The sequence below is a fragment of the Streptomyces sp. NPDC017202 genome, assembly GCF_044331705.1.
Taxonomy (GTDB): domain Bacteria; phylum Actinomycetota; class Actinomycetes; order Streptomycetales; family Streptomycetaceae; genus Streptomyces.
Window position 1 is genome coordinate 31,079 of the sequence record NZ_JBIRNP010000009.1, and the last position, 113,464, is coordinate 144,542.

At 72.7% G+C, this 113,464-nt stretch carries 106 protein-coding genes, 7 pseudogenes and 1 riboswitch (1 of these 114 only partly in view); of the genes and pseudogenes, 71 read left to right on the plus strand and 42 right to left on the minus strand.

All coding sequences use genetic code 11. The features are described from left to right. The coding region (locus ACH4N1_RS18920; protein ID WP_398098428.1) for a copper-translocating P-type ATPase at positions 1-2,240 on the plus strand (2,240 nt) is incomplete at its 5' end. A 96-nt stretch (positions 2,241-2,336) separates the two neighbouring features. Here the strand turns inward: ACH4N1_RS18920 and ACH4N1_RS18925 are convergent. After that, complete coding sequence (locus ACH4N1_RS18925; RefSeq protein ID WP_398098430.1) at positions 2,337-2,606, minus strand: hypothetical protein; 270 nt, start codon at positions 2,604-2,606, stop codon at positions 2,337-2,339. A 176-nt stretch (positions 2,607-2,782) separates the two neighbouring features. Then, the gene (locus ACH4N1_RS18930) at positions 2,783-6,217 is read right to left on the minus strand and encodes a phosphocholine-specific phospholipase C (protein ID WP_398098432.1); all 3,435 of its coding nucleotides are present in this window, start codon (positions 6,215-6,217) and stop codon (positions 2,783-2,785) included. A 487-nt stretch (positions 6,218-6,704) separates the two neighbouring features. Between ACH4N1_RS18930 and ACH4N1_RS18935 the strand changes: the two are divergent. The 15 genes and pseudogenes from ACH4N1_RS18935 to ACH4N1_RS19005 form a co-directional block, all read left to right on the plus strand. Further along, a pseudogene (locus tag ACH4N1_RS18935) lies at positions 6,705-7,232 on the plus strand (ABC transporter ATP-binding protein); the annotation flags it as partial. A gap of 42 nt (positions 7,233-7,274) precedes the next feature. Continuing rightward, on the plus strand, positions 7,275-8,333 hold the full coding sequence (locus ACH4N1_RS18940; RefSeq protein WP_398098433.1) for an aliphatic sulfonate ABC transporter substrate-binding protein: 1,059 nt from the start codon (positions 7,275-7,277) through the stop codon (positions 8,331-8,333). Then, positions 8,330-9,659: pseudogene (locus tag ACH4N1_RS18945) on the plus strand (LLM class flavin-dependent oxidoreductase). The gene ACH4N1_RS18940 and the pseudogene ACH4N1_RS18945 overlap by 4 nt, the downstream one beginning before the upstream one ends. Before the next feature lie 150 nt (positions 9,660-9,809). Beyond that, positions 9,810-9,920 carry a putative leader peptide gene (locus ACH4N1_RS18950; protein ID WP_398098435.1) on the plus strand — a complete coding sequence of 37 codons (111 nt, stop codon included), beginning with the start codon at positions 9,810-9,812 and terminating at the stop codon, positions 9,918-9,920. 224 nt (positions 9,921-10,144) lie between these two features. Then, on the plus strand, positions 10,145-11,035 hold the full coding sequence (locus ACH4N1_RS18955; RefSeq protein WP_398098437.1) for a glutathione S-transferase C-terminal domain-containing protein: 891 nt from the start codon (positions 10,145-10,147) through the stop codon (positions 11,033-11,035). Positions 11,036-11,073: 38 nt separating this feature from the next. Then, positions 11,074-11,182, plus strand: a riboswitch (SAM riboswitch). Positions 11,183-11,506: 324 nt separating this feature from the next. Continuing rightward, entirely contained in the window at positions 11,507-12,487 is a 981-nt protein-coding gene (locus ACH4N1_RS18960) for an amino acid ABC transporter permease (RefSeq protein ID WP_398098439.1), read from the plus strand. Beyond that, positions 12,484-13,281 (plus strand): amino acid ABC transporter ATP-binding protein, encoded by a 798-nt coding sequence (locus tag ACH4N1_RS18965; protein WP_398098441.1) that lies wholly within the window; start codon positions 12,484-12,486, stop codon positions 13,279-13,281. The genes ACH4N1_RS18960 and ACH4N1_RS18965 overlap by 4 nt, the downstream gene beginning before the upstream one ends. A 70-nt stretch (positions 13,282-13,351) precedes the next feature. Continuing rightward, positions 13,352-14,380 carry an ABC transporter substrate-binding protein gene (locus ACH4N1_RS18970; RefSeq protein ID WP_398098442.1) on the plus strand — a complete coding sequence of 343 codons (1,029 nt, stop codon included), beginning with the start codon at positions 13,352-13,354 and terminating at the stop codon, positions 14,378-14,380. Between the two features lie 90 nt (positions 14,381-14,470). Continuing rightward, positions 14,471-15,196: a GNAT family N-acetyltransferase gene (locus tag ACH4N1_RS18975; protein WP_398098444.1), complete on the plus strand. Its 726-nt coding sequence runs from the start codon at positions 14,471-14,473 to the stop codon at positions 15,194-15,196. A gap of 44 nt (positions 15,197-15,240) precedes the next feature. Further along, positions 15,241-16,485 carry an LLM class flavin-dependent oxidoreductase gene (locus ACH4N1_RS18980; protein WP_398098446.1) on the plus strand — a complete coding sequence of 415 codons (1,245 nt, stop codon included), beginning with the start codon at positions 15,241-15,243 and terminating at the stop codon, positions 16,483-16,485. Between the two features lie 21 nt (positions 16,486-16,506). After that, the gene (locus ACH4N1_RS18985; protein ID WP_398098448.1) at positions 16,507-17,880 is read left to right on the plus strand and encodes an NtaA/DmoA family FMN-dependent monooxygenase; all 1,374 of its coding nucleotides are present in this window, start codon (positions 16,507-16,509) and stop codon (positions 17,878-17,880) included. Further along, positions 17,877-18,968: an LLM class flavin-dependent oxidoreductase gene (locus tag ACH4N1_RS18990; protein WP_398098449.1), complete on the plus strand. Its 1,092-nt coding sequence runs from the start codon at positions 17,877-17,879 to the stop codon at positions 18,966-18,968. Before ACH4N1_RS18985 ends, ACH4N1_RS18990 begins: the two co-directional genes overlap by 4 nt. Next, on the plus strand, positions 18,961-20,112 hold the full coding sequence (locus tag ACH4N1_RS18995) for an LLM class flavin-dependent oxidoreductase (protein ID WP_398098451.1): 1,152 nt from the start codon (positions 18,961-18,963) through the stop codon (positions 20,110-20,112). Before ACH4N1_RS18990 ends, ACH4N1_RS18995 begins: the two co-directional genes overlap by 8 nt. A 53-nt stretch (positions 20,113-20,165) precedes the next feature. Then, positions 20,166-20,723, plus strand: coding sequence for an NADPH-dependent FMN reductase (gene ssuE, locus ACH4N1_RS19000; protein WP_398098453.1), 558 nt, complete (start codon positions 20,166-20,168; stop codon positions 20,721-20,723). 93 nt (positions 20,724-20,816) lie between these two features. Then, positions 20,817-21,779 (plus strand): annotated as a pseudogene (locus tag ACH4N1_RS19005) (LLM class flavin-dependent oxidoreductase). 107 nt (positions 21,780-21,886) lie between these two features. On the opposite strand, the gene ACH4N1_RS19010 reads toward ACH4N1_RS19005, so the two are convergent. Further along, positions 21,887-23,617: an endo-1,4-beta-xylanase gene (locus ACH4N1_RS19010; protein ID WP_398098455.1), complete on the minus strand. Its 1,731-nt coding sequence runs from the start codon at positions 23,615-23,617 to the stop codon at positions 21,887-21,889. A 175-nt stretch (positions 23,618-23,792) separates the two neighbouring features. Between ACH4N1_RS19010 and ACH4N1_RS19015 the strand changes: the two are divergent. Continuing rightward, positions 23,793-24,370, plus strand: a pseudogene (locus tag ACH4N1_RS19015) (nucleotidyl transferase AbiEii/AbiGii toxin family protein); the annotation flags it as partial. 39 nt (positions 24,371-24,409) lie between these two features. Here the strand turns inward: ACH4N1_RS19015 and ACH4N1_RS19020 are convergent. Next, a complete protein-coding gene (locus tag ACH4N1_RS19020) occupies positions 24,410-24,820 on the minus strand; it encodes an FKBP-type peptidyl-prolyl cis-trans isomerase (RefSeq protein WP_398098457.1) in 411 nt (136 codons plus the stop codon). A gap of 1,692 nt (positions 24,821-26,512) precedes the next feature. On the opposite strand from ACH4N1_RS19020, the gene ACH4N1_RS19025 reads away from it, so the two are divergent. The 4 genes from ACH4N1_RS19025 (at position 26,513) to ACH4N1_RS19040 (ending at position 29,365) form a co-directional block, all read left to right on the plus strand. Continuing rightward, positions 26,513-26,716, plus strand: coding sequence for a cold-shock protein (locus ACH4N1_RS19025; protein ID WP_030664939.1), 204 nt, complete (start codon positions 26,513-26,515; stop codon positions 26,714-26,716). A 345-nt stretch (positions 26,717-27,061) separates the two neighbouring features. After that, entirely contained in the window at positions 27,062-28,555 is a 1,494-nt protein-coding gene (locus tag ACH4N1_RS19030; protein WP_398098459.1) for a DEAD/DEAH box helicase, read from the plus strand. Between the two features lie 46 nt (positions 28,556-28,601). Beyond that, a complete protein-coding gene (locus ACH4N1_RS19035) occupies positions 28,602-29,006 on the plus strand; it encodes a CBS domain-containing protein (RefSeq protein ID WP_398098461.1) in 405 nt (134 codons plus the stop codon). 50 nt (positions 29,007-29,056) lie between these two features. Continuing rightward, a complete protein-coding gene (locus ACH4N1_RS19040) occupies positions 29,057-29,365 on the plus strand; it encodes an SCO5918 family protein (protein ID WP_398098463.1) in 309 nt (102 codons plus the stop codon). Between the two features lie 101 nt (positions 29,366-29,466). Here ACH4N1_RS19040 and ACH4N1_RS19045 read toward each other — a convergent pair. Continuing rightward, positions 29,467-29,824, minus strand: a pseudogene (locus ACH4N1_RS19045) (hypothetical protein). A gap of 1,070 nt (positions 29,825-30,894) precedes the next feature. Between ACH4N1_RS19045 and ACH4N1_RS19050 the strand changes: the two are divergent. After that, entirely contained in the window at positions 30,895-31,233 is a 339-nt protein-coding gene (locus ACH4N1_RS19050) for a MerR family transcriptional regulator (RefSeq protein ID WP_398098464.1), read from the plus strand. Between the two features lie 243 nt (positions 31,234-31,476). Next, positions 31,477-31,680, plus strand: a complete 204-nt coding sequence (locus ACH4N1_RS19055) for a cold-shock protein (RefSeq protein WP_030052720.1) — start codon at positions 31,477-31,479, stop codon at positions 31,678-31,680. Between the two features lie 383 nt (positions 31,681-32,063). On the opposite strand, the gene ACH4N1_RS19060 is transcribed toward ACH4N1_RS19055, so the two are convergent. Then, entirely contained in the window at positions 32,064-32,396 is a 333-nt protein-coding gene (locus tag ACH4N1_RS19060) for a hypothetical protein (RefSeq protein WP_398098465.1), read from the minus strand. 343 nt (positions 32,397-32,739) lie between these two features. Between ACH4N1_RS19060 and ACH4N1_RS19065 the strand changes: the two genes are divergently transcribed. The 6 genes from ACH4N1_RS19065 (at position 32,740) to ACH4N1_RS19090 (ending at position 37,837) form a co-directional block, all read left to right on the plus strand. Next, positions 32,740-33,912, plus strand: a complete 1,173-nt coding sequence (locus ACH4N1_RS19065) for an RHS repeat-associated core domain-containing protein (RefSeq protein WP_398098466.1) — start codon at positions 32,740-32,742, stop codon at positions 33,910-33,912. Next, positions 33,909-34,325: a hypothetical protein gene (locus ACH4N1_RS19070; protein ID WP_398098467.1), complete on the plus strand. Its 417-nt coding sequence runs from the start codon at positions 33,909-33,911 to the stop codon at positions 34,323-34,325. Before ACH4N1_RS19065 ends, ACH4N1_RS19070 begins: the two co-directional genes overlap by 4 nt. A gap of 883 nt (positions 34,326-35,208) precedes the next feature. Further along, positions 35,209-35,604, plus strand: coding sequence for a hypothetical protein (locus tag ACH4N1_RS19075; RefSeq protein ID WP_398098469.1), 396 nt, complete (start codon positions 35,209-35,211; stop codon positions 35,602-35,604). Between the two features lie 787 nt (positions 35,605-36,391). Beyond that, positions 36,392-36,811 carry an aspartate 1-decarboxylase gene (gene panD / locus ACH4N1_RS19080; RefSeq protein ID WP_398098470.1) on the plus strand — a complete coding sequence of 140 codons (420 nt, stop codon included), beginning with the start codon at positions 36,392-36,394 and terminating at the stop codon, positions 36,809-36,811. A gap of 30 nt (positions 36,812-36,841) precedes the next feature. Further along, positions 36,842-37,189, plus strand: a complete 348-nt coding sequence (locus ACH4N1_RS19085; RefSeq protein WP_398098471.1) for a GNAT family N-acetyltransferase — start codon at positions 36,842-36,844, stop codon at positions 37,187-37,189. 9 nt (positions 37,190-37,198) lie between these two features. Continuing rightward, positions 37,199-37,837 carry an aspartate/glutamate racemase family protein gene (locus ACH4N1_RS19090; RefSeq protein ID WP_398098472.1) on the plus strand — a complete coding sequence of 213 codons (639 nt, stop codon included), beginning with the start codon at positions 37,199-37,201 and terminating at the stop codon, positions 37,835-37,837. A 461-nt stretch (positions 37,838-38,298) separates the two neighbouring features. On the opposite strand, the gene gndA is transcribed toward ACH4N1_RS19090, so the two are convergent. Further along, positions 38,299-39,738 carry an NADP-dependent phosphogluconate dehydrogenase gene (gndA, locus tag ACH4N1_RS19095; RefSeq protein WP_382790621.1) on the minus strand — a complete coding sequence of 480 codons (1,440 nt, stop codon included), beginning with the start codon at positions 39,736-39,738 and terminating at the stop codon, positions 38,299-38,301. Positions 39,739-40,059: 321 nt separating this feature from the next. On the opposite strand from gndA, the gene ACH4N1_RS19100 reads away from it, so the two are divergent. Then, positions 40,060-41,250 carry a transglycosylase family protein gene (locus ACH4N1_RS19100; RefSeq protein ID WP_398098473.1) on the plus strand — a complete coding sequence of 397 codons (1,191 nt, stop codon included), beginning with the start codon at positions 40,060-40,062 and terminating at the stop codon, positions 41,248-41,250. Here ACH4N1_RS19100 and ACH4N1_RS19105 read toward each other — a convergent pair. After that, on the minus strand, positions 41,240-42,511 hold the full coding sequence (locus ACH4N1_RS19105) for a DMT family transporter (protein WP_398098474.1): 1,272 nt from the start codon (positions 42,509-42,511) through the stop codon (positions 41,240-41,242). The two genes, ACH4N1_RS19100 and ACH4N1_RS19105, sit on opposite strands and share 11 nt — an antisense overlap. A gap of 303 nt (positions 42,512-42,814) precedes the next feature. Here ACH4N1_RS19105 and ACH4N1_RS19110 point away from each other — a divergent pair, with 303 nt between their 5' ends. The 7 genes from ACH4N1_RS19110 to ACH4N1_RS19140 all read left to right on the plus strand — a co-directional run bounded on the left by ACH4N1_RS19110 (position 42,815) and on the right by ACH4N1_RS19140 (position 50,247). After that, the gene (locus ACH4N1_RS19110; protein ID WP_398098475.1) at positions 42,815-43,582 is read left to right on the plus strand and encodes a (2Fe-2S)-binding protein; all 768 of its coding nucleotides are present in this window, start codon (positions 42,815-42,817) and stop codon (positions 43,580-43,582) included. A gap of 46 nt (positions 43,583-43,628) precedes the next feature. Continuing rightward, the gene (gene glgA / locus ACH4N1_RS19115) at positions 43,629-44,798 is read left to right on the plus strand and encodes a glycogen synthase (protein WP_398098477.1); all 1,170 of its coding nucleotides are present in this window, start codon (positions 43,629-43,631) and stop codon (positions 44,796-44,798) included. Positions 44,799-44,848: 50 nt separating this feature from the next. Then, positions 44,849-46,069 carry a glucose-1-phosphate adenylyltransferase gene (glgC, locus tag ACH4N1_RS19120; RefSeq protein WP_398098479.1) on the plus strand — a complete coding sequence of 407 codons (1,221 nt, stop codon included), beginning with the start codon at positions 44,849-44,851 and terminating at the stop codon, positions 46,067-46,069. Positions 46,070-46,295: 226 nt separating this feature from the next. Beyond that, a complete protein-coding gene (locus tag ACH4N1_RS19125) occupies positions 46,296-47,624 on the plus strand; it encodes a wax ester/triacylglycerol synthase family O-acyltransferase (RefSeq protein WP_398098480.1) in 1,329 nt (442 codons plus the stop codon). Between the two features lie 103 nt (positions 47,625-47,727). After that, complete coding sequence (locus tag ACH4N1_RS19130) at positions 47,728-49,269, plus strand: SDR family NAD(P)-dependent oxidoreductase (protein ID WP_398098481.1); 1,542 nt, start codon at positions 47,728-47,730, stop codon at positions 49,267-49,269. A 150-nt stretch (positions 49,270-49,419) separates the two neighbouring features. Further along, entirely contained in the window at positions 49,420-49,692 is a 273-nt protein-coding gene (locus tag ACH4N1_RS19135; RefSeq protein ID WP_398098483.1) for a hypothetical protein, read from the plus strand. A gap of 381 nt (positions 49,693-50,073) precedes the next feature. Further along, complete coding sequence (locus tag ACH4N1_RS19140; RefSeq protein ID WP_382786034.1) at positions 50,074-50,247, plus strand: hypothetical protein; 174 nt, start codon at positions 50,074-50,076, stop codon at positions 50,245-50,247. Positions 50,248-50,346: 99 nt separating this feature from the next. On the opposite strand, the gene ACH4N1_RS19145 is transcribed toward ACH4N1_RS19140, so the two are convergent. Together ACH4N1_RS19145 and ACH4N1_RS19150 are read right to left on the minus strand one after the other, a co-directional pair. Further along, positions 50,347-51,696, minus strand: a complete 1,350-nt coding sequence (locus ACH4N1_RS19145; RefSeq protein WP_398098485.1) for an amidase — start codon at positions 51,694-51,696, stop codon at positions 50,347-50,349. A gap of 72 nt (positions 51,697-51,768) precedes the next feature. Beyond that, positions 51,769-52,503: a FadR/GntR family transcriptional regulator gene (locus ACH4N1_RS19150; RefSeq protein ID WP_398098486.1), complete on the minus strand. Its 735-nt coding sequence runs from the start codon at positions 52,501-52,503 to the stop codon at positions 51,769-51,771. A gap of 145 nt (positions 52,504-52,648) precedes the next feature. On the opposite strand from ACH4N1_RS19150, the gene ACH4N1_RS19155 reads away from it, so the two are divergent. From ACH4N1_RS19155 to ACH4N1_RS19175, 5 genes are read left to right on the plus strand one after another with little or no spacing between them, the layout of a single operon-like run. Beyond that, positions 52,649-54,010: an enolase C-terminal domain-like protein gene (locus ACH4N1_RS19155; protein WP_398098488.1), complete on the plus strand. Its 1,362-nt coding sequence runs from the start codon at positions 52,649-52,651 to the stop codon at positions 54,008-54,010. Further along, entirely contained in the window at positions 53,989-54,744 is a 756-nt protein-coding gene (locus tag ACH4N1_RS19160) for an SDR family NAD(P)-dependent oxidoreductase (RefSeq protein ID WP_398098490.1), read from the plus strand. Before ACH4N1_RS19155 ends, ACH4N1_RS19160 begins: the two co-directional genes overlap by 22 nt. Next, positions 54,741-55,751 (plus strand): aldo/keto reductase, encoded by a 1,011-nt coding sequence (locus ACH4N1_RS19165; RefSeq protein ID WP_398098491.1) that lies wholly within the window; start codon positions 54,741-54,743, stop codon positions 55,749-55,751. Before ACH4N1_RS19160 ends, ACH4N1_RS19165 begins: the two co-directional genes overlap by 4 nt. Next, positions 55,748-55,906, plus strand: coding sequence for a hypothetical protein (locus tag ACH4N1_RS19170; protein ID WP_398098492.1), 159 nt, complete (start codon positions 55,748-55,750; stop codon positions 55,904-55,906). The genes ACH4N1_RS19165 and ACH4N1_RS19170 overlap by 4 nt, the downstream gene beginning before the upstream one ends. Continuing rightward, complete coding sequence (locus tag ACH4N1_RS19175) at positions 55,903-56,742, plus strand: amidohydrolase family protein (protein ID WP_398098494.1); 840 nt, start codon at positions 55,903-55,905, stop codon at positions 56,740-56,742. The genes ACH4N1_RS19170 and ACH4N1_RS19175 overlap by 4 nt, the downstream gene beginning before the upstream one ends. 119 nt (positions 56,743-56,861) lie before the next feature. Here the strand turns inward: ACH4N1_RS19175 and ACH4N1_RS19180 are convergent, their stop codons facing one another. Beyond that, positions 56,862-58,283: a lipase maturation factor family protein gene (locus ACH4N1_RS19180; RefSeq protein WP_398098496.1), complete on the minus strand. Its 1,422-nt coding sequence runs from the start codon at positions 58,281-58,283 to the stop codon at positions 56,862-56,864. Between the two features lie 128 nt (positions 58,284-58,411). On the opposite strand from ACH4N1_RS19180, the gene ACH4N1_RS19185 reads away from it, so the two are divergent. After that, positions 58,412-60,517: a SpoIIE family protein phosphatase gene (locus ACH4N1_RS19185; RefSeq protein ID WP_398098497.1), complete on the plus strand. Its 2,106-nt coding sequence runs from the start codon at positions 58,412-58,414 to the stop codon at positions 60,515-60,517. 82 nt (positions 60,518-60,599) lie between these two features. On the opposite strand, the gene ACH4N1_RS19190 is transcribed toward ACH4N1_RS19185, so the two are convergent. The 4 genes from ACH4N1_RS19190 to ACH4N1_RS19205 form a co-directional block, all read right to left on the minus strand. After that, complete coding sequence (locus ACH4N1_RS19190; RefSeq protein ID WP_398098499.1) at positions 60,600-60,887, minus strand: hypothetical protein; 288 nt, start codon at positions 60,885-60,887, stop codon at positions 60,600-60,602. A 96-nt stretch (positions 60,888-60,983) separates the two neighbouring features. Next, the gene (locus ACH4N1_RS19195; protein ID WP_398098500.1) at positions 60,984-61,637 is read right to left on the minus strand and encodes a zf-HC2 domain-containing protein; all 654 of its coding nucleotides are present in this window, start codon (positions 61,635-61,637) and stop codon (positions 60,984-60,986) included. Positions 61,638-61,787: 150 nt separating this feature from the next. Continuing rightward, positions 61,788-62,300 carry a hypothetical protein gene (locus ACH4N1_RS19200; protein ID WP_398098501.1) on the minus strand — a complete coding sequence of 171 codons (513 nt, stop codon included), beginning with the start codon at positions 62,298-62,300 and terminating at the stop codon, positions 61,788-61,790. A gap of 149 nt (positions 62,301-62,449) precedes the next feature. Continuing rightward, positions 62,450-62,998 carry a sigma-70 family RNA polymerase sigma factor gene (locus tag ACH4N1_RS19205; protein WP_366060976.1) on the minus strand — a complete coding sequence of 183 codons (549 nt, stop codon included), beginning with the start codon at positions 62,996-62,998 and terminating at the stop codon, positions 62,450-62,452. A gap of 221 nt (positions 62,999-63,219) precedes the next feature. Here ACH4N1_RS19205 and ACH4N1_RS19210 point away from each other — a divergent pair, with 221 nt between their 5' ends. Then, the gene (locus ACH4N1_RS19210) at positions 63,220-64,350 is read left to right on the plus strand and encodes a CapA family protein (RefSeq protein ID WP_398098502.1); all 1,131 of its coding nucleotides are present in this window, start codon (positions 63,220-63,222) and stop codon (positions 64,348-64,350) included. A gap of 12 nt (positions 64,351-64,362) precedes the next feature. Here the strand turns inward: ACH4N1_RS19210 and ACH4N1_RS19215 are convergent, their stop codons facing one another. Further along, positions 64,363-64,824 (minus strand): universal stress protein, encoded by a 462-nt coding sequence (locus ACH4N1_RS19215; protein ID WP_398098504.1) that lies wholly within the window; start codon positions 64,822-64,824, stop codon positions 64,363-64,365. Between the two features lie 80 nt (positions 64,825-64,904). On the opposite strand from ACH4N1_RS19215, the gene ACH4N1_RS19220 reads away from it, so the two are divergent. Both ACH4N1_RS19220 and ACH4N1_RS19225 read left to right on the plus strand, forming a co-directional pair. After that, the gene (locus tag ACH4N1_RS19220; protein ID WP_398098505.1) at positions 64,905-65,147 is read left to right on the plus strand and encodes a hypothetical protein; all 243 of its coding nucleotides are present in this window, start codon (positions 64,905-64,907) and stop codon (positions 65,145-65,147) included. Positions 65,148-65,258: 111 nt separating this feature from the next. After that, a complete protein-coding gene (locus ACH4N1_RS19225) occupies positions 65,259-66,098 on the plus strand; it encodes a polysaccharide deacetylase family protein (protein WP_398098506.1) in 840 nt (279 codons plus the stop codon). Positions 66,099-66,317: 219 nt separating this feature from the next. Here ACH4N1_RS19225 and ACH4N1_RS19230 read toward each other — a convergent pair whose 3' ends face one another. Then, entirely contained in the window at positions 66,318-66,989 is a 672-nt protein-coding gene (locus ACH4N1_RS19230) for a class F sortase (RefSeq protein WP_398098507.1), read from the minus strand. A 342-nt stretch (positions 66,990-67,331) separates the two neighbouring features. Continuing rightward, positions 67,332-67,754 (minus strand): hypothetical protein, encoded by a 423-nt coding sequence (locus tag ACH4N1_RS19235; RefSeq protein ID WP_398098508.1) that lies wholly within the window; start codon positions 67,752-67,754, stop codon positions 67,332-67,334. Positions 67,755-67,782: 28 nt separating this feature from the next. Between ACH4N1_RS19235 and ACH4N1_RS19240 the strand changes: the two are divergent. Next, positions 67,783-68,231 (plus strand): annotated as a pseudogene (locus tag ACH4N1_RS19240) (hypothetical protein). 97 nt (positions 68,232-68,328) lie between these two features. On the opposite strand, the gene ACH4N1_RS19245 reads toward ACH4N1_RS19240, so the two are convergent. From ACH4N1_RS19245 to ACH4N1_RS19255, 3 genes are all read right to left on the minus strand, one after another. Further along, positions 68,329-68,868: a hypothetical protein gene (locus tag ACH4N1_RS19245; protein ID WP_398098509.1), complete on the minus strand. Its 540-nt coding sequence runs from the start codon at positions 68,866-68,868 to the stop codon at positions 68,329-68,331. Positions 68,869-69,163: 295 nt separating this feature from the next. Continuing rightward, the gene (locus ACH4N1_RS19250; protein ID WP_398098511.1) at positions 69,164-69,928 is read right to left on the minus strand and encodes a hypothetical protein; all 765 of its coding nucleotides are present in this window, start codon (positions 69,926-69,928) and stop codon (positions 69,164-69,166) included. Positions 69,929-69,949: 21 nt separating this feature from the next. Next, the gene (locus ACH4N1_RS19255) at positions 69,950-70,078 is read right to left on the minus strand and encodes a hypothetical protein (protein ID WP_382795735.1); all 129 of its coding nucleotides are present in this window, start codon (positions 70,076-70,078) and stop codon (positions 69,950-69,952) included. Between the two features lie 1,010 nt (positions 70,079-71,088). Here ACH4N1_RS19255 and ACH4N1_RS19260 point away from each other — a divergent pair. The 4 genes from ACH4N1_RS19260 (at position 71,089) to ACH4N1_RS19275 (ending at position 75,805) form a co-directional block, all read left to right on the plus strand. Beyond that, a complete protein-coding gene (locus ACH4N1_RS19260; RefSeq protein ID WP_398098776.1) occupies positions 71,089-72,066 on the plus strand; it encodes an SCO0930 family lipoprotein in 978 nt (325 codons plus the stop codon). Positions 72,067-72,423: 357 nt separating this feature from the next. Beyond that, positions 72,424-73,236: an SAM-dependent methyltransferase gene (locus ACH4N1_RS19265; protein ID WP_398098513.1), complete on the plus strand. Its 813-nt coding sequence runs from the start codon at positions 72,424-72,426 to the stop codon at positions 73,234-73,236. After that, entirely contained in the window at positions 73,233-75,368 is a 2,136-nt protein-coding gene (locus tag ACH4N1_RS19270; RefSeq protein ID WP_398098514.1) for a putative bifunctional diguanylate cyclase/phosphodiesterase, read from the plus strand. The genes ACH4N1_RS19265 and ACH4N1_RS19270 overlap by 4 nt, the downstream gene beginning before the upstream one ends. Before the next feature lie 50 nt (positions 75,369-75,418). After that, positions 75,419-75,805, plus strand: coding sequence for a DUF4440 domain-containing protein (locus tag ACH4N1_RS19275; protein WP_398098515.1), 387 nt, complete (start codon positions 75,419-75,421; stop codon positions 75,803-75,805). A 251-nt stretch (positions 75,806-76,056) separates the two neighbouring features. On the opposite strand, the gene ACH4N1_RS19280 is transcribed toward ACH4N1_RS19275, so the two are convergent. Then, positions 76,057-76,941, minus strand: coding sequence for a LysR family transcriptional regulator (locus ACH4N1_RS19280; protein WP_398098517.1), 885 nt, complete (start codon positions 76,939-76,941; stop codon positions 76,057-76,059). A gap of 120 nt (positions 76,942-77,061) precedes the next feature. Between ACH4N1_RS19280 and ACH4N1_RS19285 the strand changes: the two genes are divergently transcribed. The 3 genes from ACH4N1_RS19285 to ACH4N1_RS19295 are packed head-to-tail and all read left to right on the plus strand — an operon-like array spanning position 77,062 to position 80,430. Beyond that, positions 77,062-77,733 (plus strand): succinate dehydrogenase, encoded by a 672-nt coding sequence (locus tag ACH4N1_RS19285; protein ID WP_398098777.1) that lies wholly within the window; start codon positions 77,062-77,064, stop codon positions 77,731-77,733. A gap of 1 nt (position 77,734) precedes the next feature. Continuing rightward, a complete protein-coding gene (locus ACH4N1_RS19290; RefSeq protein WP_398098518.1) occupies positions 77,735-79,684 on the plus strand; it encodes a fumarate reductase/succinate dehydrogenase flavoprotein subunit in 1,950 nt (649 codons plus the stop codon). After that, entirely contained in the window at positions 79,681-80,430 is a 750-nt protein-coding gene (locus tag ACH4N1_RS19295) for a succinate dehydrogenase/fumarate reductase iron-sulfur subunit (RefSeq protein ID WP_398098519.1), read from the plus strand. The genes ACH4N1_RS19290 and ACH4N1_RS19295 overlap by 4 nt, the downstream gene beginning before the upstream one ends. A 137-nt stretch (positions 80,431-80,567) precedes the next feature. Here the strand turns inward: ACH4N1_RS19295 and ACH4N1_RS19300 are convergent, their stop codons facing one another. The 4 genes and pseudogenes from ACH4N1_RS19300 to ACH4N1_RS19315 all read right to left on the minus strand — a co-directional run. Further along, on the minus strand, positions 80,568-80,861 hold the full coding sequence (locus tag ACH4N1_RS19300; protein WP_398098520.1) for a gas vesicle protein K: 294 nt from the start codon (positions 80,859-80,861) through the stop codon (positions 80,568-80,570). Then, positions 80,858-81,106, minus strand: a complete 249-nt coding sequence (locus ACH4N1_RS19305; protein WP_398098521.1) for a gas vesicle protein — start codon at positions 81,104-81,106, stop codon at positions 80,858-80,860. The genes ACH4N1_RS19300 and ACH4N1_RS19305 overlap by 4 nt, the downstream gene beginning before the upstream one ends. After that, positions 81,103-82,029 (minus strand): GvpL/GvpF family gas vesicle protein, encoded by a 927-nt coding sequence (locus ACH4N1_RS19310; RefSeq protein WP_398098522.1) that lies wholly within the window; start codon positions 82,027-82,029, stop codon positions 81,103-81,105. Before ACH4N1_RS19310 ends, ACH4N1_RS19305 begins: the two co-directional genes overlap by 4 nt. Beyond that, a pseudogene (locus tag ACH4N1_RS19315) lies at positions 82,026-82,190 on the minus strand (gas vesicle protein); the annotation flags it as partial. The pseudogene ACH4N1_RS19315 and the gene ACH4N1_RS19310, both read right to left, overlap by 4 nt. Positions 82,191-82,403: 213 nt before the next feature. Here ACH4N1_RS19315 and ACH4N1_RS19320 point away from each other — a divergent pair. From ACH4N1_RS19320 to ACH4N1_RS19330, 3 genes are all read left to right on the plus strand, one after another. Then, entirely contained in the window at positions 82,404-83,177 is a 774-nt protein-coding gene (locus ACH4N1_RS19320; RefSeq protein ID WP_398098524.1) for a GNAT family N-acetyltransferase, read from the plus strand. After that, on the plus strand, positions 83,177-84,034 hold the full coding sequence (locus tag ACH4N1_RS19325) for a lysophospholipid acyltransferase family protein (RefSeq protein ID WP_398098525.1): 858 nt from the start codon (positions 83,177-83,179) through the stop codon (positions 84,032-84,034). Before ACH4N1_RS19320 ends, ACH4N1_RS19325 begins: the two co-directional genes overlap by 1 nt. Positions 84,035-84,108: 74 nt before the next feature. Continuing rightward, entirely contained in the window at positions 84,109-85,050 is a 942-nt protein-coding gene (locus tag ACH4N1_RS19330; protein ID WP_398098527.1) for a DUF2382 domain-containing protein, read from the plus strand. Positions 85,051-85,186: 136 nt separating this feature from the next. On the opposite strand, the gene ACH4N1_RS19335 is transcribed toward ACH4N1_RS19330, so the two are convergent. Further along, complete coding sequence (locus ACH4N1_RS19335) at positions 85,187-86,203, minus strand: LLM class flavin-dependent oxidoreductase (RefSeq protein WP_398098529.1); 1,017 nt, start codon at positions 86,201-86,203, stop codon at positions 85,187-85,189. Positions 86,204-86,312: 109 nt separating this feature from the next. After that, complete coding sequence (gene rpmF, locus ACH4N1_RS19340; RefSeq protein ID WP_398098531.1) at positions 86,313-86,483, minus strand: 50S ribosomal protein L32; 171 nt, start codon at positions 86,481-86,483, stop codon at positions 86,313-86,315. A gap of 127 nt (positions 86,484-86,610) precedes the next feature. Here rpmF and ACH4N1_RS19345 point away from each other — a divergent pair, with 127 nt between their 5' ends. Further along, positions 86,611-87,102 (plus strand): hypothetical protein, encoded by a 492-nt coding sequence (locus ACH4N1_RS19345; RefSeq protein ID WP_398098532.1) that lies wholly within the window; start codon positions 86,611-86,613, stop codon positions 87,100-87,102. Positions 87,103-87,152: 50 nt separating this feature from the next. On the opposite strand, the gene ACH4N1_RS19350 is transcribed toward ACH4N1_RS19345, so the two are convergent. Further along, the gene (locus ACH4N1_RS19350; protein WP_363087942.1) at positions 87,153-87,368 is read right to left on the minus strand and encodes a dodecin; all 216 of its coding nucleotides are present in this window, start codon (positions 87,366-87,368) and stop codon (positions 87,153-87,155) included. 222 nt (positions 87,369-87,590) lie between these two features. On the opposite strand from ACH4N1_RS19350, the gene ACH4N1_RS19355 reads away from it, so the two are divergent. After that, the gene (locus ACH4N1_RS19355) at positions 87,591-88,853 is read left to right on the plus strand and encodes an extracellular solute-binding protein (RefSeq protein WP_398098534.1); all 1,263 of its coding nucleotides are present in this window, start codon (positions 87,591-87,593) and stop codon (positions 88,851-88,853) included. A 7-nt stretch (positions 88,854-88,860) separates the two neighbouring features. Here ACH4N1_RS19355 and egtD read toward each other — a convergent pair whose 3' ends face one another. Genes egtD through egtA form a run of 4 tightly spaced genes read right to left on the minus strand, consistent with a single transcriptional unit; the run spans position 88,861 to position 93,270 of the window. Further along, entirely contained in the window at positions 88,861-89,823 is a 963-nt protein-coding gene (gene egtD / locus ACH4N1_RS19360; protein WP_398098536.1) for an L-histidine N(alpha)-methyltransferase, read from the minus strand. After that, a complete protein-coding gene (gene egtC / locus ACH4N1_RS19365) occupies positions 89,820-90,641 on the minus strand; it encodes an ergothioneine biosynthesis protein EgtC (protein ID WP_398098538.1) in 822 nt (273 codons plus the stop codon). Before egtC ends, egtD begins: the two co-directional genes overlap by 4 nt. Continuing rightward, positions 90,641-91,966, minus strand: a complete 1,326-nt coding sequence (gene egtB / locus ACH4N1_RS19370; protein ID WP_398098539.1) for an ergothioneine biosynthesis protein EgtB — start codon at positions 91,964-91,966, stop codon at positions 90,641-90,643. The genes egtC and egtB overlap by 1 nt, the downstream gene beginning before the upstream one ends. After that, complete coding sequence (egtA, locus tag ACH4N1_RS19375; protein ID WP_398098541.1) at positions 91,963-93,270, minus strand: ergothioneine biosynthesis glutamate--cysteine ligase EgtA; 1,308 nt, start codon at positions 93,268-93,270, stop codon at positions 91,963-91,965. Before egtA ends, egtB begins: the two co-directional genes overlap by 4 nt. Positions 93,271-93,587: 317 nt before the next feature. On the opposite strand from egtA, the gene ACH4N1_RS19380 reads away from it, so the two are divergent. Beyond that, on the plus strand, positions 93,588-94,439 hold the full coding sequence (locus tag ACH4N1_RS19380) for a TIGR02452 family protein (protein WP_398098542.1): 852 nt from the start codon (positions 93,588-93,590) through the stop codon (positions 94,437-94,439). A gap of 127 nt (positions 94,440-94,566) precedes the next feature. Here ACH4N1_RS19380 and ACH4N1_RS19385 read toward each other — a convergent pair whose 3' ends face one another. Both ACH4N1_RS19385 and ACH4N1_RS19390 read right to left on the minus strand, forming a co-directional pair. Beyond that, entirely contained in the window at positions 94,567-95,013 is a 447-nt protein-coding gene (locus ACH4N1_RS19385) for a type II toxin-antitoxin system PemK/MazF family toxin (RefSeq protein WP_398098544.1), read from the minus strand. A 126-nt stretch (positions 95,014-95,139) separates the two neighbouring features. Further along, on the minus strand, positions 95,140-96,561 hold the full coding sequence (locus tag ACH4N1_RS19390; RefSeq protein ID WP_398098545.1) for an amidase: 1,422 nt from the start codon (positions 96,559-96,561) through the stop codon (positions 95,140-95,142). 229 nt (positions 96,562-96,790) lie between these two features. On the opposite strand from ACH4N1_RS19390, the gene ACH4N1_RS19395 reads away from it, so the two are divergent. Then, the gene (locus tag ACH4N1_RS19395) at positions 96,791-98,182 is read left to right on the plus strand and encodes a glycoside hydrolase family 43 protein (protein ID WP_398098546.1); all 1,392 of its coding nucleotides are present in this window, start codon (positions 96,791-96,793) and stop codon (positions 98,180-98,182) included. A 146-nt stretch (positions 98,183-98,328) separates the two neighbouring features. Then, on the plus strand, positions 98,329-98,712 hold the full coding sequence (locus tag ACH4N1_RS19400) for a nuclear transport factor 2 family protein (protein ID WP_398098547.1): 384 nt from the start codon (positions 98,329-98,331) through the stop codon (positions 98,710-98,712). Between the two features lie 195 nt (positions 98,713-98,907). Here the strand turns inward: ACH4N1_RS19400 and ACH4N1_RS19405 are convergent, their stop codons facing one another. Continuing rightward, a complete protein-coding gene (locus ACH4N1_RS19405; RefSeq protein WP_382788544.1) occupies positions 98,908-99,390 on the minus strand; it encodes a MarR family winged helix-turn-helix transcriptional regulator in 483 nt (160 codons plus the stop codon). Between the two features lie 185 nt (positions 99,391-99,575). Here ACH4N1_RS19405 and ACH4N1_RS19410 point away from each other — a divergent pair, with 185 nt between their 5' ends. Continuing rightward, positions 99,576-101,027: an MFS transporter gene (locus ACH4N1_RS19410; RefSeq protein WP_398098548.1), complete on the plus strand. Its 1,452-nt coding sequence runs from the start codon at positions 99,576-99,578 to the stop codon at positions 101,025-101,027. A gap of 351 nt (positions 101,028-101,378) precedes the next feature. Here the strand turns inward: ACH4N1_RS19410 and ACH4N1_RS19415 are convergent, their stop codons facing one another. Both ACH4N1_RS19415 and ACH4N1_RS19420 read right to left on the minus strand, forming a co-directional pair. After that, positions 101,379-102,323 carry an FkbM family methyltransferase gene (locus ACH4N1_RS19415; protein WP_398098550.1) on the minus strand — a complete coding sequence of 315 codons (945 nt, stop codon included), beginning with the start codon at positions 102,321-102,323 and terminating at the stop codon, positions 101,379-101,381. Between the two features lie 465 nt (positions 102,324-102,788). Next, entirely contained in the window at positions 102,789-103,352 is a 564-nt protein-coding gene (locus ACH4N1_RS19420) for an NAD(P)H-dependent oxidoreductase (RefSeq protein WP_398098551.1), read from the minus strand. Between the two features lie 119 nt (positions 103,353-103,471). Between ACH4N1_RS19420 and ACH4N1_RS19425 the strand changes: the two genes are divergently transcribed. After that, complete coding sequence (locus ACH4N1_RS19425; protein WP_398098553.1) at positions 103,472-104,146, plus strand: TetR/AcrR family transcriptional regulator; 675 nt, start codon at positions 103,472-103,474, stop codon at positions 104,144-104,146. Between the two features lie 327 nt (positions 104,147-104,473). Then, on the plus strand, positions 104,474-105,910 hold the full coding sequence (locus ACH4N1_RS19430) for an aldehyde dehydrogenase family protein (RefSeq protein ID WP_398098554.1): 1,437 nt from the start codon (positions 104,474-104,476) through the stop codon (positions 105,908-105,910). A 171-nt stretch (positions 105,911-106,081) separates the two neighbouring features. Here the strand turns inward: ACH4N1_RS19430 and trxA are convergent, their stop codons facing one another. Then, entirely contained in the window at positions 106,082-106,459 is a 378-nt protein-coding gene (gene trxA / locus ACH4N1_RS19435; RefSeq protein ID WP_366060930.1) for a thioredoxin, read from the minus strand. A gap of 141 nt (positions 106,460-106,600) precedes the next feature. Between trxA and ACH4N1_RS19440 the strand changes: the two genes are divergently transcribed. After that, positions 106,601-108,019 (plus strand): dihydrolipoyl dehydrogenase family protein, encoded by a 1,419-nt coding sequence (locus ACH4N1_RS19440; protein ID WP_398098556.1) that lies wholly within the window; start codon positions 106,601-106,603, stop codon positions 108,017-108,019. A gap of 85 nt (positions 108,020-108,104) precedes the next feature. Here ACH4N1_RS19440 and ACH4N1_RS19445 read toward each other — a convergent pair whose 3' ends face one another. The 3 genes from ACH4N1_RS19445 to ACH4N1_RS19455 all read right to left on the minus strand — a co-directional run bounded on the left by ACH4N1_RS19445 (position 108,105) and on the right by ACH4N1_RS19455 (position 109,668). Continuing rightward, complete coding sequence (locus tag ACH4N1_RS19445) at positions 108,105-108,749, minus strand: peptide deformylase (RefSeq protein WP_398098557.1); 645 nt, start codon at positions 108,747-108,749, stop codon at positions 108,105-108,107. A 254-nt stretch (positions 108,750-109,003) separates the two neighbouring features. Next, positions 109,004-109,363, minus strand: coding sequence for a tetratricopeptide repeat protein (locus tag ACH4N1_RS19450; RefSeq protein ID WP_366056587.1), 360 nt, complete (start codon positions 109,361-109,363; stop codon positions 109,004-109,006). A 77-nt stretch (positions 109,364-109,440) separates the two neighbouring features. Further along, on the minus strand, positions 109,441-109,668 hold the full coding sequence (locus tag ACH4N1_RS19455; RefSeq protein WP_398098559.1) for a hypothetical protein: 228 nt from the start codon (positions 109,666-109,668) through the stop codon (positions 109,441-109,443). Positions 109,669-109,754: 86 nt separating this feature from the next. Between ACH4N1_RS19455 and ACH4N1_RS19460 the strand changes: the two genes are divergently transcribed. The 5 genes from ACH4N1_RS19460 to ACH4N1_RS19480 form a co-directional block, all read left to right on the plus strand. Continuing rightward, positions 109,755-110,111 (plus strand): zinc ribbon domain-containing protein YjdM, encoded by a 357-nt coding sequence (locus ACH4N1_RS19460; RefSeq protein ID WP_363087965.1) that lies wholly within the window; start codon positions 109,755-109,757, stop codon positions 110,109-110,111. A gap of 155 nt (positions 110,112-110,266) precedes the next feature. Then, on the plus strand, positions 110,267-110,608 hold the full coding sequence (locus tag ACH4N1_RS19465) for an ArsR/SmtB family transcription factor (protein ID WP_382791406.1): 342 nt from the start codon (positions 110,267-110,269) through the stop codon (positions 110,606-110,608). Continuing rightward, complete coding sequence (locus ACH4N1_RS19470; RefSeq protein ID WP_398098561.1) at positions 110,605-112,338, plus strand: SulP family inorganic anion transporter; 1,734 nt, start codon at positions 110,605-110,607, stop codon at positions 112,336-112,338. The genes ACH4N1_RS19465 and ACH4N1_RS19470 overlap by 4 nt, the downstream gene beginning before the upstream one ends. 265 nt (positions 112,339-112,603) lie before the next feature. After that, on the plus strand, positions 112,604-113,029 hold the full coding sequence (locus tag ACH4N1_RS19475) for an ATP-binding protein (protein ID WP_398098563.1): 426 nt from the start codon (positions 112,604-112,606) through the stop codon (positions 113,027-113,029). A 224-nt stretch (positions 113,030-113,253) separates the two neighbouring features. After that, positions 113,254-113,464: the 5' portion of an ArsR/SmtB family transcription factor gene (locus tag ACH4N1_RS19480; RefSeq protein ID WP_398098564.1), read on the plus strand. It continues 140 nt past the right edge of the window; the window shows 211 of its 351 coding nt (coding positions 1-211); it begins with the start codon at positions 113,254-113,256; the stop codon falls past the right edge of the window.

Genomic DNA, 113,464 nt, shown 5'->3' on the forward strand with positions numbered 1-113,464 from the left:
GCCACGTCGACCACGTCGACCACGTCGACCACGTCGACCACGTCGACCACGTCGACCACGTCGACCACGTCGACCACGTCGACCACGTCGACCACGCCGACCATGCGGCGGCCGGGGCTCCCGCCGGGGCCGAGGAGATGCCGACACCGCACGAGCCGATGGGGAACGGCGGCCACGAGGCCATGTCGATGGCGTCGATGGTGGCCGACATGCGCAACCGCTTCCTCGTGGCGCTGCTGTTCTCGATCCCCATCGTCATCTGGTCGCCGATCGGCGAGGACGTCTTCGGTCTGGACGCCCCCGTGCCCTTCGGGCTGCGCCAGGACGTCTGGGCGCTGCTGCTGAGCCTGCCGGTGATCTTCTACTCGTGCTCGATCTTCTTCGTCGGCGCGGTGCGGGCCCTGCGTGCCCGCACCCTGGACATGATGGTGCTGGTCGCGGTCGCCGTCGGCTCCGGCTGGACGTACTCGCTGATCATCACGCTCACCGGGGGCGGCGACGTCTTCTACGAGGCGGCCACCGTGCTGGCCTCGTTCGTGCTGCTCGGCCACTGGTTCGAGATGCGCGCCCGGGGCGGTGCCAACGACGCCATCCGCACCCTGCTCGACCTGGCACCGCCCAAGGCACTCGTCGTGCGGGGCGGTGAGCCGGTGGAGGTGCCCACCGCCGAGGCCGTGGCCGGCGATCTGCTGCTGGTCCGGCCCGGAGCCAAGATCGCCGTCGACGGAACCGTCGAGGAGGGGGAGAGCGAGGTCGACGAGTCGATGGTCACCGGGGAGAGCCTGCCCGTGCACAAAGCCCCCGGCTCGCAGGTCGTCGGTGCGACCATCAACGCCAACGGCACGCTCCGTGTACGCGCCACCAAGGTCGGCTCCGACACCGCTCTGGCACAGATCGTCAAACTCGTCCAGGAAGCGCAGAACTCCAAGGCCCCCGGCCAACGGCTCGCCGACCGGGCCGCGTTCTGGCTGGTCCTCGTCGCCCTGATCGGCGGCGCCGCGACGCTGGCCGTCTGGCTGCTGGCCACCGACCGCTCGCTGGGCGCCGCGATGCTGTTCGCCATCACCGTCGTCGTCATCACCTGCCCGGACGCCCTTGGGCTGGCCACTCCCACGGCCATCATGGTCGGTACGGGACTGGGAGCCCGGCGCGGGGTGCTGTTCAAGAACGCCGTCGCCCTGGAGGCATCGGCCGGGATCCAGACCGTGGTCATGGACAAGACCGGCACCCTGACCAAGGGCGAGCCGGAGGTGACCGACCTGATCACCGTCCCGGGAACGGACGAGGACCAACTGCTGCGGCTGGTCACGGCGGTGGAGCGCGAGTCCGAGCACCCCTTGGCCGAAGCCGTCGTACGGTACGCCGACAGCCGGGCCGTGACGGCAGCGAGCGCGCGGCACTTCGAGAACGTCCCCGGCCACGGTGCGACCGCGGTCGTCGACGGCCACCGGGTCGCGGTCGGCAACCGCGCACTGGCGGTGCGCGAAGGAGTCGACCTCGGCCGACTGGCCGTCCGACGCGAGGCGCTGGCCGCCACCGGCCGTACCGTCGTCATCGCCGCCGTCGACGGACAGGCGGCGGGCCTGATCGGCATCGCCGACGCACCCCGGGAGACCTCCGCGGCCGCCGTGGCCGAACTGCACGCCCTCGATGTCGAAGTGGTCATGCTCACCGGCGACAACCAGGCCACCGCCGAACGGATCGCGGACCGTCTGGGCATCGACACCGTCATCGCCGAGGTCCTGCCCGGGGACAAGGCGGCCGAGGTGGCCGAACTGCAACGCGGCGGCCGCAAGGTCGCCATGGTCGGCGACGGCGTCAACGACGCACCCGCCCTCGCCCAGGCCGACCTCGGCATCGCCATCGGCGCCGGCACCGACGTGGCCATCGAGACCGCGGACCTCGTCCTGATGCGTTCCGACCCCCTCGACGTGCCGACCGCGCTGCGCATCGGCCGCGGCACCCTGCGCAAGATGCGGCAGAACCTCGGCTGGGCCATCGGCTACAACACCGTCGCCCTGCCCGTCGCCGCGGGTGTCTTCGAGCCCGCCCTCGGCCTGGTGCTGCGGCCGGAGATCGCCGCGCTGTCCATGTCCGGGTCCAGCGTCATCGTCGCCGTCAACGCCCTCGTGCTCAAACGCCTGCACCTCCCGGGCGCACCCTCACCCGCCGGCCGACCCCCCAGCGCGGCGGCTGCCCAGAAGGGCCGGCATCAGGCCGGACGGCGTCCGCCCCGCTGACCCGCATCGCGGCAGGGGCTCCTGCGCCGCCCGTCGCCCTGCTCGGAAGGCTTGATGCGGGGCCCGGCGACTCGCCCCGCGAGACGGGGTCCTTCTTCACGGTGCCGGTCGAGGACCTCCGGCCTGCGGGGCCCGCACAGCGGCGAACACGGCGAGCGCCGGCCCGGCCGTGACGGCGACGGCACCGAGCACGTCCACCCGGCCTCGGCGGCCGCCGCCGGCGGGCAGCAGCTTGGTGGCACCGAGCGTGGCGAGACCGAGCGGGACGTGGACGATGAACACCCGAGGCCGGCTCAGCCACTGCGTGAGGACACCGCCGAGGAAGACACCGCCGAGGAAGACGCCGGCGGTAGGCGATGAGGGCACCCCACGTGAAGATGTCTGCTTCTGCGCCCACCTCGCCCGTGCGGTACGGCTCGGAGCTGATCCAGCCCGGGGTGCCGGTCGTCACTCCGGCGCGGGTCGTGGAGGTGCCGACCAGGGCACCCCCGCCCCCGGTGGGCCCGCGCGGGGCCGGCCGGCTCCCCGCGCGGGCGTGTGGCTCACGCGTCGTTGATCGGACCGGTGCCGAGGCGGACGTTGTCGATCGCCCAGAACCAGTTGTTCCCCGCGTTGAACAGCCGGAAGTTCACCCTGACCGACGTCGCTCCGGACGGGACCGCGAAGGAGAGGTCGACCAGCCGGTTCTGCTGGTCCTGGCCGTTGTTGGTGTTGCCCGAGGCCGCGCTGGAGTAGTGCAGCACGCGGGTGGCCTCTCCGGAGTCGAACTCGACCGTGACCTCGGCCTCCTGCGGGCTCTCCTGACGGTAGTGGGAGTCGAAGCCCAGGTGGAGGGTCGAGATGCCCGGCGGAATGGCGACCGAGGGAGTGGTCAGTGTCGAGTCGAACCGGCCGCGGCTCGCCGGGCTGCCGGTGTCGTCCCAGTCGTCTGCGTCGGCGACCGCCACGATCCCCAGGCTCCGGCTGAAGCCCGGCCGGTCCTGCCCCGCCGGGAACCAGAACTGCTTGGAGAGGAAGGTCCAGCCCTGCAGTTCCCTGGTGCCCTGCGGCATCGTCGGCGCGTTGGTGACCGTCCACCCCCCGGGCGTGGTCCGCGTCCAGCCCACCAGGCCGGGACGGCTGAGGTCGACGGCCGAGGCCAGGGACGGGGCGACGGACTCGAAGTCCTCGGCGAGCAGGTGACCGGTCATCACGGGGCCGACCCCGGCGGTCAGCGACGCCGTCTGCTCCCTGGTCCGCCCGCCCAGGCTCGCGGTGACGGTGGCCTTGACCGTGGCGGACGTACGGGCGGCCGACACCGGCGCGACGACGTCCCATGCGAGGGCGACGGAGGAGCGGGCCGGAACCGTGGCCGGCACGGAGGCCGACGGGGTGGCGGTCCAGCCGTCCGGCAGGGTGAGCGTGCCCGCCAGGCCGGTGAGCGGGGCGCTGCCCGCGTTGGTGACGGTCGCGGTCACGGTGCGCGGTTCACCCGGTGAGAGCACCGTGCCGTCGGTCTTCGGCGAGGCCGAAGGACCGGTCAGGGCCACGCTCATCGCGGCGGCGACCTTGGTCCGCACGCGCGCGTCGGCGATCTTCAGCAGACCGTCGCCGTCGGCGTGCGCGGCCACGATCAGACTGCCGACGGTGGCATCGGCGGCCGGTGTGACCGTGAAGCGGACGTCGGCGGATCTCCCGGCGGCCAGTGACCGCGGCGCGGACCCGGACCGCTCGACCCTCCAGCCGGAGGGGGTGAGCAGGGTGGCTGCGAGGCGATCCAGCCGGGCCGCGCCCCGGTTCGTCAGGGTGACGACGACCTCGGCCGGGCTGCCCTGGGCGAGCGGGGTGTCCAGGCCCGGCAGCGGCTCGGGCAGGGTGATCGAAGCGGCCAGCGCCGGGAGCATGCCGGTGGCCGGGTCGGTGACACCCCGCTTGCCGTCGGCCAGGCGGCCGGTCATACGGCGCAGAAAGCCCGGGTCGCGCTGGTCGACCACGACGATGTCGTACCAGCCGTGGCGGGAGAGACGGACCGGCACGATGCGCTTCTGCCCGGGCGCAAGGGTGACGGTCCGTACCCGGTCGTCGGCGTCGCGCGGGTAGACCGACTCGCCGACGAGGAGCGTCCGGGTCGTCGATGAGGGATTGGCGCAGTGGACCATGACCTGGCCCGGTCCGGCCTGCTCGACCAGGTACGCCTCGGCTCCGGCGCCGGCGCCGCGCAGTTCCCACGTCGACCAGCCGGGGCCGCGCACCTGGAGGTCGTAACCGTCGGACCCGTGGGGGACCGTGTCCACGGTGCTTCCGCCCGCGGCGACCGTCCAGGTCCGCGGCTCGCCGCCGTCGCCGGGGTACGCGGTGACCGCGGCGGCCGCGGTGCCGCTGTTGCCGAGCCGCAGCCGGACCCGGCCGTCGGTGACGTCGGCACGCAGCGACAGGCGGTACGGCAGGGGACGGGTGGGGCGGATGCCCGCCTCCTGCTCCGGGAGCGCCTGCCGCTTCGGCGGAACGGGGTTCCACCGGCCGACCGGCGCCGGTACCGGGCCGGGCTGCTCCACGTCGGGCTGCGGGTGGGTGCGGTGGAAGTCGAGGACGGAGGTGAGATCGCCGAAGACACTGCGTCGCCAGGCGCTGATGTTGGGCTCCCTGACTCCGGTCCACTGCTCCATGAAACGGATCACGGAGGTGTGGTCGAACGCCTCGGAGGAGACGAAGCCGCCCACCGTCCACGGCGAGACGACCGTCATCGGCACGCGCGGGCCGGGGCCGACCGGGCGGCCGTTGAACCAGTCGTCGCTGTTGCCGGAGTCGGGCTCGGGCGCGACCGGGGCGGGCACGTGGTCGAAGTAGCCGTCGTTCTCGTCGAAGTTGATGAACAACACCGTCTTCGACCAGGTCTCGGGGTCGCTCGCGAGGGCGTCGAGCAGGTCGTAGACGAGGTTGGCGCTGCCGACCGGGGTGGAGGAGCCGGGGTGCTCGGAGAGCGCCGCCGTGGGTACCACCCAACTCACCTTGGGCAGCGTGCCGTTCTTGATGTCCGCCGTCAGCCGGGGGATCAGGGTGTCCGGCTCGGAGCGGTAGGCGCCGCGCAGGAAGAGCCGGCGCTCGGCCTCGGTCAGGGAGTCCACGCCCTGCTGGAACTGGGCGAGGGCCTCCTGCCGCTGCGCGGAGGACTTGCCCCAGAGGCTGTCGTAGAACTGCTCGGTGGTGGAGTACTGTCCGCTGACCTTGGAAAGGATCTTCCGGCCGATCCGCTTCCACGGCCGGAAGTATTCGACCGCGTTGTCGGTGAAGTTGTCCCACTCCTGGTAGATCTGCCACGAGACCCCGGCCGCCTCCAGGCGCTCGGGGTAGGTGGTCCAGTCGTATCCGGCGTGGGTGTAGGAGTAGGCGGCGTTGGTGACGGCTCTGTTCACGCCGTCCGGCTCGAAGCCCGTGGTGCCGGTCCACAGGTAGTTGCGGTTGGGGTTGGTGGAGCCGTACACGGAGCAGAAGTAGGAGTCGCAGATGGTGAACCGGTCGGCCAGTTCGTACTGCAGGGGGATGTCCCGCCGGTCGTAGAAGGCCATGGTGCTCTGGCCCTTGGCGGCGATCCAGTCGTCCCACCAGCCGTTCGCCCGTGCCTGGACGCCGTCCGGGAAGCCGTGCGGGAGCGAGCCCAGGTACTGGATGTCGCTCTCCGGGCGGCCGGCGTCGACCGCCGCCCGGCGGGCCGAGAAGGGAAGGACGTCGCCGTCGGCCCGCGGTTGCCTGAAGACGTCGGCGCCGCCGGGCAGACGCAGGGGGGTGCGGTCGCCGAAACCGCGCACGCCCTTGAGCGTGCCGAAGTAGTTGTCGAAGGAGCGGTTCTCCTGCATCAGCACGATGACATGCTCGATCGCTTTCATGCCGCCACGCGGCATCGGCGCGGCCATCGCTTTGAGGAGCGAGGGGGGCAGGAGGGACAGCGCGGTGCCACCGGCGAGAGCACCGAGGATCCTGCGGCGGGAGGTGTCGGACATGCTGCGGAGAATAGGGTTCCGACACGGTGGCCAAGAACCCTCCGCGACAGGGCTTCGCCCACTGTTCACGCGGAGGCACCCGGCGTTCGTACTGGTCACACGGTCGGGTTCGGCAGACGGCGAGCAGGACGGCGGTCACGCGGTCGTGGGCGAGCGGCGCCTCGCGGGTACCACGGGTGAAACCTCGGACTCACGTTCCTGATGTTCCGTCAGGTAGGTCGGCATCTGATCGGCACCAGTCCCCGAACAGTCCGAGACGGCTCCCGGACAGGCGCCTGGTCTGCGGCGTCACCACAGCCTGGCCCGCACACAAGCCCAGGCGGGAAGCCTGCTCGGTGCGGTGCACGATGTTCTGCAAGGTCTTCGACCGGAAGGCATGCCCGTGTACGGTGAAGACCGCCCTTGACCTGCACAAAGCAGGCGGGGAGCCGTCCTCCAGGCCGGTTACTCGTGTCACCGGGCACGGGCGCGGGGCATGGCCGTGCGCGGGCGGGTGGAGGTCCCGGCCCGGCGCGCGATCGTCTTCCAGGCCGACCGGCTGCTGCCGTGGCAGCGGGTGCTGCGCAACGTCACGCTCGGCCTGCACGGGCCCGACGCCGAACAGCGGGCCCGCGACGTGCTCGCCGAGGTCGGACTCGCGGGCCGGGAGAAGGCGTGGCCGAAGGAACTCTCCGGCGGAGAGGCCCAACGGGTCTCGCTCGCAAGGGCGTTGGTCTCGGAGCCCGAACTCGTGCTGCTCGACGAGCCGTTCGCGGCGCTCGACGCCATCACGAGGCTGCGCATGCACGACCTCGTACGTGCGCTGCGCACCAGGCACCAGGCCGCCATGCTGCTCGTCACCCACGACGTCGACGAGGCGATCGCCCTGGCGGACCGCATCGTCGTCATGAGCAACGGCCGTATCGGCACCTCGCACGAGGTGGACCTCCCCGCCGCGGACCGCGAAGCGAGCGTCGCCCGCGAGGCACTCCGCGCACGGCTCCTGGCGGACCTCGGCCTCGCCGGCCGCCACTGACCTCCCCGAACACCCTCACCCGGCACAGAAAGCACGACAACCATGCGAAGAAGAACAAGCAGACTCATCGGCACCATCGGCTCGCTCACCCTGGCGGGCACTCTCGTCGCCTGCGGATCGTCGTCGTCGGACACGGCCGCGCCCCTGAGCAACGCAGCCGACGCCGGCGACGTCAAGCACCCCGAGTGGAGCAAGTACACCTTCACCATCGGGGACAACGGCGGTGACGGCAGCCAGGAACTGGCGAAGGTCACCGGCGTGTTCGACAACGCCCCCTACAAGGTGAAGTTCGCCCGTTTCACCTACGGGCCGCCGCTCGTGCAGGCCGCCGCCTCGGGCGACATCGACCTCGGCAGCGTCGGCGACGTACCGCCGATCACCGGTGCCGCGAAGGAGTACGGCTTCAAGATCGTCGCCGTCAACCGCTCGCTCACGCCCGACCAGGCGGTGGAGAACATCATCGTGCCCAAAGGCTCCAAGCTGAGGACGGCCGCGGACCTCAAGGGCAAGAAGATCGCCGTCCCGCAGGGCAGTTCGGCCCACGGTCTGGCCCTCAACGCCCTGAAGAGCGTCGGCCTCACCCCGAAGGACGTGAAACTTGTCTTCCTCGACCCGGCGGCCGGCGCGACCGCGTTCAACACCGGCAAGGTGGACGCCTGGTCGATCTGGAACCCGCAGTCCGCGATCGCGGTCAAGAACGGTGCCCGGATCCTGGTGAAGGGGCTGCCCCCGATCGACCAGACGAGCAGTTACTACGTCGCCGGCGACTCGTCGCTGAAGGACAGGACCAAGCGCGCAGCCCTCACGGACGTCCTGAAGAGGCTTTCGCGGGAGTTCGCCTGGGCCGTCAAGAACCCGGACGAGTACGCGCAGGCGCTGTCGAAGGAGCAGGGCATCCCGCTCGCCGACGCCAAGGCCTCCCTGGCCGCCTACTCGAACCGGGTCACCCCGGTGGAGCGGTCGGACATCGAACTGGAGCAGAACCTCGCCGACGCCTTCCTGGACGCGGGCCAGATCACCAAGAAGGTCGACGTCGAGTCGATCACCGACAACCTCCTCCCCGCCGGTTACGACAGCTCCAAGCTCAAGGTCACCTCATGAGCGCCGGACGGCGGCAGCTGCACCTCAACGCCTTCCTCATGGAAGCGGGCCACCACGAGGCGGCGTGGCGGCTCCCGCACAGCAATCCCCGCGCCGACTTCGACCTGCGGCACTGGATCGAACTGGCGCAGCTCGCCGAGAGCGCCAAGTTCGACTCGCTGTTCCTCGCCGACGGTCCGGCCCTCATCGGCACCGGCGAGTTCCGGCCGCCCGGCCAACTGGAGCCGCTGACGCTGCTGACCGCGCTGTCCCAGGCGACCAGCAGGATCGGCCTCATCGCGACCGTGTCCTCGACCTACAACGAGCCGTACAACCTCGCCCGCCGGCTCGCGTCCGTCGACCACGTCAGCGGCGGCCGCGCCGGCTGGAACATCGTCACCTCGGCGGGTGCCGACGAGGCCGCCAACTTCGGCCTCGACGACCGCCCCGGCCACGCCGAACGCTACGCCCGCGCCGACGAGTTCCTGAAGGTGGCCAAGGCGCTGTGGGACAGCTGGGAGACCGAGGCCGTCGTCGCGGACAAGGCCGCCGGGCGCTACGCCGACGCCGCCCGGCTGCACCGGCTCGGTCATGAGGGCACGTACTTCAAGGTCGCCGGTCCGCTCAACGTCGAACGTCCGCCGCAGGGCTACCCGTTGCTCGTCCAGGCGGGTTCCTCGGAGGACGGCAAGGACCTCGCCGCCCGCCACGCCGAGGCCATCTTCACCGCGCACACCACCTACGAGCCGCGCCGCCGCCTTCCACGCCGACATCAAGGCGCGCACCCGAGCCGCCGGACGCCACCCGGACGGTGTGATCGTCCTGCCGGGCATCGTCCCCTACATCGGATCGACCGAGGAGGAAGCCCGAGCGCTTGCACGGCAGTTCGACGAGCTGCGCATCCCGGAGTACGGGCTGCGCCAGCTGGCCGCGGTGTTCGAGACCGAGCCGTCGGTCTTCGCACTCGACGAGCCGCTGCCGAAGTTCATCCTGGCGAGGCCGAAACTGGAGGGTTCACAGAGCCGCTCCGACCTCATCATCGACCTTGCGGTGCGCGAGCGGCTGACGGTCCGGGAGATCATCTCCCGGCTCGGCGGCGGCCGCGGGCACTTCGAGTTCGTCGGCACGCCCGAGCAGGTCGCGGACACGATCATCGCCTGGTTCGAGGGCGGCGCGGCGGACGGCTTCAACATCATGGCCCCGGCGCTGCCGTCCGGCCTGGCGGCCTTCGTCGAGCACGTGCTGCCGATCCTGCGCGGCAAGGGCCTGTTCCGAGAGGAGTACGAGGGCACGACACTCCGCGAGCACTACGGGCTCCCCGTCCCGGCGAACCAGTTCCATGGCTGACCCCCTCCCGGGGCGACCGGACCCGGCCGGGTGTCCACGGCGAGCGAGCCGCCGTCCATCGGGATGTCCGCGATGCGGGACGAACCTCTTGACGTCCACGGCCGGTGGATCGACACTCGGTAAGGAATCCTAGTGAACAGGTAGGGAAATATGAGGCGCCTTGATCCGGACACCGTCCGAGTGAGCCGTTCGCCTCTGCTGACCTCCCGACGTCACATCGACCTGCTCCGCGTCTGCAGCGCGCTCGGCCCCATGGGCTGACCTGCGCACCTGCCACGCCGACGCCTCCCACGGAATGTCGTGCCGTTCGGCGTGCCCAGGTGAGCCCCGCACCGGGGTTCCGTCGTCGCATCCCCGTAGCCCCGGCGGGCCCGGCACCGAGTGCCGGGCCCGCCCTCCGGGCGGAGGAGGGGGATCCGGCCACGGGGCCCAGCCCGATGCCGCATCCGCCGCGCGTACGTCCGCGCCCGCTTTCGGGGAGAGTCATGACCGTCACCACGCCGGCCGCCCACGTTTCCGTCCGGCACACGCCCGCCTTCCGCGGCCGCATCGGCAGGGACGCGCGCAGCGGCCACTACGCCGTTCCCGGCCGCTACCGGCTCCATCTGTCGACCGCGTGTCCAGACGGCCTGCGCATCGCCGTCACCCACACCCTGCTCGGCCTGGACACGGTCTGCCCGGTGACCTTCCTGCCCGCCGTCCCCGACTGTCCGGAGGGCGGCCACTCTGCCCTGCGCCCGCTGTACGAGGCGAGCGCGCACCGCTACTCCGGTCCGGCCGCGGCGCCGGTGCTCAGTGACGGCTGGTCCGGGCGGATCGTCAGCACCCACGACCGGGACATCATGCGCGACCTCGCCCACCGCTTCGACACCTGCGGCCCCTCGCTCTACCCGTGCGGCGCGGAGTCGGAGATCGAGGCCGTGGAGCGGATGTGCGTGGAGGGCGTCGAGGGGGCGGCGCAGCGGGCCGGGGCCGTGGGAGGGGAAGCGGCGGAGCGTGACATGGCACTGGCCACGCTGCTGGAGACCCTCGGCGCCCTCGACCGCCGGCTCGACGGCCGCACCTACCTGATCCGCGACGAAGTCACCGCCGCCGACGTCGAGTTGTGGGTCGCACTGGTCCGGCTCGACACCGTGCACCGGCACCATCTCGACGCCGCCGCGGTCCAGCGCGTCGCCGGCCACCCGGCGCTGTGGTCCTACGCCCGCCGTCTGACCGCCCACCCGGCCTTCGGTGCCCATCTCGACCTCGACGGCACGGACCGCCGCCACCACGCCCAGTGCCGGGGACCGGAGGCCGCCGGATCGGCCGTCCGGATCCTCGACCGGGCCGCACACTCGGCCCGTCGGCCGTTCCACCTGGTGGACCGGTGTTGACATACGTTCGGGCCATTGTCTTGACTACGGCCCAGAACGGTCATGAGTGTCAGCGACAAGCCCTGGCTTGCTGACCGGCAACCCTCGCACCGCGGTGGGGTGCCCCAGGTGACGACCCGGCCGATGACACGTCGGTAAGCGCGAGGCCCACAGGGCCGGAACAGTGACGGTGACGCCATGTACGCAGCTCCCAGAACGGCCGCACGCCGTTCCCAGGGCTGCGTACGGACGTACGCGAACGTGCTCGTCGCAAACCGCGCCGTCGATCTGCTCCGCGTCAACAGCGCACTGTGTACCGCACCGGGCCGTGCCCGCTGTCGGGGCTGACACCTCCCCGCAGCCCCCGCACTCCCTGACCGACACCGCCCGCGCGGTGTGCCGTCGCCCTCCCCACCCCCGGTCCTGCGCCGCCGTGTGCGTCCCCGCACGCCGCCGCGCCTGCGGGGTGTGCCCACCCAGCCGGAGCCCACCATGAGCGAACCCCCTGGCGCCACCGTCACCCTCCCCGAGGCGCCCACCGCCACCGAACCGCCCAAGGCCCTCACCGCCCAGCGAGTGCTGCCGTTGCGGCGCCCGGGACGTTGGATCGCCACCGCGGCCGTCCTGATCCTGGTCGCCCAGTTCGTCCACGGACTGGTGACCAACCCCTTCTACCAGTGGGACCGCTGGAGCTACTGGTTCCTGCGGCCGACCATCCTCGACGGCCTCCTCATCACCCTCGAAGTCGCCGCCTACAGTGCGGTGTCGGGTCTGATCGGCGGCATCCTGCTCGCCCTGGCCCGGCTGTCGAGGAGCCCGGTCCTGCGCGCGGTCAGCTGGACCTACGTGTGGGCGTTCCGCTCCATCCCGCTCATCGTCGTACTGATCTTCCTCTACAACTTCAGTGCCCTGTACGAGACGTTGAGCGTCGGCATCCCCTTCGGGCCGGCCTTCTTCTCCTTCGACGAGTCGAAACTCGCCACCGACATGGTCGTCGCCGTCGTCGGCCTCAGCCTCAACGAGGCCGCCTACGCGGCCGAGGTGGTGCGCGGCGGCATCCTCTCCGTCGACCAGGGCCAGCACGAGGCGGCCGCGGCGCTCGGCCTGCCGAAGGGCTACCAGTTCCGCAGAATCGTCTTTCCGCAGGCGCTGCGCTCCATCATCCCGAACTACGTCAACCAGCTCATCGGCCTGATCAAGGGCACCTCACTGGTCTTCTACGTCTCCCTGCTCGACCTGTTCGGCTCCGCGCAGACCATGGGCTCCACCTACCCCGGCGACATCGTGCCGCTGCTGCTGGTCGTCACCGTCTGGTACCTGATCCTGACCAGCGTCGTCTCCGTCATCCAGTTCTACGTCGAGCGGTACTACGCCCGCGGCGCCACCCGCAGCCTGCCGCCGACGCCACTGCAGAAGCTCCGCACCGGTCTCACCGATCTGCGGGCCCGCATCCGCCGGGAGGCCGCCGTATGACCGCCAAGACCTCCGACACCCTGACGGACGTCGAGGCCGCCACCGTCGAGGTGCACGACGTGCACAAGTGGTACGGCACCCATCGGGTCCTGGACGGCGTCGACCTGACCGTCCGCCCCGGCGAGGTCACCGTCGTCCTCGGTCCCTCCGGCTCGGGCAAGTCCACCCTGCTGCGGGTCATCAACCACCTGGAGAAGCCCGAGATCGGCTACGTCAGCATCAACGGCGAGCCGATCGGCGTGAAGCGGCAGGGAGACCGGTTGAAGGAGCTGAGCGAGCGGGCCATCCTCGCCCAGCGCGGGCGGATCGGGTTCGTCTTCCAGAACTTCAACCTCTTCCCGCACCTGACGGTCCTGGACAACGTGGCCGCGGCCCCGGTCGCCACCGGCCGGCTCGGCAGGCCCGAAGCGCGGGAACTGGCCCGCGAACTCCTCGGCCGCGTCGGCCTCGCCGACAAGACCGGCGCCTACCCGCGTCAGCTCTCCGGCGGCCAGCAGCAGCGCGTCGCCATCGCCCGCGCCCTGGCCCTGCGCCCCGGCGTCATCCTCTTCGACGAGCCCACCTCCGCCCTGGACCCCGAACTGGTCGGTGAAGTCCTCGCCGTCATCCGGGACTTGGCGTCCAGCGGCACCACTCTCGTCATCGTCACGCACGAGATCGGCTTCGCCCGCGAGATCGCCGACCGGGTCGTCTTCATCGACGGCGGCAAGATCATCGAGCAGGGACCGCCCTCCGAGGTCCTCGACTCACCGCGGCACGAGCGGACCAGGGACTTCCTCAGCAAGGTCCTGTGACCCGCCGCATCCCACGACTTCCCCCCACGCCACCACTCTCATCAGCGCCCTTGAGCGACAAGGAACGGCCATGCGCACCCACTTCACCCGACGCAGCCTGATACGCGGCATCACCGCGGCGACCGCCGTCGCCTCCCTGGCCACCGGGCTCGCCGCCTGCGGTGGCAACAGCGACGCCGCCGCCTCCACCGACACCGCCGCCAAGTCCGGCGAGGTCGTCATCGGCCAGGTCTCCAACGGCGCCGCCGAGCAGACCGCCGTCAAGGTCTCCGAGGTCAAGTCCATCAGCGCCGAACTGCCCGCCGCCCTGAAGAAGAGCGGCAAGCTGGAGATCGGCATCGGCGCCCTGCCGGCCGGCTTCCCGCCGCTGGCCTACGTGGGCAGCGACCAGAAGTCCCTCACCGGCGCGGAGCCCGACTTCGGCCGCCTGGTCGCCGCCGTCCTCGGCCTCGAGCCCGAGGTGAAGAACTCCACGTGGGAGAACCTCTTCGTCGGCATCGACAGCGGCAAGGTCGACGTGGCCTTCTCCAACGTCACCGACACCGAAGAGCGCAAGAAGAAGTACGAGTTCGCCTCCTACCGGCAGGACAACCTGGCCTTCACCGTGCCGAAGAAGAGCACCTGGAACTTCGACGGCGACTACGAGAACCTCGCCGGCAAGACGGTCTCCGTGAGCTCCGGCACCAACCAGGAGAAGATCCTGCTGGAGTGGAAGGCGAAGCTGGCCGAGGAGGGCAAGAAGCTCACCGTCAAGTACTTCCAGGACAGCAACAGCGTCTACCTGGCTCTGTCCAGTGGAAAGATCGACGCGTACTTCGGACCCAACCCCGGCATCGCCTACCACAACCGGCAGACCGCGAACACGCCCAACGCCACCCGCACCGCGGGCACCTACTCGGGCGCCGGTGCGAGCCTGCAGGGCCTGATCGCGGCCACCGCCAAGAAGGACAGCGGCCTGGCCGAGCCGCTCGCCGACGCCATCAACCACCTGATCGAGAACGGTCAGTACGCCGAGTGGCTCAAGGCCTACAACCTCTCCAACGAGGCCGTGGCCAAGTCCGAGGTCAACCCGCCCGGACTCCCGCTCGACAACTCCTGACCACCGCGTGCCGGGGACTCCACCACCCACCTCGCGGTGGAGTCCCCGCACGCCGGACACCCCGAGTCGCACCCCGGAGACCGCCACACCATGTCCGTCACCACCGTCGACGCCACGTCCTCGCACATCCTGGACAACCCCGCCTGGGCAGCCCTCACCGGACCCCACGCCCACTTCGCCGAACGCATCGGCCGCGCCGCCCGCTACCCCCAGGACGTGGCCCCCTTCCACGCCGTCTCCGACGAGGACGACCCGCGCGCCTGGGCCGACCTGGCCAGACTCGTCGGCCCCGGCGGCACCGCCGCGGTGCGCGGGGTCACCGAGGCGCCGTACGGCTGGGAGGTCGTCAGTCTCGGACACGGCGTCCAGCTCGTGGACACCTCCCTGCGCGCCGAGCCCGACCCCGAGGCCGTACGCCTCGGTCCCGAAGACGTGCCCCAGATCCTCGACCTGATCGCCCGCACCGAGCCGGGCCCCTACCGGCGCCGCACCGTCGAAATGGGCACCTACCTCGGCATCCGCCACCGCGGCCGGCTGATCGCCCTGGCCGGTGAGCGGCTGCGCCCGCCCGGCTGGACGGAGATCAGCGCCGTGTGCACCGATCCCGACCACCGAGGCCGGGGGCTGGCCACCCGTCTGGTCCGTGCGGTGGCCGCCGGCATCAAGGAGCGCGGCGAACGCCCCTTCCTGCACGCCGCGGCCGCCAACACCGACGCGATCCGGCTGTACGAGTCCATCGGCTTCACCCTGCGCTGCCGCACGGTCTTCTCGCTCGTCCGGCACACCGGCGCCGCGGCCCTGGAAAGAACGGCATAGCCATGCCGCAGTCCCTCTCACCCGACCTCCAGGAAGGCACCCCCGTGTCCGCAACTCCTGCCACTTCTCTGCATCTGGCCGTCGCCCTCGACGGAACCGGTTGGCACCCCGCCTCCTGGCGCGAGCAAGTCGCCCGCCCCCGCGACCTGTTCACCGCCCGATACTGGGCGGACCTCGTCATCGAGGCCGAGCGCGGACTGCTCGACTTCGTCACCTTCGAGGACGGCCTCGGCCTGCAGTCCTCCCGCCCCCGGTCTCGACCTCGCTCGACCGGGGGGACCCCCGTCGGCGAGCTCGACGGCCGCACCGACCAGGTCCGCGGCCGACTGGACGCCGTACTGACCGCCGCCCGGATCGCACCCCTGACCCGGCACATCGGCCTGGTGCCGACCGTGATCGCCACCCACACCGAGCCGTTCCACATCTCCAAGGCGATCGCCACCCTCGACTACGTCAGCACCGGCCGCGCGGGCCTGCGGGTGCAGATCTCCGCCCGGCCGCACGAGGCCGATCACTTCGGCCGCCGCACCCTCCCGCCGCTGAGCCTGCGGGAACTGCAGACGCCGGCCGGACAGGAGCAGGTGACCGACCTGTTCGACGAGGCCGCCGACTACGTCGAGGTGGTGCGCCGGCTCTGGGACAGCTGGGAGGACGACGCGGAGATCCGGGACGCCGCCACCGGACGCTTCATCGACCGCGACAAACTGCACTACATCGACTTCCAGGGCAAGCACTTCAGCGTCAAGGGGCCCTCCATCACCCCGCGTCCGCCCCAGGGCCAGCCCCCGGTCACCGCACTCGCCCACCAGACCGTTCCGTACCGGCTGGTGGCCCGCCAGGCCGACATCGGCTACGTCACTCCGCGGGACGCCGAGCACGCCCGGGCGATCGTCGCCGAGATCCGAGCCGAGCAGGAGACGGCCGGTCGGGCCGGTGAACCCCTGCACGTCTTCGGTGACCTCGTGGTCTTCCTGGACGACGAGCAGGCCGCCGCGGAGGACCGGCGCGCACGGCTCGACGCCCTCGCCGAGGAGCCGTACACCGGCGACGCCCGGATCTTCGCCGGTACCCCAGCACAACTCGCCGATCTGCTACAGGAGTTGGCGGCGGAAGGGCTCAGCGGCTTCCGGCTGCGGCCCGCCGTCGCCGGACACGACCTGCCGGCCATCACCCGCGGCCTGGTCCCCGAACTCCAGCGCCGGGGGGTCTTCCGCACCGCCTACGAAGCCGACACCCTGCGCGGCCTGCTGGGCCTGTCCCGCCCCGCCAACCGCTATGCCGCCGCCTGAGCCGGAAGGACCCGCACCGACATGACCAGCAAGCCGCTGAAGCAGATCCACCTGGCAGCCCATTTCCCCGGCGTCAACAACACCACGGTGTGGAGCGACCCGAAGGCCGGCAGCCACATCGAGTTCAGCTCCTTCGCCCACTTCGCACGGACCGCCGAACGCGCCAGGTTCGACTTCCTCTTCCTCGCCGAGGGACTGCGACTGCGCGAACAGGGCGGAAAGATCTACGACCTGGACGTCGTCGGCCGTCCCGACACCTTCACCGTCCTCGCCGCGCTCGCCGCCGTCACCGAGCACCTCGGCCTGACCGGCACCATCAACTCCACCTTCAACGAGCCCTACGAGGTGGCCCGCCAGTTCGCCAGCCTCGACCACCTCTCCGGCGGCCGTGCCGCCTGGAACGTCGTCACCTCCTGGGACGCCTTCACCGGCGAGAACTTCCGCCGCGCCGGCTTCCTGCCGCAGGAGGAGCGCTACTCCCGCGCCAAGGAGTTCCTGGCCACCGCCAACGAGCTCTTCGACTCCTGGCACGGCGACGAGATCGCCGCCGACCAGGCGACCGGTGTCTTCCTGCGCGACGCGAAGGCCGGCTCCTTCGTCCACACGGGACAACACTTCGACATCCACGGCCAGTTCAACGTCCCGCGTTCCCCGCAGGGCCGCCCGGTCATCTTCCAGGCCGGCGACTCCGAGGAGGGGCGCGAGTTCGCCGCCTCCAGCGCCGACGCCATCTTCAGCCGGCACGCCACCCTGGAGGCCGGTCGGGCCTTCTACACGGACGTCAAGAACCGCCTCGCCAAGTACGGCCGCCACCCTGACCAGTTGCTGATCCTGCCCGCCGCCTCCTTCGCGCTCGCCGACACCGACGCCGAGGCCGAGGAACTCGCCAGGGAGGTGCGCCGCCAGCAGGTCAGCGGCGCCACCGCGATCAAGCACCTGGAGTTCGTCTGGAACCGGGACCTGTCCTCCTACGACCCGGAAGGCCCGCTGCCCGACATCGACCCGGACGTCGGCGACAACCACATCTCCAAGGGCCGTGCCCAGGTGCGCATGTACCGCGACCCGCTGGCCACCGCCCGCGAGTGGCGCGAGCTGGCCGCCGCCAACAACTGGTCCATCCGCGACCTGGTCATCAACACCGGCAACCGGCAGACCTTCGTCGGCTCCCCGACGACCGTCGCCAGGACCATCAACGACCACGTCCAGGCCGACGCAAGCGACGGCTTCATCCTCGTGCCGCACATCACCCCCACCGGCCTCGACGACTTCGCCGACAAGGTCGTCCCGCTCCTGCAGGAACAGGGCGTCTTCCGCACCGAATACGAGGGCCCCACCCTCCGTCACCACCTGGGGCTCACGCACCCCGACGCGGTCGACGACCGGGCCGCGTCGTGAAGTTCCTCGCCGTCACCCTCATCGCGCACCACCCGGATCCCGTCACCGGCGTGCGGAAGCCGACCCACGACCGCTTCCGCGAGGTGCTCGACAACGCAGTCCTGGCCGAGGAGCTGGGCTTCGACGGCTTCGGCGTGGGGGAGCGGCACGAGCGGCCCTTCATCTCCTCGTCCCCGACCGTCGTACTCAGCCATGTGGCCGCCCTGACCAAGCGCATCCGCCTGTTCACGGCCGTCACGACGCTCAGCCTGCTCGACCCGGTCCGGGCGTACGAGGACTACGCCACCCTCGACCACCTCTCCGACGGACGTCTCGACCTGATCATCGGCAAGGGCAACGGCGCCGCGCAGCGCGAGCTGTTCCAGGTCACGCCCGAGGACCAGTGGGACCGCAACGCCGAGAGCTACGAGGTGTTCCGGCAGATCTGGCGGCAGGACAAGGTCACCGCCGCCACCCGCTTCCGCCCCGCACTGACCGACGCGGAGGTGTGGCCGCGGCCGTACCAGCGGCCGATCCGGGTCTGGCACGGCAGCGCCACCAGCAAGGAGTCGGCCGACCTGGCCGCCCGCCACGGCGACCCGCTGTTCTCGGCGAACGTCACCAACCCCATGGAGCCGTACGCGAAGTTGATCCGCCACTACCGGGAGCGCTGGGAGCACTACGGCCACGATCCGGCGCGGATCGCGGTCGGCGCCGGCACGGCCGGCGTCCACGTGGCCCCGACCTCCCAGCAGGCCCTCGCCGCCTACCGGCCGATCTTCGAGGCCAACCTGGCGCACTTCAGGCAGGCGGGCCTCCCGGTGGTCTTCGAGACCCTGGAGGACTTCGTCGCACGCAGCTCCGCCCTGATCGGCAGCCCGCAGCAGGTCATCGAGAAAGTGCGGCGCTACCACGAGGAGTTCGGGCACACGGTGCTCCATCTCCACGCCGACGCCGGGGGACAGCCCGACGCCGCGCACCGCGCCTCCCTCGAGCTGTTCCAGTCCCACGTCGCCCCCGTGCTGCGCCGCGAGATCCCCGACCCACCGTTCGCGTGGGGCCCCGTGCTGCCGACGCAACCACTCACCCAGGAGTCCGTCCATGTCTGACATCGCCCTCGGCGTCCTCGATCTGGTCCCCATCCCGTCCGGCTCGACGGCGGCCGATGCCCTGCGCAACTCGATCGACCTCGCGCAGCAGGCCGAGCGCCTGGGATACGCCCGCCACTGGTTCGCCGAGCACCACCTCAACCCGGGCGTGGCCGGCACCTCACCCGCCGTCGTCCTGGCCCTCACCGCTTCCGCCACCTCCACCATCCGGCTCGGCTCCGGGGCCGTGCAGCTCGGTCACCGCACCGCGCTGTCCACCGTGGAGGAGTTCGGCCTGCTCGACGCGCTGCACCCGGGCCGCTTCGATCTGGGCCTGGGCCGCTCCGGGGGCCGCCCGCCGGGACAGTCGGACGCACCGCCGCCCACGACGACCCCCGTCGTCGACGGCCGCGCCCCGAACGGCCTGCTGGTCCCTCCCCCCTTCTCCTTCGCGCAGTTGCTCGGCTCCCCCCGGATCGCCCTGCAGCGCAGGCTGCTCCTCCTGCCGGGCGCCGAATCGCAGGACTACACCGAGCAGATCGACGACATCCTCGCCCTGCTCGCCGGCACCTACCGCTCCCCGGAGGGCGTCGAAGCGCACGTCGTGCCCGGAGAGGGCGCCGACGTCGAGGTGTGGATCCTGGGCAGCAGCGGCGGCCAGAGCGCATCCGTCGCGGGCCGCAACGGCCTGCGGTTCGCGGCGAACTACCACGTCAGCCCCGCCACGGTCCTGGAGGCGGTGGAGGGCTACCGGGCCTGCTTCCAGCCCTCCGAGGTCCTCGACAAGCCCTACGTCAGCGTCTCGGCCGACGTCGTCGTGGCCGACGACGACGCCACCGCCCGCGAACTGGCCACCGGCTACGGCCCGTGGGTGCGCAGCATCCGTACCGCCGAGGGCGCCATCGAGTTCCCCACGCCGCAGGAAGCGCGCGCCCGCACCTGGACCGACGAGGACCAGGCCCTCGTCCAGGACCGCCTCGACACCCAGTTCGTCGGCTCGCCGGGCCGGGTTGCCGACCAGCTGGAACAGCTTCAGGAAGCCACGGGCGCGGACGAGTTGCTCATCACGACGATCACCCACGACCACAAGGACCGGGTCCGCTCGTACGAACTGCTCGCGGAGGAATGGCGCCGAAGGGGCCACTCGTCCCAGCCGCCGAGCTGACGCTCACGCGTGTCCCCGAGGAAGTTCACCCCGACCAACCGAAAGGTCCTGTCATGGCCACCATCCTGTCCGTCTCCGGAAGCCCCTCCGCCACCTCCCGCACCGGACGGCTGCTCCGCCACCTCGACCAGCGGCTCACCGCCCAAGGGCACGAGGTGATTCCGCTGGACGTGCGCACGCTCCCGCCGCAGGCCCTGCTGCACGCCGATCTCGGCCATCCCGCGATAGCCCGGGCCGCGGCCCTGTTCGAGCAGGCGGAGGGCGTCGTGATCGGCACCCCCGTCTACAAGGCCGCCTACTCCGGGTTGCTGAAGGCGCTGCTGGACCTGCTGCCGCAGTACGCGCTGGTGGGCAAGACCGTCCTGCCGCTGGCCACCGGCGGCAGCACCGCCCACGTCCTGGCCATCGACTACGCCCTGCGCCCGGTCCTCGCCTCCATGGGCCCCGCCCACATCACCCCCGGCTGGTTCACCCTCGACAAGGACATCACCGTGGGCGACGACGGCACGCTGACCGTCGCGCCGGGCTCGGCCGAGGCGCTGCTCCAGGTCACCGACCAGTTCTCGGCCGCGCTGGGCGGTCGTACGACGCTGCTGGCGGCCACCGGATGACCGGCGCGACGGTCATGGGGGGCGGTGCCGTCGGGCCGCCCCACCACCACCTCCTGTGACGCACACCGACAACCGGCCGATCGGAGTCCCCGCGTGACCCTCACCTTTCACTGGTTCCTGCCCACCGACGGCGACAGCCGCCATGTCGTCGGCGGCGGTCACGGCACCCCCGCCACCGCCTCCGGACAGGACCGGCCGCCGACGGTCGCCCATCTCAGCCGGATCGCCGGCGCCGCCGAGGACCTGGGCTTCGTCGGCGTGCTCACCCCGACCGGCGCCTGATGCGAGGACGCGTGGCCGACCACCGCGATGGTCAGCCGGCACACCGAACGGCTGAAGTTCCTGGTCGCCTTCCGCCCCGGCTTCGTCTCGCCCACGCTGGCCGCCCAGATGGCCTCCACCTTTCAGCGGCAGAGCGGCGGACGGCTGCTGCTGAACGTCGTCACCGGCGGCGAGAGCCACGAGCAGCGGGCCTACGGCGACTTCCTCGACAAGGACGCCCGGTACCGCCGTACCGGCGAATTCCTGCAGATCGTAAGGGAGTTGTGGGAGGGCAAGACCGTCGACCTGCACGGTGAGCATCTCCGGGTCGAGGACGCCAGGCTGGCGCGGGTGCCCGATCCGGTCCCGGAGGTGTACTTCGGCGGGTCCTCGCCCGTTGCCGGGGAGGTCGCCGCGCGGCACGCCGACGTCCACCTCACCTGGGGCGAGCCGCCCGCCCAGGTCGCCGAGAAGATCGCGTGGGTGAGGGGCCTGGCCGACCTCGGCTTCGTCGGCCTGGACGACCAGCCCGACGACGACCCGGTGATCATCACCGGCCGCAAGGCCACCCGGAACCACCGACCCACCGATGCCGAGAAGGAAGCGAACCGGCTGATCAGCCGCGAACGCGCCGCCGTCGAGCACGGGTTCGCCCACCTCAAGTCCTGGCGCATCCCGACCAAGGTCCGCATGAACGCCCGCCACGCGACCACCCTCCTGCGGGCCCTTCTCGTCCTCGCGAACACCGGGTCCAGAGGTGACCGACGATCACCCCCGCAGCGATCACGATGCTGACCGGCAGGAGTCCGTCACTCCCGGACCACACCAACCCCACCCCCGGCCCCGCGAGCTGCGGATCAGGACGAAATGATCCCACTGGTCGTTCGCGGTGTTCGCCGTACCTATCCAGTACCTGAGCGGCGAGCGTCCTCCAGGACGTCACGCAGTGCCCAGTAGGCGGGTTTCACCTCGTACGTCGCGTCCCAGGGAAGAGCGTTTCCCGGACTCGGGGGATAGTGCCGCAGGTCAGCCGTGGAGCCGTACTTGTCGGTGAAACCCCAGGTCGAGAATGAGGTGCAGTTGGGTTCTTCGCCGCAGACTGCGAGTTTCCCCGCCAACTGGCGGGCCTGGATGTCCTCTTCGCCCTCGTCGACGAGGACGTCCGCCTCCGAGACCCGGGCTTTCAGGCCGAGCCCGGCCAAAGCCCGGACCTTGCGTCGGAAGACCTCGGGGTCGGTACGGTCGCCGACGGCGTATTCGTGGTCCTGGAAACCGACGCCATCGATCGGAACGCCCCGCTCCTTCAACCGGATCAGCAGCGCGTAGAGGGCGTCCCAGCGTGGACCGTCCTCCTCCACCCCGTACTCGTTGAGGTACAGCACCGCGTGCGGGTCGGCCTCGCGGGCAGCATGGAAGGCGATGTCGATGTACTGCTCACCCATCGCTTCGAACCACAACTGTGGCCGCACGCCCCGGTTGCCGTTGGAGTAGTCCTCATCCTCGTCGGACATGGGCTCGTTCACCACGTCCCATTCCGCCACCTTCCCCCGGAAGTGGCCCGCTACCGCGCGTATGTGCTCCACCATGACGCGCCTGCGTTGCTCGTGCGTCATCTCGGCACGCATCCATGCGGGCAGGGCTTCGAACCAGACGAGGGTGTGGGCGTGCACCTTCATCCTGTTGGCCTCGGCGAAGTCCACCAAGGTATCGCCCTCCGCGAACGCGAACACGCCGCGTCGAGGCTGGACGAACTGCGGCTTGAAGTCGTTCTCCGGCGTAAGCATGGAGAACTCCTCACCCGCCGTCCGGCGGTAGGCGCTGTCAGTCAGCAAGGGGCCCGCGGCCAGGGCGGTTCCCATACGGATCGGGCGTGGGAGAACCGCCGCCAGATCACGCATCGCATCGCTGGACCGGGGCACTCGCAGGCCAGGCGCGTCCACGACGGACATCCGGCCCCGTCCCAGTGACCGCGCGTGGAGATCGCTGAGGGTCCAGCCCTTCCCGCGGGCTCCCGCATCCGCGCCGAACCAGATGCGGCCACTGCCGAAGACGTCCCGCGCGGGAACGGTTCCCACGACCCTGCCGTCGGCCTCCAGCACAAGCCTGTTTGCGCGGACTTCGACGGCGAGGCGGACTTCGAGCCCCAGGCCGCTCCCGAAGGTCCGGGTCATCGCAGGTCTGTCGGAGTCTCCGTCCCAGCGGTCGATCCGGAGCCTCCCGCCGACCACGCCGATGCGCACGCCGCGCCGTTCGTAGCGCCATTCGTCGTAGATGACCGGCGTCTCACCGTACAGATGCAGGTAGGCATCCGTGTCATCCGTGCGCCGCAGGCCGGCTTCGATCCGGACATCCCCTCGGAACACCATGTGGGGGCCGCGCAGGTTCACCGGTGGGTTCGGCTGTCCGCCGGTACCGTCCTGGCGTGTGATGCGCCGGTCGAGGGGGGTGACCCGTACTCCTGTGTGCGTGGGCTTCCCGCCGGCGAAGTGAGCCCAGTCCCTGCCGTTCAGGAGGTCCTCCACAGGTCCCCCCGCGGGCGCGGAGGTGCCGGCACGGTCCCCCGAGACACCAGCGACCAAGGCACACACCACCGCGATGACAGCGCTCTTTCGAAACCGCATGAACAGCAGCACTCCGTATCCTCAGCCCGTCTTCCGACGGCATCACCGCCCTCAGCCACACCGTCGCCGAGCACCGTCCTCCCCAGCCGCGGCAAGAACGGTGCGCAACCGATCGCGCCGCCCCGCTGTGACTGATCGCCATTGTTTCAGGTGCGAGTGAGGGACCGTCGGCCGAGGACCGTTCGGGCAGGCGCACGGCCTGGTCGAACGCTTCAGCCGTGACCTCGACGTCGCCACCGAGAACCCCGCTCCGATGCAGGAGATCGTCGCCTCACTCACAGCAGGGCTCAGCGCGCGCGGATGGCGGACCACGCACGTCCGGACCGATCCGCTCAGCGGCCGGTTCCTCGTCACCGATCCGGACACCGGCGAGGAGTGCGAGGTCGACGTCCTCGAGGAGGCGTTCTGGGCTCCGCCCGCCCAGACCCCCCAACGGCCCCGTTCTTTCCCTCGACGACGTGATCGGCACCAAGGTCCGTGCCCTCGCCACCCGCGGCACCGTCCGCGACCTCATCGACGTCCAGGCCGCCTCCCGCCTCCCGCCACCGCTCCACCGCCGACCTCGAATCCCTGGGCCGCCGTCGCGCCCACGACGAGTTCAGCCTCGAAGACCTCCGGGGCCGGCTCGTCGGCGCGGAGTGGTACGGGGAGGACTACACCGCGTACGGGACCGCATACAGGCTCACCTCCCGGCAGATCGAAGAACTCAAGGTGTGGGCGCTGGAGTGGGCGGAGGATCCGGGTGCGCGGATCCATGACGAGAACGCCTGGGGCGAGGGCGCGGAAACAGGAGAACGATCTGGGTCAGCGGGCGTTGCTCCAGCCGCCTGTGCCGGCGGAGTACGAGTCGAGCAGGTCCACCACGAAGACCAGGGTCGAGCCCGCCGGGATCAACGGCGAGGGCGACTGGTTGCCGTAGCCGAGACGCGGGGGAACGACGATCTCACGCCGACCGCCGACCTTCATCCCCCTCAACCCCCGGTCCCAGCCCTTGATGACCCTGCCGCTGCCCAGGGCGAACTTGAACGGCTGGTCACGGTCCCAGGAGGAGTCGAACTCTTTCCCGGTCTCGAAGGTCACCCCGACGTAGTGGACCCTGACCACCGTGCCCGGCTTCACCTCGGCCCCGTCCCCGACGACCAGGTCCCGGACGGTCAGTTCGGCAGGCGCAGCACCCTGCGGGACGTCGACCTCGGGCTTCGTCAGTTCACTCATCGCCGTTCCGTCACTCTCCGTCGCAGACCCTCGTGCGGGCCGACCCGGCCCATGGACACTCCATGCGGCAGAGGATCACGCTAACGCGCATGCCGGTTTCCGGAGCGCACCGGATCAGTGGCCGCGCACGGCGGTCCGCCGCACGGCCGGCGCACGAGCCCTCGCACACTCGGGCGGGACGCGGTGGCTCGGGTTGCACGGCAGCCGCCCGGGCGGGAAGCAGCGCAGAGGGTCAGGGCCGACGCGCGCCGTTCAGTCGACTGCGTCGAGCCGCGCTGCCCGCAGGTCCCTGAACGACGAGATGACCTCGGCCAGGCCGTGCCGCAGGGGCATCTCCGGCTGCGGGCCGAGCACCCGGCGGGCGAGGGCGATCTCCGGCCGACGCAGCTGCGGGTCGTCCTCCAGGCCGGGCAGGAAGGTGATCTCGGACGCGGACCCGGTGAGGTCGCGTATCAGTGATGCCTACGTGGGGCAGGGAAGAGGGCAGCGATGAGTGACTTGTGCCATGAGGCCGGCGCTGACGGCCGCGAGCGTGCTGCGCAAGTACGTGGCGGAAGTGGACGATCAGGCGAGGTTCCCGGTGGAGAGCCCCGCTGCGCTCCGCGCGGCGGGGCTGCTGGGGCTCGGGTGCCGACCGGGTACGGAAGGCGCAGGCGCCGGTCTGGAGGTCTACGCCGACGTGGCCCAGGGTAGACGCCGGCCGTGACGCCGACGTGGGCGTGGCCGAGTCACTCGTTCTGCACCTCTCGTATTCCTGATGTTCCGTCAGGTGAGTCGGCATCTGATCGGCATCAGTCCCCGAACAGTCCGGGACTGCTACCCGGACAAGCGCCTGGTCTGCGGCGTCACCACAGTCTGCCTCGCGCGAAAGCCCAGGCGGGAAGCCTGCTCGGTACGGTGCACGATGTTCTGCAAGGTCTTCGATCGGAAGGCGCACCGGTGTACGGTGAAGGCCGCCCTTGACCTGCACAAAGCAGGCAGGGAGCCGTCTTCCAGGAGTGGAAAATGCTGCGCACCATGTTCAATTCCAAGATCTAGCATCTGGGCATTTGTGCAGGTCAGAGGCATGATCAGGCCGCTCAGGTCAGCAAACGGTCAGCATGGGGCGCGGAGGCGCCCTGGCTTGCTGACCTGGTGACCGCCGCGGTGGGGCCTGGGCGCAGGTGCCTGGCTCCCGCCTGGAAGGTGCGTCACGTGGCTCGTCGTGGGGTCGCAAGCACGACTACATCAAGGCCGCTGCGGTGATCACTGGCCCAGCACGTCACCGCCGCCCACCCAGGACGCGCCAGCGCCGAGCCGGTCGCTCGCACTCGGCGGCGCCTCCTCGGTGACCTGCTTCTTGCACGGTCTCGGCGAGCTGGTCCATGGGGGAGCCCGCCCGCTCTTCCCGGAACTGCACGCCGAGTGAATCAATATCTGTTCCCGAGGGATCAGATATTAGGGGGCCGTGCGGCGGGAGTTTTTGCCGCGAAGAGCAGAGCGGAATTATCCAACGCACACGGGCCGCTCCGGCGTGCTACTGTCTATCTCAGTTGCAGTTGTGGTTCCCGAAACTTCAAGTGCCTTCGCCAGGCTTGTGCCGGGCGGGAGCACTTTTGTATTTCCGGTCGTTTTCCGGGCGGGGTGATCATCGCGGCGACACGGCGTCCGCGCAGTGCGGACGCCGATGCACTGCCCCAAAGGAGATATGACATGGCTGCTGGCACCGTGAAGTGGTTCAACGCGGAAAAGGGCTTCGGCTTCATCGAGCAGGACGGTGGCGGCCCCGACGTGTTCGCCCACTACTCGAACATCGCCGCGCAGGGCTTCCGTGAGCTCCTCGAGGGCCAGAAGGTGAACTTCGACATCGCGCAGGGCCAGAAGGGCCCGACGGCCGAGAACATCGTTCCGGCCTGACGCTCACGCGCAATCCGTAGCTGGGGCCCGCATCCCTCGGGGTGCGGGCCCCAGCTGCACGCGTATCCCGCAGGGGCTTTCACCCGCGGGACGCCCCGGAGGAATCCCCAGTACCACCACAAGCGGTTCCTTCCTCAGGACGCAGACGCATCCTGAAGCGCTGCACCGCAGTCGGCGCCCGGATCGCAAGGTCCCCATCGCGTCACCCATTTCAGCACCTGCGCCCCCGGATGTTTCCGCCGGCCAGATCTGCTTTCTTTTGCCACCGGTCCATACTGGTAATTCTCCGTGCCGTTCATCGCAGCGGGAATTCCTTGATATGTGCCACATCGAGGAAGGTTCCGCATGAACCGCACGTACACGAACGACCGCCCCGCCCGCTCCCGTGACGGCCGTGCCGACGCCGGAAGGGGCGGCAGCGGCTACGGCTCGCAGGCACCGCGTCGTACCGGCGCCCCCGTCCGCTCCGGCGGTTACGGCCGTCGGCCCGCCGCCGTGCGGGGTGAGTTCGCGCTGCCCAGGACGATCACCCCCGCACTGCCGGCCGTCGAGGACTTCGCCGATCTCGACATGCCCGAGCAGCTGCTGGCCGAACTCGGCAGGCAGGGTGTGACCGTACCGTTCCCGATCCAGGGGGCGACGCTGCCGAACTCGCTGGCGGGCCGTGACGTGCTGGGCCGCGGCCGCACCGGGTCCGGCAAGACCCTGGCCTTCGGCCTCGCCCTGCTCGCCCGCACCGCCGGACAGCGTGCCGAGCCCCGCCGGCCGCTGGGGCTGATCCTCGTCCCCACGCGTGAGCTGGCCCAGCAGGTGACCGACGCGCTGACTCCGTACGCCCGCTCCGTGCGGCTGCGGCTGGCCACGGTGGTGGGCGGGATGTCGATCGGCAGGCAGGCCGGCGCGCTGCGCGGCGGAGCCGAGGTCGTCGTCGCGACGCCGGGCCGGCTCAAGGACCTCATCGACCGCGGCGACTGCCGGCTGGACCAGGTGGGCATCACCGTGCTGGACGAGGCCGACCAGATGGCCGACATGGGGTTCATGCCGCAGGTCACCGCGCTGCTCGACCAGGTGCGTCCCGACGGGCAGCGGATGCTGTTCTCCGCCACCTTGGACCGTAACGTCGACCTGCTGGTGCGCCGCTACCTGACCGACCCCGTCGTGCATTCCGTCGACCCTTCGGCCGGTGCGGTCACGACGATGGAGCACCACGTCCTGCACGTCCACGGCGCCGACAAGCACGCCGCCACGACCGAGATCGCCGCCCGCGACGGCCGCGTGATCATGTTCCTGGACACCAAGCACGCCGTCGACCGGCTGACCCAGGACCTGCTCGACAGCGGGGTGCGCGCCGCCGCGCTGCACGGCGGCAAGTCGCAGCCGCAACGGACCCGCACGCTGGCGCAGTTCAAGACGGGGCACGTCACCGTGCTGGTGGCGACCAACGTCGCGGCGCGCGGCATCCACGTCGACAACCTCGACCTGGTCGTCAACGTCGATCCGCCGACCGACCACAAGGACTACCTCCACCGCGGCGGCCGTACCGCCCGCGCCGGCGAGTCCGGCAGCGTCGTCACCCTGGTCACACCGAACCAGCGCCGCGGCATGGTCCGCCTCATGGCGGACGCCGGCATCCAGCCGCAGACCACCCAGGTCCGCTCGGGCGACGAGGCCCTGAACCGGATCACCGGCGCCCAGGCCCCGTCCGGCATCCCGGTCGTCATCACCGCACCGGTGACCGACCGCCCCAAGCGCAGCGCCACCTCCCGGGGCCGACGCCGCCCCGCCTCGGCGACCAGGCGCACCCCCGTACGCCAGACCGGCGTCGGCGCGGTGGCCTAGAACTTTCGTGATCAGGAAGCCGGCCCATCTCTGCAGGAGGCACCTTTTGACGCTGGTTCACACGCAGCCCCGCCCGGCGGACGCCGACCCCGCGCACAGGACGGCGGTGGAGGCCATGGACGCGGCCGGACCGCAGGTCTGTGACGACATGAGCGTCGAGGTGGCGCTGGCCGTCATGGCCGCCGCCCGCACAAGCCGGCTGGTCGTCTGCGACCAGGACGGCCAGTGCACCGGCCTGGTCACCCAGACCGAACTCGCCGCCGTCCGTGACAGTTCCGACTACACGGACCGTGTCCGCCTGCGCGACATCCTCGGCGACCACGGTTCGTTCGCCTCACCCGTGACCACGATGGCCGAAGCCGAGCACGCGATGCGCACCCGTCGGCTCGGTGTCCTGCCGGTGGTCGACGAGCAGGGCAGCGCCCTGGGCATCCTCGCCCTCTCCCGCTGAAACACCTCGCCCCCGGTCGGACCGTTCTTTCCTTCTCTCTGTGAGGCCACATGCGCTGCGTCATCGCCCGCTTCCCCTTCGAACTCACCAAGGGCGGTGTGCTGGAATCGATGAAGGGAATCAAGCCCGAACCGGTCACCGGCGAATCGGTGATCATCGGCCGCCGCCACTACCCTCTCAAGCAGGTCGGCCAGGTCATCACGCGCCAGGACCGCCGTGACTTCAGCGCCACCGAAGTCCTGCGGGCCATGGCTCAGCTCGGCTTCACCTGCCGCGCCGTTCCCAAGACAGCGCCCCTGGGCATTCTCAGCCCGATGCAGCACGCCTCCGCGATGCTCGGCACCCCCGTCACGGCCTGACCGGGTAAACAGACACGAGCCGTCGCCTGACCAGCAGTGTGGGCCCGACCGGTACGCCGGTCGGGCCCACACCGCGTGCAGCGGGTTCCCGTCGCCGTCGCTCAGTGGCCGGAACAGCTGAAGTCGGCCACGGTCCAGGCGCTGACGTCCTCGATCGCAGCCCGATACATCCCGCCCGTCTCCGGACCTCCGGGGTGTCCTGCAGAATCCGGGCGACATGGAAGTGCAGACGCGTGGGCGGCCCGTCCTTCTTCGCGGGGGAGTCGAAGACGGCGGCGAACTCGTCCAAGCGGGCGGAATCCGTCAGCACATCCGACACCCTCTGCCTGCACGTGGCTGCGAGAGCCGATCGACCGGTGGTGACAGCGCCACCGGTGACCACGGTCAGGGACTCTGACTGCTCTGGCCGGACTCCACCGGGGCGCCCCCGTCAGCGGGCAACTCGTCAGGCTGCGACATGAGGCGGACCGTATTCGCCGGCCATCCGGCTGCCTGAACGGTGACGTTGCCGGGCAAGGAAGGTGCTCATTCCGGGATCGTCGAGGGCGGCGCAGGGCCTCCTGCCACGCTCGTCAACGGCCGACCCAGGGGCGTCACGGCTGGAAACGTCCGCCCCGGCCGGTCGAGTTCTCCACGAGACGCAGTGTTGGCCGGTGCCCGCCGACGGTGGGCGCGGCGCAGTCGGCGACGCCACGCTCAGCCCGACATGCTGCGCGGCGGGGGATCCCTGCGCTCCGGGCTGAGCCCGAAGCTGCTTGAACCATCCATGGACCGGTCGAGGCAGACTGGCCGAGACGGACTACCTCATCTTCGAGCGCACGGAAATCTATGCCAGCTGAAGTAGACATTCGTCGGTGGTCTGGTTATGGTTTCTCTCGTAGCCGAGATCGAGCAAGGCCCGGCAGAGATGAACTGCCGGGCAGAAGTGCGCAGTTCGCAGGACGGTGCGGTGGTGGAGTTCCGAAGCCAGAGCGGTCGTAGGACGGCGACGGACTGACGACCGGACCGGGTGGCCCGCAGTGATCAGGGGCCGCCATGAGCAGTGCCGCAGTGGCAGTACCAGTAGGTGAAGGTTCGCAGTATCCAGCAGTGAAGTCAGTGAGCAGTACCTCGGTGAAGGCGTCGGCTGCGGGCGCGCGCACCGGGAGGTTCGGCAGTGGGGTTCCAAGCCAGAGCAGACGCAGGACGGGCGACGGGGCTGGCTGCCGAAGAGTGGCGCTGTTCGAGGCCACCAGCATTTCGCAGTTTCCGTTGGTGAGCAGTTGATCAAAAGGGAGGAACGGAGGAGCCGAGCGCCATCAGGATCGCCCGGGCGGAAGTCTTGGCCCCGGGTACCGCAGGACATCGATAGTGAGGTGGTCTCCGGTCAAGCAACCGCGATCCCCGCGTCCCCGACAGCGTCTCGTTCGGGTCTGCGGAAACAGAGGGCCGGTTCGGTTTCAGGGCCGGCAGATGGTGTAGCAGTTCCTCCTGGGCCCTGGCGCCAGTACGGCGCCAGGGCCCCTCCACGCGTTCCGCAGAGAGGTGCGATGACAGCAGACGACACGTTCGGCCGTCTCGATGACGACGACTACCCCGCCTACACCATGGGCCGGGCCGCCGAGATGCTCGGCACCACACAAGGCTTCCTCCGGGCCATCGGCGATGCCCGCCTCATCACCCCGCTGCGATCCGCGGGCGGCCACCGCCGCTACTCCCGCTACCAGCTGCGCATCGCCGCCCGCGCCCGCGAACTCGTCGACCACGGGACCCCCATCGAGGCCGCCTGCCGGATCGTCATCCTCGAAGACCAGCTCGAGGAAGCCCGGCGCCTCAACGCCGAATACCGCCGTGCCGCCGCATCGGCGAACCCAACGGCAGCAGCATGAGATGAGCGTGCCGGCCGGCGTCGACGGGCGCCGCACGCACGACCGGTGTGCGGTGTGGTCATTTCCTGTGGTGACGCGATGTGTGGGCGTGTAGCGTCTGCGTCAGCTGTCGTGGTTCGGAATTCCCTCTTGCCCCGCGCCTTCGGTGTGGGCGTTTTGCTGTGCTGTGCCGCAGGGACCAGGGCGATCACCTCCGTCTGCCACATGGAGTGGGAGGCGTTCATCGACTGGAAGGCATGAGACATGGCAACGGGAACTGTGAAGTGGTTCAACGCGGAGAAGGGCTTCGGCTTCATCGCCCAGGACGGCGGCGGCCCGGACGTCTTCGCGCACTACTCCGCGATCAATTCCACCGGCTTCCGTGAGCTCCAGGAGGGCCAGGCCGTGACGTTCGACGTCACCCAGGGCCAGAAGGGTCCGCAGGCCGAGAACATCAACCTGGCCTGACCTCGCAGACCGGCCCGAGAGATCGGGCACGCCGCGTCCGGGTGGCCGCCGCCTCTGCGTGCCCTGCCGCCCACCCGGACGAAGGCGCCTGCTTCTCGTATTGGGCCGGCAGGATCAGGGGCCGCGCAGCCATGGCTGCGCGGCCCCTGATCTGTAGAGGCCGAGGGCCGGTGTGGCTTCGGCCCGGGACTTCCTGACCTCGGTCACTGCAAGCGTCGTCGGGCACGGGAGCCGCATGTCCTGCGTGGCTGCCGTGCAGCTCCAAGGAACCGACGCTCCGACGCTCGTCCAGGCGTCGAGGACGGCTTCCCGTCCCGCCGGGCCGTCCGATCTGCGGTCTGCGTGTGCAGGACGCGCCAGGCGGTGAGCTCGAGATCTCGGGGCTACGGTCCGCCGTGGGCCTGTGACTTGAGATCGGGTAGTTGGCCGGACTCGACGAGGGCCTGACCGATCACCTTCCCGGCCGCGACGCGCTGGAGTGGGGTCGTCTCATCGACGGCCGAGAGGACCTGCCGGGCCAGGGCAGTTGCCTCTCCTGCCGGTGAACGCAGTACCAGAGCCTCGATGTTGCCGGGCAGCAGGTACGCGGGACCCGACGACCTCCACAGGTCCGACCGGAAGCGTTCCCTTGCCCTGGTGGGGGCAGGCAGCGCGGCCGGCAGCCCCAGGAGATGGCCGGTGGCCGCATAGCCGTCGCAGTGGTCAGCTGCGACCACCGCGATTCCGGCGACACGCTCGACATCGAGCTGGCCGGCCTCAAGATGCCGAGTCAGGCCCAACTGGTGATCCAACTGGTCTATGAGGGCGGTGGATACGCGGGGGCGGACCTCAAGAAGCATCGGCGGCCCCGGCGCCGATGAGCCTCGCATCCGGTGCCGGTTCGGTCGGTACGAAGGGCAGGTCACGCACAAAGTTGAGAACCATGGAGCCTGCCGTCCCTCAACACTTGGGCTCAACCGCTGCTACTCGCACGGGGGCGTCACCGTCGCCCTGCGCGGCAACCGGTCCGGCACGGAGGAGATCACCCACCTCACCGGTGACCAGCACCACACCAACACGGTGGCGATCGAGTCCGACACCCAGACGCTGACGAAGCGGTACCTGACCCCCTTCGGCTCCGAACGGGGCAGCGGCGCCGCCAACTGGCCCGACGACAAGGGATTCCTGGGCAAACCCACCGACAGCGACACCGGCCTCACCCATGTCGGCGCACGTGAATACGATCCCGCCCTCGGCCAGTTCATCAGCGTCGACCCGCTCCTGCAGACCGACCTCCCCCAGACCCTCAACGGCTACAGCTACGCCGCGCGGAACCCCGTCACCCAGGCGGACCCGAGCGGCATGGGTCTCGCCTGCGGCGGCCACGGCGACGACGTCGCCTGCCCGACCCGCCCTGACGGAAGACCGGGGAACGGCCGGCCGGGCGAAGCAGTCAAGCCCGTGTACGCGTGTCCGAGCCTGATCAAGCCGCAGTGCCCGGAGTACACGGGAGGAACCGCGGGTGGCGGTGGTGGCCACAGCGGCGGCGGGACGGCCGGTTCCTCCGGCGGCGGTGGCGGTGACTCCTCGCAGCAGAAGGCCGTCCACGTCGACGACGGCTGCAAGGACTGGGGGTTCCTGTCCAGCGTCTGCCGCGGTGTAGGGGAGGTCTTCTACGGCGCCATCAGCAACGTCCCGCACGCCGTCGAATACGCCGGTTGGATCTGGGACGACGACTGCTGGAACGGCGGCCCCGGAACCGCGGGTTGCGACTACGGAACCCAGTTCGACATCTGGGTGGCCAAGCACGGATACGATGTTTACAGTGACGAATACCAGGTGCCGTCGGCGCTGGCTGCCATATTCGGGCACAACGAACTGCGTAAGGGTATGGGTTCTCCGGCCCGTCGGGCGGATTTCAACTCTGTCCAGTCGGCAAACCGGCACTACTCCAAGCATGTCCTGGGCGTGCAGGCCGGGAACAAAGGGAAACTGAAGGCCGTCCAAGGGGGAGGAAACATGCCAGAGTTCAAGGGCCCCAATGGCCGGACGCGCTACCGTGAAGCTGCTCAGCAGTTCATGTCTGGTGTCGGGCCGGAGGGATCCATCTCCCTGCCGAGTTCAGGCGGCGGAATGTTCCGGGTCGACCCGAAGACCGGGTACTTCGGCTACATGAACTCCTCGGGGACCATCTCCACCTTTTTCAGGCCCAAGGGCGATCCGGTCGAGTACTTCTGGAGTCAGTTCGAATGATGTCCAACGGTCATGACTTCACGGAGCGGTTCGAGCAGATCGCCCGCGCCTCGGGCTGGTCGTCCCCGCCTCGCCCCGCGCAGGCACTTGGAATGTGGGAGGAGTTCGTCGAACAGTGCGAGCACGGCTACGAACTCGACCTCTCCGAGTACTTGAACGATCTCTCCGTCCGGAACCTGCTGCAGAAGGTCCTCGACGACGTCGAGGCGCAACGCGTTGCGGCGTACGGACCTTTCGCCCAGCGGATCCGTCTCATCGACGATCGGTTCCGTGACGTGGTGAGTCAGGGTCCGTTGGTCCGGCAGGGAAGCCGCCACTGGTGGGAGCGGACAATCCCTGCTGATGGGGCCCCGGAATTCGTGGAAGACGTACGCGAACGGTACTCCGTGGAACTGCGGACCGTGGAGAACTGACCGAAGGCCCCGGCGACCTGGCGCCGACGCACGACTTCGGGTGGAAGGGCCGGGCCGGGCGCGTTTCCGCTGAGGCTCACGGCACGAGGGGAGGGGTGACCCCTCGCTCCTCCCCTCGCGCGGGTGCCACGGTTCGTCCAGTCAGGTCCGGGCTGCGGGGACCGGCACCCCCGACAGCGCGCGGTCCTGCGCGGCCGGTGTCTCCGGTTCGATACGCACCCGGTAGTAAGCAGCAAGGTCGAGGTCGACATCTGGTGGGGTGGTTATGCCCACCGGGAGCCTGCGTACCGGGCTCCGCCTCACGAGAACCGGAATGACGTGTCTCATGCCTGAGGGCAGGCGGTGCGAGCCCAGTCGCGCATCGGCCGTTGCCGCGGGGCTGCTGACCCCGGGTCTCGGTCTCGGCGCCTGCTCGCCGGCACCCGAGTCGATCGTCGCGGTCGAGGCAGCCGTGGAAGGAGGGGTACACATACTGACCATGATGTGCGCGGAGTTCTCACCGGACGACTTCGGTTCTATCGAAAGTGCAGCCCCGACGAGTTGCAGACGTGGGCCATCGCCCCACGGAACTGGAACGGCCCTGCTCCGAGCGCAGTGGAGGTGTTGCGGGTGCCGGAGGGATGGAAGACCTACGGCTCGAATATCCGGAGTCTCCTGCCGGACGCGACCTAGGCGGCCCACGTCCACGGTGACGTCTGCCGGCGGGGTATCCCGAGCGAGGTCCGATTCGACCTGAAGTGACTGGCGAAGCCGGGCAAGGGCGAAGTGCTGACGTGGAACGAGGACCACGAAACGGTCACTGCTGCCACCTGCGCCAAAGTCCAGAAATGCCCGGCCGAAGTTCACATCCCATTGAGCGAGTGGCAGAAGTGGAGGGGCTGAAATGGCACCTGATAATACGGAACTGCAAACACCCTGGTTGCGCGACCAATTAATCGAATGGCTCCTGAAGCTAGGAGACAGAAGCTGGTTGCAGGAGAACTGGGCTTCGCCGGGGAGTGTGGATTTGGATCGCATGCTGGACTTCTTTGACGACACCGGAGTGCTGGACGACCCTGTCGGCAGAATTGGGTTCATTCTCCGTGACGAAAGAGAGGCAGAAATCGTGCGAAAAATCGACTCCATCATCGAACAAGCAATCCGAGGCGACTCTGGTGGTGACGTCGAAATGATCTGCTCGAGGCCGTGGGGATCGGTGATGGCTATTGCTCGGGAAGCCCTGAAATTGATGGCGGTGGGCAGTTCGTGCAACGACTCAATGCGGTTCGGCGGCATCTGACGAGTATTCTCGCAAGCTCGGGTTGGACAGCTATTGCGGGCGGAGCAAGGCGAGGGGTGCCCTAAGGGTGACTTGAGCAGGTCTTCCTTGCCGTGCGCGGGATAAGCTTCCGGTTCAGCTCCGAAGCTGTTGCAGAACCTGAACCCTCGACCTCGTCCGTCGAGTTGTGGATCACACCTGAGGTGGGCTTGAAACGGCTTCGGAGCGACTGCTTCGTGTTCTGGCCTATGGGGATCTTGTAAAAATTCCGGGAATCTTGTGGATCTGGGTCTGAACGACGGCTGCCGGTGGCCTGGAATCCTCTCCGGGGCGCCGGTTGTTTGCTCCAACAGATGAGAACGCAGGCTATCGAACTTGAATGATGCCGGACTGGCGAGGTCTGCTGCTGATCCGTCAAGCGAGCAGGGTGCAGTGCGGTGGCAGCGGGTCGGGGACAGTGGAGAGCACAGCCGCCCCCGGAGCAGCCAGCTGTTTGCGCAACGCGGGCACGTCTCAGGTGCTCCCGGGAGACGAGTCGTCCTGCGCCTCTCATTTACTTGACGCATCGTCAGATAAGTCAGCGGCTGGTCAGCATCAGCCCCGCCCATTCCGGCACGGCTGTCCGAACAGACGCCTGGTCCGTGGCGTCATGACGGCCTCGCTCGCGCGGAAGCGCAGACAGGCAACCCTCTCCTCGGAGTGAACCGATGTTCCTCGGAATCTTCGAGTCCGACGAGTGCCGGTGTACAGTGAAGACCGCCCTTGACCTGCACAAAGCAGGCAGGGAGCCGTCCTCCAGGAGTCCAAAGTGCTGCGTACTCTGTTCAAGTCCAAGATCCACCGTGCCACCGTCACCCAGGCCGACCTGCACTACGTGGGATCGGTGACCATCGACGCGGAGCTGCTGGACGCCGCCGATCTGCTGCCGGGTGAGCTGGTGCACATCGTCGACATCACCAACGGCGCGCGGCTGGAGACGTACGTCATCGAGGGGGAGCGCGGCTCGGGGGTCGTCGGGATCAACGGGGCCGCCGCCCATCTCGTGCACCCCGGAGACCTGGTGATCATCATCAGTTACGCTCAGGTCACCGACGCCGAGGCGCGAGACCTGAAGCCCCGCGTCGTGCATGTGGACCGCGACAACCGGATCGTGGCCCTGGGCGCCGACCCGGCGGAACCGGTGCCGGGGTCGGACCAGGAGCGCAGCCCGCAGGCCGTGTCCGCCTGACCATCGCACCCGTAGTCCCCAGGAGCGTCCATGAGTGACATCCGCATCCGCGACGACCGGCCGGCCGGCCGCCTCGAGGCCCTCGGCGAGGGCGGCGAAGTCGTCGGCCGCATCGAGTACTTCGTGCTGGAGTCGCCCGCGCCCGCCCTGGTGCCGGTGCACACGATCGTCGAGCCGGCCCACGAGGGCAAGGGCATCGCCGGCTCCCTGGCCCGCGAGCTGTACGCCGTCTCCGGGCGCGAGGGCGTCCCCGTGGCCCCGCTCTGCCCGTACGTCGTGAAGTGGGCCGCGCGTCACCCCGAGGAGGCCCCGGCGGCCGACCCCGCGCTGCTGAGGGCCGCCAAGGAGTGGCTGCGCGCCCACCCCGGCCGGTTCTGAGCGGCCTGGATGCTCGCCCTCCTGCACACCTCGCCCGTCCACGTGCCCGTGTTCGACGCCCTGCGTGACCGGGCCCACCCCGGCCTGGAACTGCGGCACTTCGTCGACGAGGACCTGCTGGTCCGGGCGCGGGAGCGGGGACCCGACGCGGTCGCCGCCGACGTACGGGCCGTGCTCGCGCGTGCCGTCGCCGACGGGGCGCGGGCGGTGCTGTGCACCTGCTCCACCCTCGGCGCGGTCGCGGAGTCGGCCGCGCCGGGCGTCCCCGTGCTGCGCGTCGACCGGCCGATGGCCGCCGCCGCGGTCGCCGCGGGCCCGCGGGTCGTCGTCCTGGCGGCCCTGGAGAGCACCCTCGGCCCCACCGCGGAGCTCGTGACGGAGGAGGCGGCCCGCGCGGGCCGCCCCGTCGCCGTGCGCACCCTGCTCGTCGACGGCGCCTGGCAGCGCTTCGAGGCCGGCGACACCGAGGGGTACGTCCGCCTCGTCGCCGCCACCGCCGACGCGGTCACCGGCGCCGACGCCGACGCGGTCGTGCTGGCCCAGGCCTCCATGGCCCCCGCCCAGCACCTCACCACCACCCCGGTACCGGTGTTCAGCAGCCCCGGGCCGGGCCTGGCCGCGGGCGCGGAGGCGGCGCGCCGTCGCTGACTCCGCGCGGCGGGGGACCCGGCCGGGCGCACCGCGTGCCACCACCGGGTGACTGCGTGCGCCGCCGTCGGGTAGGCGGGGGAGTAGTCCAGAGCCACGTTCACCCCCGGCCCGGAGGACACGATGACGAACCCGTACCCCGACCCCGTCCAGCCGCCGCCGACGCCGGTTCCCGACCCGTACCCCAGCCCGGTCCCGAACCCCGAACCGCCCCCGGGGCCGGAGCCCGTCCCGCCCGTTCCCGGACCGGATCCGCAGCCGACTCCGCCGCCGGCCCCGCCGCACCCGGGCCCCCCGCCGCCGGACCCGGACCCGTCCCCGATCCCGCCGGGCCCGGAGCCGGTCCCGAACCCGGAGCCGGGCCCCCCGCTCAGCTGACCCGGGGCGCACGGACCGACGAGCGGTGGGCGGCACCCCGAAGGACGCCGCCCACCGCGACAGATCCCCTCAAGGACGGACGGCTACGCCGAAACCTCCGACCGGTCCCCGCCCCACAGCGTGTGGAACGACCCGTCCCGGTCCACCCGCCGGTAGGTGTGGGCCCCGAAGAAGTCCCGCTGTCCCTGCGTCAGGGCGGCGGGCAGCCGTTCGGCGCGCAGGGCGTCGTAGTAGGCGAGCGCCGCCGCGAAGCCCGGCGTCGGCACGCCCTGGAGCGTCGCGGCGACCAGCACCTCGCGCCACGCGTCCTGCGCGGCCCCGATCTCCGAGGCGAAGGTCTCGTCGGACAGCAGGCTCGGCAGGTCCGGCCGGGCGTCGTAGGCGGCGCGGATGCGGTCGAGGAAGGCCGCCCGGATGATGCAGCCGCCCCGCCAGATCGCCGAGACGGCACCGAGGTCGATGTCCCAGCCGTACTCCGCGCCGCCGGCGGCGATCTCGTGGAAGCCCTGCGTGTACGAGACGATCTTGGAGGCGTACAGCGCCTGCTCGACCCGGTCCGCGAAGGCCTGCGCCTCGGCCCGGTCCAGCGGCGCCGCCTTCGGTCCGGACAGGCCGCGCGAGGCCTCCCGCAGCGCCGCGTGGCCCGACAGCGACCTGGCGAAGACGGCCTCCGCGATGCCCGACACCGGCACCCCGAGGTCCAGCGCGATCTGCACGGTCCAGCGGCCGGTGCCCTTCTGCTCGGCCTGGTCCACCACCACGTCCACGAACGGCTCGCCCGTCGCCGCGTCCACGTGCGACAGCACCTCGGCCGTGATCTCGATCAGGTACGAGTCCAGCCGGCCGGTGTTCCAGGTGCGGAAGATGTCCGCGATCTCGGCGGGGGAGTACCCGGCGACGTCCCGCAGCAGTTGGTACGCCTCACCGATCAGCTGCATGTCGGCGTACTCGATGCCGTTGTGGACCATCTTCACGAAGTGCCCGGCACCGTCCGGACCGACGTGCGTCACACAGGGCGCCCCGTCGGCCGCCTTGGCGGAGATCTTCTCCAGCATGGGACCCAGCGACTCGTACGACTCCGGGGAGCCGCCCGGCATGATGCTGGGGCCGTGCAGCGCGCCCTCCTCGCCGCCGGAGATGCCCGTGCCGACGAAGTGGATGCCCTGCTCCCGCAGCTCGCGCTCACGGCGCCGGGTGTCCGCGAAGTGCGCGTTGCCACCGTCGATGATCATGTCGCCGGGCTCCAGCAGCGGCGCGAACTCCTGGATCACCGCGTCGGTCGGCTCCCCGGCCTTCACCATGATCACCAGGCGGCGGGGGCGCTCCAGCGCCGCCACGAACTCCTTGGCGGTCTCGGCCGCGATGAACTCGCCCTCGCCGCCGAACTCCTCCACGAGGGCGTGCGTGCGCGCCGCCGTCCGGTTGTGCAGCGCGACCGTGTAGCCGTTGCGGGCGAAGTTGCGGGCGAGGTTGCGGCCCATGACCGCGAGTCCCGTGACGCCGATCTGGGCTGAGTTGGTCATTGCGGTTGGCTCCTCAATCATCTTTCAAGAATCCTGTCCAAGAATCCGTGGTCGGTCGGCCCGTGGTCCGTGCGCGACCCGTGCTCGTCGACGCCGGTCCCGGCCCGTGCACATCCTGTCGCGTCGGTACGCCCGTCGCACGCGCTGGACACGCGAAGCCGCCCACCCGGATACGGAAACAGGGCCCCACCCGTCTCAGGGGATCACACAACAAGGCGGTGATCCGCCTCAGTTGAGCCAGTGCGGCCGATTGTCGTCTTGTCACGGCCCGTGAGCGGACCGTACTTTTGCCGCTCCTGACGCATGTCGAGGGGGATCTCCATGGCCGCACGCGGCCGGCACCGCCGGTATCAGCCGAACAGGATCAACCGGGCCTCGCTCACCGTCACGGCGGGCGGCGCCGGCATGGCGATCCCGCTCATCGGCGCCGGAGCCGCCCAGGCGGCGGACGTGGACACCTGGGACAAGGTCGCCGCCTGCGAGTCGACCAACGACTGGGACACCAACACGGGCAACGGCTATTACGGCGGCCTGCAGTTCACCCAGTCGACCTGGGAGGCGTACGGCGGCACCCGGTACGCGCCGCGCGCGGATCTGGCCACCAGGGACCAGCAGATCGCCGTGGCGGAGAGGGTGCTGGACGGCCAGGGGCCGGGCGCCTGGCCCGCCTGCTCGGTGCGGGCGGGGCTGACCGCCGGCGGCGACGCCCCCGACATCGAGCCGGCCGGCGCGTCCGCGAGGACCGCCGCCAGGCCGGCGAGCACCCTGAAGGACGTCCAGCCGCAGACCACACCCCAGTCGCGGGCCGGCACCGCCCGGATGTACACGGTCGTGCACGGCGACACCCTCTCGGAGATCGCCGACGCCAAGGACGTCCGGGGCGGCTGGCGGGGGCTGTACGCCGCGAACCGGACGACGATCGGGACGGACCCCGACCTCATCGTGCCCGGCCAGCGGCTGGACCTGCGCGGCCAGGCCGTGGCCACCAGGGCTCCCGCGAAGAAGTCCGCGGGAACGGAAACCGCGGACAAGAAGGCGCCGGGCAAGAAGGCGGCCGACAAGAAGTCCACGGGCAAGAAGTCGGCCACGGAGAAGAAGTCGACCGGCCGCGCCCTCGTCGCCCCTGTCGACGCCGGGCTCGGCACGCCGTACCACGCGACGGGTTCCTCCTGGTCGAAGGGCTACCACACCGGCGTCGACTTCCCCGTGCCCACCGGCACGTCCGTGAAGTCCGTCGCCCCGGGCACGGTGGTCAGCGCGGGCTGGGGCGGTTCCTTCGGCTACCAGGTGGTCGTCCGGCACTCCGACGGCCGCTACTCGCAGTACGCGCACCTGTCCGCGATCTCCGTGCGGGACGGGCAGTCCGTGGGCGCCGGTCAGCGCATCGGCCGTTCCGGTTCCACCGGCAACAGCACGGGCCCGCATCTGCACTTCGAGGTGCGGACAGGACCCGGATTCGGCTCGGACATCGACCCCCTGGCCTATCTGCGGGCCGGCGGCGTCAGGATCTGATGCGCACCCGGTGCCGGTCGAGGACCGGCATCGGGACGTACGGCCCGCCGTAGAACGGCCCGTACAGCGACGACGGTACGGGCGCGGGAGCCGGCACCACCGGTGCCGGCGGTTCCCCGGGGACCACCGGCCCGTCCGCCGCCACCGGCTCCTGCGCCACCACCCGGGCCGGCACGGCGTCGGTCAGCTGCGGGGAGGCCTGCGCGGACGCCGCGACGACGGCCGGTCCGGCGGGCAGTTCCGGGAACGTGAGAGCCGCCCGCTCCGCGGCGCGCGCCGCAGCGGACTCCGCGACCGCCGCGAGGGGCCGCGCCGCGACAGTGCCGTCAGCAGGCTCCGGAAACACGACGAGGAGGTCGGCCACGGGCGCCACGACTCCCGTGGGGACCGCCCGCGTCTCCTCGTGCCGCGGGCCGGTGGTCTCCGGCTGGGTGCTCGTCAGCCGCTCGGTCGTCAGCAGGATCAGGCCACCTGCCGCCACCACACCACAGCTCAGGGCGAGCGCGGTGCCGGTGGTGCCGTAGCGGAAGGTCTCGCCGAACATCGTGATGCCCACGGCCGCCGCCACCACGGGGTTCACCACGGTCAGCGTGGCCAGCGGGGCCGCGAGCCCCGCGCCGCGGTAGGAAGCCTGCGACAGCAGCATGCCGGCCGTGGCCAGGACGCCGATCACGGCCAGGGAGGGCAGGTCGGCCGCCGAGACGCCGTCGGTCCAGTCGACCGCGACGGTCTTGGTGAACACCGACGACATGCCGAACGCTATGCCGGAACCGGTCGCCAGCAGCATGCTGCGCACCGCCGGGTGCCGGTGCGCGGCCCGGCCGGCGATGATCAGCGCCACGACGGCGCCGCCCGTCACGAGCGCCGCGCCCACCCGCTGCGGGGTGCTGAGCGACTGCGCGTCGGCCGCGCCGACCAGGGAGAGCAGCCCGGCCAGACCGACGGTCGCCATGACCGCGCCGCGCCAGGCCGTCGCCCCGGCCCTGCGGCCCACGAACAGCGCGGCCATCGGCAGCGCGAAGACGATGGTGAGCGCGCCCAGCGGCTGGACCAGGCTGAGCGGACCGTACGCGAGCGCCACGACGTGCAGCAGGCCGCCGAGACCGTTCAGCCCGACCGCCGCCCACCAGCCGGGCCGCCGCAGCGGGGCGTACTGCTCGGCGGGGGAGGACACCGCGACCTGCTCCTGCACGATCGCCCCCGCCGCGTACGCCACGGCGGAGACGAGCGACAGGACCACGGACAACGCGAGGGCGCTCATGAGCTGCTCCTCTGCGTGAGGCGGGGGCCCGGGGCCCGGCGCGGTGAACGGTCGGCTCTCATGGCCAACACGATGCCCTGTGGATCTGTTCCCGTCGTCGTCCCTGAGCACTCAATGAGTCCTACTACCGATGGAGTAGGGAACGACCCCACTCCTCCCCAGGGTGGGGGACACCCAGGGGATCTCCCCGACGGGACACCCCGAGGGCCTCCCGCACGGCGGCGGTCCCCGGGGCGGCGGCGCCCCCTGCCCGCGGCGCCCCCCCGACGGCGGCCCCGGCCCTCCTTGGTACTACTGCACGTCGTGGACCTCGACCCCCGACTGACGGCACTGCGCGCCCTGGGCGGCTTCTTCGCCCTGCGCACGACACCGCCCACCGCCCCGGACGGAGAACCGGACCGGCCCCTGCCGACGCTCGCGCAGGCCTACTCCGCCGTGCCCACCGGCGCCCCCGGCGACCCCCTGACCCTCCGCGTCGGCAAGGTGGCCCGCGCCCTGCGCGCGCCCGAGCCGCGCGTCGCCGCCTCCGTGGCCCAGCAGGGCCTCGCGGCCCGGCTCTGGTCGGTCGCGCTCGGCTGCGCCGTCCTCTACGGCGCGCAGCCCGACCTGGCGCCGGGACTGCTGCGCTGGGATCCGGACGGCAGCGCCCCGGACGACCTGTGGCTGACGGAGGTCCGGCCCCGGCCCGGCGACGCGCGGACCCTGGCGGCGACGGTCCTGCACGACCACCTCGAACCGCTGGCGGCGGCCCTGCGCGCCCGCCACCGCGTCGCCCCCGGTCTGCTGCGCGGCAACGCCGCCTCGGCGCTGGCCGGCGCGGCCCGGCAGCTCGACGGCTGGGCGCGGGCGAACGGCCGCCCCGACGCCGCCGCCCGTTCCCGCGCCCTCACCGCCGAACTCCTCGCCCACCCCCTCCTGGCCGGCACCGGAACCTCCACCGCGACCCCCGCCGGCACCGCCTTCCGCCGCCGCAGCTGCTGTCTCTACTACCGGGTGCCCGGCGGCGGGGTCTGCGGCGACTGCTGCTTCCCGCGGCCCCCGCGCCCTTTCCTCCGCGGCCCGTCTGGGTGACCATGAAGGGGACCGGCTTTCACATGCGAATCCAGGGGGTTGCCGGGTGCGAGTGGGACTGCTGACCCGGGAGTACCCCCCGGACGTGTACGGCGGGGCGGGCGTCCATGTCGAGTTCCTCGCCCGGGAGCTGCGCGAACTGGTCGACCTGGAGGTGCACTGCTGGGGCGAGGGCCGTGCCGAGGGCGTCCGGCGCCACCGCTCCTGGCCCGTCCTCGACGGCGCCAACGACGCGCTGCGCACGTTCTCCGTGGACCTCGCCATGGCCGCCGCGCTGGAGGACCGCGAACTGGTCCACTCCCACACCTGGTACGCCAACCTCGCCGGCCATCTCGCCAAGGAGCTGTACGGCGTCCCGCACGTGGTGACCGCGCACTCGCTGGAACCCCTGCGGCCCTGGAAGGCCGAGCAACTGGGCGGCGGGTACCGCCTCTCCGGCTGGGCCGAGCGGACCGCCGTGGAGGCCGCCGACGCGGTGATCGCCGTGTCCGGCGCGATGCGCGAGGACATCCTCGCCTGCTACCCGGCGCTGGACGCGGCACGGGTCCACGTCGTCCACAACGGCATCGACACCGCCCTGTACCGGCCCGACCACCGCACGGACGCCCTCAACCGGATCGGTGTCGACCCGGCCCGCCCGTACGTGCTGTTCGTCGGCCGCATCACCCGCCAGAAGGGCGTCCCGCACCTGCTGCGCGCCGTCCGGGACATCGACCCGGCGGCCCAGGTCGTGCTGTGCGCGGGCGCGCCCGACACCCCCGAGATCGACCGCGAGTTCCGTGAGCTGTTCGCGGAGCTGAGCCGGGCCCGGGACGGCGTGCACTGGATCCCGCGGATGCTGCCGCGTCCGGAGGTCATCCAGCTCCTCACCCACGCGGCCGTCTTCGTCTGCCCCTCGGTGTACGAACCGCTCGGCATCGTCAACCTGGAGGCGATGGCCTGCGGCACGCCCGTCGTGGCCTCCCGGGTCGGCGGCATCCCCGAGGTCGTCGAGGACGGCGCGACCGGACTGCTGGTCCCCGTGGCGGAGGGGGACGAGGGGGCCCGCGCCTTCGAGGCGGGTCTCGCGCGGGCCCTGGACTCCGTGCTGGGCGATCCGGCGACGGCCCGCCGCATGGGCGAGGCCGGGCGGGTGCGCGCGGTGGAGGAGTTCGGCTGGGACGCGGTCGCCCGGCGGACCGTCCGGCTGTACGAGGACACCCTCAAACAGGCGTAGCGCGCCCCGTGCGGGGCAGCAATGGATCAATCAGGGTGAGGGGAGCGGCCATGCGTCGTGGTGGACCTTCGGTCCTCGGAATCGTGCTGGCGGGCGGCGAGGGCAAACGCCTGATGCCTCTCACGGCGGACCGCGCCAAGCCCGCGGTCACCTTCGGCGGGACGTACCGTCTCGTCGACTTCGTGCTGTCCAACCTCGTCAACGCCGACATCCTGCGCATCTGCGTCCTGACCCAGTACAAGTCGCACTCGCTGGACCGGCACATCACCACGACCTGGTGGATGTCGAGCCTGCTCGGCAACTACGTCACCCCGGTCCCGGCCCAGCAGCGCCTCGGCCCGCGCTGGTACCTGGGCAGCGCCGACGCCATCCTCCAGTCGCTGAACCTGATCTACGACGAGCGCCCCGAGTACGTGGCGGTGTTCGGCGCCGACCACGTCTACCGCATGGACCCGCGCCAGATGCTCGCCCAGCACATCGACAGCGGCGCGGGCGTGACGGTGGCCGGCATCCGGGTGCCGCGCGCCGAGTCCGCGTCCTTCGGCGTGATCACGGCGGGCTCGGACGGGCAGACGGTGGAGCGGTTCCTGGAGAAGCCCGCCGACCCGCCGGGCCTCGCGGACGACCCGGAGTGCGTGTTCGCCTCCATGGGCAACTACGTCTTCACCACCAAGGCCCTCATCGAGGCGCTCCAGCGGGACGCCGAGGACGAGCGCTCGGTGCACGACATGGGCGGGTCGATCCTGCCCCAGCTCACCGACCGCGGTGAGGCCCAGCTGTACGACTTCAGCGAGAACCACGTGCCGGGCGAGACCACCCGCGACCAGGGCTACTGGCGGGACGTGGGCACGCTCGACGCCTACTACGACGCCCACATGGACCTGATCGCCGAGCGGCCCGCGTTCAACCTGTACAACCGCAGCTGGCCGATCTACACCCACTCGGGCCAGTTGTCCCCGGCCCGTTTCAACGCCGGCGGCATCGCCAGCGAGTCGATCATCAGTGCGGGCTGCCTCATCCGGGGGCAGGTCTCCCGCTCGGTGCTGTCGCCGGGCGTCCTGGTCGACCCCGGGGCGGTCGTGCAGGGCTCGATCCTCCACGACAACGTCCACATCGGGCGGGGCGCGGTGGTGCGCGGGGCGATCCTGGACAAGAACGTCGAGGTGCCGCCCGGCGCGACCATCGGCGTGAACCCGGAGCGGGACGCGGAGCTGTACTCGGTGTCGAAGGCGGGCGTCATCGCCCTGGGCAAGGGGCAGCGGGTGTCGTGAGCGCGGTACGGAGAAGGCCGTGAGCGCGGTACGGAGAGGACGGAGCAGTGCCGTGCACGGGAGCGCCGCCGGCCGGGCGGCCCCGTCGATCACGCTTTCGAGACCGATGCTCCTTTTGACGCATACGCAACGAGTTCTTAACTGTATGCAGCCGGATCGTGCTTGACCGTGATCGCGCAGGGGCGATTGACTGCTGGCTCACTCTCCGTCGACGCGAGGCAAGCCCGTGACCGCTGATCCACTCGCACCCCTCGACCTGGCGTTCTGGAACATCGAGACTCCCGAGAACCCGATGCACCTCGGCGCGCTGGGCGTCTTCGCCGCACCCTCGGCCACCGCCGCCGCCCACGCCGCCGACCTGCTCGCCGGCCGGGCCGCCGCCGTCCCCGGACTGCGCATGCGGATCCGGGACGTGTGGGGACCGCTCACCGCCCCGCTCTCCCTCGGCGGCGCCGTCCGCGAGCCCGACCCGGAGTTCGACCCGCTGCACCACGTGCGGCTGCACGCGCCCACCGCCGACTTCCAGGCGGCGTCCGGGCGGCTCATGGAGCACCCGCTGGACCGCGGCCGGCCCCCGTGGGAGGCGCACGTCCTGCCGGGCGAGGCGGGCGACGGCTTCGCCGTCCTGTTCAAGTTCCACCACGCCCTCGCCGACGGCCTGCGCGCGCTGACCCTCGCCGCCGCCGTCCTCGACCCCCTGGACCTGCCCGCCCCCCGGCCCCGCCCGGCGGCGCCGCCCCGCGGCCTGCCCGAGGCGCGCGCACTGCCCGGCCTGCTGCGCGGCGCCCTGTCCGACGTGGGCCGCGCCCTCGACATCGGCGCCTCCGTCGCCGTCCACACCCTCGGCGTGCGCTCCACCAGCGCCCTCACCGCCGGGCCCACCGGCACCCGCCGCACCGGCGGCGTGGCCGTCGACCTCGACGACGTGCACCGGGTGCGCAAGGTCGTCGGCGGCACCGTCAACGACGTACTGATCGCGGTCGTCGCCGGGGCGCTGCGCACCTGGCTCGACGAACGCGGCGACGGCAGCGCCGGCGTGACCCCGCGCGCCCTCATCCCCGTCTCCCAGCGCCGTCCGCGCACCGCCCACCCGCAGGGCAACCGGCTCTCCGGGTACCTGATGAGGCTGCCCGTCGACGATCCCGACCCGCTCGGCCGGCTCGGCGCGGTCCGCGCCGCCATGGACCGCAACAAGGACGCCGGACCCGGCCGCGGCGCGGGCGCCGTCGCCCTGCTCGCCGACCACGTCCCCGCCCTCGGTCACCGCCTCGGCGGCCCCCTGGTCAGCCAGGCCGCCCGGCTCTGGTTCGACATCCTCGTCACCAGCGTCCCGCTGCCGGGCATCGGCCTGAGGCTCGCCGGGAACCCGGTGACCGAGATCTACCCCTACGCCCCGCTCGCCCGCGGCCAGTCCCTGGCGGTGGCGATCTCGACGTACCGGGGCCTGGTCCACTTCGGCCTGGTCGCGGACGCCGAGGCGGTCCCCGATCTCGACCGGTTCGCGCGGGCGCTGACCACGGAGGTGGAGACGCTCATCACGGCCTGCGACCCTTGACCCCCGCCGGTTTGGAGGGGCGGCCCGGTGCTCCGTAGAATTCCCCGTTCGAAAGCGGGCGCGGTCGGAGCGCCGCACGGGGCAGCAGGGAAACGGCAGCGCGATGACGGTGACAGAGGACGGCCCGGCGGCCATGGACAAGGCCGTGGACGAGGCCGTCGACGAGGCCATGGACAAGGCCGTCGACGAGGTCGTGTACGGGCCCGGCATCGACCCGGAGCGGCTGGCGGTCTGCCTCGCCGTACTGGAGGAACTCGACCGGCTCGACGTCGACCACCCCGACGCGATCACCGTGCGCCGGGCCACCGCCGGCATCTACCGCTCGGTCAAGCAGCGCCGCCGCCAGGAGCGCCGGGCCGCCAAGACCGCCCACGACCGGGCCGTCACCGAGGCCACCGCGACCGGTTCCGCCCAGCGCATCGACGACGAGACCGAGGGCATCCTGCCCTCCTCCCGCACGGAGGAGGGCACGATCGCGGGGATACTCCAGCGTCCCCGCTCCTGCTACACCTGCAAGGCGCGCTACGTCGAGGTCGACTACTTCTACCACCAGCTCTGCCCGGAGTGCGCCGCCGAGAACCGCGCCCGCCGCGACGCCCGCGCCGACCTCACCGGCAAGCGCGCGCTGCTCACCGGCGGCCGCGCCAAGATCGGCATGTACATCGCGCTCCGGCTGCTGCGCGACGGAGCGCACACCACGATCACGACCCGCTTCCCGAAGGACGCGATCCGCCGCTTCAAGGCGATGGACGACGCGGCGGACTGGATCCACCGCCTGGAGGTCGTCGGCATCGACCTGCGCGACCCGGCACAGGCCGTGGCGCTGGCCGACCAGGTCGCCGAGCAGGGCCCGCTCGACATCCTGATCAACAACGCGACGCAGACCGTACGCCGGCTGCCCTCCGCCTACGCCGCCCTGGTCGACGGCGAGAGCGCCCCGCTGCCCGCCGGTGAGCTGCCCGCCCACCACGTCATCGGCGCCTTCAACTCCGGGGCGGTCGACGGCCTCGCCGCGCTGCCCCTCGGCACCGGCGGCATGGACGCGCAGCAGGTCGCCGACCTCGCCCTGGTCGCCGGCAACGCCAGCGTCGCCCGGCACCTGGACGGCACCGCCATCGACGCGGGCGGTCTGGTCCCCGACGTCGTCGACACCAACACCTGGGTGCAGACCATCGAGCAGATCTCCCCGGTGGAGCTGCTCGAGACCCAGCTGTGCAACTACACGGCGCCCTTCATCCTGATCAGCAAACTCCGCCCGGCCATGGCCGAGGCGGCGCGCCGGGCCTCCGGCAAGCGCGCCTACGTGGTGAACGTCTCGGCGATGGAAGGCGTCTTCGGCCGCGGCTACAAGGGCGCCGGCCACCCGAACACCAACGCCGCCAAGGCCGCGATGAACATGGTCACGCGCACCAGCGCCCAGGAGATGTTCCAGACCGACGGCATCCTGATGACCTCGGTCGACACGGGCTGGATCACCGACGAGCGTCCGCACTACGACAAGCTGCGCCTGGCCGAGGAGGGCTTCCACGCCCCGCTCGACCTGGTCGACGGCGCGGCCCGCGTCTACGACCCCATCGTGCGCGGCGAGTCGGGCGAGGACCTGTACGGCGTCTTCCTCAAGGACTACGCACCCGGCAAGTGGTGACGGCGGCCCTCGGCGGGCGGTGAGTGACGGTCCGTCAACCGGCCGCCCCCGGGCGCGAGTCGGCCGACCGGCCTCAGCCGTGAGACGGCCGGCCGCCCCGGCTGCGAGGCGGCCGACTGCTCGCGGTCCTGCGTCCGCCCTGCGTCGGCCTTGCGTCAGTCGACGGCGCGCGGCTGTGGGGTGCTGGCCGCCACCGGCTCCAGCCCGGTCCGCCGGTCCTCCACCGCCCCCAACAACCCGGCCGTCCTCGTCGGCGCGCCGCAGCACGGCCGGATCGCCGTCGGCGGCGCGCCCGGCGGCCCGCAGCGCGTGGCCGTGCACGTCGACGCCGTGCACGTCGACGCCGCGCGCACCGAGGCCGCGCGCACCGAGGCCGCGCAGCTCCACGCACGGCGAGTTGGCGACCGGGCCAACGGGACCTGAACCGCGCGACGGTGGCGGCACGCCCGTGCGTCCGCGTACGCCGTACGAGTGAAGGTCAAAGGGTGCTTACCGGGAGGAAGGGGTTGAATCATCTGCGGGGACACATGGGTGACTTGCCATGGTTACCCCAAATTTTCAGCCCGATCGAGCGGGATACCGCTCATCTGGTTACTCTGTAGCCGACGGACAGCAGGACGGAGTGCCACCCCACACCCACCGTCCGTCATGGGACAAGCCGGTTCACAGCGGCCTGCTCCTTCTGGAGTTTGCCGGCGCCACCGCGTCAGAACTGCCCTTGAGCCAGACCCGAGGGGCGCCAGGCGCCGGATCCGCAGACCGACCGGCACGCCCCGAGGGTGACCGACACATAAGGAGTGCGCGGTGACACCGGAGAAGACGAAAAGCGAGCAACGCCCCAAGGAACGGACCGAGCGTGCGGGCCGCCGGCCCGGAGAGCTCGGCAGCCTCGACGTGTGGGCCCGCTCCGCCCCCATCCGGCTGGCGGGGTACGAGGACGACCTCAACGAACCCCACATCCTGCCCAGCGTCGACTGACGCCGGCGGACCGCTCGCGACCGCCGGGCGCATGGGCGTGCGGACAGCACGCCCGTGCGACACGAGGCCCCGGCGACACCGCGCCCGCGGACCCGCCGCTCACCGGTCGAGCGGCGCCGTCCGCCGCCACGGCCGCAGCTCCTCCAGCCGCTCGGCCACCCGCAGCAGCCGCGCCTCCGTGCCGGGCAGCCCCACCAGTTGGACGGCGGTGGGAGCGCCCGACGGGAGCGTGCCGACCGGGACCGCCATCGCCGGCCAGCCCGTCAGGTTCCACGGCGGCGTCAGCGGCGAGTAGTTCGTGTTCGCCAGCACGTTGCGCAGCCAGCCCCGCTCGTGCCACGGCGCCGACTTCGGCGACCGCCGCGCGAGCGCCGGGGTGAGCAGCACGTCGTACTCCGCGAAGAACGGTTCCAGGCGCCGGCGCAGCTCCTCGCGCGCCGTGCCGCCGCGCACCCCGTTCAGGAACCGCCGCCCCAGCGCCGCGTGCACGCGGGTGCGGCGGGCCAGCAGGCGCGGGTCCAGCGACCGCGCGTCGACCGCCGTACCGGCCGTCCAGTGCGCGAGCGAGGTGACGCCCAGCGTCAGCGGATACGGCGGCTCGGCCCGCCGCACCCGGTACCCCGCCCGCGCCAGCACTCCGGCGGCCTCGCGCGCCGCCGCCACGTACGGCCCGGTCACCCGCACTCCGGCCAGCGGGCTGCGCACCGACACCGCGATCCGCGACGCGCCGGGCTCCTCCGCCGGCCCCGCGACCTCGGCGCCCGCGAGGACCGACAGCATCAGGCGGGCGTCCTCGACCGTCGTCGCCAGCGGACCGTTCTCCGACATCCCGAACCAGTCGCCGTCGCCGATCCCCGCCGGGACCACGCCGTGGCCCGGCTTGACCGTGACCAGACCGCAGTTGGCCGCCGGTATGCGCAGGGAGCCCATGCCGTCGTTGCCGAGGGCGATCGGCACCATCCCGGCCGCCACCGCCGCCGCGCTGCCGCCGGACGAACCGCCCGCCGTGCGCGACGTGTCCCACGGGTTGCGGGCGGTGCCGTGCACGCCCTCCGTGGTGCCGAAGACGCACAGTTCCGGCACGTTCGTCACACCCACCACCACCGCGCCGGCCGCGCGCAGCCGGGCCACGGTGACATGGTCGGCGCCGGCGGGCGTACCGGGGGTCGCGGCCGAACCGACACGGGTCGACTCGCCCCGCACGGCGAGGTTGTCCTTGACCGCCACCGGTACGCCGGCCAGCGGCAGCCGGTCCCGGTCGGCGCGGGCCGCCACCTCGTCGGCCTCGGCGAGCGCCGCCTCCGCCCGCACCGCCCGGAACGCCCCGATCCGCCCGTCCAGCCGCGCGATCCGCTCCAGATGCTCCGCCACCACCGCCCGGGGCTCGGCCCGCTTCTCGCGTACGGCGGCGGCGATCTCCACGGCGGTCCGGCCGACCCACTCGGTCACAGGCGCTCCTCGGTGTGCGGGCGTGCGGGTGCTACTGGCGAGTACAGGGAGAACTGTGCCCCGCGGGACGCGTCACGTCGAGGGGTCTTCGCGGCCCGCCCCGTCCCGCAGCCACTGTTCGACCCCGCCCACGTGGGCGGCCGCCGCCGCCCGTGCCGCCTCCGGGTCGCGGGCCGCCAGGGCGCGGTGGATCGCGGCGTGCTCCCGGCGGGTGCGGGCGAAGGCGCCCTCCTCCCGCCGGCCCCGCCGGACGCGGGCGCGGAAGGTGCGTGAGGACAGGCCCTCCAGGATCGCCGCCATCGTCTCGTTGCCGGCCGCCGCGGCGATCTCACGGTGGAAGGCGAGGTCGTGGGCGAGGATCTCCTCCGGGTCGTCGGTGGCGTTCATCGCCGCCAAGTGGCCTCCCACGGACTCCAGTTGCTCCGGAGTGATGCGGGCGGCCGCCAGGGCGGCGGCCGTCGACTCCAGGACGCGCCGGATCTCCAGCAGCTCCACCAGACGCGGGCCCCGCGAGAGGTCGGCCACCACGCCGAACGTCTCCAGCAGATCGCCGGCCCGGAGCTGGGTCACGTAGATGCCCGAACCGTGCCGGGCCTCCAGCACCCCCATCACCGTGAGCGCCCGGACCGCCTCCCGCACCGAACTGCGGGAGATGCCCAGCTCCGCCGCGAGGTCGCGCTCGGTCGGCAGCCGCTGGCCCGGCTCCAGCAGGCCCTCGCCGATCATCGCCTTGATCCGCTCGATGGCGCGCCGCGTCACCGTGCCCTTCGGGGCGGCGGGCGGCCCGCCGGGCGGGGACTGGTTCACGTCACCTCTCCTGTCACCGGTGCGCGCGGTTCGCCGGTGCGCGCAGTCTAACCACCAAAGTGGTCCGACCACTTCAGCGCCGATGGCGCGATTTTCGCGTCCAGGGGGTGCCCGGGACCGCAAGTGGTCTGATAAGTATGCGGGCATGGCGCCCCCGAACCCCGCCCGCGTCATCGCGGTCGACACCCATGACATCCGCTTCCCCACCTCCCGGGAACTCGACGGCTCCGACGCGATGAACCCCGACCCCGACTACTCGGCGGCCTACGTCGTCCTGCGCACCGACGCGGCCGACGGCCACGAGGGCCACGGCTTCGCCTTCACCATCGGCCGGGGCAACGACGTCCAGGTCGCCGCGATCGGCGCCCTGCGCGAACACGTCGTCGGCCGGTCCGTCGACGACCTCTGCGCCGACCCGGGCACCCTCAGCCGCGACCTCGTCGGCGACAGCCAGCTCCGCTGGCTCGGCCCCGAGAAGGGCGTGATGCACATGGCGATCGGCGCCGTCGTCAATGCCGCCTGGGACCTCGCGGCCAAGCGTGCCGGCAAACCCCTGTGGCGGCTGCTGGCCGAAGCCGACCCCGAGTGGCTGGTGCGGCAGATCGACTTCCGCTACCTCACCGACGCCCTCACCCCCGACGAGGCCCTCACCCTGCTGCGCCGCGGCCGCCGGGGCGCCGACGCCCGCCTGGCCCACCTGCTCGAACGCGGCTACCCCGCCTACACCACCTCCGCCGGCTGGCTCGGCTACGACGACGACAAGCTCACCCGCCTCGCCGCCGGGGCCGTCGCCGACGGCTTCCGGCAGATCAAGCTGAAGGTCGGCACCGACCTCGACGACGACATCCGGCGCTGCCGCGCGGCCCGCGCCGCCGTCGGCCCCGACATCCGGCTCGCCGTCGACGCCAACCAGCGCTGGGACGTCGGCGAGGCGATCCGCTGGACCCGCGCCCTCGCCGAGTTCGACCCCTACTGGATCGAGGAGCCCACCAGCCCCGACGACATCCTCGGCCACGCCGCCGTGCGCGAGGCCGTCGCCCCGGTGAAGGTCGCCACCGGCGAACACGTCCACAACCGCGTCGTCTTCAAGCAGCTCCTCCAGGCGGGGGCCCTCGACGTCCTCCAGCTCGACGCGGCCCGCGTCGGAGGCGTCAACGAGAACCTCGCGATCCTGCTGCTCGCCGCCAGGTTCGGCGTGCCCGTCTGCCCGCACGCCGGCGGCGTCGGCCTGTGCGAACTCGTCCAGCACCTGTCGATGTTCGACTACGTCGCCCTGAGCGGCACCACCGAGGACCGCGTCATCGAGTACGTCGACCACCTGCACGACCACTTCCTCGACCCGGTCGTGATCAGGGACGGCCACTACACGGCACCGACCGCGCCGGGCTTCTCCGCCGCCATGCGTGCGGAGTCGATCGCGCGGTACACCTACCCCGGCGGCACCTTCTGGGCCGCCGACCCCACCGGCCGGAAGGAGCAGGCGGCGTGCGCGACTTCGAGGGGCTGACCGCCCTGGTGACCGGCGGCGCCTCCGGCATCGGCCGGGCCACCGCCGACCTGCTGGCCGAGCGCGGCGCCACCGTCGCCGTCCTCGACCTGGACCCGACGGGCGTCGGCGAGCCCCTGCTCGCCCACCGCGCCGACGTCCGCGACGACGCCTCCGTGCGCGCGGCCGTCGCGGCCGCCGTCGCCGCACTGGGCGGCCTGGACGTCCTGGTCAACAACGCGGGCATCGGCGCCCAGGGCACCGTCGAGGACAACGACGACGCCGAATGGCACCACGTCCTGGACGTCAACGTCGTCGGCATGGTCCGTACGGCCCGTGCCGCCCTGCCCCACCTGCGGGCCTCCGCGCACGCCGCGATCGTCAACACGTGCTCCGTCGCGGCCACCGCCGGCCTGCCGCGGCGCGCGCTGTACAGCGCCACCAAGGGCGCCGTGCACGCCCTCACCCTCGCGATGGCCGCCGACCACGTCCGCGAGGGCATCCGCGTCAACTGCGTCAACCCGGGCACCGCCGACACCCCGTGGATCGGCCGCCTGCTCGACGCCGCCGACGACCCGGCCGCCGAACGCGCGGCCCTGGAGGCCCGTCAGCCCAGCGGCCGCCTCGTCAGCGCCGCCGAGGTCGCGGGCGCCATCGCTTACCTGGCGAGCCCCCTGTCCGGCGCCACCACCGGCACCGCCCTCGCCGTCGACGGCGGCATGCAGGGCCTGCGGCTGCGTCCGGCGGGCTCGTGAACACCCTCGGCCGCAGCGGCGTCCGGGTCACCGGGCTCGGCCTGGGCGCCGCCCCCCTCGCCAACCTGTACACCGAGGTCGACGACGCACAGGCCCACGCCACCGTGGCCGCCGCCTGGCGGCGCGGCGTGCGCTACTTCGACACCGCGCCCCACTACGGTCTCGGCCTCTCCGAACGCCGCCTGGGCGCCGCCCTGCGCGAGCACCCGCGCGCCGGCTACGCGGTGTCCACGAAGGTCGGCCGCCGGCTGGAGCCCTCGGCGGCGGGCGGCGACGACCTCGCCCACGGCTTCGCCGTCCCCGCCACCCACCGCCGGGTCTGGGACTTCACCGCCGACGGCGTCCGCCGCACCCTGGAGGCCAGCCTGACCCGCCTCGGCCTCGACCGCGTCGACGTCGTCTACCTCCACGACCCCGACGACCACGCCGAAACGGCCTTCCGCGAGGGCTACCCCGCGCTGGAGGGGCTGCGTTCCGAGGGCGTCGTCGGGGCGATCGGCGCCGGCATGAACCAGACCGCCCTGCTCACCCGCTTCGTCCGCGACACCGACGTCGACGTGGTGCTGTGCGCCGGCCGCTACACCCTCCTCGACCAGAGCGCGCTCACCGAGCTGCTGCCGGCCGCCCAGGAACGCGGCACGTCCGTCGTGATCGGCGGCGCCTTCAACTCCGGCCTGCTGGCCGACCCGAAGCCGACCGCCACCTACGACTACGCGCCGGCGCCCGGGGAGCTGATCGACCGCGCCCGACGCCTCGCGGCGGTCGCCGAGCGCCACGGCAGCACCCTGCGCGCCGCCGCCCTCGCCTTCTGCGCCGCGCACCCGGCCGTCGCGAGCGTCCTCGTCGGCGCCCGCTCCGCGGCCGAGGCCGACGACTGCGCGGACCAGTTCGGGGCCACCGTCCCCCCGGCGCTCTGGCGGGAACTGCGGGAGACCGGCCTCCTGCCGCCCGACGCCCCGGTCCCCGGCGAGAATGCACCGCGCAACCCGGCGCGGGAGCCGTCATGAGGGCCGCCCGGCACGCCCGCCGCCGCGCCGGACGCCGGCGGCTCCCGGCCGGCGCGGCCCGGCGGGCCCGGACGGCCGACCCGCCCGGCACCGGGCACGACCGCCCGGGTGCGGACGCCGACGCGGGCCCGCCCGCCGTACAGGAGCTGCCGTGACCGTCGACGCCCACCACCACGTGTGGGACCTGTCCGTGCGCGACCAGGACTGGCTCGGCGGCCCCGGACTCCGGCCGCTGCGGCGCGACTTCACCCTCGCCGACCTCGCCCCCGAGGCCCGTGCCGCCGGCGTCGACCGCACCGTCCTGGTGCAGACGGTCACCGTGGCCGAGGAGACCCCCGAGTTCCTCGCCCTCGCCGCCACGCACGACCTGGTCGCGGGCGTGGTCGGCTGGACCGACCTGACCCGCCCCGACGTCGGTGACGAACTCGCCCGGCTGCGGGAACTCCCCGGCGGCCGCCACCTCAAGGGCATCCGCCACCAGGTCCAGGGCGAACCCGACCCGCAGTGGCTGCTGCGCCCGGACGTGCGCCGGGGACTCGCCGCCGTCGCCGACGCCGGCCTCGTGTACGACCTGCTCGTACGCGACCACCAGCTCCCCGCCTGCGTACGGGCCGCCGCCGCGCATCCCGGTCTCACGTTCGTCCTGGACCACCTCGGCAAACCACCCGTCGCCTCCGGTGCCCGCGCGTCCTGGGAGGCGGACCTGCGCGCGCTGGCCGCCCTGCCCAACACGGTCGCCAAGCTCTCCGGCCTGGTCACCGAGGCCGACCCCGCCACCTGGACGGCCGCCGACCTGCGGCCGTACACCGACGCCGCCCTGGACGCCTTCGGCCCGCACCGCCTGATGTTCGGCTCGGACTGGCCGGTGTGCATGCTCGCGGCCGGTTACGGACAGGTCCTGGACACGGCCAGGCAGCTGACCGGACACCTGAGCGCCGAGGAGAGCGCCCAGGTCTTCGAGGCCACCGCCACCCGCGTCTACGGCCTCTGAGCCGGCCCCGTCACCCGCTTCCGCCGTCTCCGAGCCGGCCCGGCCACCCGCGTCCACGGTCTCCGGGCCGTCCCCGTCACCCGTCCCTACGGTCTCCGGGCCGTCCCCGTCAGCCGTCCCTACGGTCTCCAGGCCGTCCCCGTCAGCCGTGTCGGCGGCAGGTACTCCCGCACGTACGTCCGCTTCCAGCACGCCCCCGTCTCCCGCAGCTCCCGCGGGCTCGTGTACCGGTAGCGGAAGAGGCGGGCGCGGACGTGCCGCGGGGGCTCGCCGGGCGGGAACGGGGAGCGGCGCAGCAGGCGGAGCGTGGCCCGGTCGTTCTCCAGCAGCCGTTCCACCAGCGCGCCGAACCAGGGCCCGGCGTAGGCGGGGGAGAGCGCGGCGAACCACATCATCCAGTCCAGCCGCAGGTGGTAGGGGGCGAACTGACGCGGCCAGCGCCGCGGATCGCCGGGCTTGCCCCGGAACTCGTACTCCCGCCAGTCGGAGTCCTCCCGCGGCACCTCGTCGAGGGTGCCCTCGACCACCACCTCGTGGCGCACCCGGCTCACACTGCCGAACGCGCCGTAGGTGTTGACCAGGTGCAGCGGGTCGAAGGAGCGGTTCATGACCTGCCCGCGCGAGAGCATGTTCAGCACCGGCCGGTGGCTGAGGAACAGCAGGAAGGCGGCCACCGCCAGGACCACCACCACGTACCAGAGGGGGGCGTCCGGCGTCGGCGGCGCGTCGGCGGGAAGGCCGAGCGCGGGGACGGCCAGCACGATCGTGAGCCAGTTCAGCCAGGAGAAGTTGCCCGACAGCACCAGCCACAGCTGGGTGAGGATCATCAGGGACGCGGCGGCCGTCGCGACCGGCTGCGGGGTGAACAGCAGGAACGGCACGATCAGCTGCGTGACGTGGTTGGCGGCCACCTCCACCCGGTGCAGCGGCTTCGGCAGATGGTGGAAGAACCAGCTCAGCGGGCCGGGCATCGGCTGGGTCTCGTGGTGGTGGTCCAGGCAGGTGAGCCTCCGCCAGCACGGATCGCCCCGCATCTTGATCAGACCCGCGCCGAACTCGACGCGGAACAGCAGCCAGCGCAGCAGGAACAGCACCACCAACGGCGGCGCCACCTCGTCGTTGCCGAGGAACACGGCGAGGAACCCGGTCTCCAGCAGCAGCGACTCCCAGCCGAAGCCGTACCAGGTCTGGCCGACGTTGACGATCGACACGTACAGGGCCCACGGCAGCAGCCACAGCAGCATCGCCGCCCACAGCGGCAGCAGCGAGTCCGCGCCGGCGGCCAGCGCCGCCGACACCGCGCAGCCCGCCCAGGCGCACCCGGCGAAGAAACGGTCCGAGCAGCGCAGGTGGAACACGCTCGGCGCCCGCCGGAACGGCACCCGCTCGACGAACCGGGCGACCGGCAGCATTCCGCGCTCGCCGAGCAGCGCCCGGAACTGGAGCGCCGCCGTGCCGAAGGCGACCAGGTACACGCAGGCCAGGGCCCGCTGGAAGACCGTACGGCTCAGCCAGTAGTCGGGTGCGGTGAACCACTCCACGGACGCCCGCTCCTCTCCCGTCCCTCCCGGCCCCTGTCCTGACATCCCCCGTGTTCCACGCCGGACCGCATCACGCACGTGTTCCGCCCCCGGTCGAAGAATCGGGCGAATCCTGGCAAGGTGGGCCCATGGTCGATCGGGGAGCGAGCGCATCGTCCCTCCCGGAGGACTGGCCCGCCCATCCGGAGCCGATCCTGGCACTCAACCGCATGGGCGGCTTCGACTGGGACCTGGACACCGGGCAGTTCGCCATGGACGCCCGCGCCCACGAGATCTTCGACCTGACCCCCGACGAGTACGACGGCAACCCCGAGAGCCTCTCCCCGCGCGTCCCCCCGGCCGAGGCCCTGCGCCTGGACACCCTGGTGACCCAGGCCATCAAGGACGGCAGCGAGAACTACGGCGCCTACTTCCGCGTCCGCCGCCGCGACGGCCGCCTGCGCTGGACCCACACCCAGGGCTACATCCGGCGCGACGAAACGGGCCGCCCCCGCCGGATCATCGGCATCGTCCGGGACGCGACCGACGAACTGCGCGACCTCGCCGCCCGCCGCGAGGCGGCCGCCCTCGACGACGCGCGCCGCGAGCAGACCAACGTCGTCCAGCTCACCACCGCCGCCCTGGCGCACGCCCGGACCGTGAAGGACGTCATCGACGTCCTCAAGGACACCCACGGCCTCATCCATCTCGGCGCGACCAGTCTCGTCATGGGCCTGGTCGAGGCCGGCCGGATCCGGCTGATCGCCGAGGGCCCCCAGGGCAGCTTCGTGCCCGGCACCCTCGTCACCGGGATCGACGAGCCGTACCCCATGAGCGAGGTGGTGCGCACCCTCACCCCCCGCTTCATCGAGTCGTCCGACGAGTTCGCGGCCGGCTACCCCGTGCTGTGGCCGCACATCACCGGCCTGAAGATCACCTCGGCCGCCTATCTGCCGCTCATCGTCCAGGCCCGCCCGATCGGCGCGATGGGCCTGCTCTACAGCGACCGGCACGGTTTCACCCCCGAGGAACGCAACATCCTCGTCGCCCTCGGCAGCAGCATCGCCCAGTCCCTGCAACGGGCCATGTTCTACGAGCAGGAGAAGGACATCGCCCAGGGCCTCCAGCAGGCCATGCTGCCGCGCACCATCCCCAGCGTGCCCGGCGCCGACATCGCCGTCCGCTACCGCGCCGCCACCATCGGCGGCTCCCACGGCCGCGACATCGGCGGCGACTGGTACGACCTGATCCCGCTGCCCGGCGGCACCCCCTCCGGCGCAGGCCGGGTCGGCGCCGTCATCGGCGACGTGCAGGGCCACGACACGCACGCCGCCGCCGTCATGGGCCAGCTGCGCATCGTCCTGCGCGCGTACGCCTCCGAAGGACACACCCCGGCCACCGTGATGGCCCGCGCCTCCGTCTTCCTCCACGAACTCGACACCGACCGCTTCGCCACCTGCCTCTACGCCGAGGCCGACCTGGCCACCGGCGTCGTCCAGATGGTCCGGGCCGGCCACATCGACCCGCTGGTGCGCGCGACGGACGGCACCTGCCGGCGCCTCTCCGTCCCCGGCGGACTGCCGCTCGGCCTGTCCGCCGAGTTCGGCTGCCTCGACTACCCCGTCGCCACCCTCGAACTCGACCCCGGCCACACCCTGCTGCTGTGCACCGACGGGCTCGTCGAACAGCCCGGCACCGACCTCGACGACGGCATGCGCGCCCTCACCGAGCTGATCGCCACCGGCCCCGACGACGTACGGGAACTCGCCGACCGGCTCATCGACGTCGCCGAGGAACGCGGCGGTGACGACGACGTGGCCCTCCTCCTGCTCCGCCGGTACGGCACGGACGCCTCCCGGACCGGCAGCCGGCTCCAGCAGCACGTGGCGCCCGGCGACCCCGAGGCCCTCACCCACGCCCGGCACATGATCCGCGCCGCCGTCCGCTCCTGGGGCGCCCGGCAGCGCTCCGACGACGTCGAACTGGCCGCCGACGAACTGATCACCAACGCCCTCATGCACACCGAGGGCGCCGCCATCGTCACCCTGCGACTCCCCGCCGGCGTCGGCCGCCGACTGCGCGTCGAGGTCGAGGACTCCTCCAGCGCCCTGCCGCGTCGCCGCGAGGCCGGGGACTCGGGCGTCTCCGGCCGCGGTCTGCTCCTGGTCGACCTGCTCTCCGACAAGTGGGGAGTGGAGGCCCGCGGCGGCGGCAAGTGCGTGTGGTGCGAGTTCGGCGTGCCGGAACCGACCTGAACACCGGGCCCGCCGACGGCACCGCGGACGTGCGCCGGAACTCTCCGGGGGAGCATGCAAGGACCTCCTCCGCCGAGGCGGCTCACCAGTGAGGCGCACCGGCCCGGTGCGCCGCCGCGGTCGGCGCGGCCAGGGCCGGCGCCGGGACGGCCAGGCCCTTCGCGATCGCGGTGAGCGTCCCCGCGCCGCCCGCGGCCCCCGGTGAGCGGCGGTCACGGCGGGTGCTCGGGCCGTGCCGGGCCGAGGCGGCCGGCAGGAGCGCGAGAACGGCGGTGACCGGGGAGAGGGTGAGCGGGGTGAGCGGGGTGAGCACACCGGGTTCTCCGACGTGCTCCGTGAGGTCGGTCCCGTTGCCCGGCTCGTGGTGCACCCGCGGCCCCGCGGCCCGCGCCGCCAGGGCCTCTCGTCGGGATCAGGCCGGGCTCGCGGGGTCCGGCCTGACCCGGCCTGATCCCGACGAAAGACCCTAGGGCTTGAGCACGACGAGGGTCTCGCCGGTCATCGTCCGCACCTCGTAGCGCGCGATCTCGTCGGTCCGCATGGTCGCGCCGCCCTTGATGGTGTTGGGGCGGGCGTCGTGGTCGGGGACCGTCCAGCTGGTGACGGTCTCCTCCGAGCCGTCGTGGCCGATGACGATCAGATGGCAGGCGCGCGGGCCCGCGGCGTCCTTCACCTCGAGTTCGACCTGGCTGCCCCAGAGTTCGTCCTCGGAGGTCACCTGCGCCCACACGCCCGACCTCTGGTCGGTCGCCGCGACGACCCGCGCCGGCTCCTCACCGCCGGCGGCGGCCGTCATGGCGAGCACCGGCCCCGCGACGGCGGCCACGACGGCCGCGGCCACGGCGTACAGCAGCCGGCGTCCGACGGCCCGGCGCCGGGCGGCGACCTCGTGGAGGAGACGGTCGAGGAGCTGCGGGCCGGGGCCGGCGAAGGGATGCACGGCGCGCGGCGTCGCCCTCCGGTACAGCATCAGTTGGCGGGTGGTGGCACCGAACTCGGTGACCTCCGCCGCGCAGCGAGGACACTCCATGAGGTGGTCCTCGAAACGGAAGGCCTCCGCCTCGTCCAGCACACCCAGCGCGTACGCGCCGACGTCGCGATGCCTCTCCAGGGACCTCATGCCGAAACCTCGCGCCGTTGAGTGCCAGTGGGGTTACTCCTTGCTCCCACCGGTACGGACCAGGCAGCGGAATCACTCAAGTCACGTACCGAATCGTGACCCAGATGTTCGGAGCGGTCCGGCCCGTGGATTGGTCCGGATGCGGAAAAGCTAGAAAAGATGGATCGCGAGGTGCCCGAGGGGCAGACCGAGCTGCCAGGCGGGCGTCCAGACCTTGGGTCCCTCGTCCTCGCCGGCCGGCGCGCCGCCCGGCACCGCGTCGAGGTCGGGGGCGAGCAGTTCGGTCTCCTCGAGCCAGCGCCAGGCCTCCGACGCCAGCTCCAGATCGGGGTCGGGTCCTTCCGACTCGGCCGCCTCGGCGGTCAGTTGTGACATACGTCCGGCGACCCAGTCCTGCCAGGGCTGGTCGTACGCCGTCAGCGAAAGCCACGTCTCCAGCTGGGTGACCACCCGGATCCCGGGCAGTTCGCCGTCGGTGTCGGACAGGAAGACGGTCAGTGCCAGGGCGTCCCGCCCGGCGCGGAACTCGAAGGACGTCGGCGGCATGAGATCGCCGGTCCGCAGCAGTTCGTCGGCGATGTACTCGGCGTACAACCAGGCCATGGGGACGGTGAGTTCCCCGCCGTCGGTGCCGTCCGTGCTCTGATGACCTCTGTGCAGCATCCCTTCCTGCCTTCCTCCGGTGCGTGCGCTTCCCTCGGCGCCGGAAAACCGGCGACCGGGCCCCATCCGGAACACGGATAAGGACACCCGATTACTCAACCGGGGTCCACGGCAAGGCGCTTTACGGAGGTTTGACTCGACCGTGGGTTTCAGCCCAGGTCGGGAGCGTAACCGGGGAGCACCCGGCGCAGGGCGCGCAGCGCGTAGTACGCGCGGGACTTCACGGTACCGGGCGGGATGCCGAGGGTTTCGGCGGCCTCCGCCACACTCGCCCCTCGGAAATACACCAGCACCAGGACTTCACGGTGTTCCGGAGTGAGTGTCTTCACAGCCTCGCGGACGTCGAGCGCGGCGGCGGCCCGGTCGGCGTGGTCGCCGCAGACCGGCGCGTTCTCCAGCACCGCGTCCCCGACCTCGGCCGGCCGTGCCTGCCGGGCCCGCCGCGCGTCGATCGCGAGCCGCCGGCCGACGGTGAGCAGCCAGGGCCGTACGGAGTCGAAGGCGTCGGTGCGCAGGGCCTCGGGATGCTGCCAGGCGCGTACCAGGGTCTCCTGGACGAGGTCCTCGGCGCGCTGGCGGTCGCCGTCGCACAGCCTCAGCAGCAGCGCGAAGAGCGGCCGGCCGTGCTCACGCTGGAGCGCGGCGAGTTCGTGTTCGGCGGTCGTCGTCCTGGCGGTGAGGGTGGTCCCGGCGGTCATGCGCGTATGGCACCCCAGGGCGCCGGTTCGGGACAGGGTGTGCACAAGGGTCTGCGGCGGACGGTCGATCGCGTCGACGAACGGTTCGACGAACGGTCCGGGCTACGCCGATCGCGCGCATCCGCCCCGGCGGCGGGAGCGCCGGGGCCGTACGCGTCCGCACATGGATTAGTAGTGATACATGCGTAAATACGACGAGTCATGGGCGATGGGGTGATGCAGTGATCGCGCGCAGACACCAGGTGGCCCTGGCCCTCACGGCCCTCCTCGCGGCGGCCGCGGCCTGCCAGGCCCACGACCGCGAACCCTCCTCCGGACACCCCGCCCCCGGGCCGAGCCGCGGCTTCACCCTCGTGGCCACCGGCGACATCGTCCCGCACGCCTCGGTCGTCGACCGGGCCCGCTTCGACGCCGGCGGCACGGGCCACGACTTCGGCCCGATGTTCGCCGGGATCCAACCCGTCGTCTCCGGCGCCGACCTGGCGCTCTGCCACCTGGAGACCGTCCGCCTCGCCGCCGACCCGGCCGCCGCCGCCCCGCCCCGGCTCGCCGCGGCCCTCGCCGCCACCGGCTACGACGGCTGCTCCACCGCCTCCGACCACGCCCTCGACGACGGCCCCGACGGCGTGCGCCGCACCCTGGACGCCCTCGACGGCGCCGGCGTACGGCACGCGGGCACCGCCCGCTCCGAGGCCGAGGCCGCCGCCGTCCCGCTCCTGAGCGCCGGCCCCGCGAAGGTCGCCCACCTCGCCTACGCCTACGACACCGACGGCCGGCCGCTCCCCGACGGGCAGCCCTGGGCGCTCTCCCTGATCGACGAGAACAAGATCGTCGCCGATGCCCGCAACGCCCGCCGGGCCGGCGCCGACGTGGTCGTCGTCTCCCTGCACTGGGGCACGGAGTGGCAGGACGCCCCGGACGACCGGCAGCTCGCCCTCGCCGGAACCCTCACCGCCTCCCGCACCGGCGGGCGCCCCGACATCGACCTGATCCTCGGCAGCCACGCCCACGTCCCGCAGGCGTACGAGAAGGTCAACGGCACCTGGGTCGTCTACGGCCTCGGGGACCAGGTGGCCGGCGAGACGCCGAACAGCGCCGGCGTCGTCGACCCGCGCGCCAACCAGTCCAGCGTCGCCCGCTTCACCTTCTCCCCGCCCGCCCGGCCCGGCGCCCGCTGGGAGGTGACGAGGGCCGCCTTCGTCCCCGGTCTGTTCGACCTCGACGCCGGCCGCGTCGTCGACCTCGACAAGGCCCTCGCCCAGGGCGCCGACGTGGGGGGCGTGCGCGACCGCATCCGCGACCTCGTGCTCAGCCGGGGAGCGGCCCAGGACGGGCTGGTGACGGGGGAGTAGGGGAGGCGCCGGCTACGGCACCACCGTCACCGGCCACCGCCCCGCCTTCACCAGCCGCACCGCCACCGACCCCACGATCCGGTGACCGGCCTGCTCGGAGGCGCCGACCACCACCGCGTCCGCCTTCAGCTGGTCCGCGGCCTTCACCAGCCCGTTGTACGGGTCGCCCTGGAAGGTGTGGAACTCCCAGCGCACGTCGAATATCCCCCGGGTCCGTTCGGTGGCCTCCCGGATCTGCGCCACGATGTCCTGGGCGATCTCGTCGGTCGCCTCCGCGACCGGCGCCCCGAGCGCCGCGCTCGCCGCCATCACCGGCTGCACGTACACCACGGCGAGCAGGGCGCCCTGGCGCCGGGCCAGACCGGCCGCGTAGGCCGCGGCGCGCAGCGAGGGATCGGAGCCGTCCACGCCGACGAGGACGACCTTCGGGCCGTCCGTGCCCCGTTCGAACGGGGAAGGGTGCTGTTCCGTCACGACGAGAGGCTATCGGAACCCGCAGGTCCCACCGCCGCGCGGGCCCGGCGGTGGGACCTGCGGCCGCGGCCCCGAGCGCCTTGACGGGGGCCGCCCCGGCCGACGACACCCGCCCCGGCCAGCCCGGAAGCCGCTTCCCCGGCCGGGTGCCGGACGCCGCCGAGGGCCGCCTCCGGCAGTCCCTGCACCTTCGGCGCCCCGGCCTGTTCCGCGCCCCGCCGCTCACCGTCCCGCCGCTCGCCGTCCCGCCCCTCGTCGTCCAGCCGCTCGCCGTCCCGTCGCCGTGCCTCGGGCCGCGCCCGGCGGGCCTGCGCCGCCGCTGATCCGGCCGGTGACCGCGGGGTGGCCGACCCGCTGCGCCGAGCGGGTGGATTCGTGCCGCCGGGGCGGTGGCGTTGTGGTGCGCCGGTCTCCGGCCGGGCGACTGATGACACATGCAGAAGGATCAGTTGTTCACGCGGCGCGGGGCGTTGCTCGCCGGCGCCGCCACCGTCGGCGCGGCCGGGACGGCCTCTCTGTTGGCGTGGGGGACGGGCGCGGGGACACCTGCCCGCACCGGTGCCCCGGCGGCCGGTGCCCCCGCCTACCGCCTCCCCATGGGACCCTCCGCCTACCGCCTCCAGCCGCTGACCGGCTACGGCCCCCCGCGCACCACGGTCCGCACCCCCGTGCGGCGCGAACCGCTGCTGCGGATCACCGGCCGCGGCCGCACCATGGTGCTCACCTTCGACGACGGCCCCGACCCCCGCTACACCCCGGGCATCCTCGACACCCTGGCCGAGTACGGCGTCCACGCGATGTTCTTCGTGTGCGGGGAGATGGCCGCCGACCACCCCCACCTGCTGGCCCGGATGGCCGACGAGGGACACACCGTCGGCAACCACACCTGGTCCCACCCCCTGCTGACGAAAATGACGCGCCGTCAGATCCAGTCCGAGATGACCCGCACCAGCGAGGTCATCGAGAACGCCTACGGAGAGCGGCCCCGCTGGTTCCGAGCCCCCTACGGCGCCTGGAACCGCGCCGCCTTCCAGCTGGGCTCCGAACTCGGCATGGAGCCCCTGGCCTGGACGGTGGACACCCTGGACTGGACCACCCCGGGCACCGGCACCATCGTCGGCCGGGTCGAGGACGGCGCCGCCCCCGGCGTCGTCGTCCTCTCCCACGACGCGGGCGGTGACCGCACCCAGAGCGTGCGGGCCCTGCGCCGCTATCTGCCCCAACTCCTCGACTCCGGCTACCACATCACGGTGCCGCAGCGGCAGCGCGCCTAGGGTCTCTCGTCGGGATCACGCCGGACCGGGGAGCGGACTCCGGCGTGATCTCGACGAAAGACCCTGGAACCGCACCGTGGCCGTACCGGTACCGGTACCGGCCGGGCCGCCCAGGAGCCCCCGGCCGGTGAGCCGAGCGGTCTGCGATCCCCGCATGAGCGACGCCCTCCCCGCCCGCGGTCGAGGAACTGCCGACCGCCCGCCCGGTCGGCGGTCCGTTCAGCGGACCTCGACCAGGCGGGCGAAGGCGACCACGTTGCCGTCGTAGCCGTTCGCCTTGGAGAAACCGCCACCGCAGGTGATCACCCGGAGTTCGGGGGCGCCCTTGGAGGCGTAGACGCGGTCGCCGGGGAAGTTGTTCTTCTCGAAGACCTCGACGCCGTAGATCTCGAACACCGCGGTCTTCCCGTCCCGGCGGGTCACCTCGACGTGGTTCCCCTTCTTCAGGGCACCCAGGCCGTAGAACACGGCCGGCCCCTGCATGTTGTCGACATGGCCGACGACGACCGCGGTCCCCTTCTCACCGGGGGAGACGGCGCCGGTGAACCAGCCGGCCAGATTCGGGTCCTCCGGGGGCGGCGCGCCGACCCAGCCGTCCGTGTCCAGGCCGACCTGCATGACCGGGGCGTCGACCCGGATGGCGGGGATCCGGACCCGGTCGGGCTCCGCGAACGGCAGGGCCTGGACGGTCTTCCCGAAGGTGCCCTGGGCCGCACGGGCGTCGGCGGCCGCTGCGGAGGCGGGCTGCGGCGGGCCCGCGTCGAACTCCCCCGAACCGTTCCGGATGAGCGCGAGCCCGGTCAGCAGAACAAGCGCTATCACGCCCCAAGGAGCGCGCTTCTTCGGTCGCTCCTCCTCTTCCGCCATTCCGGACAGCTCGTACCCAGACATTCGCCATCCCCTTTCGACGCGGCCGTCGCCACGTCCTTTCGCGCATACGAGAACGCTAAGTCCCGCAACGGGAACCGGCGACGGGGCGGCGGCGAACGGGTGGCCCGCGTGTCCTTCGGTCCGCCATCCGAGTTGCCGCGCACAGGAATTTTCTGACGGCCCGTGACCTGCGGTGATATCCGATTGTGCGCATTTCCCTCGGCGTGTCCTCTCACCAGGACGGACCATTCCCGAAATGCGGGCCCGTGCACGGCATCTGAGGGTCGATCTGGGAGGCGCTCTCTCGCCGACAGACCGGGGACGGGCCCCGGGGCGCCTTCCGCGGAGGATCACATGCGAAACTCACGCGCCCTGGCGGCCGCGGCCACAGCGGTCGCCGTCCTCGGGCTCGCCGCCCCCGTGGCCGTCGCGGACGGTATGCCACCCAACCCGGGCAGCCAGAACGACAACAACTGGGTCGACCCCGGAAACAACAACGGCGGAAACCACTCGGGCAACGACAACTGGGGCGGGAACAACGGCAACGGAAACGGCAACGGAAACGGCAACGGAAACGGCAACGGCAATGGCAACGAGGGCGGGAACAACGGCGGTCACGGGGGTGACAACGGCGGCAACGGTGGGGGCGGTGGGGGAAACAACGGCGGTGGCAACGGAGAGAACAACGGTGGGGGCAACGGTGGAAACGGTGGGGGCAACGGTGGAAACGGGGGGAACAACGGCGGTGGCAACGGTGGAAACGGGGGGAACAACGGCGGTGGCCACGGCGGCAACGGAGGGAACAACGGTGGCAATGGCGGGGGCGGTGGGGGCAATGGCGGGGGTGGCAACGGGGGAGTCTCCCCGAGCAACATCGTCGCGCTGCCCAGGGTCGTCGCCCGCGGTGGTCAGCTGACCGTCACCGTCGACGGCTGCCGGGGCGGCGGCACCATGAGTTCGGACGCCTTCCGGACGACCGGTCTCAGGCCCGTCAACGGCTCCCACCACACGGCGCGGGGCACCGCGACGGTCAACAGCAACGCGCGCCCCGGCTCGCACAGCATCACCGTCAACTGCAACGGCCGTACCCTCACCAACCCCACCGCCTTCACCGTCATCGGCGGCGTCCGCGGCGGTCTCGGCGGCAGCAGCTCCAGCGGCGCCACCCCGACCGACGTGGCCATCGGTGGCGGGCTGGTGGCCGCCGCGGTCGTCGGCGGCGGGGTGTTCTGGATGCGCCGGCGTGCGGAACGCCGCGCCTGACGCCCCTCTCCGGACCCTTCGGACCGCGGCCGCCGCACGTCACGGGCCTTCGCCCCTCCCTTCCGGGACCGGGGCGAAGGCCGCCGCACGGGTGCCGTCAGGCGGCGCCGTCCTCGCGCGCCCGCCGGCGCGAGAAGTGGTACGCCGCACCGACCGACCCCGCGACGAGCGCCGCGCCGAGCCCGACCTCCCGCAGGTCGAACCCGGCGACGGTCCCGCCCGCACCGGCCCGCACGGCGCGCGGGACCGCGTCGGGCACCGGGGTGGGGGTGACCGGGCGGGTGCCGGCGACGGTCAGCCCGGTGGAACGGCTGGCGCCGTCACAGGTGAACGTCACCCGGTACACCGCGCCGACCTTGAGGTCGAGGTCGACCGTCGTGGTGGCCGAGGAGCGGTGCGCGGCGATGCGCACCGAGTCGAAGATCCCCGAGGTGATGGTGGCGTCGCCCTTGCAGCGGCCGTTGCTCCGGTCGATCCGGAGGGTGACCTGGCCGCCCGCCGTGATCGTCGACGGCAGCACGCTGAAGCCGAACGGGGTGGTGCCGCCGCCGCCGTCGGCGGCGACGGCGGGCGGCGTGGGGAGGGCCAGGGCGCCGAGGCCCAGCAGTGCGGCCGAGGCGGCGCGTATCGCGTGCATGAGGTGTCCTCCGGTTTCCGAGGAGCAGCCGCGGTTCTTCTCCGCGCGTCTCGTCGCCTGCGCCTCGATGACCGAAACGCTAGGAACATGTGTGCGCTCCCGCGATCCCTGTCGCGCGAATGGGGCAAACAAGTGGGCCGGACGGGTGACGCGGGTCCCGCGACCGGGGGACGGAACCGGTGTGTCGCCCGCCGTCGCCCCGGCCGGTGCGGGTACGGCGCCTCGTGCGGGCCGGGCCGGCCCGGGCTCGCGGGGTCCGGCCCGGGCTCGCGGGGTCCGGCCCGCACGAGAGTCCTCAGCCCCCGGCGTCGGGGAAGAGGCGGAGGAAAGGCTCGGCCGACGCCGCGATGCCCCGGCTGTAGGGCGCGTCGAAGTCCCAGATGAGGAACAGCAGGAAGGCGATCAGCGCGGAGAACAGTCCCGCCAGGACGAGTTCCCGGGTGGTGCGGCGGATCTGGAGCGCGAAGACCATGCCGACGGTGACGACGGCGCCGGTGATCAGCCCGAACCAGACCACGCCGGGCATGGTCGCCCCGGTCGAGCCGGCCCGGTTGTTGCGGGCCTGGTCGGCGGCGGCCATCTGGTCGAGGAGCGGCTGGTAGGCCTGGGCCTCGAAGTCGGAGGCGGGCCGGTGGTCGGTGAGGTCGACGCGGAGCCGTTCGAGGAGTTCGTCCCCCCGCTCGGTCACCTCGCCCTTGTCGGCCATGGCCTTCCACTCGGTGGTGACGACGTGGCCGACGTAGGCGTCCACGTCCTCGCGGATGCGGTCCCGGACGCCGGGCGGGTACACCCGCACCCGCTCCGAGATCTCGTGCAGCGACTGGGCCTCCGCCTGGACGTGGTCCTGGGCGACGCTGCGGGCCTCCCAGACGCCGGCGATCGCCAGGCCCAGGACGATGGCGTACACCACGCCGATCCACATCGTCATGTACTCGATGACGTCCGGGGTCTCGGACGGGTCCTCGTCGTCGGACACCCTGCGGTGCCGGACGAAGGTGACGGCGATCACCACCACGCACGCGGCGACCATCGCGAGGGTGAGAACAAGCCATTCCGGCAAGAGATGCCTCCTGGAGGGGCGTCAGCGGGGCCGCAGCGCGGCGACGGCGATGACCGCGGGCGCGGTGATGAGCAGGACGTACACGACCGGCGACCGGTGGTGCCGGACCGGCGCCCGGCGTGGCTGTGCGCGGTGGGCCGGGTACGTCACGGGCGACGCGGACGGCCGCGGGGCGGGCGCGATCGGCGGTGCGGGCGTGGGCTTCGGACGGGGTTGCGGCGCGGAGGGCGGCGGCGGGAGGGGGACCGCGGGCTTCGGCGGTGCGGGCCGCGGGGGCTCGGGCCGTGCCCGGGGCGGCGGGGCCGGCGGTGGCGTGGGCTCCGGCGCCGGCTCGGGGGGCGGTTTCGGTGAGGGCTTCGGCGCCGGTGGCGTCGGTTTCGGTGGTGGTGGCGGCGGGGGTGGGGGCGAGGGTTCGGGGTCCGGCGGCGTCGGTGTCGGGCACCCCGGCGGGGCCGGCCACCCGAGGTTCCCCGCGACCGCCACCGCCTCGGTGCCGTCCGGGCCCGTCGAGGCGTACGCGCAGGCGTCGGCCACGGCCGTCCCGGCCGGTGCGGCCATGAGGATCCAGGCCACGGTCACCAGGGCCAACGCCCTGGTCAGCAGGGCGGATCGGGTCGGTTCGGATCCATGCACGACGCGATCATGGGGCCTCGGGCGCGGGTACACGCCGGCGCGCGGGGCGATTGCCCCGAACGGGGGAAGCTCGCCGCGCGAGGTTTGCCCGGAGTGCGCTCGCACGTCCGACCGCGCGCACTCGCGTGCGAGCGGACCGCGTGCGGTGATGTGCACGCGGTGGTGCGTACGCGGTGATGTGCACGCGGTGGTGCGTACGCGGTGAGTTGTGCATGCGGTGGTGCGTACGCGGTGATGTGCATGCGGTGGTGCGTACGCGGTGATGTGCATGCGGTGGTGCACCCATGGTGGTGCGCGGGCGGACCGCGCACGAGTGCGGGCCTGCCGCGCTTGCTCGTTCGCCGGTGCACCGCCGGTGCACCACGGGTGGCGGTGCCGAGGAGGCGGCCCGAAGCGGGCGGTGGCACAGGTGGCGAAAAGAATTTCGTGCCGCCTTTGAACACGACGCCCCCCGCCGTGCGTACCCATGGCCGTGCGGCGGCGCAGCAGGGCGTTGCAACACGCTTGGGATGATCGGGGAGTTGAAGATGAAGACCTCCTGGCGGAGCGCCTCACTCGTGGCGAGCGCTGTGTCTGTTCTGGCGCTGACGACGGCGTGCGGTCAGGAAGGCGGTACCGCGGCCTCCAGCCAGAACGTGGGTGTCACGGCCCCGGCGGGCACCGTCGCGGGTGTGGGCACCGGCTACGGAAGCGTCGGCGCGGGCACCAGCCCCAGCGCGAGTGCGCCGGCGGCCGAGGGCGGCGCGCAGGCGGGCACTGCGGGCCAGCTCGCCGTCTCCGCCAACGCCGAGCTGGGCAAGGTGGTGATCGACGCCGCCGGCATGACGCTGTACCGCTTCGACGCGGACACCGCGGAACCGCCCAAGTCCAACTGCGACGGCGACTGCGCGACGACCTGGCCGCCCGTGCCGGCCGACGACGCCACCGCCGGCGACGGCATCGACAAGTCGCTGCTCGGCGAGGTCACCCGCTCCGACGGCAGCAAGCAGCTGACCGTCGACGGCTGGCCGGTGTACCGCTACGCCAAGGACACCAACGCCGGTGACACCAACGGCCAGGGCGTCAACGGCAAGTGGTTCGCGCTGGCCCCCGACGGCAAGAAGGCCAAGTCGGCCTCCGGCTCCGGCTCCGCCGCCGCGCCCGGTCTGTCCGTGCGCAAGGACCCCAACCTCGGCGACATCGTCGTCGACAAGAACGGCATGACGGTCTACCGCTTCGTCAAGGACAAGGCGTGGCCGAAGCCGGTGACCGCGTGCCTGGGCGCCTGCCTCGAGAAGTGGCCGGCCGTCGCCCCGGTCGCCACCAACGACACCGAGGGTGTCCAGAAGAAGGGCCTGATGAGTTTCACCCGGCCCGACGGCGTCAAGCAGATGACCGTCAACTGCTCGCCGATCTACACCTTTTCCGGCGACAAGTCGCCCGGCGACATCAACGGCCAGGGCGTCGGCGGCACCTGGTACGCCGTGGCCCCCGACGGCAAGCTGGTCGGCGCGCCGAAGCAGTAGGGATCACCTCCGCGGGGCCGGCCCCGCTCCCGCCACGGCTCGTACGACCCCGGTCCGCCCCCTCCGCGCCGCACGGAGGGGGCGGACCTCTGTGCGGCGGGCGGCACCCTCCCCCACCCGCCGTGCGCGGGTTCCCTCACCCGCCGTGCGCGGGTGACTTCGCCGTGTTCGAACGGCTCGGGAACGCTCCGGAGCACATCGGGTACTTTTCGTGAGCACATTCGGGTATGTCATTTCGGCACGTGCCGCAGGCAGTGACCGGGAACGGACGGTCAATTTCCGTTTCCGCTCGCCCTGTTGGCGGGCGATCAGTAGCCTCTGCTCGAACACCGGATCGCCTACGCCTTGGAGAGATAGATGGATCGTCCCGCCTGGGCCCCACGGAGCATCGACATCTCCGTGCCCAGTGTCTCGCGGATCTACGACTACTACCTGGGCGGTTCGCACAACTTCGAGGTCGACCGGGAAGCGGCCCGCAGGGCCATGGAGTTCATGCCGGGACTCCCCAAGATCATGCAGGCGAACCGGGCCTTCATGCGCCGCGCGGTGCGCTACGCGGCCGACTCGGGCATCACGCAGTTCCTGGACGTCGGTTCCGGCATCCCCACCTTCGGCAACGTCCACGAGGTGGCCCAGGCGGCCCGTCCCGGTGCCCGCGTCGTCTACTTCGACCACGACCCGGTCGCCGTCGCGCACAGCCAGGTGGTGCTGGGGGAGAACCCGGACGCCGGCGTCGTCGCCGCCGATCTGCTCAAGCCGCGGGAGATCCTCGCCAGCCCCCAGGTGGAGCAACTGATCGACCTGGAGCGCCCCGTGGCGCTGCTGCTGGTTGCCATACTGCACTTCGTGGAAGACGCGGACGACCCGTACGCTGCGGTCGCCGAGCTGAGCGCCGCGCTCGCGCCCGGCAGCCTGCTCGTCCTCACGCACGCCTCGTACGAGGGGATCCCCCTGCCGCAGGGGCGGGCCGAGGGCGCGGTGGACGTGTACAAGGACATTCGCAACCCGCTGGTCATGCGCTCGCGTGACGAGATCGCGCGGTTCTTCGAGGGGTACGACATGGTGGAACCGGGACTGGTGCCGATGCCGCACTGGCGGCCGGAGACGGCACCGGAGGACGAGGACCCGTATGCCTTCTCCGGTTTCGCGGGCGTGGGGCGCACTTCGTGACCGCCGAGCAGGACGGGCCGGAGGACAGACTGCGGCGGTTCGCGACGATCTGGAGCCGGGCGGTCTTCCCGGTCACCTCCACGTCGCTGACCCGGCCGGAGTTCGAGGAACGACTGCTGCCGCTGGCCCGGCGGTTGAGCGAGGCGCTGCGCGCCAGGAACTTCGACGCGGAGGCGGCCAGAGCGGTCGGGGCCGCTCTCGTCGGCACCCACTGCACCGACCCGGACGCCCTCGCCCACAGCCTGGACTGCATCGACGCCTACCTGGTGCTCTACTGCGGCGAGGGCGGCCCCCAGGAGGACCTGCGCACCCGCTGCTCCCGGCTCCAGCACGCCATGGCCGCCGGGTTCGCGCACGCGCTGCGTGAGCGCACGCTGGCCGAGCAGGAGGCCATCGCACAGGCCGCGTTGCGGGCCCAGGGGGTGGTGGCGCAGGCGCTGCACGCCAGCGAGGCCCGCTTCCGCGCGGTCTTCGAGGGCGCCGCGATAGGGATCGGCATCGCCGACCTGGAGGGCAACATCCTCGAGGTCAACGGCGCCCTGGTGCGCATGTTCGGCGGTGGCGAGCAGGCGGTGCGCGGCCGCAACGTCAGCGAGTGGACGCACGCCGACGACGCCCCCCAGGTCTGGCGGCTCTACGAGGAGCTGGTGCGCGGCGAACGCGAGCACTACCACGTGGAGAAGGCGTTCTACCGCCCCGACGGAACGGTCCTGTGGACCAACCTCACGGTCTCGCTGCTGCGCGACGCCGACGGGCGGCCGCAGTACCAGCTGGCGCTGATGGAGGACACCACCGAGCGCCGGCTGCTCAACCTCCGGCTGCGCTACGAGGCCACCCACGACGCGCTCACCGGCCTGCCCAACCGCACCCTGTTCTTCGAACGCCTGGAGAAGGTCCTGGCCGCCGGGGACGGCCAGCGCTTCGGCCTGTGCTACCTGGACCTGGACGGCTTCAAGACCATCAACGACAGTCTGGGGCACGCGGCCGGCGACCGGCTGCTCGTCGAGGTCGCCGACCGGCTCCAGTCCTGCGCCACCGCGCCCGGCGAGATGGTCGCCCGGCTCGGCGGCGACGAGTTCGTGGCGCTGACCACCGGCCCCGACACCCACCGCGAGGTCGACGACCTCGCCGCGCGCATCATGAACGCCCTGGTCGCGCCCGTGCGCATCGAGGGCCGGGAGCTGACCGTGCGCGGCAGCATCGGCATCGTGGAGGGCCCGGCGGGGGAGCGCAGCCCGGCGGAGGTGCTGCGCAGCGCCGACATCACCATGTACCGGGCGAAGTCGGCCGGCGGCAACCGCTTCGAGCTGGCCGACCCCGAGGCCGACGCCCGCGCGATCACCCGGCACGGTCTGACGACGGCCCTGCCGGCGGCGCTGGAGCGGGGCGAGTTCTTCATCGAGTACCAGCCGCTCGTCCACCTCGGCGACGGCAGCGTGCGCGGCGCGGAGGCGCTGGTGCGCTGGCTGCACCCGCAGCACGGGGTGCTCGGCCCGGACCGGTTCATCCCGCTCGCCGAGCACACCGGGCTGATCGTGCCGCTCGGCCGCTGGGTCCTGGAGCAGTCGGTGCGCCAGGCCCGCGACTGGCGCCGGCGCAGCGGCGACACCGGCCCGCTGCGGATCAACGTCAACCTCTCGCCGTGCCAGCTCACCCACCCCGGGCTGGTGCAGGACACGGTCGACATCCTGGAACGCGCGGGCGTGGCACCGGAGGCGCTCTGCCTGGAGGTCACCGAGTCGGCCCTGATCGGCGCCGACGACGACCTGCTGAAGCCGCTGCGCCGGCTCGCCGAGATGGGTGTCGACATCGCCCTGGACGACTTCGGGACCGGTTACTCCAACCTCGCCAACCTGCGCAGGCTGCCGGTGAGCGTCCTCAAGCTGGACCGCTCCTTCACCCAGAGCATGCAGCAGTTCCCCGCCGACCCCGTCGACCTCAAGATCGTCGAGGGGATCGTCTCGCTCGCCCACAGCCTGGACCTCGCGGTCACGGTCGAGGGCGTGGAGACCGGTGCCCAGGCCGAGCAACTGCGCGTACTGGGCTGCGACACGGCCCAGGGCTGGTACTACGCCCGTCCCGGCCCGCCGGACCGCCTCCACGAGCTGGCCCTGGTGGACGCCACGGGCTGACGGCACAACCCGGTTGCGGGAGGGGCGGGGTCACACGCGATCATGTGCGGGTGACCCAGGAATCAGACGACGTCGCCGCGGCGATCGCCGGCGAACTGAGCCTCATGGACCCCGCCGTCCGCTCCTCCCGCACCGAGACCGCACGCCTGCTCGACCCCGAGTTCACCGAGGTGGGTGCCTCCGGCCGGTACTACACGTACGCCGAGACGGTGGCCGGACTCCCCGACCACCCCGGCAGTTCCCCGACCGGACCCCGCTACGAACCGACGGCGATCACCGGCACCCTCCTGGCCCCCGGCCTGGTCCACCTCACCTACGAGACCCGCTTCGCCGGCCGACGAGCCCGCCGCAGCTCCCTGTGGCGCAAGACGGACGAACGGACGGGCTGGCGCATGTACCACCACCAGGCCACCCCCGTACCCGACGACGTCCCCTGACGACACCCCACCCGGGGGCGGGGGCGCGGGGAACCCGCAGCCCCTCAGGGGCGCGAGGAACCGAGCACCCCACCCCGACCGGCCCGCACCTGGCGACTCCGCCCAGGCACCCCACCCCGACCGGCCCGCACCTGGCGACTCCGCCCAGGCACCCCACCCAGGGGCGCGAGGAACCGCGCACCCGGCTGCGGCAGGCCGGCACCCAGATTCTCCGGCCCCACCCCGCCCCCGCCCAAGCGGCGCAGCCACCTTCACCGTTCCAGCAGCATCCGCTGCAACTCCCGGGCGGCCCGCGGCGGAGCCACGTCACTGCGGTGCGCCAGCGCGATCACCCGGTGCAACCCCGGCCGGACCAACGGGGTGACCCGCAGGCCCCGCCCCGACCGCGTGGCGACCATCCGCGGCACGACGGCCATGCCGAGCCCCGCCCGCACGAACCCCAGCACCGCGTCCATCTCCCCGCCCTCCACCGCGAAGTCCGGCTCGAACCCCTCGGCGCGACACGCGGCGACGGTGAGTTCACGCAGGTCGTAGCCGTGCCGGAACATCACCAGGCGTTCGCCCTCCAGGTCGGCGATCCGCACGGCGCGGCGCCCGTGTCCCGGCGGGGGCGCCTCCGGCGAGGACACCACCACGAGGTCCTCCCGCAGCAGTTCCACCGTCGTCAGCGCGGGGGAGGGGGTGGGCAGCGGGAGCACCACCAGGGCGAGGTCGAGCGCGCCGCGGGCCAGTTCCCGCACCAGGTCGTGCGAGCCGCCCTCCTCGATCATCAGCCGGATGCCGGGGTAGCGGTCGTGGAAGGCGCGCAGCACGTCCGGCAGCAGACCGGTGCACAGGCTGGGCGTCGCCCCCAGCCGCACCCGGCCGCTGCGCAGCTGCACCAGCTCCTGCACCTCGTACCGGGCGGTCTCCGTGTCCGCCAGGATCCGGCGGGCCAGGGGCAGCAGCGCCTCGCCGGCGTCGGTGAGCGTGATGTTCCCGCGCGCCCGCTGGAAGAGGTCGGCTCCCAGCTCCCGCTCCAACGCCTTGATCTGCTGCGACAGCGAGGGCTGGGCGACGTGGACCAGCTCGGCGGCCCGGGTGAAGTGCCGGGTCTCGGCGACCGCCACGAAGTACTGGAGCTGCTGGAACTGCATCCAGCCATGATAGGCCCCACCTATGGAAACGAGCCGGACCATGTCTTGGACTGATGGGGCCGTTCGGCCCTAGCGTCCTGTTCCATGGCTCTGGCAACGCGGACGGACCGACGGTCGTCCATGGCGCGCACCGTGTGGCGCTCCTCCGTCGGCAAGAAGACGGTGATGGCCGTCAGCGGGATCGTCATGCTGCTGTACCTGGTCGTCCACATGATCGGGAACCTGAAGATCTTCTTCGGACCGGGCGAGTTCAACCACTACGCGCACTGGCTGCGCACGGTCGGCGAGCCGTTCATGCACGACGAGTGGACGCTGTGGCTGGTCCGGGTCGTGCTGGTCGTCGCGGTCGTCGCGCACGCCGTGTCCGCCTACCAGCTCAGCCGCCGCGACCTCAGGGCCCGCCCGACCAGGTACGTCCACAGGAAGCCGCGGGCGAGCTACGCGACGCGCACCATGCGCTGGGGCGGGGTCATCCTCGGCCTGTTCATCGTCTGGCACCTCCTCGACCTGACGACCGGCACCGTGCACCCCGGCGGCTTCCAGGAGGGCCGGCCGTACCAGAACGTCGTGGACACCTTCTCCACCTGGTACGGCAACGTCGTCTACATCGTCGCGATGCTCGCCCTCGGCCTGCACGTCCGGCACGGCTTCTGGAGCGCCGCCCAGACCCTGGGCGCCGGCAGCCGCACCCGCGACCGCGCCCTGAAGACCACGGCGAACGTCCTCGCGCTGCTGCTCACGGCCGGCTTCGTCGCCGTACCCGTGGCCGTCATGACCGGAGTGGTGAGCTGACATGACCTCCTATGCCGACTACCCGACCGGCGAGCCGATCGCCGACACCAAGGCCCCGTCCGGCCCGATCCACGAGCGCTGGGACAAGCGCCGCTTCGAGGCCGGGCTGGTCAACCCCGCCAACCGGCGCAAGCACACGGTGATCGTCGTCGGCACCGGCCTCGCCGGCGGCTCCGCGGGCGCCACGCTCGCCGAACAGGGCTACCACGTCGTCCAGTTCTGCTACCAGGACTCCCCGCGCCGCGCCCACTCCATCGCCGCGCAGGGCGGCATCAACGCGGCGAAGAACTACCGCAACGACGGCGACTCCGTCCACCGGCTGTTCTACGACACCGTCAAGGGCGGCGACTTCCGGGCGCGCGAGTCCAACGTCCACCGCCTCGCGCAGATCTCCGTCGAGATCATCGACCAGTGCGTCGCGCAGGGCGTGCCCTTCGCCCGGGAGTACGGCGGCCTCCTCGACACCCGCTCCTTCGGCGGTGTCCAGGTGTCCCGCACCTTCTACGCCCGCGGCCAGACGGGCCAGCAACTGCTCCTCGGCGCCTACCAGGCCCTCAGCCGGCAGATCGCCGCCGGCACCGTCGAGATGCACCCGCGCACCGAGATGCTCGACCTGATCGTCGTCGACGGCCGGGCCCGCGGGATCGTGGCGCGCGACCTGATCACCGGGAAGATCGACACGTACTTCGCGGACGCCGTCGTCCTCGCCAGCGGCGGCTACGGCAACGTCTTCTACCTGTCGACGAACGCCATGAACTCCAACGCCACCGCGGTCTGGCGGGCGCACCGGCGCGGCGCCCACTTCGCCAACCCGTGCTTCACGCAGATCCATCCGACCTGCATCCCGCGCACCGGCGACCACCAGTCCAAGCTGACGCTGATGAGCGAGTCGCTGCGCAACGACGGCCGGATCTGGGTCCCGAAGGCGAAGGGCGACACCCGGCCGCCGGACAGGATCCCCGAGGACGAGCGCGACTACTACCTGGAGCGCATCTACCCCTCCTTCGGCAACCTGGTCCCGCGCGACATCGCCTCCCGCGCCGCGAAGAACGTCTGCGACGAGGGGCGGGGCGTGGGCCCCGGCGGGCAGGGCGTCTACCTGGACTTCGCGGACGCGATCGAGCGCATGGGGCGCAAGGCCGTCGAGGCCAGGTACGGCAACCTCTTCGACATGTACCAGCGGATCACCGACGAGGATCCGTACCGGGTGCCCATGCGGATCTACCCCGCCGTGCACTACACGATGGGCGGCCTGTGGGTCGACTACGACCTCCAGACCACGATCCCGGGCCTGTTCGCGATCGGCGAGGCCAACTTCTCCGACCACGGCGCCAACCGGCTCGGCGCGTCCGCGCTGATGCAGGGCCTGGCCGACGGCTACTTCGTGCTGCCCGCCACCATCAACGACTACCTCGCCCGCAACCCGCACCAGAGCGAGATCGGCGACGAGCACCCGGTGGTGCAGGAGGTGCTGGCGGAGACCCAGGACCGCCTCGGCCTGCTGCTGTCCGTCGACGGCGACCGCACCCCCGACTCCTTCCACCGCGAGGTCGGTGAACTGATGTGGGAGTTCTGCGGCATGGCCCGCACCGACGCCGGCCTGCGCACGGCCCTCGAACGGATCCCCCGGATCCGCGAGGAGTTCTGGCGGCGCGTCAAGGTCCCCGGCACCGGCGAGGAGTTCAACCAGTCCCTGGAGAAGGCGAACCGCGTCGTCGACTACCTGGAGCTCGCCGAGCTGATGTGCCTCGACGCGCTGCACCGCGCCGAGTCCTGCGGCGGCCACTTCCGCGAGGAGTACCGGACCCCCGACGGCGAGGCCGCCCGCCGGGACGAGGAGTTCGCCTACGCGGCCGCCTGGGAGTTCACCGGCACCGGCGAGGCACCCGTCCTGCACAAGGAAGACCTGGTCTTCGAGTACGTCCACCCCACCCAGCGGAGCTACGCATGAAGCTCACCCTGCGCGTCTGGCGGCAGCGCGACGCCGACGCCGAAGGCGCCATGTCCACGTACGAGGTGGACGGGATCTCCCCCGACATGTCCTTCCTGGAGATGCTCGACACCCTCAACGAGGAGCTCATCCTCAAGGGCGAGGACCCGGTCGCCTTCGACCACGACTGCCGCGAGGGCATCTGCGGCGCGTGCTCCCTCGTCATCAACGGCGACGCGCACGGCCCGGAGCGCACCACCACCTGCCAGCTGCACATGCGGTCCTTCCGGGACGGCGACACGATCGACGTCGAGCCGTGGCGGGCCTCCGCGTTCCCCGTGATCAAGGACCTGGTCGTGGACCGCTCGGCCTTCGACCGCATCATCCAGGCGGGCGGCTACATCACCGCGCCCACCGGTGCCGCCCCGGAGGCGCACGCCACGCCGGTGCCCAAGCCCGACGCCGATTTCGCCTTCGAGCACGCCGAGTGCATCGGGTGCGGGGCCTGCGTGGCCGCCTGCCCCAACGGCGCGGCGATGCTGTTCACCTCCGCCAAGATCAACCACCTGAACGTCCTCCCGCAGGGCGCGCCGGAGCGCGAGACGCGGGTGCTGGACATGGTGGCGCAGATGGACGAGGAGGGCTTCGGCGGCTGCACGCTGGCCGGCGAGTGCGCCACCGCCTGCCCGAAGGGCATTCCGCTGGTCTCCATCACCGGCATGAACAAGGAGTGGCTGCGGGCCACCCGCAAGGCGGCCAAGCGCTGACGTCCGGGCGCCGGCCGCGTGAGGGAAGAGAGACGTTCGCCGAGGGCGCGGACGGGCGGGACCGGGAGTGGTGCTCATCCCCGGTCCCGTCTCGCTTCCCCCTCCCGTATGGCGGTCGCGCCGGGAACGCCCCGGGCTCACGGGTCCGGATCGGCGAGGAGGGGGCCGAGCGGGCCGAGGTCCAGGTTGAGGTCGCCGCGCCGCAGCCCGTGCCGCGCGCACAGGTCGTCCATCCGCCCGTCCAGCAGCATCAGCGCGGTACCGAGCCGCTCCTCCTGGCCGGGGCTGAGCGTCCCCTCGTCGAAACGGCGCACCGCCTGACGTTCCATCAGCTGCCGCAGGAGTTCCACCACGGTCAGGACCAGGGCCGCCAGGTCGTCGGTGACCCGCTCGGGGTCGAGGTCCAGCGTGTGGTCGCGCGGCGCGGTCACAGCGGCCCGCTGTCCGGCCAGGGCGCCGGTACCCGTTCGCTGACCGAGGACAGCAGCGCGCGCAGGGAGATCCGCACCAACGGCACGTCGGCGACGGACAGGACCAGGTCCCCGCTGACCACGACGCCGGTGGCCAGCACCCGGTCGAGCAGGTCGACCAGCGGCACCCCCACGGGCGCGTACGGCTCCGGGCCGTTCCACGGCACCGCCGTGCGGTCGGAGCCGTCCGCGATCGGCACGCTCATGCCCGGACCTCCTCCCGCGCGTCGCACGTCACCTCGTCGAGGCGGGCGAAGGAGTACGGGATCCAGGGCCCCGACAGCGTGATCTCCAACGCCGTGCCGTCGGCGCGGGCCGGCCGGCGGACGGCCTCGAGGAAATCGGCACGCCGGCCGTCGTCCACCAGATAGGCCGCGTTGAGCAGCTGCGGCACGCTCCGGCCGGTCAGCTGCTCGCTCTGCGGCCGGTGCCGCGTCGCGGCGACGGCGTACCGCCGCAGCTCCCGGTCGACCGCGTGGGCCCGCGCCAGGGCCGTCTCGCGCGCCTCGCGCTCGGTGCGCCGCCGGGTGCTCACCCGGCTCAGGTACGACCGCCCGTCCGCCGGGCCGCCGTCCGCCGGGCCGCTGTCCGCCGGGCCGCTGTCCGCCGGGCCGCTGTCCGCCGGGCCGCTGTCCGCCGGGCCGCCGTCCCCGGCGGCACCGGACGTCCGCGCGGGCCCGGCGCCGTACACCTTCACCGCCCACTCGCTCCGGCCCCGCAGCCGGTCCAGCAGCGCCCGCAGCGGGGCCTCCCGGGCGGTCACGGCCCGTACCGCGTTGTGGTCGTCGAGATAGAGCGTCGTCATCGGCAGGGGGACGGCGGCACCCCCGCGGGCGGCCGTCTCCACCGCACGGTGGTGGGCGCGGGCGCAGCGCTCCAACTCGTCGGGCCGGTTCAGCCGTCGCGCGAGCGCCTCCTCGCCGAAGGCCGCCACGGGAACGTCCTGCACGACCAGCCGGAGCGGGCCGGCCCCGAGGATCCGCAACGGGCCCCCGCCGTCATGGCCCGGCGTCACCGCGAGCACGTCGTCCGGCACCGGGGTGTCCGTCACGGCGAACAGGCAGGTGACGCAGGGGCGCGGCACGTCCTGTCCCGTCACGGTCGGCCGATCGGCCGGGACACCTGTCATCGGATCGCCTCCCGAGCGTCGGGTTCAGCGCCCTCCAGGGCGTCGAGACGGGCACGCAGACGCGCGTTCTCCTCGGTGAGGGCGTCACGCGCGGCGCGCGAGGACAGCGCCGGGTCCGTCTCCCACCAGTCGATGCCCGCCTTCCTGGCGGTCTCGACGGTCGTACGGGGAGCCCGGCCGGGCCACCGGAACGGAGCCGGGTCCGGGACGTCGCGGCCCGCTCGCCGCCCGTGCCGTTCAACAACCCCACATCCCGGCTCCGGGCACAGGTCACGCGCCCGCCAGACGGCATCGGAAGAACAGGACCGGGCGGGCCGTACACCACCGGCCCGTCCGTCCCCTCCGGCCGAACGGCCCGTGACCTGGAGAGAGCCATGACTACCGCGACCGCTCCGGACGCCCCGCCGCTGCCCGCCGTCCCCTCCCGCTACCTCGTGACCCTCGCCCGAGACGAGGCCGACGTGCGGGCCGCGCAGCGGCTGCGGCACGACGTCTTCGCCGGGGAGATGGGCGCCCAGCTCACGTCCTCACGGCCCGGCCTCGACGTCGACCCCTTCGACGCCCACTGCGACCACCTGCTGGTGCGCGACGCCGACACCGGCCAGGTCGTCGGCACCTACCGGCTGCTGCCGCCGGAGCGCGCCGCGGTCGCCGGCCGGCTGTACTCGGAGGCCGAGTTCGACCTGACGCCGCTGCACGGCATCCGGCCCGGCCTCGTCGAGGTCGGCCGCTCCTGCGTCCACCCCGCCCACCGCGACGGCGCCGTCATCGGACTCATATGGGCCGGCATCGCCCGCTACATGGTGGACAACGGCCACGAATGGCTGGCCGGCTGCTGCTCCGTCCCGCTCGCCGACGGCGGCGTCACCGCGGCCGGCGCCTGGGACCGGGTGCGGGACAAGCACCTGGCGCCCGAGGAGTTCCGGGTCCGCCCGCGGCTGCCGTGGGTGCCGCGGCCGGATCTGGCCCTGCCCGCCCGCACCGAACTGCCCGCCCTGCTGCGCGGCTACCTCCGCCTCGGCGCCTGGGTGTGCGGCGAGCCCGCCCACGACCCGGACTTCGGGGTCGCCGACCTGTACGTGCTGCTGTCGATGCGCCGGGTCAACCCGCGCTATCTGCGGCACTTCCTCTCGCTCGTCCCGGCCTGATGGGCGCCTGGCCGCCCAGCGCGCCCTGCACCCCCGGGGCGTGCGTGGAGGGGTCGGGCTCCGTCACCGCCGTACCGCGGGCGGTGCTGCGGCTCGTGGCGGTCGTGGCACTGCTGCTGGCCGGGATCGCGCTGCTGCCGGTCGGCGGCAGGGTCCCGGCCGCGCTGGTGCGCCGGTGGGCGGGGGCCGTCGTGCGGGCCGTCGGGGTCCGGCCGCGGTTCAGCGGTGCCGCCGTGCCGGACGGCGGCCTGCTGCTGGTCGCCAACCACATCTCCTGGCTGGACATCCCCCTGCTGGCGATGGTCCGCCCGGCCCGGATGATCGCCAAGGCCGAGATACGGCGGTGGCCCGTCGCGGGGCCGCTGGCCGCCCGCGGCGGCGTCCTGTTCATCGACCGCGACCGGCTGCGCGGCCTCCCGGACACGGTCGCCGACATCGCCGGGCTGCTGCGCTCGGGGGCGGCCGTCGGCGTCTTCCCCGAGGGCAGCACGTGGTGCGGCCGGGCCCGGGGCACCTTCCGCCGGGCCGTCTTCCAGGCCGCCCTGGACGCCGGGGTGCCGGTCCAGCCCGTCCGGATCCGCTACCGCCTCACCGGGGGCGCGCCCACGACCGTGCCCGCGTTCGTGGGGGAGGACTCGCTGCTCGCCTCGCTGTGGCGGGTGGTCATGGCGGACGGACTGGTGGCCGAGGCCGAGGTGCGCCCCGCGCTCCGGCCCGGTGCCCACGCCGACCGCCGGTCGCTGGCCGGGGCGGCCCAGCGCCTGACCGGCCCCGCCCCGGCCGGGCCGGGGCATGCCGCGCCGGGTCACCAGGACGCCGTCGCGCTTCTCCCTCTCGAACCATTGAGAGAAATATAGTTATTTGTCTGTTTCCTCCGTCCTGTGCCGGTGACTCGGACCGGGAAGCCGTCACATGAAGGGAGGGCGATTTCATGATCGCCCGCGAACAGATCAGGAATGTGCTGGACCATCCCGTCTACGACGGGGAGGGGCACAAGATCGGCGAAGCCAAGCACGTCTTCTTCGACGACATGACCGGCCAGCCCGAATGGGTGACGGTCAAGACGGGCCTCTTCGGTACGAGCGAGTCCTTCGTGCCGATCCGCGACGCCTCGATGGTGGAGGACCACATCGAGGTCCCCTACGACAAGGAGAGGATCAAGGGCGCCCCCAACGTCGACGTCGACTCGGGCGGACACCTCTCGGAGTCCGAGGAGCACCGCCTGTACGACTACTACGGCATCGACTGGGACAGCGTCCTCGACGACGACGCCTCGGGCCGGAGCGGCTGGGCCGCGGGGACGGGCACCTCCGCGGCGGCGACCGGCACGGCCGCGGGAACCGCTCCGGGCATGCGGCCGGGCGAGGCGGACGCCGACCACCGGGCGAGCCGGACCGGCGACGACGCCATGGCCCGCTCCGACGAGGCCATGCCCCGTTCCGAGGGCGCCATGCCCCACTCCGACGAGGCCATGACCCGCTCCGAGGAGCAGATGCACGTCGGTGTCGAGCGGCGCGAGACCGGACGGGCCCGGCTGCGCAAGTACGTGGTCACCGAAGAGGTCGAGACGACCGTGCCGGTGCGCAGGGAGGAGGTGCGCGTCGAGCGGGAGCCCATCACCGAGGCCAACCGCGACGCCGCGCTCTCCGGGCCGGACATCACCGAGGCCGAGCACGAGGTCGTCCTCCACGAGGAACGTCCCGTGGTGGAGACCGAGACCGTGCCGGTGGAACGGGTCCGGCTGGCCACCGACGAGCACACCGAGGAGGAGACCGTACGCGGTCAGGTCCGCAAGGAACGCCTCGAGGCCGAGGGCGTCGAAGGCGCCGAGGGCGAGAGGTACGGCGACGACACCCCGCCGGACCGCCGGTGAGCCGACCGTCCGTCAGCAGGACGCGCCGGAGCGCGCGGTGACGTCGGCGGTCCGGTCGGATGACGCGGCGCCCGGGTGACGCGGCGGGCGGCGGCACCGACCGCCGCCCGTACCGCGCTCGGCCCCGCGCCCCGGGTCAGGCGTGCGGCGCCCGGACCCCGTGCACGACGGCCGCCAGCCTGCGGTAGGAGTCCAGCAGCGCCCGCCGGTCGTGGGTGCTGGTGGTGACGAGGACCTCCTGGGCCCCCGTGTCCTTCAGCACCGTCTCCAGCTCGCGGGCGACCTGTTCCTCGGTGCCGGCGATCTGGCCGGTCAGGCCCGCTTCGTAGAAACCGCGCTCCCGCGTGGTCATCGGCAGGGCCTCGACCCGGTCGGCCGGGGGCAGCGGCGGAAACGTGCCGTGCGTGCGGGAGTGCGCCATGGACCAGGCCTCCGGGACCAGCAGCCGACGGGCCTCCTCGGGCGTTCCGGCGACGGCGACCGTCCCCGAGACGACGACGTACGGTTCCGCGGCCCAGGGGGAGGGGCGGAACCGGGCGCGGTAGTCGTCGACGCCCCGCCGCAGCCGGTCCCGGTCGCGCAGATCGCCGATGACCATGGGGAGCCCGGCCTCCGCCGCGATCCGCGCGCCCTCGCCCATGGCCAGCACGAACGGCGGCACGGTCAGCCCCTCGGCGGGGCGCGCGTGCACGCCGGTCGGCGAGGTGCCGCGGAACCAGCCGAGCAGTTCGCGCAGTTGGGCGCCGAAGTCCTCGGCGTCGTCCTTGCCGCGGCCCAGTGCCCGGCGGACCCCGTCCGTGAAACCGACCGACCGGCCCAGGCCCATGTCGATGCGGCCCGGGAACAGCGATTCCAGCACCCCGAACTGCTCGGCCACGACCAGCGGCCGGTGGTTGGGCAGCATGACTCCGCCCGTGCCGACCCGGATCGTGGCCGTCGCGGCCGCCACGGCGGCGGCGAGGACGGTCGGCGCGGAGCCGGCGACGCCGGGGACGCCGTGGTGCTCGGACACCCAGAACCGGTGGTACCCGAGCGCCTCCACCTCCCGCGCCAGTGCCACGGTGTCCCGCAGGGCCGCGCCGGCCGGATGGCCCTCGCGCGTGCGGGAGCGGTCGAGGACGGAGAACCGGGCGGCTTCGATCACAGAACTCACACGGTGTTCAACGCGTGACGGACGCCGGGATTCCCTCGGGGGCCCGGCCCCCGCCCCGGACCGCCGGTGTTCCCGGGGTCCGGCCCGCGCGCCCCGGCCCTTCTTCCGGTCAGCCCTCAGGACGCAGCAGGCCGCGCTCGTACGCCCGCACCAGGTGCTGGGGGACGAGGTGGCGGACGCCGTCCACGGTGACGGGCACGAGTGCCGGTGTGGTCGCCTTCCACCGGGCGCGACGGTGACGGGTGTTGCTGCGGGACATCTTCCGCTTGGGCACGGCCATGGGGATCCTCCTCGTCGGCGGGACACCGAGGACGCTATATGAAAATGGATCCCATTAACAATTCGTCGGTCGACCGGCCGGCCGACCGTGCGCCCGCCCGGACGCGGGAGGTCTCTAGGGTGGTGCCGTGACCGACAGCAGCAAGCGCCCCCTCGCCGTGTTCGACCTGGACAACACCCTTGCCGGCACCGCCCACCGGCAGCGGTTCCTGGAGCGCAGGCCGCGGGACTGGGACGCCTTCTTCGCGGCCGCGCCGCAGGACCCGCCGCTCGCGGAGGGGGTCGCGCTGGCCCTGGAGAGCGCGCGGGAGTGCGAGGTGGTCTATCTGACCGGGCGCCCCGAGCGCTGCCGGCGGGACACCCTCCAGTGGCTCGACCGGCACGCGCTGCCGGAGGGGCGGGTGTACATGCGGCGGGACGGCGACCGCCGGCCCGCCCGCCGCACCAAGCTGGAGATCCTGCGCCGGCTCGCCCGGGAGCGCGAGGTGCGGGTCCTGGTGGACGACGACGACCTGGTCTGCGACGACGCGGAGGCGGCCGGCTTCGCCGTGGTCCGGGCGCGCTGGACGGCGCCCTCGGCCGCGCTGCGCGTCGCCCAGGAGCGCGAGGGGCGCACCTGAGGTGCGGGCGGCGGGCGGACCTGGGGCCCGTCACCCCGTCCGGCCCCCCGTCACTCCGTCTCGTCCAGGCGGAAGCCGACCTTGAGGCCCACCTGCCAGTGCGCGACGTCGCCGTTCTCGATCTGTCCGCGCACCTGGGTCACCTCGAACCAGTCCAGGTGCCGCAGGGTCTGTGAGGCGCGGGAGATGCCGTTGCGGATCGCCTGGTCCACGCCGTCGGGCGAGGTGCCGACGATCTCCGTGACCCGGTAGGTGTGGTTCGACATGCGGGTGCTCCTCTCGGCCGGGACGGCGGCGCCGCGTGTGGCACGCGTCACTCCACGGTGCCCCAAGCTGCGGCGGAGCGCGAGACCTCCGGGGTGCGGGCCGGTCTCCCCTTGACCTCCGCATTGGTCCATACCAAAATCCTGCACACCCGTCCGGGCAGCCATGCCCGTTCCCCCACGCCGGGCCCCTCGCCCCTGTCCACCAGACAGAACAGGACCCCCGTGAGACGTCGCTTCCTCGCCCTCCTCTGCGTGTCCGCCTCCCTCCTCACCGGCTGCGGTGCCGTGCCGGGCATCGGCGGGAGCGACCGGCGGACCGTCACCGTCTGGCTCATGAAGGACAGCGCCTCGCGGGACTTCCTGGACCGGTTCACCGAGGACTTCGAACGCGACCACCCCGATCTCGACCTGGACGTCCGCATCCAGGAGTGGACCGGCATCGCCGAGAAGGTGCAGACGGCCCTGGAGGGCGACGGCGAGGACGGGCCGGACGTCATCGAGGTCGGCAACACCCAGGTCCCGCTGTACGTCGACGGCAACCGGCTGCTGGACCTGACCCTGGAATCCGTCGCCAAGTGGGAGAAGGACGAGTGGCTCCCCGGCCTCGCCGACCCGGGACAGCGCCGCTTCCACCAGTACGGCATCCCCTGGTACGCCGCCAACCGTGTCGTGATCTACCGCAAGGACCTCTTCGCGCGGGCCGGGGTCACCGCCGTGCCGCGTACCCGCGAGGAGTGGCTCACCGCCACCGAGAAGCTGAACTCGGACGGGAACCAGGGCATCTACCTGGCCGGCCAGGACTGGTACACCCTCTCCGGTTTCGTCTGGGACGAGGGCGGCGACCTCGCCACCGAGGAGGCCGGCCGCTGGGAGGGCGCCCTGGACACCCCGGCCGCCCTGCGCGGCATGGAGTTCTACCGGGACCTTCAGTCCCTCGGCGCGGGACCGGCCGACGCCGACGAGGAACACCCGCCCCAGGCAGGGGTGTTCGCCGCGGGCAAGGTCGCCCAGATCGTCGCCGTCCCCGGCCTCGCCCGGGCCGTCGTCCAGCAGAACCCCGCGCTGGAGGGGAAACTGGGGTACTTCCCCGTCCCGGGGAAGACCGCGGCGAAACCGGGCGCGGTCCTCATCGGCGGCTCCGATCTCGTCGTGCCCCGCAACACCGACCGGCGCGAGGGGGCCGTGGCCGTGGTCGCCGCGCTGACCGGCGCCGAGTGGAACACCGACCTGGCCCGCACCATGAACTACGTCCCGAACAAGGCGAAGCTGGCGTCGGCGGTGGCGGGCGAGGAGGGGGTCGCCGCCATGGCGGCGGGAGCCGCGCAGGGCCGGGCGACCCCCAGCACGCCCGAGTGGGCCGCCGTGGAGGCGGCCAACCCGATCAAGACCTACATGACCAAGGTGCTCGGCGGAGCCGATCCCGCGACGGAGGCCCGCCGCGCCTCCCGGCGGATCACCGAGGCGCTGACGGTCTCCGCGGGCTGACCCGCCCCTACCGCACGGTGCTCAGCGAGAGCGCGAAGCGGCCCTCCCGGTCCGTCCACCAGCGGGACAACTCAAGCCCCGCCGCGGACAGTTCCGCGCGCACCCTCGCCTCGCGGAACTTCGCCGAGATCTCCGTGCGCAGCTCCTCGCCCGCCGCGAAGTCGACGGCGAGACCGAGTGCGCGGAGCTTCACCGTCTGCGCCGTACGGGACCGCAGCCGCATCTCGATCCACTCGTTCTCCGCGTCCCAGAGCGCGACGTGGTCGAAGGCGCCCGGATCGAAATCGCCGCCCAGCTCACGGTTGACGACGGCCAGGACGTTCTTGTTGAACGCCGCCGTCACCCCGGCCGCGTCGTCGTACGCCCGCACCAGGACCTCCTCGTCCTTCACGAGGTCCGTGCCGAGCAGCAGGGCGTCGCCCGGCGAGAGCAGCGCCCGGACCGAGCCGAGGAAGGCCGCCCGCTCGTCGGGGAGGAGATTGCCGATCGTGCCGCCGAGGAACGCCACCAGACGCGGTCCCGGGGTGTCCGGGAGCGTCAGCGGTGCGGTGAAGTCGGCGATGAGGGCGTGGACGGACAGGCCCGGCCGCTCGGCGGCGAGGGCCCGTCCCGCCCCGGTGAGGGCGCTCTCGCTGACGTCGACGGGCACATAGGTGTCCAGGTCCGTCAGCGCGCCGATCAGGTGGCGGGTCTTCTCCGAGGACCCCGAACCCAGCTCGACCAGGGTGCGGGCGCCGGCCGCGGCGGCGATCTCGCCGGCCCGGTCCACGAGGATCTCGCGCTCGGCCCGCGTCGGGTAGTACTCGGGCAGTTCGGTGATCCGCTCGAACAGTTCGCTGCCGTCGGCGTCGTAGAACCACTTCGGCGGCAGCGTCTTGGGGGTGGCGGTGAGGCCCTGGAGGACGTCGTCGCGCAGGGCGGCGCCGGTGGCGTCCTCCGGGAGGGTACGGGTGATCTGGAAGGGGCTCACGAGCCGGTCTCCTCGGGTGATGGGGCCGCCCCCGCGGCGGAGCCGGGGGCGGGGGAGGGCGCCGCGTCCCCGCTCGGGTCCTTCAGCGGGGTGAGCAGCACCTCGGTGCGGGTCGCCACCAGCAGGGTCCGGTCGGGGACCTCCTGCCAGCGCGGATCGTCGTCGTAGGGCTCGGAGGCCACGACCGTGCGGCCGGGCTCCGTCAGGTACCAGAGGGTGTCCCCCCAGGCCGTCGCGGTGACGGTGTCACCGTTGCCGAGCAGCAGGTTGAGGCGGGAGCCGGGGGCCGCCGCGGCGACCTCCTGCACCGTGTCGGCGAGCGCCTGGCCCTCCGTGTCCCCGGCGCGCAGCCGGGCCAGGACCAGCGCCCACACGAACGCGGAGTCGTTGCGCGCCTCCATGGACAGCACCGCGGACGCCGGCAGCGAGCGCACGAGCGCCTCCAGCGAGCCCGGCCAGCCCGGCACGGCCCCGTTGTGGCTGAACAGCCAGGGCCCCGCCGCGAACGGCGCCGCCGCGGCCTCGGCGTCCGCCCCGGCCAGCGTCGCGTCGCGTACGGCGGCCAGCACCGCCCCGCTGCGCACGACGCGGGCCAGGTCGGCGAAGGACAGGTCGGCCCAGATCGGCCCGGCCCGGCGGTAGCGGGCCGGCACCGGATCGTCCCCGGCGTACCAGCCCACGCCGAAACCGTCGGCGTTGACCGTGCCGTACCGCTGCCTGCGGGGGGCCCACGACTGGCGGTACAGACCGTGCGGGGGCTCCACCAGGAGCCGGCCGAGCGGCTCCTGCGGTCCCAGGAAAGCGATATGACGGCACATCAGGCGGCCGCCGAGCGGGCGGTGCGGAAGCCGGAGAAGATCTGCCGCCGGATCGGGTAGTCCCAGTTGCGGAAGGTGCCCCGGCAGGCCACCGGGTCCACCGCGAACGAACCGCCCCGCAGCACCTTGTGCTCGGGGCCGAAGAACACCTCCGAGTACTCCTTGTACGGGAACGCCCGGAAGCCGGGGTAGGGCTGGAAGTCGCTCGACGTCCACTCCCACACGTCGCCGATCAACTGCCGCACTCCCAGGGGCGATTCCCCCGCCGGATAGCTGCCGGCGGGTGCGGGGCGCAGATGGCGCTGGCCCAGGTTGGCGTGTTCGGGCGTCGGGTCGGCGTCCCCCCACGGGTAGCGCATCGAGCCGCCGGTCGCGGGGTCGAAGCGGGCGGCCTTCTCCCACTCGGACTCGGTGGGCAGCCGCCGCCCGGCCCAGCGGGCGTAGGCGTCGGCCTCGTACCAGCACACGTGCACCACCGGCTCCTCGGGCGGCACGACCTCGGTGACGCCGAAGCGGCGCCGGAGCCACTGCCCGCCGTCGCGGTGCCAGAACAACGGCGCGTCGATCCGGTGCCGGCGGATGTGGGACCAGCCCTCCGCCGTCCACCAGCGGGCGTCGTCGTAACCGCCGTCGTCGATGAACGCCTGGTAGGCGCCGTTGGTCACCGGCGTGGTGTCGATGTGGAACGCCGCCACCTCGCGCCGGTGCGCGGGCCGCTCGTTGTCCAGCGCCCAGGGCTCGCCGGAGGTGCCCATCGTGAACGGGCCGCCCGGCACCAGCACTTCGGACGGGCCGGTGAACAGCGGTGCCGGTTCCGGGTCCGGCGCGGTCAGGGCCTGCGGCCCCGTGCGGAGCTGATGGGTGATCAGCATGGTCTCGTCGTGCTGCTGTTCGTGCTGGGCGACCATCCCGAAGGCGAAACCGGCCTCCGTGAGCCGTGTCCCGTCGAAGTCGGCCGACTCCAGCACGTCCAGGACCCGCCCACGGACCTCCGCCGCGTAGGCGCGGGCCTCGGCGGGCGGCAGCAGCGGCAGCGAGGGCCGCTCGGAGCGCGCGTGCTCGAAGGCGTCGTACAGGCCGTCGATCTCGGGGCGCATCGCCTCGCGGCCGGCCACGGCGCGCAGCAGCCACAGTTCTTCCTGGTTCCCGATGTGCGCGAGGTCCCACACCAGGGGGGACATCAGCGGGGAGTGCTGTGCGGTGAGGTCGGGGTCCTCGACGCAGCTGGTCAGGAGCGTGGTGCGCGCACGGGCGGTGACGAGGGTGGTGAGCGCCCGCTCGCGCAGGGCCTCGGCGTCCAGGGCCTCGGGGACGAGGTCGGTCATGTGCGGATGTCCTTCCCGTGTGTGCGGCCGTCGGTGCCGCACAGGCGGTCGAGCTGGTCGTCGGCGGGGGTGCGGCCCTTGCGGACGTAGCGCTCCAGGTACCCGGCGACGGCGTCCGTCACCTCGGTGCCGGCGCCGATCCGGGGCAGGGCTTCCAGGGCCGTCGTGAAGCAGGCCACGGCGGTCTCCCGCAGCTCGGGGTCGGCGAGGCCGGAGCGGGCCGCCTCGCTCCACAGCGGGTTGTGCGGCGCAGGCCCCGAACGGGACCGTTCCGCGAGCGGTTTGACCGCCCGATAGGCGCTCTCGGCGGCCTCCGGGTCGTCGAACAGCGCCGTCGTCACCGCGAGCGGCACGATCCAGCCGTCCTCGCCCGGTTGCGCGTCGATCATGCGCAGCTCCAGATGGCCACGCGGTCTGACCGGCGGGAACAACGTGGACATGTGGTAGTCGAGGTCCGCCCGGGTGGGCGTCCCCGACCGGATCCACTCCCGGAAGGTCAGGTCCTCGGGCACGTCCCACGGCCCGTCCTCCCGGCGTACGCACATCACCGGGGCGTCCAGGACGTGTCCGGCCCAGGCGGCGCGCGGATCCCGGTCCAGGGCCGGTGCTCCCGCGCGGCCCGCGCCGATCTCCGTCCACAACCGCTGCCGCGTGGAACGCCAGCCCGTCGGGGCACCGGCGAGCAGCGGCGAGTTGGCGAAGGCGGCGACCAGGACGGGGCCCAGCATGTGCGCCAGCCACCAGCGCCGCCCGTGCCCCAGCGGGCCGGGCTCCTCGTGACCCGCGTCCAGGCAGACCTGCACGGAGGCCGAGGTGCACATCATGGCCCGCCCGGCCGGGCCGGTGCGGTCGAGGTACGCCTCCATGGCGTCGTAGCGCGGCTCGTGCAGGAACCGCCGGGGCGGGTGCCAGGGCTCGGTGCCGAGTCCGGTGAGGACCAGTCCCGCCTCGCGCAGGACGGCGCGGACGGCGTCCAGGTCGGCGGAGACGATGCTCACGCACTCCATCAGGGAGGCGGCGGGCGGCGAGCTGAGCTCCAGCTGGCCGCCGGGTTCGACGGTGAGCGCCGAGGACAGCGGCACCGTCCGCAGGGCCTCGTAGGCCGCCGCGAGTCGTTCGGGTGGGACGGGGAGCCGCGGTGAGCGCAGCTCGTGGACGAACCATTCCACTTCGACCCCGACGGTGCGGGGCGGTCCGGTCTTGAAGCAGATGCCCTTGACCAGGGCCTCCACCTCGGCCTCGGTGAGAGGAGTACGGGTCCCCGTACAGTCACTCCCCGAAGCACTGCTCGACGTGTCCGACATGTCGGTATCCTCCTGAGATTCCACCATGCCACCGGTCCGGCTTCGATGGTGCCGGACCGGTTCGCTCATCCACCCAAGACCCTCTCGCCGCATCGCACAAGAGCGCCCATCGGCGCCCGCGGGGCCGGGCACCCTCCTTTCCGTACCGTTTCCAGGCCGTTTCCGAGGGGTTCGCGCCGATGTTCCCGGTCGTCGGAAACTCGGTTGCACCGTCCGTCCAGCATCGCTGACGATGCGTGCATGAGCACGACGGGGGAGACGGACGGGGCACGGCGCACCGTGCGGCATGGTGCTGTGGCGCCCACGGGGGTGGCGCCATGAGCGCGCGGCTGCGCGGTGTCGCGCGGGAGACGGAGGAGGCCGTGGCCGCGGGCGCGTACCGCACGGCCGACGGGCGTGAGATACCGCTCGCCGCCGCGGTCGAGGCGGCTCGGGAGGGGACCCGCATGGTGGGACCCGGCCCGGTACCGGTCCCGGAGGGGGTCCTGGAGGGGGTCCTGGGGACCGCCCCGTCCGCCCCGCGGATCGAGGTCACCGGCGAGAGCAGCCTGGAGGCCGCCCGCCGACTCGCGGACGCCCCGGTGGCGGTGCTCAACTTCGCCTCCGCCCGCAACCCCGGCGGCGGTTACCTCAACGGCGCCCAGGCCCAGGAGGAGGCGCTGTGCCGCGGCTCCGCGCTGTACACGTGCCTGCTGCGGGCCCCCGAGTTCTACGACCACCACCGCGCCCACCGCGACCCGTTCTACACCGACCGGGTCGTCCACTCACCGGCCGTACCGGTCTTCCGTGACGACCGGGGCCGGTTCCTGCCCGAGCCGTACACCGCCGGCTTCCTGACGGCCGCCGCGCCGAACGCCGGAGTGATCCTGCGGACGGCGCCGGAGCGTGCCGGCGAACTGCCGCGCGCGCTGGCCGTACGGGCCGAACGCGTCCTGGAGACGGCCGCGGCCCACGGCTACCGGCGGCTGGTCCTCGGCGCCTGGGGCTGCGGTGTCTTCCGCAACGACCCCGCGCAGGTGGCGGGCGCGTTCCGGACGCTGCTGGGTCCCGGCGGCCGGTTCGAGAGGGCGTTCACACAGGTGGTGTTCGGCGTGCTGGACCGGACGCCGGGGAGCGCGGTCCGGCAGGCCTTCGCGCGCGCCTTCCCGCAGCCGGGGCAGGAGTCCTAGGGCGTGTTTCGAAGGTGGCGTCGTCTGCCCGAAGGGCAGACGGGACTTTCGAAACACGCCCTGGCCGCGGCTGTGGCGACAGCCGCGGCCGCGGCTCCGCGAGCGGGTGTGAGCGCAGGGAAGGCGCTCAGTGCCAGCCGTACCGCTCCCGCAGCCGGTGCACCACCAGGTTGAACCGCATCCGGTCCAGCGCGCAGGCCTCCCGGCGCATGCCCTGCTCGTGCAGCCGCAGCACCCGGTCGACGGCCACCCAGGAGTCCCGGCCCGAGCGGTCCCAGGGACCGCTGCCGATCGGCACCCACTCGCGGTCACCGCCGTGCTGCTTGCTGGACAGCCGCACGGCGAGGAAGGTGCCGGCCGCCTCCCGGGCGACGACCAGTACCGGACGGTCCTTGCCCCGCCCGTCGTTCTCCTCGAAGGGCACCCAGGTCCAGACGATCTCGCCGGGGTCCGGGTCACCGTCGTGCGCGGGCGAGTACTCGGTCCGCACCCGGCCGACCTCGCGCGGTTCGGCCTCGACGGTGGCGGAGGGGCCGAAGCGGCCCGGGACGTTCTCTTCGGTGGAAGCGGTCACGAGGGCACCCTAGGGGCTGTTCCGGGGCCCGTTCCCCGCGGCCCCCGGCGACCACGTCACGCGGGGGCGGCCGGCGACTCCGCGGCCCCGGGGCGTCCCGCACGGGCCCACCCGGGGGCGGGCTGCTCAGACCGCCGGGGAGTCCGTGACGAGCGGCTCCGGCCACCGTTCGTGCCAGCGCAGGTCCGCCTCCGCCTGCGCGGCGAGCGACAGCAGCAGCGGCTCGCTGCCGGCGGGCCCGAGCAGCTGCGCCCCGACCGGCAGCCCACCGGGCGTGAAGCCCGCGGGCACGTTGACACCGGGCCAGCCGAGGACGTTCCACGGCCACGCGTAGGGGCACGCGGCGATCATGGCGCGGTCGGTGGCGAACCCGCTCAGCTCCAGCAGGGCGCCGATGCGCGGCGGGGGAGCGGCCGTCGTCGGCGCGAGCACCACGTCGTACGTCTCGAAGAGGCGGCCGACCCGGCCGTGCAGGACCGTCTCCGCACGGCGGGCCGCCCGCAGCGGGGCGCCGCCGAGGAGCCTGCCGAGCCGGGCGGCGCCCCGGGTGCGCCGGTCGAGCAGGGCGGGGAACGGCGCCTCGGCCACCCACTCGGCGATCCCCGCGGTCGCCCGCGGCACGAAGGTCAGCCCGATCCGCCCGTACGGCGGGTCGGCCTCCTCGACGGTGTGCCCGAGGCCCGCCAGGGCCGCCGCGAGGGCGACGACCCGGTCGCGCACCTCGGGGAGCAGCCGGGCGGGCACGGCGGTGAACGGCGGTTTCAGCGACAGGGCGATCCGCAGCCGGCCGGGGTCGCGGCCCACCGCGGCGAGGGCGTCGACGGCGGGCGGCCGGTGCGGGTCGCGCGGATGGTTGCCGCTCGCCGCGTCGAGGAGGAGGGCCGCGTCGGCCACGGTGCGGGCCAGGGTGCCGTTGACCGTGATGCCCTGGAAGGACTCGCCGCGCGGCCAGGTCGACACGCGTCCGCGTTGCGGCTTGATGCCGACGAGGTGGGTCCACGACGCCGGGATGCGGACCGAGCCGGCGCCGTCGGAGCCGAGCGCGGCGGGGACCAGGCCCGCCGCCACGGCGGCCGCCGAACCGCCGGAGGAGCCGCCCGGGGTGTGTTCGGTGTGCCACGGGTTGCGGGTGGCGCCGAAGGCCGGGCCCTCGGTGAACGGCCACTGTCCGAATTCGCAGGTGTTCGTCTTGCCGACGATCACGGCCCCGGCCGCGCGCAGCCGCCGTACCGCCTCCCCGTCCTCGGTGACCGCGGGGTGGGTGCCCGCGCAGCCGAAGGCGGTCGGCTCGCCCGCCACGTCCATGTCGTCCTTCACGGCGACCGGCACCCCCAGCAGGGGCCTGCGTACGCCGCGGGACAACTCCCGGTCGGCCGCGTCGGCTTCGGCGAGCGCGGCCTCGGCGCGGACGAGGCGGAAGGCGTTGAGGGTGCCCTGGGTGGCCTCGATCCGCGCCAGGGTCCGCTCGACCAGCGTGCGGGAGGTGACCTCCCCGGCGGCCAGCGCGCGGGCGGTCTCGGTCAGGCCTGCGGAACGGTCTAGCGTCATGGCGGGACACCTCCGTCAGCACATTGTCTACCGAACGGTAACGTCTGGCCGCCGGAGGCGGAACGCGCTGCGGCCCGCGGTGGGTCCGGTGTCCGCCACAGGTGTCCCGCAGGCCACCACCCGTTCCTGCGCGAGGCATTGACGTGCCTCGGAGCCACCCCTACCTTCTGATCGACTTTCCGAACTTCGTTCGGCATGTCGAACCTGCGTCGTAGGGAGAGAGCCGCACATGACGACACGCCGCCCCACCACCCCGTCCCGCCGCAGCCTGTTGCGCGCGATGGCCGCCCTGCCCGTCTCCACGCTGGTGCTCGCGGAGGCGCCCGGCCTGCTCGGCAGCGCGCTCGCCGCCGCCCCGCCCGGCGGATCGGCCACCCGCTACACCATCGTGCCGTTCCTCGACAGCGACGACGGCACGGTGAACGTCTACCAGTCGGACGACGCCACCGACTTCCGCCTCGCCAGGTCCGCCGCCTACACCCCGCCTGCGAACCGCATCCGCGACGCGAGCATCCTCAAGCACACCGACGGCTCCTACTACCTGACCTACACCACGCACACGTGGCAGGACCCCAGCGCCACCATCGGGTTCGCCCGCAGCACCGACCGGCTCACCTGGTCGTTCCTGTACGACCACCCGGTTCCCGTCGCGGGCCTCTCACGGGCCTGGGCGCCGGAGTGGTTCGTCGACAGCGACGGCAGCGTCAACATCATCGTGTCCTGCTCCACCACGGACGACGAGTGGATGTTCACCCCCTACCTGCTGAAGGCCACCGACCCGGGCCTCACCGCCTGGACCTCACCCGTCCCCCTGTCCGGCATCGGCGAGAACCACATCGACACCTTCGTCGTGAAGCTCGGCTCGACCTACCACGCCTTCACCAAGAACGAGACGACCAAGTACATCGAGTACGCCACCGCCACCCGGCTCGCGGGCCCGTACACCATCTCCCGCACCGGCGACTGGGCGGGCTGGGGCAGCTACCGCGAGGGCCCGGCCCTCGTCCGGCTCGACAACGGCGGCTGGCGCGTCTTCTTCGACGGCTACGGCGACGGCACCTACTACTACAGCGACAGCTACGACACCTTCACCACCTGGAGCGCGCCCAAGGCCCTCCCGGGCGTCTCCGGCACGGCCCGCCACTTCACCGTCGTCAAGGAGACGGTGGCCGGCGGGGTGGGCCTGCCCAGGAACGTCACCCGCTCCTTCCGCTCCGTCAACTACCCCACCCGGCACTGGCAGGCACAGTCCTCGCTGCTCAACCTGCCGGTGGTGACCGCCTCCAGCACGGCCGCCGAGAAGCGGGCGGCCACCTTCACGGTCGTCCCCGGCCTCGCGGACGCGAACGGCTGCTCCTTCCGTGACGCGGCCGGCAACTACCTGCGCCACTACTCCTTCCGTGCCCGCTTCGACCCGAACGACGGCACGTCGGCCTTCGCCGGGGACGCCACCTTCATCGCCCGCACCGGCACCACGAGCGGCTCGGCGCGCTTCGAGTCGTACAACTACCCCGGCCACTACCTGCGCCACTACGACTACCAGCTCCGCGTGGAGCGGTCCGACGGCACGGACCTGTTCCGCCAGGACAGCTCCTTCCTGCCGGTGACCGCCTGGGCCTGAACCACCGCGGCGGCGGCGCGGCGAGCACCGGGTGACCCGGACAGCCAGGATGATCACTGACAGGCACGCACCGAGGTACGCCCCGGTCCTGCCGTGCGGTGAAGGCGATCCGGCGGCGGAGACGGGGCACGACGACAGGAGCACGGATGAACCCCTCAGCCGACGTGCACACCCGCATGGAGGTCATCGACGCCTACCGGGCCCATCTGCACGCGATGGCCGACGGCGACGCCGTCGCGCTCGACGCCCTGCTCGACGACGGTTTCACCCTGACGCGGACCACGGGGGACGAGCAGCCGAAGGCCGCCTGGCTGGCGGACCTGCGCGCCGCGACGTTCGTCCCGCAGACGATCGAGGAGAAGACCGTGACCGTCGCGGTCGACGGCGACACGGCGCGCCTCGTGGGCCGCGTGGTCACGCGTCCGGCCGAGGACGGCGCGCACGAGGACCGGCGACTCCAGCTGACCATGGACTACGCCCGCGTACGCGACTCCTGGATCGCCCTGCGTTCGGTGACCCGAAGCTGGTGAACCGCGCGGGGCCGGCGCCCCGCCGCCGGACCGGGACGCGGGAGCCGGACCCCGGTACGGCACCGCGGGCATCCGGGCTTCCGGGCGGGCGACGCCGGGTGCCGCGTCGCGCGGCCGTGGCCCGGCCCGCGAGCCACCGTGCCCACCCGGAGCGCGGGCCGGTGCCGTGCCGGGGACGGACCGCGCCGACCGGGGTCAGCCGCGCGGCTCCCCGTCCCGCGGGGACGGGCGCGGCCACGGGCGTCCGCCGATGGCCTCGATGCCGTTGTTGAACCGCCTGAGGTAGGACGCGAACGCCGTGATGTCGTCCTGCGACCAGTCCCCCATGACGCGGTCCAGGACCTCGACGATCCCCCGCCGCTCCTCGTCGAGCAGCCGCTCGCCCTCCGCCGTCAGCCGGAACTTGCGGGCCATCCCGCCCTGCGGATCGGGGATGCGGTCGAGCAGCCCGGCGCGCATCGCCGCGGCGGTCTGCCGGTTCAGGGTGGAGGCGTCGAGGGCGAAGGCGTCGCTCAGTTCCCCGATCGACATCGGGCCCTGGACCCGGATCCGGCTCAGCAGGATGTAGGCGCTGCGCTCCAGGACGCCGTCCGTGCGGCGGCCCCCGCGGCGGCTCAGGAACGTATGGCGGCTGAGCAGCATCTGCTCGTACTCCACCTCGTGCGTCGGCCTCTGCATGTGCCCGAGCCTCCTGTTCGTGCTGCCGTCCCCGCGACCCGTCCCGGCGGCGGCCGCTCCATCCTGGCACACCACCGTGCAAGCACCACATCGCGTGCAACCACCACATCGCATGGTTGATGCATTCGACATGTACGATGCACATCCTTCGCCCGGAACCCCCAGAGAAACCGAGGAGTCCGCCCATGGACGCCCCCCAGCCCACGGCCCGCGCGGGTGGCGTGGTCGCCACGCTCGCCCTCGCGGGCATCACGGCCGCGATCATGCAGACACTGGTCACCCCGCTCATCGCCGAACTGCCGCAGATCCTCGACACCTCGTCCTCTAACGCGGCCTGGGTCATCACGGTCACCCTGCTGGCCGCCGCGGTCTGCGTGCCGGTCGTGGGCCGCCTCGGCGACCTGCTGGGCAAGCGGCGCATGCTCCTGGCGTGCGCCGTGCCGCTGATCGTGGGTTCGGTGGTGTGCGCCCTCGCCTCCGGCGTCGTCATGATGATCATCGGGCGCGGGCTCCAGGGCATGGGCATGGGCATGCTGCCCCTGGGCATCGCCCTGCTCCGCGACGTCCTCCCGGCGGAGAAGCTCAGTTCCTCCATCGCCCTGGTCAGCGCCTCCATGGGCATCGGCGGCGGCCTCGGCCTGCCCATCGCCGCGGCGATCGCCCAGTACGCGAACTGGCGCGTCCTGTTCTGGGGCTCGGCCGGCATGGCCGTCGTCGTCACCCTGCTCATCTGGTTCCTGATCCCCGACGTGCCCGCCGCCGCCAAGGGGCAGCGCTTCGACCTGCCCGGCGCGCTCGGTCTCGGCGCCGGCCTGGTCGCCCTGCTGCTCGCCGTCTCCAAGGGCGCCGACTGGGGCTGGGGTTCGGGCGTCACGCTCGGCCTGTTCGCCGCCGCCGTCGTGGTCTTCGTGGCCTGGGGATTCTGGGAGACGCGCACCACCGACCCGCTGACCGACCTGCGCACCACCGCCCGCCCGCGGGTGCTGCTCACCAACCTCGCGTCCGTCTTCGTCGGCTTCGCGATGTACGCGAGCATGCTCGTCATGCCGCAGCTCCTGCAGTTCCCGCAGTCCACCGGCTACGGCCTCGGCCAGTCCATGCTCGCGACCGGCCTGTGGATGGCCCCCGGCGGCATCATGATGATGTTCGTCTCCCCGCTCGGCGGGAAGCTCACCAACGCCCGCGGCCCGAAGTTCACGCTCGTCTGCGGCGCGCTGGTCATCGCCGTCGGCTACGGCCTGTCCATGGCGCTGATGGGCTCCGCCTGGGGCCTGATGGTCGTCGGCATCGTCATCAACAGCGGCGTCGGCCTCGCCTACGGCTCGATGCCCGCCCTCATCATGAGTTCGGTCCCGCTGTCGGAGACCGCCGCCGCCAACGGCTTCAACACCCTCATGCGGTCGCTGGGCACCTCGGTCGGCGCCGCCGTCATCGGCGTGATCCTGGCCCAGATGACGACCACCATGGGCGGCTACACCCTCGCCTCCGAGGACGGCTTCCGCACCGCGCTCCTCGTCGGCGGCGCCCTCGCCCTGGTCTCCGCGGCCATCGCGTCCGCCATCCCCGCCGCCCGCCCCGCCGACTCCGACACGGAGGAGACCCGGCAGGCCTCCGAGCCCGAGCAGGCGAAGGTCTAAGGCCGCGACAGGCGACGTTCGCCCCGTCGCGACGCCCGGCACGCCCGCTCGCCGCACCGGCCGAAAGCCCGAGTACGTCCCGTACGAGGACTTCCGGCCGGCACACCCCAGCCTTCGGCCGGGGGCACCCCCAGAGCACGCACCGGACGCCGCTCCTCGACGGGCGGACGTCGCCTGCCGCGGCACCGGCACGCGGGTCCGGACCGGGTGCGGGGGCCCGCCGTTCCACGCCTCAGCACCCGCCGCAGGGCCCACCGGACCGCGACGCCGTCCGCGGTCCTCGCCGGCAGGGCGCGGAAACCGGCGGCGCCGCCCGCCCGGAGACCGGCGGCGCCGCCACGTGCCGGCCGGCTACGGCGTGGGGGCCGCGTCCGCGCGCATCAGCACGCAGTCGAACTCGATCACCCGGCCGGTGGTCGCCTCGCGGGTCACCGGGTACATGCCCGTGATGCCGAACCCGGCCGCCTCGTACGCCGCGACGGCCTCGCCCATGCCCGGGCTGCCCTCGTACAGCCGCAGCACCGCGACCTCGGACTGCATGCCGACGAACTCCTCGATCCGCTTCCCGGCTCCGGCGAACACCTCCAGGTCGTAGCCCTGGGTGTCCATCTTCAGGTAGGGGCGCGGATCGGCCAGGCCCTCCAGCGCCTCGTCCATGACCTCGTCCAGCCGGCGGACGCGGATCTCCTCGGTGTCGGACGTGCCGAACCGGCTGTACCGGTCCCTGCCGTAGTCGCTGGGCCCCAGCAGGGAGTTCATGGTCTTCCAGCCGGTGTGGATCTCGGCGGTCGTCTCCTCACGGCCCAGTCCGCACCGGTACACGTGCCAGTCGGGGTCCTGTGCCGCGGCCTTCTCCAGCCTGGCGAACGTCTCCGAGGTGGGTTCGAACGACACGATCCGCCCGGTGTAGCCGAGCCGGCGCAGCCGACGGGCGTACTGGCCGCTGTTGGCGCCGACGTCGAAGACGCAGTTCGCGTCGTACAGCGCGAGCATGGCGGCGACGTGCTGGGTGCACAGGTACTCGGCCGCCGCGAGCTGCAGCTTGCGTTCGTCGCGCCGGGCCGCCCCCTCCATGAGCAGCAGCGCGCCGGTCTCGCCGAGCCGGACGGCGTCGGCGTCCGTGGGGTCGGCGGCGCCGCCCTTCGCCCGCCGGACGATCCAGGTGCCCTTGCCGGCACCGGTGACCGTCAGCGGGGCGGCGGACCGGGACACCAGCGCCGTCCCCGGGGCGAGGTCGGTCACCTGGACGCCGATCCGGGGCATCAGCCGCAGGAGTCGTCGATAAAAGGTCTGCATCCCGTCAGCCCTATCAGACATGTCGGGGTGTGGTCCTCCCGTTGAACGACATTCGCCGCCGGGGTTAACCAGCTTCTTACATGCGGCGCGTCCGGGAGCCCGCCTTCGCGGCCACCGCGGGGCCGAGGGCCGCGCCCACGGCACGATCCTGAGGACGCTCACCTGCTCCGGCGACGCGGCCACGGAGGGGGACCTGGACGCCCTCCTCGCGGACGCCGCCGGCTGCACCGGCCTCGGCGTGGACACGGTGACCCCGGCCTCGCGCCCGGGGGAGACCTCCGGGGGCCGGAGCGGTTCGTCGCTCCCGCGGTCGAACGGCCGGCGGAGCTGGACCGAGCGCCCGGGGGAGCCGGCCCGCACGGAAGGGGCCCGGAATCTCCGGGCCCCTTCCGAATCCGTCGCCGGTCTCCGGTCCCGCGGGTCTCGCCAAGACGGCCCGCCGGTCTCACCAGGACGGCCAGAGGATCAGGCGGCCACGGTCTCGCTCGCGTGGCCGTGCAGACCGGCCACGACCTCGGTCAGCTGCGCGGCGACCTCGGCGTCGTCGGCCGGGTGGGTCTCGGCGAAGCGGGTCAGGGAGCCGGGGATGGAGAGCTTGAGGTCCTCGATCACCTTGCCGCCGGCGATGCCCACGGCCTTGCGGGCCTCGTCCTGCGCCCACACGCCGCCGAACTGGCCGAACGCGGTGCCGACCACGGCGACCGGCTTGCCGCCGAAGGCGCCGGCGCCGTACGGGCGGGACAGCCAGTCGATGGCGTTCTTCAGGACGGCGGGCATGGTGCCGTTGTACTCGGGCGAGAACAGCAGGAAGGCGTCGGCGGTCCGAGCGGCCTCGCGCAGCTCGGCGGCGGCGGCCGGGACGCTGCCCTCGACGTCGAGGTCCTCGTTGTAGAACGGGAGGTCGGCCAGGCCTTCGAACAGGTCGACCTGCGCGCCCTCCGGAGCGACCTTGACGGCCGCCTCGGCGAGCTGGCGGTTGGTGGAACCGGCGCGGAGGCTGCCGACGAGCGCGAGGATGCGGACAGACATGGGTTACTCCCGAGGGGCTGGAACATGGCGGTGACAATCCGGACCGAGGTCCGTTTGCAAGTTCTAGCACTTTAACCGGACCGCGGTCCATTTTCTTCCGGGTGCTTTACGCTGAGTTCATGTCCGCCGCCCTGCCTCCCCTCCCCGGCCCCGGGACACCCCTCGGCGAACCCGAACTGCTGCAGCTCGGAACGGCCGAGGACGAGCCGTGTCTGCGTGCCGACGCGGCCCGCAACCGCGCCCGGCTGCTGGACGCCGCCGCCCGGCTGGTCGCCGCGCACGGCGCGGCCGGGGTCACGATGGAGGCGGTGGCCGCCGCGGCGAACGTCGGCAAGGGGACGGTCTTCCGCCGCTTCGGCGACCGCACCGGACTGCTGACGGCGCTGCTGGACCACTCCGAGCGGAAGTTCCAGGCCGCCTTCCTCGGCGGGCCCCCGCCGCTCGGACCCGGCGCCGCGCCGGTGGAACGGCTGCGGGCGTTCGGCGTCGCCTACCTGCGCCGCGCGATCGACGAACTGGACCTGCTGCTGGCGGCCGAAGCCGGCCCGGACCGCCGCTACACCGTCCCCGTCCACCGTCTGCACCACGGCCATCTCGCGCTGCTGCTGCGGCAGGCGGCACCGGACGCCGACCCGGACCTGCTGGCCCACACCCTGCTGGGCTACCTCAACCCGCCCCTGATCCACCACCTGGTCCGCCGGTGCGCCACCCCACCGGCCCGCCTGGAAACCGGCTGGACCGACCTGGTGGACCGGGTCACGGGCGCCGGCGCCGGGGACGGCGGGGAGGACTGACGAAGGACGCGACGCGAACCGGACACCCACGGCCCGGGACGGGTACCCGAGGGCTGTGACCGCCCGTTCCCGCGACCGCCCCTTGCACGACCGCCCGTTCCCGCGACCGCTCCACGTGCGGTCGCCCGTTCCGCCGGCCGTCCGTTCCGCCCGGCGGACGACTACGATATTGGACGCTCAATCGGACGCGGACGCGTTCGACGCCGGCGCGACTCGCCCGGCCGCCCCGGAGTCCCGCGTCCCGCCACGCGGCCGCCCCAGCGGCGGCGCACCGCACGGGACCTGCGCCCCCGGCAGGTCCCGAGGGTCACCGATCGGAGAGCCGTCATGCCGTTGCTCGACCCCACCGCCCGGCAGTCCCGCAGCCTGTCCGGACCCGTGCGTCCCGTCACCGAGCCCGCCACCGGCGACACCCTCGGCACGGTGGTGCTGGCCGGCGCGCAGGACGTGGCCCCGGCCGCGCGGACCGCCCTCGCCGCCCAGGCCGAGTGGGCCCGCGCCCCCCACCTCGTCCGCGCCGCGGTGCTGCGCAAGGCAGGCGACCTGTTCGCCGCGCACGCGGACGAACTGCGCGAGTGGCTCGTGCGCGAGTCCGGTTCCGTCCCCGGCAAGGCCGACTTCGAACTGCACGTCGCCGCCCAGGAGTGCTACGAGGCCGCCGCCCTCGCCTCCCGCCCGGCCGGCCAGGTCCTGCCCAGCGAGGCGCCCCGGCTGTCGTACACCCGCCGCGTCCCCGTGGGCGTCGTCGGCGTGATCTCCCCGTTCAACGCCCCGCTGATCCTGTCCGTCCGCTCGGTCGCGCCGGCCCTGGCGCTCGGCAACGCGGTCCTGCTGAAGCCGGACCCGCGCACGGCGGTCTGCGGCGGACTGTCACTGGCCGCGGTCCTCGCCGAGGCCGGCCTCCCCGAGGGACTGCTGCACATCCTGCCGGGCGGCGCCGAGACGGGCGCGGCCCTGGTCGCCGACCCGCGCGTCCCGGTGATCTCCTTCACCGGTTCCACCGCGGCGGGCCGGGCGGTCGGCGAGGCCGCCGGCCGCCACCTCAAGCGCGCCCATCTGGAACTCGGCGGAAACTCCGCCCTGATCGTCCTGGAGGACGCCGACCTCGACGCGGTGATCTCCACGGCTGCCTGGGGTTCCTTCTTCCACCAGGGCCAGATCTGCATGACCACCGGCCGCCACCTCGTGCACGCCTCGCTCTACGAGGAGTACGTCGAGCGGCTGGTGGCGAAGGCCGACGCCCTGGCCGTGGGGGACCCGCACCGCGCGCGGGTCCACCTGGGCCCGCTCATCGACGGCGGTCAGCTCCGCAAGGTGCACGGCCTGGTGGAGGCCAGCACGGCGGCCGGCGCGAAGCTGGCGGCCGGCGGCACGCACGAGGACCTGTTCTACCGCCCGACCGTCCTGGCGGGCGTCGACGACCGCACCCCCGCCTACACGGAGGAGGTCTTCGGACCGGTCGCCCCGGTCCGCGCCTTCACCACCCCGGACGAGGCCGCGGCGCTGGCCGGGGCGAGCCCCTACGGCCTGTCCCTGGGGATCGTCACCCGTGACACGGCCCGCGGCCTCGCCCTGGCCGAGCGCGTTCCGACCGGCATCGTGCACATCAACGACCAGACGGTCAACGATGAGGCCGTGGCGCCGTTCGGCGGGGTCGCCGCCTCCGGCACCGGTGCCCGCTTCGGCGGCGAGGCCAACCTGGAGGCCTTCACCGACGTGCGCTGGACGACGGTGCGCGGGGACGTGGCGCCGTACCCCTTCTAGAGCCCTATCCCCTTCCGGAACCCGCGCCCTTTTCCCGGTTCTCCGGAAGGGGCGCCCCTTCCGGAGAACCGGCCCGGACGCCTGCCGGGGGCCGAGCCCCGCGTGCTGCCGGACCGGGCCGGACCGGGCCGGGCCGTACCGCTCCGAGGACGGGCGGAGGGGACCCGCAGGTCACTCGCCCTGGGCGGCCTGCTGCTCCTCGACGGACCTGCGGACCTCGTCCATGTCCAGCTTGCGGGCCTGGCCGATGACGTCCGTGAGGGCGGCCTCGGGCAGGGCGCCCGGCTGCGCGAACACGGCGACCCGGTCGCGGACGATCATCAGGGTCGGGATCGACTGGATGCCGAAGGCCGCTGCCAGTTCCGGCTGGGCCTCGGTGTCCACCTTGCCGAAGACGAGGTCCGGGTTCTCCTCGGCGGCCTTCTCGTAGACCGGGGCGAACTGACGGCACGGCCCGCACCAGGACGCCCAGAAGTCGATCAGGACGAAGTCGTTGTCGGTGACCGTCTGGTCGAAGTTCTCCTTGGTGAGCTCCACGGTGCTGCTCATGGCGTGATTACCTCTTCCCGTGCTTCCTGCCGGGTTCTCCCGGCATGGGGTGAAGCCGCCCGCGTCAACGCGGCCGGCCCGTCGCGTATTCCGCGCCCTACCCGTGTGGCCACGCCGCACACCACCCACCAGACTGACCCCATGACGGAAACGGAAACCATCGCGTACGACGTCGTGGTGCTCGGGGCCGGGCCCGTGGGGGAGAACGTGGCCGACCGCACCCGCGCGGCCGGCCTCACCACCGCGGTCGTGGAGAGCGAACTGGTCGGCGGCGAGTGTTCCTACTGGGCGTGCATGCCCAGCAAGGCCCTGCTGCGCCCGGTCATCGCCCAGGCCGACGCCCGACGCCTGCCCGGTCTGCGCCAGGCGGTGCAGGGCCCCCTCGACGCGGCCGCGGTCCTCGCCCACCGCAACTACTACACCTCCGACTGGAAGGACGACGGCCAGGTCGGCTGGCTGGACGGCATCGGCGCCGACCTCCATCGCGGCCACGGCCGCCTGACCGGCCCGCGCACGGTGGCGGTCGGCGACAAGATCCTGACCGCCCGGCACGCCGTCGCCGTGTGCACCGGCACCCGGGCCGTCCTGCCGGACCTGCCGGGCCTGGCCGAGGTCGGGCCGTGGACCAGCCGTGAGGCGACGAGCGCCCAGTCCGTGCCCGGTCGCCTGGTGGTGGTCGGCGGCGGCGTGGTCGCCACCGAGATGGCCACCGCCTGGCAGGCCCTCGGCTCCCGGGTCACCCTCCTGGTGCGCGGCAAGGGACTGCTGAACCGCATGGAGCCGTTCGCCGGCGAACTGGTCGCCGAGGCGCTCACCGGGGCCGGCGTCGACGTGCGGACCGGTACCTCGGTGACGTCGGTGACCCGCACGGACGGCACGGTCGTGGTCGTCACCGACGCCGGCGACCGGATCGAGGCCGACGAGATCCTCTTCGCCACCGGCCGCGCCCCGCGCACCGACGACATCGGCCTCGACACCGTCGGCCTGGAGCCGGGCTCGTGGCTGCAGGTCGACGACAGCCTGCGCGTCACGGGCAACGACTGGCTCTACGCGGTCGGCGACGTCAACCACCGTGCCCTGCTCACCCATCAGGGCAAGTACCAGGCCCGTATCGCCGGTGCCGCGATCGCCGCCCGCGCCTCGGGGGAGGCGGACCTGGACTCCGGTCCGTGGGGAGCCCACGCGGCCACCGCCGACCACGCCGCCGTCCCGCAGGTCGTCTTCACCGACCCGGAGGCCGCCGCGGTCGGCCTCTCCCTCGCGGAGGCGGAACAGGCCGGACACCGGGTCCGCGCCGTCGACGTCGACCTCTCCTCGGTCGCCGGGGCGGGCCTGTACGGCGAGGGCTACCAGGGCCGCGCCCGCATGGTCGTCGACCTGGAGAGCGAGATCCTGCTCGGTGTCACCTTCGTCGGCCCCGGCGTCGGCGAACTGATCCACTCGGCGACCGTCGCCGTCGTCGGCCGGGTTCCCGTCGCCCGCCTGTGGCACGCCGTACCGTCCTACCCGACGATCAGCGAGGTGTGGCTGCGCCTGCTGGAGGCGTTCCGCGACAACTGACGGTCCGGCACCGACGTCCGGCCAGGGCGTGTTTCGGAAGTAGCGTCGTCTCCCCGAAGGGCGGACGGGACTTTCGAAACGCGCCCTACGGCAGCCCGAAGCCCAGCGCGCGGGCTGCCTCCTCCGGCGTGGGCTGCGCCCACCGGCGCGCCACCGTCTCGTTGGCCGACAGTGAGCGCAGCTCGGCCCGGTCCAGGTAGAGCAGGCCGTCGAGGTGGTCCGTCTCGTGCTGCACGATCCGGGCGGGCCACCCGTCGAACACCTCGTCCAGCGCCCGGCCCGTCTCGTCCTGGCCGGTCAGCCGCACCTCGGCGGGCCGGGCCACCACCGCCTGCCAGCCGGGCACGCTCAGACAGCCCTCGAAGAAGGCGGCGCGGCCGGAACCCACCGGCGTGTAGGCGGGGTTGACCAGGACCCGGAACGGCTGCGGCACCCGGCCGCGGGCCACCCGCACCTCCTCCGGCACCGGCGCCGGGTCCTCGATCACCGCGATCCGCAGTTCCACGCCGACCTGCGGCGCGGCCAGGCCCACCCCCGGCGCCGCGTGCATGGTGACGCGCAGCGCCTCGACGAAGCGTGCCAGCAGGGCGGGGCCGAGCTGACCGTCGTAGCGCTCGGTGCCGGTGCGCAGGACCGGGTCGCCGGCCGCCACGATCGGCAACGGGCCGCCGGCGGCGAGGAGTTCCTCGACCCGCTCGGCAAGAGGTGCGCGGGGACTGGGAGATGCCATCCGGCCAGCATGCCACGACCACGGCACTCCGGAGGCGGGGGGGGGGGGGGGGGGGGGGGGGGGGGGGGGGGGGGGGGGGGGGGGGGGGGGGGGGGGGGGGGGGGGCGGCGGCGGGGGGGGGGGGGGGGGGCGGCGGGCGGGGGGGGGCCGCGCGGCCCCCCCCCCCCCCCCCCCCCCCCCCCCCCCCGCGGGGGGGGGGGGGGGGGGGGGCGCCCCCCCCCCCCCCCCCCCCCCCCCCCCCGCGGGCCCGTGTGTCAGGCCTCCTCGAAGTCGCCCGTCAGCGCCGAGGCGATCCGCAGGTGCGGGCCCGCCTCCGCGTGCCGGCCCTGCCGCTCCAGGGTGCGGCCCAGCATCAGCCGGGCGTACTGCTCCACCGGGTCGCGCTCCACGATGGCGCGCAACTCGGTCTCGGCGCGGCCGAGTTGAGCCGAGTGGTAGTAGGCGCGGGCCAGCAGCAGCCGCGGTCCGGTCTGCTCCGGCACCTCCTCGACCAGCCCGGCCAGGACCCGCGCGGCGGCGGTGTACTCCTTGGCGTCGAAGAACAGCCGCGCGCGCTCCCAGCGCTCGGCCGGCGTTCCGTGGGCGTAGTACTCGGTGTCGTAGGTCGTGTCCACTCGTGGCCTCCTTCGCGTCGCACAACCGCGACCGGTGGTGGGAAATTCCACCGGTGCGGCCGGGGTGCTCCGCGGGTTCACATGGCGGCCAGTTCCGCGTCCGCCCGCTCGGTGATCAGGGCGAGCACCCGCCCGGCGACGGCCCGGTCCTCGGCGGGGATGCCGGCGTGGATCCGGGCCGAGACCGCCCCCGGCTCGGCGCTCACCGTCTCGTACAGCGCGCGCCCGGCGTCCGTGGCGCGGACGGTCCCGCCGTCGGCCGACACCAGGCCCTTGGCCAGGAGTTGGTCGACGGTGGCGTGCACCTCGGCCCGGTCGGCCTTGAGGGAGGCGACGACCAGGGCGACGAGCGCCGCCCGGCACCGTGCCGGACGCCGGATACGCTGGCGCGGTGAACGAGAACCTTCCTCCCTGTCCGAAGTGCTCCTGCGAGTACACCTACGAGATGAACGCCCTGGTGGTGTGCCCGGAGTGCGGCCACGAATGGGTGCCCGCCGAGAGCGGCGCGGATGCCGGCGGCCCCGCCGAGCGGGTCGTCAGGGACTCCGTCGGCAATGTGCTGACGGACGGCGACACGGTGGTCGTCGTCAAGGCCCTCAAGGTCAAGGGCAGCCCGTCGGGCATCAAGGCCGGCACCAAGGTGCGCAACATCCGGCTGGTCGACGGGGTCGACGGCCACGACATCGACTGCAGGATCGACGGGTTCGGCGCGATGCAGCTGAAGTCGAGCGTGGTCAAGAAGGGCTGACCCCCTCCCCGGGGGAATCCGCGGCGGCTTCACCGGATGCAGAATTGCAAAATTTCGCAATTGGTTAGATGCTGGATTCACTGTGCTCGCAGACAGTGGCGGGCGCTGCCCGCGCCCGCCCCGGTGGGGCGCCGTCGAGGAAAGCCGAGGGTCCCGTGTCCGTTCCGCTGTACCAGGCCAAGGCCGAGTTCTTCCGCATGCTGGGGCACCCGGTACGGATCCGGGTCCTGGAGCTGCTCCAGGACGGACCCACACCGGTGCGCGACCTGCTGGCCGCCATCGAGGTGGAACCCCCCAGCCTGTCCCAGCAACTGGCGACCCTGCGCAGGTCGGGCATCGTCACCGCGACGCGGGAGGGCTCGACGGTCGTCTACGAGCTGGCCGGCGGCGACGTCGCCGACCTGATGAGGGCCGCGCGCCGGATCCTCACCGACGTGCTGACCGGACGGCACGAGCTGCTCGCCGAACTGCGGGAAGGCGAGGTCACCGCGCGATGACGGCCGTCCCCACCCGGATCCGGCGCCGGATCACCGCCCTGCTCCCCGGCCGCGGCGACCTGGCGGAACTGCGCCGCGATCCGCGCCGGGACCTGCTCGCGGGCCTGACCGTGGCGATCGTCGCGCTGCCCCTCGCCCTCGGATTCGGCGTCTCCTCCGGACTCGGCGCCGAGGCGGGCCTGGCGACCGCGGTCGTCGCCGGCGCGCTCGCCGCCGTGTTCGGCGGCTCGAACCTGCAGGTGTCCGGTCCGACGGGCGCGATGACCGTGGTGCTCGTGCCGATCGTCGCCGCCCACGGCCCCACCGGGGTACTGACCGTCGGGCTCATGGCCGGGGTGATGCTGGTCGCCCTCGCCCTGCTCAAGGCCGGCAAGTACATGCGGTACGTGCCCGCGCCCGTCGTCGAGGGCTTCACCCTCGGCATCGCCTGCGTGATCGGCCTGCAACAGATACCGAACGCGCTCGGCGTGCCCGAGCCGGAGGGCGACCGCGTCCTCGTGGTCGCCTGGCGTGCCGTGGCGGAGTTCGCCAGGACACCGAACTGGACCGCCGCCGCCCTCGCCCTGGCCGTCGCCGCCGCCATGCTGGCCGGCGCCCGCCTGCGGCCCACGGTCCCCTTCTCCATCCTCGCCGTGATCGCGGCCACCGTCGTGGCCCGGGTGGCCGGCCTGGACGCGGCGGAGCCGATCGGTGACCTGCCGTCCGGCCTGCCCGCCCCCTCCCTGTCCTTCCTCGACCCGGGCGCCCTCGGTTCCCTGCTCGCCCCGGCCGTCGCGGTCGCGGCCCTGGCCGCCCTGGAGTCGCTGCTGTCGGCCTCGGTCGCCGACGGCATGACGGTCGGACAGCGCCACGATCCCGACCGCGAGCTGTTCGGCCAGGGCCTGGCCAACATCGCCGCCCCGCTGTTCGGCGGCGTGCCCGCCACCGGGGCCATCGCCCGCACCGCGGTCAACGTCCGCGGCGGCGCCGGGTCCCGGCTCGCCGCCCTCACCCACGCGGTGATCCTCGCCGTCATCGTGTTCGCCGCCGCGCCCCTCGTCTCCGCGATCCCGCTCGCCGCGCTCGCGGGCGTGCTCCTTGCCACCGCCGTCCGCATGGTCGAGGTCGGCTCGCTGCGGGCGATGGCGCGGGCCACCCGCTCCGACGCGCTGATCCTGGTGCTCACCGCTGTCGCGACCCTCGCGCTCGACCTCGTGTACGCCGTGATCATCGGCCTGGCCGTCGCGGGCGTCCTCGCCCTGCGCGCGGTGGCGGGCCAGGCCCGCCTCGAAGAGGTCCCGCTCGACCGGGGCGACCACAGCGCCGAGGAGCACCGGCTGCTCGCGGAGCACATCGTGGCGTACCGCATCGACGGACCGCTGTTCTTCGCCGCCGCCCACCGCTTCCTGCTGGAACTGGCGGAGGTCGCCGACGTACGCGTCGTCATCCTGCGCATGTCCCGCGTGACCACCGTCGACGCCACCGGCGCCCTCGTCCTCAAGGACGCGGTGGAGAAGCTCCACCGGCGCGGCATCGTCGTCATGACGTCCGGGATCCGCGCCGGCCAGCGGCAGGTCCTGGACTCGGTCGGCGCGCTGGAACTGCTGCGCCGGGAGGGCCGCGAGTACGCCGACACACCGGAGGCGATCCGGGCCGCCCACGCCTACCTGCAGCGCGCCGGCCTCATACCGTCCCCGCACGGCCGGCGGGCCCGGCCGCTCGGCGGGGAATCGGAGAGGGCCGCCGGATGAGCGCCCCGCCCGCACCACCGCGAACGGCCGAGGTCCGCGGTGCCGCGTCCCCCCGGCCGTCGGAAGGCGGTGCGCCGGGGCGGCGCGCGCACACCCGGCGGGAGCCGGCCGCCGCCGCGGTCCCCGCCACGGCCAGGGCCAGGGGAAGCGCCCCCGCCCGGCGCGCCCTCGCCGACGGGACCCGCGGCCCGTACGGCGCCCTGTCGCGCCCGCGCTCGCGCCCCACGACGGTGCCCGTGTTCCGCACGACCCCTGCGGAGCGGTCGTGACGTTCACCCGCCTCGCAGCCCTGCCCCACCGGCACGTGCTCACGCTGCCCGCCGTGCCCTCCGCGGTCCGTACCGCCAGGCAGACGGCCCAGCAGGCCCTGACCGAGTGGGGCATAAGCCTGCGCCACCCCACCGTCGACCCGGCCCTGCTGATCCTCGGCGAGCTGGTCACCAACAGCGTCCGGCACGCCGCGGCGCTCTCCCCGCAGCTGACGGTCGTCTACGCGGCCGGCGAGGACACCCTGGCCCTCGCCGTGCACGACCGCCATCCGTATCAGCCCCTGCTGTACGGCGCGGTCGCCGGCGGGACGGGCGGGCTGGCCACCGTCATGGAGCTGACCCTCGGTCTCGGCGGCACCGCGGTCGTGCGCACCGACGCCGACGGCCGGGGCAAGAGCATCTGGATCACCCTTCCCCTCTGACCGGACGCAACCGGACGCGACCGGACGGCGAGGACCGGTCCACGGCCCCGTGACGTCCCGTACGGAGTTGCTAATCTTGGCAATTGTCGATGTTGTCACCGCTCTGCGCGGTGCTGTGAGCGGGTGGATGCGATGCGCCGCGGACCGGCCGGTACGGCCGTGCTGCTCCGTCGGGAACGCCAGGAACACCGGGAACGCCGGGAAGTCGGGAAGGGGACGGCACGATGAGTACGCCGCTGTACCAACTGAAGGCCGAGTTCTTCAAGACGCTGGGCCACCCGGCGCGCATCCGCGTCCTGGAGCTGCTGAGCGAACGTGAGCACGCGGTGGCGGAGATGCTGCCCGAGGTGGGCATCGAGCCGGCCCACCTGTCGCAGCAACTCGCCGTGTTGCGCCGGGCGAACCTGGTGGTGACCCGGAAAGAGGGCTCGACCG

Coding starts and splice junctions, on each gene's coding strand:
- gndA (WP_382790621.1), bottom strand. CDS start 39,738: ATGACCAACTCAGCCCAGATCGGCGTCACGGGACTCGCGGTCATGGGC.
- egtA (WP_398098541.1), bottom strand. CDS start 93,270: ATGTCGGACACGTCGAGCAGTGCTTCGGGGAGTGACTGTACGGGGACC.
- ACH4N1_RS19050 (WP_398098464.1), top strand. CDS start 30,895: ATGACAGCAGACGACACGTTCGGCCGTCTCGATGACGACGACTACCCC.
- ACH4N1_RS18955 (WP_398098437.1), top strand. CDS start 10,145: ATGACCGTCACCACGCCGGCCGCCCACGTTTCCGTCCGGCACACGCCC.
- ACH4N1_RS18970 (WP_398098442.1), top strand. CDS start 13,352: ATGCGCACCCACTTCACCCGACGCAGCCTGATACGCGGCATCACCGCG.
- ACH4N1_RS19330 (WP_398098527.1), top strand. CDS start 84,109: ATGATCGCCCGCGAACAGATCAGGAATGTGCTGGACCATCCCGTCTAC.
- ACH4N1_RS19230 (WP_398098507.1), bottom strand. CDS start 66,989: ATGTCTGGGTACGAGCTGTCCGGAATGGCGGAAGAGGAGGAGCGACCG.
- ACH4N1_RS19280 (WP_398098517.1), bottom strand. CDS start 76,941: ATGCAGTTCCAGCAGCTCCAGTACTTCGTGGCGGTCGCCGAGACCCGG.
- ACH4N1_RS19170 (WP_398098492.1), top strand. CDS start 55,748: ATGAGGGCCGCCCGGCACGCCCGCCGCCGCGCCGGACGCCGGCGGCTC.
- ACH4N1_RS19390 (WP_398098545.1), bottom strand. CDS start 96,561: ATGACGCTAGACCGTTCCGCAGGCCTGACCGAGACCGCCCGCGCGCTG.
- ACH4N1_RS19245 (WP_398098509.1), bottom strand. CDS start 68,868: ATGCACGCGATACGCGCCGCCTCGGCCGCACTGCTGGGCCTCGGCGCC.
- ACH4N1_RS19350 (WP_363087942.1), bottom strand. CDS start 87,368: ATGTCGAACCACACCTACCGGGTCACGGAGATCGTCGGCACCTCGCCC.
- egtC (WP_398098538.1), bottom strand. CDS start 90,641: ATGTGCCGTCATATCGCTTTCCTGGGACCGCAGGAGCCGCTCGGCCGG.
- ACH4N1_RS19305 (WP_398098521.1), bottom strand. CDS start 81,106: ATGAGCGTGCCGATCGCGGACGGCTCCGACCGCACGGCGGTGCCGTGG.
- ACH4N1_RS19400 (WP_398098547.1), top strand. CDS start 98,329: ATGAACCCCTCAGCCGACGTGCACACCCGCATGGAGGTCATCGACGCC.
- trxA (WP_366060930.1), bottom strand. CDS start 106,459: ATGAGCAGCACCGTGGAGCTCACCAAGGAGAACTTCGACCAGACGGTC.
- ACH4N1_RS18950 (WP_398098435.1), top strand. CDS start 9,810: ATGAGGCGCCTTGATCCGGACACCGTCCGAGTGAGCCGTTCGCCTCTG.
- glgC (WP_398098479.1), top strand. CDS start 44,849: ATGCGTCGTGGTGGACCTTCGGTCCTCGGAATCGTGCTGGCGGGCGGC.
- ACH4N1_RS18930 (WP_398098432.1), bottom strand. CDS start 6,217: ATGTCCGACACCTCCCGCCGCAGGATCCTCGGTGCTCTCGCCGGTGGC.
- ACH4N1_RS18965 (WP_398098441.1), top strand. CDS start 12,484: ATGACCGCCAAGACCTCCGACACCCTGACGGACGTCGAGGCCGCCACC.
- ACH4N1_RS19425 (WP_398098553.1), top strand. CDS start 103,472: ATGTCCGCCGCCCTGCCTCCCCTCCCCGGCCCCGGGACACCCCTCGGC.
- ACH4N1_RS19070 (WP_398098467.1), top strand. CDS start 33,909: ATGATGTCCAACGGTCATGACTTCACGGAGCGGTTCGAGCAGATCGCC.
- ACH4N1_RS18985 (WP_398098448.1), top strand. CDS start 16,507: ATGACCAGCAAGCCGCTGAAGCAGATCCACCTGGCAGCCCATTTCCCC.
- ACH4N1_RS19285 (WP_398098777.1), top strand. CDS start 77,062: ATGGCGCGCACCGTGTGGCGCTCCTCCGTCGGCAAGAAGACGGTGATG.
- ACH4N1_RS19195 (WP_398098500.1), bottom strand. CDS start 61,637: ATGAGGTCCCTGGAGAGGCATCGCGACGTCGGCGCGTACGCGCTGGGT.
- ACH4N1_RS18960 (WP_398098439.1), top strand. CDS start 11,507: ATGAGCGAACCCCCTGGCGCCACCGTCACCCTCCCCGAGGCGCCCACC.
- ACH4N1_RS18995 (WP_398098451.1), top strand. CDS start 18,961: ATGTCTGACATCGCCCTCGGCGTCCTCGATCTGGTCCCCATCCCGTCC.
- ACH4N1_RS19310 (WP_398098522.1), bottom strand. CDS start 82,029: ATGACAGGTGTCCCGGCCGATCGGCCGACCGTGACGGGACAGGACGTG.
- ACH4N1_RS19445 (WP_398098557.1), bottom strand. CDS start 108,749: ATGGCATCTCCCAGTCCCCGCGCACCTCTTGCCGAGCGGGTCGAGGAA.
- ACH4N1_RS19200 (WP_398098501.1), bottom strand. CDS start 62,300: ATGCTGCACAGAGGTCATCAGAGCACGGACGGCACCGACGGCGGGGAA.
- ACH4N1_RS19290 (WP_398098518.1), top strand. CDS start 77,735: ATGACCTCCTATGCCGACTACCCGACCGGCGAGCCGATCGCCGACACC.
- egtB (WP_398098539.1), bottom strand. CDS start 91,966: ATGACCGACCTCGTCCCCGAGGCCCTGGACGCCGAGGCCCTGCGCGAG.
- ACH4N1_RS19075 (WP_398098469.1), top strand. CDS start 35,209: ATGGCACCTGATAATACGGAACTGCAAACACCCTGGTTGCGCGACCAA.
- ACH4N1_RS19410 (WP_398098548.1), top strand. CDS start 99,576: ATGGACGCCCCCCAGCCCACGGCCCGCGCGGGTGGCGTGGTCGCCACG.
- ACH4N1_RS19420 (WP_398098551.1), bottom strand. CDS start 103,352: ATGTCTGTCCGCATCCTCGCGCTCGTCGGCAGCCTCCGCGCCGGTTCC.
- ACH4N1_RS19430 (WP_398098554.1), top strand. CDS start 104,474: ATGCCGTTGCTCGACCCCACCGCCCGGCAGTCCCGCAGCCTGTCCGGA.
- ACH4N1_RS19295 (WP_398098519.1), top strand. CDS start 79,681: ATGAAGCTCACCCTGCGCGTCTGGCGGCAGCGCGACGCCGACGCCGAA.
- ACH4N1_RS19265 (WP_398098513.1), top strand. CDS start 72,424: ATGGATCGTCCCGCCTGGGCCCCACGGAGCATCGACATCTCCGTGCCC.
- ACH4N1_RS19025 (WP_030664939.1), top strand. CDS start 26,513: ATGGCTGCTGGCACCGTGAAGTGGTTCAACGCGGAAAAGGGCTTCGGC.
- ACH4N1_RS18940 (WP_398098433.1), top strand. CDS start 7,275: ATGCGAAGAAGAACAAGCAGACTCATCGGCACCATCGGCTCGCTCACC.
- rpmF (WP_398098531.1), bottom strand. CDS start 86,483: ATGGCCGTGCCCAAGCGGAAGATGTCCCGCAGCAACACCCGTCACCGT.
- ACH4N1_RS19380 (WP_398098542.1), top strand. CDS start 93,588: ATGAGCGCGCGGCTGCGCGGTGTCGCGCGGGAGACGGAGGAGGCCGTG.
- ACH4N1_RS19085 (WP_398098471.1), top strand. CDS start 36,842: ATGAGTGACATCCGCATCCGCGACGACCGGCCGGCCGGCCGCCTCGAG.
- ACH4N1_RS19040 (WP_398098463.1), top strand. CDS start 29,057: ATGCGCTGCGTCATCGCCCGCTTCCCCTTCGAACTCACCAAGGGCGGT.
- ACH4N1_RS19205 (WP_366060976.1), bottom strand. CDS start 62,998: ATGACCGCCGGGACCACCCTCACCGCCAGGACGACGACCGCCGAACAC.
- ACH4N1_RS19100 (WP_398098473.1), top strand. CDS start 40,060: ATGGCCGCACGCGGCCGGCACCGCCGGTATCAGCCGAACAGGATCAAC.
- ACH4N1_RS19440 (WP_398098556.1), top strand. CDS start 106,601: ATGACGGAAACGGAAACCATCGCGTACGACGTCGTGGTGCTCGGGGCC.
- ACH4N1_RS19055 (WP_030052720.1), top strand. CDS start 31,477: ATGGCAACGGGAACTGTGAAGTGGTTCAACGCGGAGAAGGGCTTCGGC.
- ACH4N1_RS19405 (WP_382788544.1), bottom strand. CDS start 99,390: ATGCAGAGGCCGACGCACGAGGTGGAGTACGAGCAGATGCTGCTCAGC.
- ACH4N1_RS19225 (WP_398098506.1), top strand. CDS start 65,259: ATGCAGAAGGATCAGTTGTTCACGCGGCGCGGGGCGTTGCTCGCCGGC.
- ACH4N1_RS19185 (WP_398098497.1), top strand. CDS start 58,412: ATGGTCGATCGGGGAGCGAGCGCATCGTCCCTCCCGGAGGACTGGCCC.
- ACH4N1_RS19470 (WP_398098561.1), top strand. CDS start 110,605: ATGACGGCCGTCCCCACCCGGATCCGGCGCCGGATCACCGCCCTGCTC.
- ACH4N1_RS19320 (WP_398098524.1), top strand. CDS start 82,404: ATGACTACCGCGACCGCTCCGGACGCCCCGCCGCTGCCCGCCGTCCCC.
- ACH4N1_RS18975 (WP_398098444.1), top strand. CDS start 14,471: ATGTCCGTCACCACCGTCGACGCCACGTCCTCGCACATCCTGGACAAC.
- ACH4N1_RS19415 (WP_398098550.1), bottom strand. CDS start 102,323: ATGCAGACCTTTTATCGACGACTCCTGCGGCTGATGCCCCGGATCGGC.
- ACH4N1_RS19090 (WP_398098472.1), top strand. CDS start 37,199: ATGCTCGCCCTCCTGCACACCTCGCCCGTCCACGTGCCCGTGTTCGAC.
- ssuE (WP_398098453.1), top strand. CDS start 20,166: ATGGCCACCATCCTGTCCGTCTCCGGAAGCCCCTCCGCCACCTCCCGC.
- ACH4N1_RS19260 (WP_398098776.1), top strand. CDS start 71,089: ATGAAGACCTCCTGGCGGAGCGCCTCACTCGTGGCGAGCGCTGTGTCT.
- ACH4N1_RS19030 (WP_398098459.1), top strand. CDS start 27,062: ATGAACCGCACGTACACGAACGACCGCCCCGCCCGCTCCCGTGACGGC.
- ACH4N1_RS19105 (WP_398098474.1), bottom strand. CDS start 42,511: ATGAGCGCCCTCGCGTTGTCCGTGGTCCTGTCGCTCGTCTCCGCCGTG.
- ACH4N1_RS19155 (WP_398098488.1), top strand. CDS start 52,649: ATGGCGCCCCCGAACCCCGCCCGCGTCATCGCGGTCGACACCCATGAC.
- ACH4N1_RS19325 (WP_398098525.1), top strand. CDS start 83,177: ATGGGCGCCTGGCCGCCCAGCGCGCCCTGCACCCCCGGGGCGTGCGTG.
- ACH4N1_RS19395 (WP_398098546.1), top strand. CDS start 96,791: ATGACGACACGCCGCCCCACCACCCCGTCCCGCCGCAGCCTGTTGCGC.
- ACH4N1_RS19020 (WP_398098457.1), bottom strand. CDS start 24,820: ATGAGTGAACTGACGAAGCCCGAGGTCGACGTCCCGCAGGGTGCTGCG.
- ACH4N1_RS19130 (WP_398098481.1), top strand. CDS start 47,728: ATGACGGTGACAGAGGACGGCCCGGCGGCCATGGACAAGGCCGTGGAC.